The sequence below is a fragment of the Rhizobium sp. P40RR-XXII genome, from assembly GCF_012641405.1.
Classification (GTDB): Bacteria; Pseudomonadota; Alphaproteobacteria; order Rhizobiales; family Rhizobiaceae; genus Rhizobium.
Genome location: NZ_JABAII010000009.1, coordinates 1 through 113027 on the forward strand (window position 1 = coordinate 1; position 113027 = coordinate 113027).

Consider the following 113027-nt stretch of genomic DNA (forward strand, 5'->3'; position numbering starts at 1 on the left):
CGGTCCTCCGTATGTCTGTGATGCCCGGATAAACGCCGAACATCAGCATCTCGATCAACTAACCTTTTATTAGCCGACTATGTTCTTTGCCTTCTCGCCTTTCGCAAGACCAGATTGTCATAAAACTGTCACAAATAAAATTTCCCTGTTTATAAACAAGGGAAATGATCCTTTACCCGCCTCTTATCGTCTCACGCCAGACCAGGTCCGCTTGCAATGTCAGCGACCTTCCCTCGGCAATGCCGCTTTCCGACAACCAAGTCACGGCCTCACGTGCAATGACCGTGACCGGTTGCGAAAAAGTGGTCAGCCGATAAGAAGACCAGGATGCCTGTTCGATATCATCGAAACCCACGACACACAGCTGTTGCGGGATGGACAGCGAAAACTGGTGGCGAGCGGCGTCCATGAAGCCGCAGGCTAGCAGATCGGTCGCGCAGAAGACCGCATCAGGCCGCTCCTTGCGCGTCAGAAGGCGCTGCGCCACGATCTGGCCGGCCTCATATCCGGTCCAGCCATGCCTTTCGACCACGACATCAAGACCCTGCTCGCGAGCTGCGGCGATGAAGCCCTGCTCCCTTGCCATGAGGCTCGGCGTACCGGCCTCGGAATTCGCAAAAGCAAGTCGCGTACAGCCGGCCCGCACAAACGCCGTTACGACGCGTGCGGCGGCCTCCCGATCATCGAGATTGATATGCAGCGGCCCTGATTGGTCTTCATCGCGATTGATCAGCACGAGGCGCTGCCCGCTGCGCAGACAGAGCTGCGTGATCGATTTGTCCGGCAACCCCGATAAGATCACGGAGGCATCGGCGCGGTAGCGGATCGCCTGCTGCAGGGCCTTGTTGACACTGCCGTCGGAGCGATCGGTATTGATCAGCATCGCCACCTTCCCGGCAAGCTGCAGGTGTAGCGTCAGTTCACGCAGAAGAGCGGAACGATAAGGTGTCGCGACATCGGAAACGATGAGGCAGACGATGCCGCTTTCGTTACGCATCAATCCCCGAGCAAGGTGATTGACCTGGTATCCCAGCTCTTCCGCTGCCTGCAGCACCTTTTGCCTAGTGGCTTCGGAGACGCTTGCCCCCGGTGTGAAGGCACGGGAAACCGCCGAGCGCGAAACACCTGCGCGCTGCGCCACTTCGTCAGCGCTGACAAAATCTCGTTGCGACACCGCGCCTCTCCCATTCGCTATAGAACTTGATCATAGTTTGCAATCGCGTGCAACGGCCCGTTATGTCGGCAATGTGAAACTTTTGTGACAATCCCTGTTGACAGGGTGGGCTAAGCAATGCAGCATTTGCACACGCTTGCAAAAAGCGCTCGGCGTGGAGGCGCCGTACAGGAGGAGGACATCATGCGATTGTTCAACATGGCTGCGGCAACCCTTGCCGCGGGAATATCTCTTATTGCCTGGTCGGCGCATGCTGCAGGTGATCTCAACGTGATCTGCTCTGCCGATCCTGAAGTCTGCGATCTGATGAAGGGCCTGTTCGAGAAGCAGAGCGACATCAAGGTCAACATGGTTCGGCTTTCCGCAGGCGAAACCTATGCGAAGATCCGCGCCGAAGCGCGCAATCCGAAAACGGACATCTGGTGGGCGGGAACCGGCGATCCGCACTTGCAGGCCGCGGCCGAGGGCCTGACGCTCGAATATAAATCAGCGCTCTTGGACCAGCTTCAGGATTGGGCAAAGAAGCAGGCCGAAAGCGCCAATTTCCGAACGGTCGGCGTCTACGCGGGAGCCCTTGGCTGGGGGTACAACACCGATATTCTGAAGAAAAAAGGCCTGAAAGAGCCGAAGTGCTGGGCCGATCTGCTCGACCCCTCCTATAAGGGCGAAATCCAGATTGCCAATCCAAACTCGTCGGGGACGTCCTACAATACACTTGCCACACTGGTGCAGATCATGGGTGAGGACAAGGCCTTCGATTATCTTTCGAAGCTCAATGCGAATATCTCACAGTATACCAAATCCGGTTCCGCGCCGGTGAAAGCAGCCGCGCGTGGGGAATCGACGATCGGTATCGTCTTCATGCATGACGCCGTTGCTCAGACGGTTGAAGGTTTCCCGATCAAGGCGGTCGCACCTTGCGAGGGCACCGGCTACGAAATCGGCTCCATGTCCATTATCAAGGGCGCGAGAAACCTCGATAATGCCAAGAAATGGTATGATTGGGCCCTAAGCGCCGATGCGCAATCGCACATGAAGGACGCCAAATCCTATCAGCTTCCCTCCAACAAGTCGGCCGACGTTCCGAAGGAAGCGCCGAAGTTCGAAGAGATCAAATTGATTAATTACGACTTCAAGAAATATGGCGATCCAACCGTTCGCAAGGCTCTGCTTGCGCGATGGGACAAGGAAATCGGCGCCAAGGCCAACTGATCGCCTCTGTCGATTGCCTTGCAGGCCGGCTCTTATGCATCCGGCCTGCTGAACTTCCGATTTTGCTGAATGGAATGCGAATCCGACCATGACCAATAGCAAACGCCGGCTGGATGTCGCGCTGATCTTCGGCACCGCTGCCCTGATACTACTCCCATGGTATCGCATCGAGGGTGGCTTCTTCGGCCTTGGCTGGCTGGGCAGCTTTCCAGGCGACCCCTCCACAGCGCCTGGAATCCTGCAGATTGCCAGTCACGGCCGATGGTGGCTCGCGATTGCCGTCGGGCTTTTCGTGCTCGGCGGCATCGCGCGCTTCGTCTCCGATCCGATGCCGCGTGGTGCGCTCATGGCGCTCGTCGGCGCGGTGGGCTTTGCTTTTATATCGCTACAAGGGCTCGCGATTACGGCATCTGGCTGGAGCTGGTCGATCTGCCAAACCCTATTCGGTGCTTTGCCGGACGGACAGCCGGCCATGGGCGCTGGCGCCATTGTCCTCGGCATCGTCTATGTTCTTCTCTTTTCCTTCGGCCTTGCCGAACGCGGGGCTATGAAGGGCGACGCCTTCGTCGTCAGCGCCATCACAATGCTCGTTGTGCTGGTCGCGATCTTCGTCTTCTATCCCGTCGGCAGCATGTTCGTGGGCGCGTTCCAATCCTTCGACGGATCGTTCGATCCCAGTGGCTTTACAACGAACATCCAGGATCCGTCGATCTGGAGCCTTGGCTGCATTATTGGCGGCGACCGTTGCGGCGTCGCCTGGCGCACACTCTGGCTTGCCATTCTGACGGCAGGCGGGTCGACGCTGCTTGGGCTCTGCTTTGCCCTGGTCGCCACTCGTACCCGCTTTCCCTTCAAGAAGGGACTGAGGCTGCTGACAATCCTGCCGATCATCACGCCGCCTTTTGTGGTCGGTCTGGCGTTGACCTTGCTGTTCGGTCGAGCGGGCGTCGTCACGCATGCGGCTGCTTCACTGCTTGGAACAGAACCGAGCCGCTGGCTCTATGGCTTGACGGGTATCTGGATCGCTCAGGTTCTCTCCTTCACGCCGATATCCTTTCTCGTGCTGATCGGCGTCGTAGAGGGTGTCAGCCCGTCAATGGAAGAGGCGTCGCAAACACTGCGCGCCAATCGCTGGCGCACATTCTGGCGGGTCTCCCTGCCGCTGATGAAGCCGGGCCTGGCAAATGCCTTCCTGATCGGCTTCATCGAGAGCATGGCGGATTTCGGCAATCCGATGGTCCTTGGCGGCAGCCACGGCGTTCTGTCGACGGAGATTTTCTTCAGCGTCGTCGGCGCCCAGAACGACCCGTCGCGTGCGGCCGTCCTTGCCATGATCCTGCTGGTCTTCACGCTGAGCGCCTTCCTTGCGCAGCGTCTCTGGCTGCAGAACAAGAGCTTTGCGACCGTCACGGGCAAAGGCGATTCCGGCGTTCACGCCGCCCTACCCCGCGGCCTTTCAATCGCGGTCCATGCGCTCGTCATTCCCTGGATGATCTTTACCGTCGTCGTCTATGTCATGATCTTCTTCGGAGGTTTCGTGCGCACCTGGGGCCTCGACAACACGCTAACGGTCGAACACTACATCAAGGCCTTCTCGATTGGTCTGCGAGACGATGGCAGTCTTGCCTGGAGCGGCGTCGCCTGGAACTCTTTCTGGACGACGATGGAGATCGCCCTGATCTCCGCACCCTTGACGGCGGTGGTCGGCCTGCTGACGGCCTACCTGGTCGTGCGGCAGAAATTCCTCGGCCGCGGCCTGTTCGAATTCGCGCTGATGATGAGCTTTGCGATTCCTGGCACCGTCATCGGCATTAGCTACATCATGGCCTTTAACCTGCCGCCGCTAGAGATGACCGGTACCGCGCTGATCCTGGTCGCCTGTTTCGTATTCCGCAACATGCCGGTCGGCGTACGCGGCGGCGTTGCGGCCATGAGCCAGCTCGATAGGAGCCTCGACGAGGCCTCGCTGACGCTGCGGGCCGACAGCCTGCGAACGATCCGCAAAGTAATCCTGCCGCTTTTGCGGCCGGCGATTACGGCAGCACTCGTCTACTCCTTCGTGCGAGCCATCACTTCGATCAGTGCCGTCATCTTTCTCGTCAGCGCCCAATACAATATGTCCACCGCCTATATCGTCGGCTTGGTCGAGAACGGCGAGTACGGCGTCGCGATTGCCTATTCCTCCGCGCTCATCGTCGTCATGATCATCGTCATCGCCGGCTTCCAGCTGCTCGTTGGAGAAAGACGGCTGAGACGCGTAAATCGTGTCGCGATCACTTCCTTACCGACCGCGTCCGCAGCCCTTGCCCAGGAGAAAACTGCATGAACCCGAAGGCTACCGGTTCCGTCGTCTTCGAGAATGTCCGAAAGGCCTTCGGCGCCTTTACCGCCATTCCCGACCTGTCGCTGACCATTGAACCCGGCACGCTCGTGACGCTGCTCGGCCCTTCCGGCTGCGGCAAAACGACGACACTTCGGATGCTGGCGGGGCTTGAACATCCGTCCTCCGGCCGCATCCTGATCGGCGGTAAGGACGTCACCATGCTTCCAGCCAACGAGCGCGACGTCTCCATGGTCTTTCAAAGCTATGCCCTGTTTCCGCACATGACGGCGCTCGACAATGTCGCCTATGGACTTGAGTCGTCAGGTATGAAGCGGAAGGAGGCACGAGATAAAGCAGAAGAAGCTCTCGGCCTTGTCGGCCTTGCAGGCATGGGTGCGCGTCTTCCAGCCGAACTCTCGGGCGGCCAACAGCAGCGCGTCGCCGTCGCGCGGGCTCTCGTCCTCGAACCGCAGGTGCTGCTTCTTGACGAGCCGCTTTCCAATCTCGATGCGCGGCTGCGCCGGCGCGTCCGGACAGATATTCGCGAATTGCAGCAGCGGCTCGGCTTTACCGCCGTCTACGTTACCCACGACCAGGACGAGGCGCTTGCCGTGTCCGACCGCATCATCGTCATGAAGGATGGCGGCATCGCACAGCAGGGTGCACCGCGCGAGCTCTACGACACCCCGGCGTCAGCCTTCATCGCCGATTTCATGGGTGAGGCGAATGTCATGCCATGCGATGTCATCGAAGCCGACGGCGATAGCGCCATGATCGCGATCGACGGACTCCGCCACAGGATTAACGGCCGTTCGCTCAATCCCGGTCCCGCCCAGCTTGCCGTGCGGCCGAACGCCATCACCCTGACGCCAAGGACGAGCAGCGGCCTCTTCAATGGCCAGATCACCCACTCCGCGTATCTCGGCGATCACGTCGAATATGAGGTCAAGACCGCTCGCGGCTCGCTCTTCGTCATCGACGCAACCGTCGATTCCGCCCTTCCTGCCAAAACGGATGTTACGATCGCCTTCAAGGATCGTGGCATCGCCATCATCGGCGGCTGAGCGCCCCCAACATCAGACGATTAAGGACACCTCACATGACATCCGCTCCCCTCGCCGATCTCGAAACACGCCTCGCGCTTGCCGAGGCGATGGCCCAAGAGGCTGGCAGGCTCGCCCTCGATTATTTCAAGCGCCGCGAGACCCTGATCATCGAAACCAAGCGCGATCTGCACGACGTCGTATCGATTGCCGACCGGGAGGTGGAAAATCTCATTCGAGGACGCATCCAGGAAGCGCATCCCACCGACAGCATTCTCGGTGAAGAATATGGTCTGGAGACAGGCTCGTCCGGCTACACCTGGGTCATCGATCCGATCGACGGAACCAGTCCCTTCGTCAACGGTATGCCGAACTGGTGCGTTTCTATTGCGGTACTGTGTGGCGCCATTCCCGTGATCGGCGTCATCTCGGCGCCATGCCACGACGAGCTTTACGTCGCCGCCCACGGCAAAGGCGCTATGCTGAACGGCAAGAGCCTCAAGCTGGACCCGTCGCGCAATATCCGCAACGCCGTGACCGGCATCGGCGCCAACAATCATGTCTCGCCGGCCTTTGTCGGGAAGATGGTCGAGCAAGTGCTCGAGGCCGGCGGCAATTTTATCCGCAACGGCTCAGGAGCTCTGATGCTCGCCTATGTCGCCGCCGGCCGGCTGGTCGGCTATTACGAGCCGTATATGCATGCTTGGGATTGTCTTGCCGGCTATTGCCTCGTGAAGGAAGCCGGCGGCTGGTACTATCCCTTTCCGACAGACGGTGAACAGCTGACAAAAGGATCGGTGGTTCTGGGTGCTGCTCCCGGTGCAATCGACGACCTCAAAAAGATAGCTGGCTTATAAATTTCTCGGGTAGACAAGAGTTGAGCAGATATTAGTTTAGGTAAACGCGCTTGCAAGTTTGATCGCTGGATGCGGCGAATGCATAGTGTAAAGCGGACCGGCAGATCGAGGAGGATCGGCCAATCCGTTTCGCAAGAGGATTAAAATGGGAGGAATAATGCCTAATTTTTTCGCTTCGAGCTGCCTTGTGGTGGCTGCAATTTCATTCGGTGGAACATCGCACGCGCTTGCAGCAACCGAGCTGCAATGGTGGCACGCCATGTCGGGCGCCAATAACGAAGTCGTCGAGCAACTGGCCACGGAATTCAATGCGAGCCAGAAGGATTACAAGATCGTTCCGGTGTTTAAGGGCACGTATCCTGAGGCACTCAATGCCGGCATCGCCGCGTTCCGTGCCAAACAAGCGCCAGCCATCCTGCAGGTCTTCGATGCCGGCAGCGGCGTAATGATGGGCGCTGAAGGCGCCATCATGCCAGCGGCCGACGTGCTGAAGAAGGGAGGCTACACCTTCGACAAATCACAATATTTGTCGGGCATTGTTTCCTATTATTCGAAGCCGGATGGCACAATGCTGTCCTTCCCGTATAATTCGTCTTCGCCGATCCTCTATTACAACAAGGCGACCTTCAAGAAGGCCGGTCTCGATCCCGAAAGCTCGCCGAAAACCTGGCCTGAAGTCTTCGAAGCCGCAAAGAAGATCAAGTCGAGCGGCGCTTCGGCCTGCGGCTTCACTTCCACCTGGCTCACCTGGATCCAGACCGAAAATTTCGCCGCCTGGAATAATGTCAGCTATGGCTCCAACGAAAACGGCCTCGGCGGCATCGACGTCAAACTGGCTTTCAATGCGCCGCTGTTTGTCCAGCATTTCCAAGCGATCGCCGATCTCGCCAAGGACGGCACCTTCCGCTATGGCGGTCGCACCTCCGAGGCAAAGCAGCTCTTCACGTCTGGAGAATGCGGTATCCTGACGGAATCATCCGGCGGCCTCGGCGACATCATCAAGAGCGGCATGGATTACGGCATTGGCCAACTTCCTTATTACGAAGGTGAAGGCCGACCGCAAAACACTATTCCCGGCGGCGCCAGCCTTTGGGTTTTCGCTGGCAAGAGCGATACCGAATATAAGGGTATCGCGGAGTTCTTCCATTTTCTGTCGCAGACCAAGATCCAGGCGCGCCTGCATCAGGTGTCCGGCTATCTGCCGGTGACGACGGCCGCCTATGAGGAAACCAAGAAATCCGGTTTCTATGACAAGAATCCTGGTCGCGAAACGCCGATCCTGCAAATGCTCGGCAAGGCGCCCACGGCCAATTCCAAGGGCGTGCGCCTTGTCAACCTGCCGCAGGTGCGCGACATCATGAATGAGGAGTTCGAAGCGATGTTGGCCGGCAAGGAGGATGCCAAGACGGCACTCGACAAGGCCGTTGAGCGTGGCAATGCCGCCATCCAACAGGCCATCGGCAATTGATGCGCTGATGCGGTTTGGCCCGCGGCCGTCACGGCTGCGGGCAGTTTCCCCATCATAGGAGATCGCCGTGCAGCGCGTCGTCTTTCCGAACAAGCTCCTTCCCTATTTCCTCGTCGCGCCGCAGATCGTTCTGACGGTCGTCTTCTTTTTCTGGCCGGCAAGCCAAGCGCTTTATCAATCGATGCAGCGCGAAGACCCCTTCGGGCTGAAGAGCGGCTTCGTGGGGCTTGCGAATTTCCGCGCCGTTTTGTCCGACGAGACTTACCTGCATTCCCTGCAGGTGACGGTAATTTTCAGCATTGCTACGGCACTGCTGTCGATGGTCCTCGCGCTCGCGCTTGCCACCGCCGCCGATAAGGTGGTGCGCGGCCAGACACTTTATCGCACGCTCCTGATCTGGCCCTATGCGGTTGCGCCCGCCGTCGCCGGCATGCTTTGGCTCTTCATGTTCAACCCGGCCATGGGCACCTTCGCCTATATCCTGCGCCGTAACGGCTTTGCCTGGGACCCGCTTTTGAACGGCAACCAGGCCACGGTGCTGGTCGTCGTCGCCGCGGCCTGGAAGCAGATCAGCTACAATTTCCTGTTCTTCGTGGCTGGCCTGCAGGCGATCCCCAAATCGCTCTTGGAAGCCGCCTCCATTGACGGCGCTCGCGGCAATCGGCGTTTCTGGACCATTGTCTTCCCGCTGCTCGCGCCGACGACTTTCTTCCTCCTGGTGGTCAACACGGTTTATGCCTTCTTCGACACCTTCGGCATCATCCATGCCGTGACCGGTGGCGGCCCGGCAAAGGCGACGGAGACCCTCGTCTACAAGGTCTACAATGACGGTTTCGTCAACCTCAACCTCGGCTCCTCAGCGGCCCAGTCGGTCATCCTCATGGTGATCGTCATAGCGCTGACGGCATTTCAATTCCGCTTCGTCGAAAAGCGCGTGCACTATGCGTGAGGCGAGCCGATGATCGAAAAACGTCCCATCGCCAATCTGATCGGCCATCTCATGCTGATCCTTGGCATCGTCATTGTCGCCTTCCCGATCTACTACACCTTCGTTGCCTCGACGATGACGTCCGCCGAGATTTTGCGGCCCCCAATCTCGCTGTTGCCCGGCGGTCATTTCGCTGAGAATTATGGTGAGGCACTCACCGGTGGCGTCGAGCGCGTGGTCGGTGTCAGCCTGCCGCGCATGCTGTGGAACACGTTTGTCGTGGCGGTCGTGATCGCTGCCGGCAAGATCACGATCTCCTTCCTTTCGGCATTCGCCATCGTCTTCTTTCGCTTTCCGCTGCGGATGGTGTTCTTCTGGATGATCTTCGTCACGTTGATGTTGCCGGTGGAGGTACGTATCCTGCCGACCTACAAGGTGATCGTCGATCTTGGAATGATCGATACCTATGCCGGCCTCACTCTGCCGCTAATGGCATCGGCAACAGCGACCTTCCTGTTCCGGCAATTCTTCCTGACGGTGCCGGGTGAACTGCTGGAAGCCGCCCGCATCGACAATGCCGGCCCCTTCCGCTTCATGCGCGATATCCTGCTGCCGCTGTCGAAGACCAATATCGCCGCCCTGTTCGTAATCCTCTTCATCTATGGCTGGACGCAATATTTGTGGCCACTTCTTGTCACCAATGACGCGAAGATGTCGACGATCATCATCGGGCTCAGAAAGATGGTGGATTTCGCCGACGCGGCGACACCCTGGAATTTCGTAATGGTGACGGCGATCCTTGCGATCATCCCGCCCATCCTCGTGGTGGTGCTGATGCAGCGCTGGTTCGTCAAAGGTCTTGTAGAGACGGAGAAATAATGGCTGGGATCACCCTTAGAGACGTTCGCAAAACCTATGGCGGCAATGTCGATGTAATCAAAGGCGTGTCGCTCGATATCGCCGACGGCGAACTTGTCGTACTGGTCGGACCTTCCGGCTGTGGCAAGTCCACGCTCTTACGTATGATCGCGGGCCTCGAAGCTATCTCCTCCGGCGAAATTAATATAGGCGATCGCATCGTCAACCGCCTTGAACCCTCAGAGCGCGACATCGCCATGGTCTTCCAGAACTACGCGCTCTATCCTCATATGACCGTGCGCCAAAATTTGGCATATGGCCTGAAGAACCGGAATTTCCCAGCAGCCGAGATAGACAAGCGCATTCAGTCAGCGGCACGATCGCTCGAGATCGAACCCTTCCTCGAGCGCAAACCACGTCAACTCTCCGGTGGTCAGCGACAACGTGTAGCGATGGGGCGCGCCATTGTGCGCGAACCGGCGGCGTTCCTGTTCGACGAGCCGCTTTCCAATCTCGATGCCAAGCTACGAGTGCAAATGCGCGTCGAGATTAAACGGTTGCAACGCTCGTTGGGAACCACCAGCGTCTATGTCACTCATGACCAGATGGAGGCCATGACACTTGCCGACCGCCTGGTCGTATTGAATGGCGGGCGGATCGAACAGGTCGGCACGCCGATTGAGCTCTACGAATGCCCTGCCACGACATTTGTTGCGACCTTCATCGGGTCGCCTTCAATGAACCTGCTCAGGATCACAGAAAAAAGCGGCGCCGTCCTCGCACCAGCCATGAGCCAGAATGCTGGCGACGCGACAATTGGAATTCGGCCCGAGGATCTTTATCTTGCCGAGGACATAAATGACGCAGCCCTCATCGTCCGTGCTCGTGTCCAGGCGGTAGAGTTGGTCGGTGCTGAAAGTTACGTCTACGGCATCTTGCACGATGAACAGACCATTGTCTTTCGTGTTCCCGGTCGCTCCCGGATAGTGATAGATTCCGAGCTTGCCGTAGCTGCTTCTGCCGAAAACCTGCATTTCTTTGACGGCGAGGGAAACAGGCTAGACCGGGATTGATGATCGGCCTCCTATCCTGGCAGCTTGTTCAAGGGCATTGGGTTCGCTGCGATTGGAATCCTTGGTGCAATCCCAGTTCTATACGGAACCTGGAAGGGTCGCCTAAAATCCGGACGACAGAGATCGCGCCATCGATAAAGCGAAACGTGAACGCTCGCCTTTCCGTAAGTTAGATGCAGCGCGACGTGACGACCGCTTATGCTCCCCTATGCTCGCCGGACTTCTCGTCAGCGGCCCAACGTATAACTATCTTTGGCCCTGAGCCATCGGACGAGAAATGGGTAAAGCGGTAGCTCCGCTTTAAGGCAATGCCCCAACGCAGCTGCTAAAAAGCTGAGCGGCATTATGAGTATCTTGAGTTGGTCGATGGGATCAGACACGGAAACCAGCGGGAAATGGGCATCGCGACGGATCATCTCAAGACGAGGATTTTGCCAGCGAGGCTCAGTCCGTGGCGGCTGCCAGCACAGAACCACCTCGTGGCTGTTGAACGAGAATTGCCGAGTGAAGGGCATGCGACGCCTTCGAGAAACCGAATGTCGCAGGACTTCCGTCCCATTGCCCGATGCGTTTCAATGCGGGGACGACGTTGATTTGGGCCAAAGTGCCGCCGGCGTTTTCGACTCGCGCAATTGGTACGTTGACGATGTTTGGGTCGTACTGGATCAACCAGACATCCGCCGCCATTCCTCGGCCATCGCCGCGCCCTATCTCCGCGCGGCTTTAGCCAAGGGTGATGGACGGCCCCGTCAGGTGGGAAACGGTTGACAGAAGTTGGGCCAGTTTGACGAGATTGTTCCCAACCACAGTCGTTGTGCCGTTGATAAACATCTGTGGTGTGAAGGGCCATGACTGATGCAACGGCGCCTCGTATGCAATCTGTGTATCCGCAAATTCCTGTTTTCGGAATATGTCCTTCCAGCCGAGATAATCCCAGTATGTGACTGAGAAGCTCAACGCGAGGACATCGTCGCGCTTTCTGAGCTTTAACAAATTGGCGTTCGCGGGCGGGCAGGACGAACATCCCCAGCTTGTGAAGAGTTCAACAACCGTGAGGGGACGCATGTCGCTCGGTGCCGAATGAAAAACGCCCACCATGACATACGCGACCGTTCCGGCGACCATTAACTTCGCTATCGGCCTTATCGCTTCTCTCCCAGTGGTTCCATCATCTATGTCGCAATGAGATGGTCGCTTATTACATGGTCACGGCTTCGTGACCGCCGGGCAGCTATTCTTAGGCGAGATCTCTCCAGCTGCGAGGCGATGTAGCGCCGTCTACAAAAGATTATTTCGCAATGCCTGTAATGAGAGTACTTTAGCATCCTTATTGCCCGATAGGACCGTACCGTAGCCAGCTCTGGAGGAGCGCCATGGCGACCGTTGACCATCTGGAAACAAGCGTCGCCGACGAGAGGTCCCACGACGATCTTCGTTAACCGTCATTCGGTGCTGACGCGCATCACGCATTGGCTTAATCTTCTTTGCCTCAGCCTGTTGCTAATGAGCGGTCTCCAGATATTCAACGCTCATCCATCGCTCTACTGGGGCCAGTACGGCGCCGATGCCGATCCATCCTGGTTTTCGATCGGGACTGTCCAGGACGGAGATAGCACGCGTGGCGTCTTACGCGTTGGAAACCTGTCTGTTGCGACAACAGGTGTTCTCGGCGTTTCGCGGGTCGGCGGCGATGTGACCGAGCGGGGCTTTCCTTCCTGGGCGACCATCCCGAGCTATCAGGATCTCGCGACCGGCCGTCGATGGCATCTGTTCTTTGCCTGGCTCTTCGTGATCAACGGATCGATCTATATGCTTTACGGTGTCCTGAGCGGTCATTTCCGGCGCGATCTCGCGCCGCGCGCTGACGAGCTCTCGCCCTCTCATCTTAAAGAAGAGATCGCCGACCACGCACGCCTACGCTTCCCGAAAGGAGAAAAGGCGCGCCATTACAATGTTCTTCAGAAGCTCGCTTATCTCATCGTTGTCTTCATTCTGCTGCCGCTTATGCTTGCAACCGGGCTGACCATGTCACCCGGCATGGATGCCGGCTTTCCCTCTCTGCTTGATTTCTTTGCTGGCCGGCAGTCGGCGCGCTCCATCCATTTCATCTGCGCCTGGTCGATCGTCTTCTTCGTTGTGGTGCATGTCACAATGGTCATCCTTTCCGGTCTTTGGAACAACATGCGCTCGATGATCACCGGCCGTTACAGGATCGAGAATAAAGGGGGTGGCGAATGACGTTCTCCATCACGCGACGCCACCTGTTGATCGGATCAGCGGCTGGGCTGGATGCAATCGGCCTTACCGGCTGCGACGACATCGTCCAGAACGCCAAGATTCAAAATGTCCTGGCGATGGCGGAAAAACTGACGATGAAAAGCCAGCGAATTTTGGTTCCGAGCGACAAGCTGGCTCGCGAGTTCTCGGAAGCGGACATCTCGCCGACCTTCAGGCCGAACGGTACCAGTCAGCCGGACAGCGAAGACTATGCCCGGATGATGGCGACCGGCTTTGCGGACTGGCGGTTGAAGATTGACGGTTTGGTCCAGCACCCGCTTGAGCTCTCGTTAGCGGATCTAAGAAAGTTGCCATCGCGGACGCAAATTACGCGGCATGACTGTGTGGAAGGCTGGAGCGCGATAGGGAAATGGAGGGGCGTGCCGCTCGGGTTTCTCCTACAGAGTGCCGGTATGAGGCCGGGAGCTCGCTATGCGGTGTTTTACTGCGCCGACGAGCTCGAACAAACGATCGACGGCAGCGGCACCTACTACGAGAGCATCGATCTAATCGATGCCTTTCATCCGCAGACAATCCTTGCTTATCAGCTCAACGGCAATGATCTGGAAGTGGCACATGGCGCGCCACTGAGGCTGAGGGTTGAACGCCATCTTGGCTACAAACACGCAAAATATCTCACGCGCATTGAAGTCAAAGACAGCTTCGCCAGCCTTTGGGGTGGCAAGGGCGGTTTCTGGGAGGACCGCGGCTATGAGTGGTACGCGGGGATCTAACCGCTCGGAAACGTCTGACTACGGGCAATTAGGCCCATCAAGAGGAGGAGAATATGCTCAAGCTTGCGATGGCGACTGCTTTACTGATGACAGCCTTCACATTGCCGGTCTATGCGGCGAACGCGATGGTGATGAAGTGCGATGACGCTTCCATGAAGAAGGCGCAGAGCGACGTGGATGCTATGACCGGGCCAATGATGAAGGAAAAGAAGGCGATGGCATCTAAGGAAATGATGATGGCCAAGGATGCGATGAAAGCTAAAAAAATGGACGATTGCAAGATGCACATGGACAAAGCCATGAAGAGCATCGGCAAGATGTAAGAAGCCAACCATGGCGACCGGTCAACGTCCGGTCGCCACCATCAAAGATCATTTGTTTAGTCGACCAGCCAAGCGCTGCATGAGATCAATTTGTTTATAGAATTCGCCGCGATCATGCTGGGTGTCCTCGCGAAGCGGATAAAAGACGCAGTGATGTTCGCATCGCGTTCATATCCTGAAGGACCTTTGCCTTCCGCCAGATTTGCGATACCTCGGTGCAAAGCTCGGACGTAGCGGCGTACCTCGGCGGCACCCCGTTGCGCACGCGTGCGGCGGATTACCGAACGCAGATCCGTTTTGCGCCTCGGCGGTAAGAGTATCGGCCTTCAACCCGCCATTGGGTTTGAGGCACCGACCGCGGCTGCCTTGGAGACGAATATGTCCTTTCACAGGAAAACGATAATCTGCGCAATGTGGAAGTGATAATTACGGCGTACGAAATAATTAGAGAGCATCACGACCTGGTGGCTTGAGCAGCTGTCATTGGAGATCGGCGTCCCAAACGGCGGGATCTCTCACGAGCCCAGCGAAAGGATGCAGCGGTAGTTTAGAGCGTGATGCGTAAAAGTGTAGGCGTTTTTTGGACGACATCACGCTCTACTTCTTTGATTCTAGAGCGGATTCAGATTTTAGGTCGAACAGACCTAAAATCATCCGGCTCTAGTTCAACAGCCGGTTTTCCCGAAGGCGCGCCGCTGCCATGTCCACGAAAGCCCGAACCTTGGCGGGCGCGTGTCGCCCTTCCGGGTGAAGGATGTGAATGGGCATCGGCGGCTCTTCATAGTCGCTGAGGACGATCTGCAGCTCCCCCGCAAGCAGGGCTGGACCGATTTGGTAATGCAGGACTCGGGTCAGTCCCCAGCCTACCCGGGCGGCCGTGATCACGGCGTCGTTGGTGTTGCATTGTAGAAGGGGGTCGATCGTCACCCGCTGTTCGTTTGCAAAACGCCATTCGGGCGATGCCCAGGCGCTTGTGGACGCGGCAATGCGATGGTTCTTGAGGTCGGCCGGTGTGGTCGGAACGCCATGGTTCTCGAAATAGCTCGGGGACCCGCAGATGACATGTCGAACGGTCCCGACCTTTATGGCGGAGAAACCGGAATCCCGTAGGTGGCCGATACGAACGGCCACGTCGACGCCTTCTTCGACGATGTTGACCGGGCGATCGATAAACAGCGTCCTTGCATGCATGGTCGGGAAGGTGTTCAGGAATTCGGTCACGATAGGCAGCACGTACATCTGCCCGAACAATGCTGAAGCCGTGATGGCCAGCGTACCAGTCGGAGTGGCATAGGAGCCTCCCGCAGCGGCCTCCGCTTCGGCGATATCCGCCAATATTCGGCGGCAATCCTCGAAATACCGTGTGCCTGCCTCCGTCATCTTGACGGAGCGCGTCGTGCGAACGAAAAGGCGGGCGCCAATCAGATCTTCAAGCGCTGCGACGGCGCGGGTGACAGCCGGTGCACTCATATGCATGTGCCGCGCGGTATCCGCAAAACTTCCGGTCTCCGCAACCCTCGCGAAAATCCGCATTGCCTGCCATCGATCCATTCGCCCCTCAAAGATTGCTCGTGTTGCTCAACGTGACCGTCGCCCAGAAATCTATCAATCCCGAAAGAGATCGAGCAAGACCGTTTCGAGATTTATACCAATGACATGGCTGGCGATGTCATGAAAGATTGACGATGGCCTATACGGATCACAACAGAGATCGGCTGATGTAGGACGCTGCCAGTCTTTCGATGTCGGCACAGGCTCGCGTGCCGATACCGGCTTTCAAGGCGCGCTCGCGGTGCTCGGCGTCTGGCTTGAGAGCCACGGCTATTGCCTTGGAAAGCTGGAAATCGAAGCTCGAGCCCTTGCGGGCCATATCGACTTCGGCCCCCGTCATGCCGAGCGCCTTTGCGTCCATTTCCTGCTGTCGGGCAAAAATTGGATCCCCGCGTCCGGCAGTAAGCGCGAGCTCGATCGACAGCCGCGCCCGAGCATCGAGCTTGAAACCTGCCATGGTGGCGACCTCCCAGATGCGGACCTGGCTTTAGAAGCCGAAGTCGCTCAAACACTGGTGATCGTCAGGCCGGCGGCCGAGCGGCCAGCGGAACCTGCGCTCCGCCTCCGTGATCGGGTGTTCGTTGATGCTGGCATGCCGCGCCCGCATCAGCCCGTCCTCCGCGAATTCCCAGTTCTCGTTGCCATAGGCACGAAACCACTGACCGCTGCCGTCGTGATATTCGTAGGCGTAGCGAACGGCTATGCGGTTGCCCTGGAAAGCCCAAATCTCCTTGATCAGCCGATAATCGAGCTCGCGGTTCCATTTGCGCCTCAGGAAAGCTTCAGCCTCGGCACGATTGGTCGCGAATTCGACGCGGTTGCGCCAGCGTGTGTCGAGTGTATAGGCGAGCGCCACGTTGGCGGCATCGCGGCTGTTCCAGCCATCTTCGGCAAGACGGACCTTTTCGATGGCGCTCTGTTCATTGAAAGGGGGAAGTGGCGGACGAGACATGGTTCGGTTCCTTATAGATTGGAAATGGATAGGGCGGCGTGGCCGACACCAGGCGGAAGATGATCGGCACGGAGCCGATCTGGCTCTGGATGCCTTCCAGCATCAATGGGAAGCGTCAGAGTTCGAGCTGGATCTGGTTTTCCTCATCGCTCTCCTGCTCGGCGGGCACCGAGCAGCACAGCAGCACTTCGCCTTCGCCAATCGCCGCCGTCGGCTCTTTGATGTAGGTCACCGTACCCTTGGTGAGCTTGGTGCGGCATGTGCCGCAACTGCCTTCCCGGCAACTGAATTCGGGGCTGAGGCCGCGCGCTTCCGCCAACTCAAGCAGCGTACCGGCCTCAGGTGTCCACCGGGCTTCCTTCAGCGATCCCATGAAGGCGACCGGCACCGGCTTTGTAGATGGCGGTCGACGGGTGGATGGGCTCGCCCCGGCGTCGAACGTTCGCTTCAGCGATGACGGGCCGAAAGCCTCCGCATGAATGCGGCCATCGGCAATATTATAGCCGCGCAAGCCATCGTAGAGTGATTGGGTGAACTGTGGCGGCCCGCACAGGTAGAAATCATAATCGTTGAACGGCAGGTGGCGGGACAGGAGCGGCATGTCGATGCGCCCGATGGCGTCATAGTCAACGCTTTCTTCAGCGCCATTGGCATCGCTCAAGACCCGGATCAGCCTCACCGCGCCTCGCGCGGCGCTGATGAGCTCGGAGATTTCCCGGTCGAACGGGCGCTCCTGTCTGGAACGCGCCGCGTGAAAAAGAATGATCGGGCGAATGCGCTGCTTGCGCAGGCCCTCGTAGACAACGTGGCGCAACATGGCAAGCAGGGGCGTTATCCCGACCCCGCCGGCAAGCAATACTGCCGGACGGGTAGCGCGGGCGTCGATGATAAAACTGCCGGCCGGCGAGCGTGCCTCGATCGTGTCGCCGACGCGGATATGATCGTGGAGGTGCTGTGATACCGCGCCGTCGCGCTTGACACTGATGCGGTAAACGCCGTCCGAGGGTGCCACCGACAGCGTATAGGTTCGGATGATAGGCTTGTCGATGCCTGGAACGCTGATGCGGATCGGCAGATGCTGGCCGGCAACATGCGGCAGCAAACCCGCCCCATCGCTTGGCTGAAGGTGAAACGAACGGATGGAGGCGCTTTCTTCCACAATCCTGGTCACGGTCAGGGCGCGCCATCGGGTGGCGAGTTCCGCGGCGCGCAGCCGATTGGCCGCCTGCGCCCAATCGCCGGTCATCAACGAATTGGCGGACCAGCCGTCCTCCCGGAAGGACCAGCGCAGTGCCAACGCGTTCCGCCGGCGGATGATCCGGCGTGCCTTGAACGTCCACAGTCGTTCGGCGCCCTGAAAGGCCGCAATCTCCGGTGAATCGAGAATAAGCTCGGCGTCACCGGCCATCTGGAGCATGTCGCCGCTGGAATAATCGACGAAGACAAGCCCGGCCTTGCCGTTCAACAGGATGTTGCCGAGCGTTGCGAAAAAGAGGTTTCCGTCGAAGTCCGGGATTGTCAGTGTCCCGTCGCCCGCAATGCGAACGAAACCGGCCTTGCCGCCGCGATGCGACACGTCGACCTGGCGTCGATCCTCGCGATCGGCATAGGAGGCGACGAAAAACGCATCCGCATCCGTGATCATGGCGCGTGCGGCACCATCGAGGTCGGGCAGGTCTTCGACGGTGCCGGAAAAATCTCCGCCCGGATCTCGAACGAATTCGAAATCCCGCAGCTGAATGTAACGAGGGCAGTTTCCAAAGCTCTGGTCGACATCCACACGGAAGCCGTCGGGTGAATCGGAGACGAAGCCGTTCATTCGGTTGCGCCGCCTTGTGTGCATCTCCATGCCAAGCAGGCCGATTGGCCGGCCTTCGGCTAAACCCTCGCTTGCGGGGTCGGTTGGATCTCTTGTGACCGCGATATTCAAGGCGGTTGACGATGGAGAGGACATGAAACCGGGGCGCCCTTCAAGGAAGGTTGCCCACGCGTCACCACGGCTGTCGACGCTGCCTAGCACGATGAACGGCAGCTGGGCGTAGAAGTCGCGATGCTGGTCTGGCATGAAATCGCGGATGACACGCTGGCCGACGGTCGCCATGCGTTCGGCGACGCCGACCTTCTGCTGAATATAGGTCTCGCCTTCGTGCCAGACCGGCAGGGTCTTCAAGGGCTCGTTCATGTCCTGTCTCCCGAAAATGAAGATCGGGCGCACGCATGCCGCGCGCCCTTATCCCGGCCTCAAGCCGCAAGGCCGACCGGCGTGTGAGCGAAGGGGACGAAGCCCGCCAGCGCCTCGATACGACGAAGGAACGCGTCGACGGCAGGGTAGGTGGAAAGGTCGACATTGCCTTCCGGCGCACGGGCCACATAGCTGTAGATCGCAACGTCCGCGATCGTCGGCGCGTCGCCGACGAGCCAGTTGTGCACAGTAAGCTGGCTTTCGAGTTTGCGCAGCAGCGCATGGGCGCGGCCGATAACCTCTTCTGGATTATATTTGGCGCCGAAGACGGTGATTAACCGCGCCGCTGCCGGACCATAGGCCACTTCACCGGCGGCAACCGACAGCCAACGCTGGACAGCGGCAGAGCCCTTCGCGTCTTCGGGTAGCCAATCCGTCCGAGCCGCTTTCTTTGCGAGATAGACAAGGATGGCATTGGAATCGACGATCACAACGTCGCCATCCTCCAACACCGGCACCTGACCGAATGGGTTCAGCTTGAGAAATTCGGGCGTCTTATGCGCGCCGGACTTCAGGTCGACCTCGACCAGCTCGTGGGGCAGGCCAAGCAGCGAGACGAACAAACGTGCCCGATGCGAGTGACCCGACAAAGGGTGATGATAAAGTTTCATGGTGCGCTCCCTAACTCTTCTGGCCGGGTCCATTCCCGATCCGCATGCCGAAAGTGCGACAGGTAGCCGCCAATGAGAACGGTCGCGTTTGGCAGTTCATAATTGCAGTTGACGCAATAATTCCGAAAAACGCGCGGAGTGACGGGTCAAGATGTGGAACACTGACCAATATTCTCCGGGTGGATTCTAAGCCAAGCCATGCCTCAAGTGTGACCCCATGCGCATTTACACGCTGAAGATGAAAAGACCCAGGACCATGGATCAAGATCAAGCGCTGGGGTTCTGTCGCAAACCAGGCACCAAGCGCGAACAATGGTTCCGGGTAATCATCCGAAGGCAGTTCGTTCGTGGAAACAACGGTGCAAAGCAATAAATTTTACAGAATTTCTTAAGCCGGTTTTGTCAGGCCTCTGTTTAGCCTATACTGAATTACAGAATGGGGATAACTCCGATATGATTCTACAACGGCGACATCCCTCCGCCACCATTGTCAAAGTCCTGTGGAGGGCCACGCTCGGCGCGCTGTGCGCCGTGGTCGGTTCCGTCGGTCTTGTACTTGTGTTAAATTTATTGATGCCGGATCGACCATTTTTGGTCGGATTTGTCGGTGCAGCACTTATTTCCGCATTTGTAACCTTTCCGCTGCTTTTCGCCTTGCAGCTCAAAAACGGCGTCGTCCGCAACATGCAGGAAAACGCCACCCAGGCGGCGCGCTACGACAGCGTGACGAAGACGCTGAACGGTACGGCCTTTGCCGCGGCCGTCGAGCACTTTGTCGACCGGCGCAAGCATTCCGCCGCCGATGCCGGCGGCATCGTCATCGCCGTCATCGTCGATACGCTCGACGACATCGGCCGCCGCTACGGGCTGCAATGGGCCGACACGGTGATGCAATCGCTTGCCTCGATCATCCAGTCCTCGGTTCGTCGTGGCGATCTCGTGGCACGGCTCGCGACCAACGAACTCGGTATCTTCCTTCCTGGCGCCACGATCGAAAACGCTCACGACATCGGCACCCGCATCCGCGCGGGCGTCTCCGCGGCTACCTTCAGCGCCGACGGCGCGCCGCTTTCCTTCGCCATCCGCCTCGGCGGCATCTCCTTCGACGGCCCGGCCGACTTCACCCACCTCCGCCAGCTCGCCGACCAAATGGCCTTCGAGAACGACGACGAAAGCGATGGTTTCCCGATCAGCGTGCTGCCGGCCGCGTGAGAGGGATAGCGCAAGCGCACCCTTTCGAATGCGTTCTCGTTGGCCCTCTGAATATTGGACCTAAACATTAATGCGCCGGCTTCTGTAAGCTGAACTCAAGCGACCACCGCCAAGCTCGGCGAAGCGCGCAAGCGGGCTATGTCGCGCGCCGGCGATTCCCCAAAGTGGCGGCGATATTCGCGACTGAACTGCGTCGGGCTTTCGTAACCCACGCGGAAAGCGGCAGTCCTGACGTCGATGCCCTGGACCAGCATCAGGCTGCGCGCGTCCTGCAACCTCAGTTGCTTCTGGAATTGCAGCGGCGTCATCGCCGTCACGGCGCGAAAATGCTCGTGCAGGCTCGACGCACTCATGCCTACTTCCGCAGCAAGCCGCTCGATGCGGAACCGTTCCCGGAAGTTCTTCCCGATCCAGGCGATGGCACGGCCGACCTGAGCCACCCGACCCTGGCCGGAGGTGATGTGGCGCATCCTGGCGCAGTCCGGACCGGCGAGCAGATGATAAAGGATTTCTTGTTCGGCAAGCGGCCCGAGCACGGGCAGCGCCGCCGGATCGTCGAGCAGGCGCAACAGGCGTAGGGACGCGTCGAGCAGACCGGCGCCGGCGTCGGACACCGTCTTGCCTATCGGCGGAGACGGCGCACCCTGCGGCGGCGACACGCGCAACGCCAATTCCCCTAGCATGACCGGATCGAAATCGAGATACAGGCAGAGATAGGGCTTATCGGGCGTCGCCTCGACCACATGGCCTATCGCCGGCAGATCGTAGGTCACGACCCCATACCGCCCTGGTGCGTATCTGAAGACGCGGTCGCCCAGCGTGACCTCCTTGCGCCCCTGTGCGACGAGGCACAGTTGCGGCCGGTAAACATTCGGCATCGGCATCGTCACCGTGGAGGATCGAACAAGCGTTACACGCTCGAAAGGGGTGGCCTGGAAGCCATCCTTCGAGACGTGTCGGGCAATGACGGCCGCGATTTCGTTCAGTTTTTCCATGAACCGGACCATCACATGCGAGCAGGAGGGCGGCAAGGTGAACCCGTGGAGTTTCTGGAGGATTAGGCAGCAATCCTCGCGCATCAGGCTAACCGCTCGGCGGCGGCGCGCGTCATAGTGTCAGCGGCGACTAGGTCACAGCAAACCAGCCGCGCAACAAATATGGAGCAAACATGACAACTAATAATCTGAAGATTCCCACGGTCGCACTGGGAACCTGGGCCTGGGGCGACAGCGGCGAGACCGGCGACGGCTACTTCGGCAGCCCTCTGAGCAAGGCTGGCCTGGAGGAGGTCGCCGACAAGGCGCATGCAGCCAACTTCACTTTGTGGGATACCGCTGTGGTATATGGTATGGGCCGTTCAGAGACCGTACTCGGGCAGGTACTGAAGCGCTTCGCGCGCAATGAATATCAGCTCTCCACTAAATTCACCCCGCAGGCCGCGGGGACCAGCGATAATCCAGTGTCGGACATGCTGGAGCAGAGCTTGGCCCGCCTCGGCACCGACTACATCGACCTCTACTGGATTCACAATCCAGCCGACGTGGCGCGGTGGACGCCGCACTTGATCCCGTTGCTGAAGAGTGGGAAGGTCAAACATGTCGGCGTCTCGAATCACAATCTGGGCGAAATCGAGCTCGCCAACCAGATCCTCGGAGAAGCCGGGTTCCGGGTCGAGGCTATCCAGAACCACTACAGTCTCCTCTATCGAAGCTCTGAGCAAGCTGGCATCCTGGACTACTCCCGCAGCCACTGCATCCCATTCTTCGCCTATATGGTGCTTGAACAGGGTGCCCTGACCGGCAAGTACAGCTCGGAGACCCCGCTGCCGCAAGGAAGCAGCCGGGCAGAGACTTATAATGCCATGCTGCCTCAGCTAAAGGCGCTGACGGACAAGCTCGCCTCAGTCGGCCACAGCCAAGGTGCGGCAGCTCCCGATGTCGCGACGGCGTGGGCCATCGCCAAGGGCACAATACCGATCATCGGTGTCACCAAGCCTCATCACGTCGATGGTTTGGTCCGGTCCGGCAGCATCACTCTTGCCGGTGACGACATCGCAGAGCTGGAAATGCTTGCTGAGGCCGCTGATGTGAATACCCGCGGCTGGTGGGAAAAGGAGATGTAAGTCTGAAGCGCCGCGTTCCCAAGATGACCGCCGTTCCGACCAACACGGTCGGCGATCATCTCGCATCTGCCTCTGGCGCAAAGAGCTGCCGCGTTCAAATTGCGCCAGACAGCCGCTCTCGGGATCGGCTTGCCGCCTGCCGCAACGACGAAGGTTCGCCAGAAGCCGACATTCCCACGGCTGTTCGCCTCTTTAGCATCAATCACGCTGTCTACAACGCGCTGCCTGAGACCTAAGTCATTTCGTCGGCTTAGTCCGCGCGGTCAATTTATTTCGATCAGGATCGCGAAGATACGCGACGAACGCCCCGTTTGGTCGCTCCGCAGGCAGGCTCTCGATCGCTGTGCCGCCATGCGCGATACCGGCGGCATGCCAGGCGAGAACGTGATCTTGGCTCGCGGCGGCTATACCGATAGTCCCGCCGTTCGCCGCGGTTGCGGGCTTGCCGTCGATCGGTGTCGTGATCATCAGCCGACCGCCCTCGTGGACATAGATCAGCCTTCCTCTCGCATCCATCTCGCCCGGATTGCCTCCCAATGCAACGAACGTGGCGTCGTAGAAGCTCCTGGCTCGCTCCAAGTCGTTACTTCCGATCATGATGTGCGTGAACATGCTTCATCTCCAGCATAGTATCCAATGGGTCCCATCCAGGCCAATCTAACCCAGCCATGGGTCAGCCGCAAAACTCTCGACTAACGCCGCACTTGTTTTCCGGATTTTTGCACATCGCAGAATAGGACGCTTCGCGCCGGCCGCAATGTCCGGTGTGGATAATCGTTGTCACTCGATTGCGATCGCGCGCGCCGCGGCAGCGACATGGTGCGCCTCGAGGACATTGGATTAATGGACAACTCAATTTCGGATCGGGAACTCGCAAACGCTGTCGCCAAGCATAAGTCGATGTTTCGCCGAGAAAGCGATTTCGGATTTCAGAATCACTTCAGCTCAATCACCGAACGCTACTAGCCCGACACCTCTACTCACCGCCCTTTCGAAAAGATCGTGCATCTCGTCCAATGTGTTAAGTTTTTGCCGATTTCCTTCTAATTCGCGTGCATATGCCGCTAACGTCCCAGCAACACCTTTACCTGCGGGAGCTTCAGCATCGAAACCGCGAAATACGCGAGATCGGCGCCCGCCTGGCGGCGCTTATTGAACAGGTAGCAAATAAACGGTGCGCATCGAGATCAAAGGAACCCGCGAGTTCTAGTCCGTCAGGGTTTGAGGTACGCATTTAGTGAAGCGATCCACATCGTAGATATGCAGCATATCCAGTCAATTCCAAAGCTCATGGGTCTCTGGGCGGGCAAGCCTCAGGTCCCGACAATGCGCATAAGGTAAATGTCAATCTAGATGCGGCCTGCGGCTTGACAAGCCTTGCCTTGCCCTAAGGATCTTGAGTAGCAAAGCGACTGGGAGAAGCCAACAAGAAGAGCAGGTGTGCAAGACACCTGCACGTTCAAATATGCCATCTAGATATTGCGGAAATAAGAGAGCCGCTGGATTTTCCGTGGAACACTCGGGGTCGACTAACCGTTTAGGCGGAAGACAATCCAGGAGGTTCTCATGAAACACTTCGCTATCGTATCACTCGCCCTCGTGCTCGCCGGTCCGGCTTTCGCGCAGTCTGCGGCCGAGAAGACCGGCGTCAATTCCCTGATCGGCGTTGCGCCAAAGACCGATGACTTCGTTCAGGAAGCGGCGACCAGTGATATGTTCGAGATTGCCTCCAGCAAGCTTGCCTTGGAACGCGGTGACGCTGCAACAAAAGCATTCGCCCAGCAGATGGTGACCGATCATCAGAAGACCACCGACGAACTCAAGGGACTGGTTGCAAGCGGCAAGGTGAAGGCATCGCTTCCGACAGCCATGACATCCAGTCAACAAAGCATGCTCGATAAGTTGAACGGGCTTCAGGGCGCAGACTTCAACAAGCGATATCATGCCGATCAGCAATCCGTTCATGAGGATGCGGTCGATCTCTTCAAGCGCTATGCCGAAGGTGGTGACAATGCCGATTTGAAGGCGTGGGCCGCCAGTACGCGTCCGGCTCTGGAACACCACTTGCAGATGGCGAAGGGCCTCAACAAGTAGGCTGCGGGCATGACAGGAGGAAAATCATGACCGATGAAGAAGCAAGAAAGCTGCGCGCCTATCAACTTTGGGAAAGCGAGGGGCGCCCCGAAGGTCGGGATCTTGCGCATTGGTATCAGGCCGATGACGGCGAGACCGGGGTAGCGGATCAAGACGCTCGGTACGTGCCATATGATCCTGGTGCAGCGGCCGCGGGATCGCTTGTGATCAAATTTTATCATTCCGGCGATCAGATTCGCGGATACGTTCGCAAGATTGCCGAGACGGGCGAAGACGATACGATATTTCCTGGCGAGGAGATGGAGCCCGAAGCCGCTTTTAAACTTGCCGAATCCCACAATGGAGATAGCGGCAAGCCGATTTTCGTAGAGCTCGTCGAGGGCGTCGAATGGGATCCGTCATGGGGCGCGCTCGGCCGTGGTGATCTCGAAACGAGTCCAGTCGAGACAGATGACTCTCGCTCTGCGGATAATCCCACCACCGGGCGCCGTCGCTCCCGTGTAGCTCGAGGGACTGGAAAGGGACTGGACCGTGCGATGGGCAAGACGCAGCCTTCCCAGGGAACAATCGAGACTGCAAGCCCAACCGTCCAGGAGCCCAAACGTGGCAAAAAATGAAAGCCCGTCCAATACGCAAATCGAAAGGGACGCCAGAGGCCAGTCCGAAAGCAACCACGCTGGCGGATCCAACGACGGCGTCAGCAGCGCCAAGCCGCGTGTCATCACGCATTCCACCGACGCGACGGTCAGCAAGAAGCCGCCGGGCAAGGACAAAGACGCAAAGGACTGGGACGTCCATTACGACGAGCGCGATATGAATGACGGTGAGTTTCGAGGATAGAATGCCACTTGAAACAACGCCTTCCAGCGTAAGCCGGACTTCTAAGAGGCGCGATTGCCCGGTTAACCGCCAAGAGGCGTAATTTGATAGGAGAGCCTGATGCACGTCTCAACCTTCCTGCGCCTGTTCGCCGACCCTCATTCCGCCATTGTACCCTTGCGCCACCCGCAAAGTAGTTTCTGTTCGAAGGGTTCGTCGTGAAAAACTAGGCCTTCTTGCTGGGAGCACTCGGCGACGCCTCTGCAGCATCGCCTTGTCGCACGGCCCTCCCAATTCGTGAGGGAGGCGTGCCCAGCGCCCGTCTCCCGTGTGGGGATAGTACTGACCCTGCTTTCCGACCATCGGCTTCGATCGATGTTAGGATGCCGACCATGTTTGTGATGGCGAAATTAACCGAAGCAAAGGCGAGGCACGACCCATCGCACGGCACGATCGGCACTCCACCTCAACCTTGTTTGGCGTCCGTTTCGATTTGCCGGCTCGTATGAGCGATCAGCAGCGGTCTACGTAACGGCGGCCATAGCGATCACGGTAATAGCATTGGCCCGGCTGTCCCGCGACATTGCCGATGAGTGCACCGGACACGCCACCAATCGCAGCGCCCACCGCCGCTCCTCGAACGTTCCCCGTGGCGACGCCCCCGACCACGGCTCCCGTAGCAGCTCCAATCCCAGCACCTTGCTCCGTCGGCGAACATGCCGTCAGCAGTGCGACCACAATCCCAGCGCTGAACACGTGTCTCATCTTCGTCTTCCTTTCGAAGTTGGTTCAATCTCAATGCATCTTATAGGCGAAGTGACATTTAAGCCGCCAATCTCCATGCGAGCAGGCACGGTACTTTCCTCGCTATTTGTTCAGGTCCTTGGCCATCTGAAAATGGTGTTCAATGGCAGGCCGCGTGCTCGCCGCCCATGCCTTCAAATCAGCATTGTCACCACCTGCTGCGTAGCGCTTGAAGAGATCGACAGCCCCCTTGTGAACTTTTACTTGATCAGCATGATATTGCTTGTTGAATAGCACCCCCTGCAGACCGCCGAGCGTCTTCAGCATAGCCTGCTGGCTTGATGTCATGGCATTGGGAAGCGGTGCTTTTACCTTCCCTGAAGAAACCAATTCTTTGAGCTCACCGGTGGTCTTCTGATGATCGGTCACCATCTGCTGCGCAAAGGTCTTCGTGGCGTCGTCACCTCGCTTGAGCGCAAGCTGACCGGCGACGATTTCAAACCTATCGCTCGTCGCTGCCTCCTTGATGAAATCGCGAGTTTTCGGTGCGACGCCGACCAGGGAGTTAACCCCCGTTTTCTCGGCGGCTGATTGCGAAAAGGCAGGGGCGGCGGCTAAGACCGCCAGAGCAACGATAGCGACGCGTTTCATCGGAATCTCCTCCGTTCGCTGTCGTTAGAACAACTGAATGACCGAAGAGTTCCCGGGCAAGAGGATTTGCGATTGCGGTAGTGAACCTCCGATGGTTTCGTGGTCGTCTCGCGGTAGATCGGGCTGGGCGGCGGCGACCGAACCGCGCAGGTAATTGCCATCCTTTACAGCGCTGATACATTCCCATGTCTCAACCCGAAGGAGCCACCATGCAGATCGATCTCACAGGAAAGACGGCTGTGATCACCGGATCCACAGAAGGCATTGGCTACGCGATTGCCAGTCAGCTGGCGCGAGCTGGTGCGGACGTCGTGGTAAACGGCCGCTCAGAAGACAAGACCACGAAGGCTGCCGAACGCTTGAAAGGCGAAGGAGGAAGGGGGAGCGTGATGGCCGCCGCAGCCGATCTCTCTACCAAGGAGGGTTGCAACGCGCTGGTGGGCGAGGTCCCCCATGTGGACATCCTTATCAACAACGCCGGCATCTTCCAGCCGATCGATTTCTTTGACGCTGAAGACGAAGTCTGGGACCGCCACTGGCAAGTGAACGTCATGTCTGCCATCAGGCTGGCACGGGCGTACCTCCCTGGGATGGAGAAGCAGAACTGGGGCCGTGTTATCTTCATCGCATCAGAATCCGGCTTCAACATTCCGGTCGAGATGATCCACTACGGCGTCAGCAAGACGGCTGATATCGCAGTCGCCCGCGGTCTTGCGAAACGGATGGCGGGCACTGGCGTCACCGTGAACTCAGTACTGCCCGGTCCAACGCTCACCGAAGGCGTCGAAGCGATGCTGGCAGAAGAGCGCGCGAAGACCGGTAAACCCTTCGAGGAACTTGCTACCGCCTTCGTCAAGCAGCATCGCGGCAGCTCGATAATTCAACGCGCGGCGAGCGTAGAGGAAATTGCCAACCTTGTTACCTATCTGGCGTCGCCACAGGCGTCTGCAACCACCGGCGCATCCGTTCGCGTCGACGGTGGCGTCCTCGACACGCTTTAACCGGAGAGCCAATCTGACAACATCTACGCAGGCGAGCTTTCTCGCCTGCGATTGAGGTGCTACCTAACAGGGCTTACTGACCCAGCCACTGGTATTCGGCGATGGACGCCTTGCCAGACTTCTTGTCGTATAGGCAAATCAGATTGACCATCTTCTTCGACTTGCCGCTCTTCTCACGAAGAAGGATCGCAATCTTGCCCGTGGCGTCGTCGAAAACAACAGGGGCGCTCGCTTCCGGAGAAACCATCCGTGACTGACCGATGCAGGTACCGTTGGCCTTTGCGAAGAGCGCGTTCCAAGCGGCGTCGCTCGAAGCACTGGCGAGCTGGGTCAGGGATAGCAGACCCGCTGCGGCGGCAAAGGTGAATTTCAGCATCGATTTTCCTCGTGTACATTTCGAATCGCGCCGGACATCGGCCGCCCGTCATTTGCCGTAAACGATGGCGGTATCAGGGCTGGTGGGGACAAGAGCCGCTGCTCGCCTTCCAGTCCCAAGGTGGCCCAGCGTAAATATCGCTGGGCGCTGTACCAGCTTGACCTCAATCCCCGCCACTATGACCCGCAGTTGGTTCAAAATAGCGAACCATTTCGCAGGTCTGTCTCCACCCGGCTGAGTGATCGCCGGGCGGAATGAAGGCCAAAACGGGGCGGAACTCAACAACCCACAGCCAGCGATGATAAGGCAACCACTGCTACAGACTAAGTCACTCGACCGGCTTGATCGAGGTGACGATTGCCTTGACTTCAGCATCGTGCTTGTCTTCTTCGCCTTTGTCTCCCCAGTACGTCACGACGAGAGCGTTGTCAGCATTCACCTGTACGATTAGCAAGCCTATGCTAACGGGACCATCTTCGTCTTTACCATCCCACTCCAAAGTGGCCATCTGCAAACCATTGACGTCGGTGGTGGGCGTCTCCTTTTGAGTCGAAGTGTCGATCGTTATTTTGTTTTTTGCCAGAAAGTCGATCGCACTGCTGACAACTTTGTCGATGGATTTGTCGCTGGCGACTTCGGCTGAAAGATAGACCGCAGAATCGTCCGAGGTACCCTGGACGCCGCCGCCCTCGGTTTCCTCCGGCTTCCAGCTATCCGGGATGGTGATACTTGCAACCGGCTTGTCACCAGGAAATGTCAAGGTCGCAGCGTGCGCCGCGATGGGAGACGTTAATGCAAGCAAGGCAAATGCGATAATTTTCTTCATGATAGAATCCTTAGAGCTTAAAACCGATATGCGGCATAAGCTTCTAAACACAACATATTAAAATCGTGACTACTCTGGCGACAACGCAGCAAGCTTTAAGAAATAAGTCCAACCAACACATTCTGTTATTACTTGCGCATCCACTCAGACGTTAATCTGCAGTTGCAGATCACCTCTTCATCCTCGATGACGGCGCAAGGATAGTTTGGTCGCGGGTGTAAAACGCCACGGTGAATGGCTGATAGATATCTTAGTTGCATTTGCCGCGTCATAGGCCGCCGACGGCATCGCACGATTGCAGAGATACTTATGTGGCGAGACGTGACGTGCTCTTGAATGAAGCAGATCAGCAACCCTGTAAATAGACATTCATTCCGCAGAAAACGCGTCCCAGGATCTTGGCTCTCGGCCGATCCCAGGGCGACATCGCGCAAGGCACGGTCATCGGCGATATGATGTCGGAAGCCTCGGATAGCCAAACTATCCGGTGGTGGTGTGGATGGGAGACGAATGGAGGGGTAGCTGACTGAAATTTTTAATATAGTCTTTTCGGTTAGAACGTGCGGGGTCATGCCTGACCTCACTCCGGATACAGTTGAGCAAAGCAACGTCGCACCATAAAGGCCGCCCTAGCGGCTGTCTGATCGACTGCCGATCCGCAACGTGTGAATATAACACGGGTATCAGCCGAGACCACGCTTAGGCATCTTGACCCAACACGAATTCATTCGAGATAGACCGTTAATGAGTAGGGATTCCTTTCGGATGAATCGGAATGACGCTGGAGGCAAGCCGCTTGGGCAGGCACCGGTTCTCGTCGGCTTGCCTTCTAACGCTGCCAACACGCCAATCTGCGTTTTTGCGTATGTCAAACCATAGCGCGTTAATCTCGGTGTTCGGGCATCGCCTTCAGCTGATCCTTGGTCCAAGACGTCACGCCGTGAATCTCGCCGATTTCGTCGCGCATAAAATCGAGATCGGTCACGCGAACCGAGACCGGCTTTGCACCTATGCCAAGAAAGCCGCCGACGTCGATCACAATACTACTAGCACTACCCACTCCATGGACGTGATCGACTGTTCCGATCTTATCGTCATCAGCTCCGTAGATGGACGCGCCTTCCAAATTAGCTTGTGTGAGTTCATCCTCGGTCAGTCGAATGTGATTGCTATGGTCCATGATCATTCCTCCATTTGGTTGTGCATTGATGTCAATGATCTATAATTGTTTCCATTCGGCGAATGCAGGCTGTGACTGGTTTTCTTGTTCCGTGATGCCGCTGTCGAACATGGTCGGGCAGGACGTTCGATCGTGTCGTCATTGATCATCGTCACCATTCTGGCTGAGTGAAGATGGGATCGCGGGTAAAAAACCATCCAAGCGAACGTCTCCTGCTAGCGCGACAGCCAGATCGCGCCAAATTGATAACTACCCAAGTCATTTCGAGATCGGATCGCCTTGATACGCATCTCATCTTTCATGATCGGATCGTCATTGTGATCTACCCGACTTGATCCTCTGTTGTCGCTAGTCACACCGTCGCATGGTCTTTGTGACACGATCACCATTTTCATCGGTGCGAGTTACACTTTTCGTCACGCATCGGCCGCGATCGTTGTAGCGCTCGTAGCGATCCCGGTCACGGACGGATCCGACCGTAATCCCTTCGTCGCCAATAGTTACACTTGGGTGATGGCGATGATGACGATAGACTGACTCATCTGAAGGTCGACCGATAATTACCTCGTCGGCAAATACAGGCACAGCGGTCATCCCGATTGTAAGGGCAGCTGCACACGCAACAACTATCTTTCGCATTTGCATATCCTCCTTGATTCTCATCCAGATCAACGGACAGATTAGAATAATGTTCCCACTTTCGAGAGTGTCGGTCGCTTCGATATAGGATTGCGTTTTGATCCGGTTTGCTCTTGATGGGATCCTGAGGGATGGCCCATTAAGCCAATGGACGCCAAAAGGCCTGACTGTATGTAATACTGTGTTTCATCACACTTGAGCTGGAGCGATGTATCGCCTTTGGCGCTGCTCCTAGGCCTAACGCGGCTTATCCGCAAATTGGGAGTGCGCTTGGATGTAGTCCCAAAGCCGGTTGGCGACCGGCCCATGCGGGCGATCACGGCGCCGCGCTGCCACAAGCTCGATATCCATGCCCGGGAAATGCTGTCCCGTGATGGGCAACAGGCGCCCGTCACGCAATTCTGCCTCGACCATGAAGTGTGGCAAATGTCCCCACGCCATGCCGCGAAGGACGACCTCCTTCTTCATCGCGTGATCGGCGACTGTACATTGCGGCGCACCCTCAACCACGTAGAAACTGGGTTTTGCAATATTCCGCGCCGTGTCTCGGATAATGCATTGGGTCAACCCACGCATTTGTTCGGGAGTGATTAGTCGCGAGGATGTGAATGGCAGGAAGCCCGGGGCAACTAACGGCACGAAGGAAATCGTGCCGAGATCGATCCATTCGAGGCGCGGATCGGATTTGTCGATCCAATGAAGGATCAGGTCGGCTTCGTTTTCGAAAAGCCGCTCGGACGGCCCCCCGATCGTCTCGAAATGTAGATCAAGCCGCGTATTCGGAAAGCCGGCGAAAAATCCGTTAAGCAATTGCAGGCCATTGTGCAATGGGCAGGTGTCGCCGAGGACCACGCGCAGATGTGTCTCCTCTCCCATTGTGAGCTGACTGGCATGCACTCGTAGCGCTTCCATCTCACCGAGCAGGGCCTGCGCCTTGCGATGAAAGGATCGGCCAGCCTCGGTGAGGCCGACGCGATAGCCGCTGCGATCGAGCAGTGTGACGCCAAGGTTAGTCTCGAGCTTGGCGATGGCTGCAAACACGGCCGTATGCGACCTATTCAATGCGGACGCTGCGGCTTGAAAGCCGCCTTCGCGGACGACCGCGTCAAAACACTGGATTTCCTGGAGCGTGAACGGATGCATTGTATATTCTTATTACAATGTTTTTCAAATCTTTTCAATTTTTTCTGAATGAGACGAGAATTAGCGTCGAGATGTTCTAGGCAACGTCCGCTGCGTCCCGAGCCATGTTTCGCAGTAGCGCGGAAGGTGCCAACATCAAAAGAAGGACCAAATCGATGACGATTAATTCCGCAGCGTCCGCCACGCTCAATCCCGATGAGCCGGCAGCCTTGTCATTCTTCACCACCGGCGACGGCGTCCAGATCGCCTATAGGATCGATGGACGGGACGACCGTCCGGCGCTTATCCTTGCCAACTCCATTGCGACCACCATGCATATGTGGGATCTCCAGATTCCCAAATTTGCCGAGCATTTCCGGGTCATCCGCTATGATTATCGCGGCCATGGCGGCTCGGACGTCCCGGCTGGCGCGTACTCCGACGGGCGGCTCGGACGCGATGTGCTGGAGTTGATGGGTTGGCTCGGGATCAAGAGGGCGCATTTTCTCGGCCTGTCCCTCGGCGGCTGGGTCGGGCAATGGCTCGCCATCCATTCACCGGAACGTATCGAGCGTCTGGTCCTCAGCAATACATCTTCCTACCTCGGGCCGGCCGAAACCTTCGACAAATCGATAGCCGCAACGCTCGCCGCGCCCGACATGAAGGAAGCAGCCGAGACCTTCCTAGGCAATTGGTTTCCGAGCGCGATGATTGCGGCGAACGGACCCGTCGTTCGCCAGTTCCGGGAGATGTTGCTAAATACACCGCGCCAGGGCCTTGCCGGCCTGTTTGCCGCCGTGCGGGACGCCGACATGCGTCGCACCGCTGCCCTCATTCAGAGCCCGACGCTCGTGATCGCCGGCGAATTTGACACCGTGACGTCACTTTCTATGGGCGAAGCAATCGCCAGTACGATCCCCGGCGCGAGGCTGAAAACCTTTCCTGCGGTACACTTCTCCAATATCGAGTACTCGCAAGTCTTCAGCGAAGAGGTTGTGGCTTTTCTCAACCAGACATCCGCCTGAGGTTCTTGCCCAGATCCTGATCGAGCCCAGAAAGCGCCGCCTGCTATGCAGGCGGCGTATGTGGACGTTCCAAACCGACGTATATCTCGCTTGAACCGGTTGGGAGAGGGCTTCGCGGTCACCGGAATCGCGTCAGCCAAGGCCGTCGTAGGTCACAAAAGCCATCATCCCCGTCGCCATGTGATACAGGTGATGGCAATGAAGCGGCCAGTGGCCGGGATTGTCGGCGTCGAAGGCCAGGATGACGCTCGCCATCGGCGGCAGCAGAACGGTGTCCCTGACTGCGCCCGCGACCGGTATTCCGTTGATATCGATCACCTGAAAATGGTGGCCGTGCAGGTGCATCGGATGCGCCATCATCGACATGTTGGCGATCGCGATCTCGATTCGCTCGCCGCGTTTGACGACGAGACTGTCCGCCCCGTTAATGCCCCAGGTGTAGGCGGCCATATCGCCTGTCAACGACAGTTGAAAGCGGCGATCTGCCGGACGTGCCGCCAGCGGGCTGATTGGACGCAGCCGCTGTTCCAGATCGAGGCCGAGAACCGGTCCCTTCGCATCGCCTTCGACCGCGATCTTGCGGATGGCCGCGCCACCGGTGGCAAGGACGACGCCCGTTCGTTCCGTAGCGCCTTCACGAAGCGCGAGGATTGGAAACGCCCCACCTTCCTTTGGAAGGTTGAGGCGAATGTCGAGGCGCTGGCCCATGGCAATGGGAAAGGACGTTCCGGTGACCGGCTGCACGCCCTGGCCGTCGACAGCGATCAGTTCCCCGGAGAGGCGGCCGGTGTCGATGGTGAAGGCGGTCGCGGTAGCGCCGTTGATGATGCGGAGGCGGATCCGACCGCCCTTCTCGACCCTGACGATTTCAGGATCATCGAACGTCCGGTCATTGGCGAGGTAAGCGTCGTAGTCGATGTCATTGAGGTCCATAGCCGCCATTCCCGACATCCCCATGTCTGACAGGTCCTTGCCGGACATCATATGCTGCATGCCGGCCATGCCCTGCATCGAACCGTGGTTCATCGGCATGGCGCCGTGCGCGGCACTTCCCTGCAGCGTCGCTAGCAGCTCCTCCGCCGGTAAGAAGGAAAAATCGTGGAGCAGAACGACGACCTCCTGCTCGTCCCGCCTTTTATCGTCCGCAGTCCGTACGATGAGTGGAGCGGCGAGCAGGTTCTGCTCCTGCAGCGTATGCGCATGCATCCAGTGCGTGCCACCCGTGCCGACCGGAAAGGCGTAACGACGGGTTTCCGACGGCGTCAACAATGCGGCCGGATTGTCCGGCACGCCGTCGGTCGCCCAAGGGGGCGTCAGCCCGTGCCAGTGGATCAGAGTCGGTTCATTGATGGCGTTCACCAGCCCGACGTCGAATTCGGTTCCGGCGTCCAGTGTCAGTCCTGGCGTTCCGTCGGGCTGGAGAACACCGAAGACACGAGCGGACCTGCCTTTTACATCGATGGTCCTATATCCGACGGAGAGAATACTGGACGCTTCCTGTGCGGATGGGGTTTGGGCGTCCTGCGCAAAGGTGCGGATGGGACGGAGAGCGGCCGATGTGACGAGCGCTGCCGCGCCAACCATCAGGCCGTTGAGAAAATCACGGCGGTTCATTGTATTGATCCTTGGGTCGAGGTCGGGCAATGCCGACCATTGGTCTTGGGCGTCCGAAGGGAGGCCCATGGAATCGACCGGGCGCCGCTATGGTGCGGCCCGCGGCACCTTCAGACCGAAAGACGAGGAGGACCAAGCATGGGCGGAAGCGCCAGACCGCTGCCAGTCTGGTCAGCCCATGCAAAACGGAGGAAGGAACCCATGGCAGCGGGAGCATCCTCCCTATCGACGACCGCCAGGACGACGCAGAAGGTGCACTGAGCGACGCAGCAGCCATTATGGTCGGATGTATGAAAACGGCCCTGAAATGAAATCTGGGCGTTCTCCAAAACGGGAGACTGCACGAGGCTGGAGCGTTGTGTGTGATCCAGCTGCTCATGGCACGGTGTCGCCTGCATGCCTGCCGCTGGCACAAGGAGAAGCGCGAATGCGACCAGCATGGTCAGCACTGCGTTCATCCATGCGAACCCGCGGCGGTCGGCGGCCATGTGTGCGGCTCCTTTTCCCTGATCAGCCGAAGCGTCGGATGATTGAATCCCACCGCCACGTTGCGAAGATTAAATGAGGACAGACCGAGGCAGAATTGCGGCCATGGCCTGTGTAGATCCCATTCCGGAGCGACGAAGCCGAGCGGCCCCACAGCAGGAATAAGATGGCGCGAAAACGGCAAGCGTCGCGCCACGGGAGACATGCGGGGCGCAACCGAAGAACTCTCGGAATATGAATGTTCGCCGACCCGTCGCGTCGGCCGCCATTCCTACGCTTCGGAGCGTGTCTTGAGCTTCACACCGCGCCGACCTAGAAAAACGATTCCCAGCGCAGCCGCGAGCACGTAAACAGCCACCGCCAAGACCGTCACACTGCATAAGGCGTTCGACCAGTTCGCAGTGAGAGCTACGGCCGCACTCGCCGCGGCGACGCCCAAAAGGCTGCCGAGTTGACGCAAGGCATTCAACAGGCCGGACGCAACACCGGATGCCGTTTCAGGAACCTGTTCCAGCACAACCGCGATCATCGGTGGCACGGAAGCGGAGGTGCCCATTCCGAACACGGCAAGCGTCGCGATGATCCCAAGCCAAGACGCGTGAACGACAAGCATCTCTGCGGCCAGAGGAGCTGAAAGGGCGGAGAGGATGAGACTGCCCGCCATGAGGCAGTGCTTCGGCATTCTCCCCTGAACCCTGCCGGCGATCACATTACCGGCCGACAGGCTTGCCGCCACGGGCAGCATGGCGAACCCGGTTTGGCGCGCGTCCAGCCCGTATGCGCCATGCAGGTAGAGACTTAGGACAAACAGCATTCCGAAATAGCCGACATAGACGAGACACCCCACCAGATTAGCGGCAACGAAGACGGGATTGCGGAACCACATGAGCGGGACCATGGGATCGGGAACCCGGCTCTCGATCAGGGACCAACCGATTGCCGCGCTGGCAGCAATGATGCTGGCAAGCCAGACTACCGGCGACCCGATGCCCCATGTAGGATATTCGATCGCGGCGAAGCAGAGGGCACCTAACGTGACGATACTGAGGAACTGTCCGGCCCAATCAAACCGCCGCGCCCGCTGCGCGGATCGGTCCGGCACGATCCACGCCGTCAGGGCGAACACCAACATGCCGGTGGGCAGATTGACGAGGAAAACGCTCCGCCAGCCGAAGCTGCCAACCAGCACTCCACCAGCGACCGGCCCGATCGCGGCCGCGACCGAGGCGATTCCGGCCCAAGTCGCGATCGCCTTCGCCCGCTGTTCCGGATCATTAAAAACGCCCCGCACAATGGACAGCGAGGCGGGTAGGAATAGGGCTGCTCCCGCGCCCTGTGCAAAGCGCGCCGCGACGAGCCACGCGACTATGCTGGCTCCGCCGCATATCGCGGAGGCGGCTGCAAATAGCGCGAGGCCGAGAAGGTAGACGCGTTTTGCGCCCCCGCGATCGGCGAGGATGCCTCCGGCAAGGATCAGCGCCGCCATGCTGAGTGTATAAGCGTCGACAATCCAGGCGAGACCGCTGACCGTCGCATTGAGATCGGCGCGCATCGCCGGCAAGGCGACATTGACAATGGTGGCGTCGAGCACCGCCATGAACATGCCGCCGGCTACGAGCCAAAGAGCCAGTCGGCGCCGCTCAAGTGAAATAACCTCGTTTTCGATACCAGAAGCATCGGCTTGATTGCTCTTCAATGTGTTGCATTCCATCATCGGACACCTCCTGTCCGATTCAATTTTAAGGTTGATGATGATGCGATAAAGCAGAGTATATGCTTTGCTGTGATGCACAAACGCATCGATCGTTTTGGAGGAGGTTGCCTATGCCGAACTGGGATCATGCCCGCTTCTTCTTGGCTCTGGTGCGCAGCGGCACGCTTCGCAGCGCCGCACGCCAGCTGAATGTTGATCAGGCGACGGTGGGACGACGATTGGTAGCGTTAGAAGATGAACTCGGGGCGCGGCTGTTTCTGCGAACGCCGTCGCTTTATGTGCTGACGCCCGCAGGCGAGGCATTGGTCGAGCCCGCGGAAGTAATCGAGCGATCCATCGTGCAGATGGAGCGGCGTGTTTTGGGGCTAGACGAGCGACTGACCGGATCTGTGCGGCTTGCGACCACCGACTCGCTCGCAAAGCGGTATGTCCTTCCGGCCATCGCCAGCATACGAAAACAGCATCCTGGTATAGAGGTCGATTGCCTGACCTCACAGGACATTGCCAACCTGACCCGGCGCGAGGCCGATATCGCCATTCGCACGTTGCGCCCAGAAGCGCCCGACCTGATCGTGCGCCGTCTTGCCACGCTGGAAACGGGTATATACGCCTCGCGAGCCTATCTAACGTCGCGCGGCACCCCGGTTTTCGGCAGTGATTTCACGAGCCATGATCTCGTCGTCTACCGGCAGAAGGTTGCTCCGACGGGTTGCTCCGCGCTTTGCGGGGAACCGGCCGCGAGTGGTAGGGTTGTATTGCGGGCTTCGTCGTCCGTCACGCTCGTCGATGCGGCGGTTGCCGGTATCGGAGTGGCCGAACTACCCTGTTACCGCGCCGATGCCGAGGCTGAATTGGTAAGGATCATCCCCGATCGTTCTGCTGATTTCGATGTCTGGCTCGTCGCCCATGCCGATCTTTATAAGACCGCGCGAATTCAGGTCGTGATTGATGCTCTCGTCCAGCAGTTCGATCCGAAGATCTCTTAGGTGCGGTAGCGGACGTGCCAACGCGCTTCTCGCGTATTTTACCCTTAGCGTCGGCCGCGATGACCGACCGTGGGGTGGCGGCGCGTCACCTGGCCTCGCCTTCACCTATGCTCCTGGGTCACGGCGGGCAACATGCCGAACGGATATTGGGACTTGAAGCAGCGCCCTGCAGATCGCTACGCGGGATACAACTGACCTATCGCACTGGCCACTCAATCCTGACATCATGCTCGCTACGGTACCGGCGCAAAAATAGAACTCTAGTCGCGGCTCCGGTTTCAAATCAGGTAAGTTTCGAAATTGCGACAGCCACGGCCGCGAAATCGGAAAGCTTGGAGAGTAGCGGCCGGTCGGAAAACCGGGGCGGCAGGTCCTCCACGGTGAAGCAGGTCAAGAAAAGAAACGGTATCTTGGAAGCAGCAAGTTTGTCCGCGATCGGATAACTCTGTTCCTCGTTGAGCTGTATGTCGAGGACTGCGGCAATCGGTCGGACAGATTCCATCAGTTCTAAAGCACGCTCAACGGAAGGGGCCGGCCCGACGATATCGTAACCCTCTCGCCGAAGGACATCGGCGAGATCAGCGGCGATGAAATATTCATCCTCGACAATCAAGACAGCATTGTTTTCGGTCACCTTCACTCCTTACTTTCCAGTGGCAATTCAATGTGAACGTCCAAGCCTCAGGGTGAAAGATGGTTTCCAACTTGCCCCTCAATCGAAATTCGATTTCTCCGTGAATAAGCTCGAAGCCGAATCCGTTGCTCCCCCGGTCCTTACACGGGGGACCGCCTACCTCGCGCCAATCCAAGGTGAACGTCTGTCCATTGCCCTCCCAGAACACGTCGACGCGACCGTCCTCTTTGGAAAAGGCACCATATTTCGACGCGTTCGTCGAAAGCTCGTGTGCCACCATTGCAAGTGACAGCCCAATTTGTGGCCGCAGCCGCAAATCCGGGCCTGTGAGGGTGAAGTTGCTTTCGCCAAAGGGTCTCAACTCTTCTTCGAAGATGGCCTTCACTGAGGCGTCTTTCCATTTGTCTTTGGACAAGGTGCCATAAGCGCGGCCCATCGCCTCCAACCTGCCAAGAAACGCGGTGCGGAAGGATTCGATAGAAGAGGAATTCGCCAGTGTTTTCTTCGCGATTGCGCCCACGACCGCCAACATGTTTTTTACGCGGTGGTTCAGCTCACGGATGAGGACCTGCTGGTGTTGCTCTGCCTCGGCAAGGTCGGTAACGTCGACCAGCGTAACAACCACCCCGTCGATCCGATGTCCCTCTGTGCGGTAGGGAATTAACCGAACCTGATAGTGTTTTCCTTTCGCATCCTTCGCGAGATGATGATCCAGCATCTCGCCGCTATCGAAGACACCCTGGATATCGTTCTTCAGATTTGGATAGTCGAGCTGGCTGGCGAGGTCGGTGAGCGGTCGTCCGACATCGGAAGGCCGCAAATTGAAAAACGATGCGGCAGCAGGGGTGAAGGTCCGGATTACCAAGCCTCGGTCCAAGAAGATCGTGGCGATTTGCGTGCTCTCGAAAAGATTGCGTAAGTCACTATTAACGCGATCCAGTTCCTCGATCTTGGCGTTGAGTTCGGAATTGATGGTGTTCAGCTCCTCGTTCAGCGACTGGGTTTCTTCCTTGGAGGCTTCCAGCTCCTCGTTGCTTGATTGCGCCTCTTCATTGACGGAGACGAGCTCTTCGTTAGAGGACTTCAGTTCCTCAAGGGCTGTCTCATATTCTTCGATGGTGGATTGAAGCCGCTCCTTGGCGTCGCGCAATTCCGTTTCCAATTCGCCATTGCTGTCATCGGAACTGGTGCGATGCGCGCTCGGTTCCTTGTCCTCCGCCGAACCTTTTTCTTGGAAAACGATGAGATAGAGAGGCTCGGCACCATCGCGTTCTTTCATCGGCTCGATAGTGAAGTCGACGAGCGAGCCCCGTGCGTCCTCAGTTTCGACGACCAAGTTGTGTCGGCTGGTCGGTTGCTGCCTGGCAACGCAGTCCCGAAGGGCCGCACGAAGATCGAGGCGCAGACCTTTCCGGGCAAGCGTCAGCAACTGACGGCTTGGAACGCCCTGGGGCGTCTCCAAAAAGCGAGCCGTGCCCGAAGAGTAATAGACTATGTCCGCTTCACCGTTGACAACGATATGAACCGGCGCGAAGCGCTCCAGAACTCGCTTCTCGACTTTGGCGCGCAGAGAAGCACCATTCTCCCGCGACTGGAAGGAAGCGCCTTCGGGAAACATCAGGGACCGGTTCTGTCCCAACAGCGACGGAATGCGCGGCATCTTGGTGGAGTGCTCCCGCGCCTGGTAGATGCGATGCTTCTTGTCGATCACATTGAAAAGTTCTGTATGCTGACCAATGCTTTCCGAGCTTCCGAGAAATAGGTACCCGCCAGGCTTCAACGAATAGTGAAAGGTTGGGATGACCTGCCGCTGGATGTCTGGACCGAAATAGATCAGGAGGTTGCGGCACGACACCATGTCCATGCGAGAAAACGGCGGGTCCTTGATCACGCTGTGCGGCGAAAATATGCAAAATTCCCTGATCTCGTTCGTGATCACATAGCTTGCGCCGTCAAGCTTGAAGAAGCGGCGCAGCCGCTCATGGGACATGCCCCCAAGGAGCGCCTCCGGGTAACGGGCGGTTCTGGCTACCGCAAGCGCTACCTCGTCGATATCGGTTGCGAAAATATGGATTTTAGGCGCGGCCGTTACCATGTCGAGATGTTCGCGAAAGAGAATGGCCAGGGAATACACCTCCTCGCCAGTCGCGCAGCCAGGCACCCATATGCGAATTGTGTCTCCGGCTCCCTTGCCCTTGAACAGATCGGGCATGACCCTCTGCTGCAGCACGCGGAAGGCGTCCTCGTCCCGGAAGAAGTCCGTCACGTTGATCAGAAGATCGCGAAAGAGGTGATTTACCTCCGATGGCTCAGTTCGAAGCAACTCGACGTAATCCGCCAGAGATTGCAATTGCGTGACCTGCATACGCCGTCGAACGCGTCTGAAGAACGTGTTTGTTTTATAGCCGAAAAAGTCGTGACCGGAATGTGTCGTCAAAATCGCGCAGATGTCCTGATGCGCGCCTCGGAGCGTCGCACCGCCCTGATCGTCGCTTACGTTGCTGACGTCCCCAAGGGTTGCAAAGCTTTTTGCGAACGTACCAAACGCGTTGCCATTTCCTCAACGGGGATCGCAAGATCGATGACACCGCTGGAGATCGCCGACTGCGGCATGCTGGGCTGGCGCGGCGCCGAGCCGTCTGGTGCCTGGGCAAGCGTAAGCCCACCTGCCTCGCGTATCGCCTTCGCGCCAAGCGTACCGTCGCCATCGCCTCCCGATAGAATGACGGCGGCAGAATGCTCGCCCTGATCCTGAGCAAGCGACGCAAGGAACACGTCGACGGGCTTGCGTTCGGGGCGAGCGCGGTCGACCGGGATCATCTTCAAACGGCCGTCCTTAATTGTCAGGACGGCATCATTTGGCATGACATACACATGATTTCGCTCGACCGGCATGTCATCGTCGGCGACGACAATGGGCATCGACGTGAACCGAGCGACGACTTCGTGAAGAAGACTGACCCGATCCGGATTGAGGTGCGTGACGACAACGAGAGAAAGGCCCGCATCGGCTGGCATGCTCTTGAAGAAGGCCTGTAGAGCCGGAACCCCACCCGCAGATGCGCCGATGCCTATAATCGGGAACTTGGCAGCAGACATCTGATCTCTCCTCTGGACACTTGCGCATAGCACCTCAGAGACCGGGCGGGGAGGCTCTTCCCATCTTACCACTGTTTGTTCCTAATGCCTTGTGCCTAGTGTATGCGCTGGGCTCGCGCCCCTGCCAAGTAGTTCAATCGCCTCTTGCACGACCTTGAGTGCCGCCTGCGATCTATCCTCGGCAATCTCGTGCTTGTGGGTTCTTAGCTTGTTCCGAAAGCTCAGCAAGTGGTTGCCAGAGGGGGTTACCCTCGTGCCTTGCCTTTCGCGATGACAAACGCAGCGACTTCGCCAGGAGATTAAGGGCGTCGAGACGTTCGGCAAACGTCATCGCTGATAACATCTTGGGATCGGGCATGGTGTCTCCATCGGGTGGAGCTGATCCGCAGGATGACCGGAAGAGTTGACTTGGAACCATTCGCCGAAAGAGCCGGCGTCTGAGAAATAGGACACGAGAGTAGAGTGCAATTGGTTGGCCCTGGCGCAACTCGGTTTCGATGAAGGGCACCTTTTTATTCGTGCAGAAGCGTCAGCGCGGACGAGATCTTCGACTGAGAGGGCACATTGCTGACCGGCCGCTCGTTCCCAGATCGGCCCGCTGATTACGATACCGCTTTCGGAGCGGCACAAATCGCCGTCCCAACGATATGTCAATTCGCTCTTCGGCCAAACCAAAATTTGGCAAAGCGCAATGATCGCGACGCCGCTTCTTGCCGCTGAAGGGGTTCAACGTGGTCCTAATTTGGGCCAGAAACCGCCAATGGCGACTTGCCGATCTCGGAAAAGATCCAGTCGCGAAACGCCTTGACTTTTCGCTGCCGGATGGCTTCCGGAGGGTAGACGAGATAAAAGCTGGACCGTGCCTTGAGTGCGTGCTCAAAGGGCCGGATCAGGCGCCCGGCCACAAGATCGCCTTCGATTAGCATAGTTCGACCGAGCGCGACACCTTCTCCCTGTACGGCAGCTTCGATTGCGAAGGTGTAGGAATCGAAAGCTAGGCCACCGTTTGAGCCGATGCCCACCACTCCGGCGCTATCGAGCCACGCCGCCCAATCGATCGGATAGTCGTCGCGAATGAGGGTGTGGTATTTGAGGTCTTCAGGCGACCGCAACGGGTGTTCTCCCTCCATAAGGCGCGGACTGCAAACCGGCGAAACATCTTCGCCCGCCAGGAATTCGCTTGTTAGCCCTGGATAGTCCCCTCCACCATAGCGAATGGCGACATCGATGCCATCACCCAAAAAAGTGGTGAGCGTGCCCGTGGTCGAGACGCGAACGTCGATCTCGCTATGAGCCCGATGGAAGCGGTAGAGCCGCGGCACGAGCCATTTGCCGGCGAAGCCGCCAGAGGTGCTGACGGTCAGGGTCGTGTCGGAACGGCGCGTCGTCGCAACGTTCGTGGCCACGGCCAGTTGGTCGAGCGCTTCGCGAACCGCGCGGGCGTAGGGCTCCCCGACCGCAGTCAGGCGGACGGACCGCGTCCCGCGCTCGAACAGCGTAGTCCCGAGCTGCTGTTCCAGATTCTTGATCGCCCGGCTGATGGCGCCATGCGTGACGAACAATTCCTCTGCCGCCTTGGTGAAATTCAAATGACGTGCTGCCGCCTCGAAAGCCGGCAGTGTCGTCAGGGGTGGGAGCTTACGTGACATGCTTTCCCTGTGAGCGTTGATCACAAATCGTGGACTATTACTCGTTTGTCATCCAGCCGGGAAAGAAGCAAATTTCTCTCCATCAGCAGGCAGGTGCGTCAGCAATCAAGTTCGACTGCACTACGAACAGGGAGTTGGAACCATGAGCCTCATTCACATGTCAACCGATATTCTTGACGAACTGGCGATATGGGAACGTACGTATCGGCCGGTCGGCGCGACGATCGCCTTGGTCGGTGCAGCGCGCAAACGGATCAGCCGCCTCGTTGCGGCTATCCGCTATCATGCGGACATGCGGCGCCTCGCCCGCGTTTCCGATCATATCCTGCAAGACATCGGCTTTGAACGAGACTGGAACGGTGCCGTCATCCCACGCTAGGGGTGGCCGCGCCGCCGGTATCGCGAGCCAACAGACAAAGGAGAATGATTATGCACATCTACCCCCACCTCTGGTTCAATGGCCAAGCGGAAGAGGCGATGGAATTCTATCGGTCGGTGTTTAAGACTTCGAAAGTCCTTCAGCGCACAGAGCTGCCAGACCCGGAATTGTCGGTCGTGCGGTTCGAACTCAGCGGCCTGCAAATCGCCGCGCTGAATGCCAATTCCAAGGTGCCATACAACGAGGCGTTCTCGTTGCTCGTCGAAACGGGCGATCAGGAAGAGACCGACTATTACTGGAATGCGCTGATTGCCGACGGCGGCAAGGAGCAACCCTGCGGCTGGCTGACCGACAAATTCGGCGTCTACTGGCAGGTTACGCCGACGATCCTGCTCAAGATGATCGCCGATCCGGACAAGGTAAAGGCGAGCCGCGTGATGCAGGCGATGTATAAGATGAAGAAGATCGTCATCGCTGACCTCGAGCGCGCCTATCAGGGCTAGCGGCGAATTCGCCACTCACCCCAAGGCCCTCGCGGCAACACGATACGCAGGAACCTACGACAACGCTAATCAGGAAAAAGGTTCTCGTCATCAGCGGCAGCTCCGGTGTTGGTCTCGGTGTGCGACCGCCGCGCTCAAAAGGCGGCGAGGTCGTCATCGTCGGACCATCAGAGGACAAACTGCAGGCAGCCGAACGGTTGGTTGAGCCGATCGGCACTGTCGCAGCAGCCTTGACCAAAGAAACCGACATCGGTTCGCAGCGATCGGCGCCTAGCTGCGGCAGCCGACCTCTTCTCACCGTGTCGGGAAATCAGGACCGATTTTTATTTGGTACCGGCAGGATCCAGTTCGTTGCCCTGACTGAAGTGCAGATATGACCTCACCGCCGGCGTCAAAAAACCGCTCTTTGCCGATGACTGCACAATGCGCAAAGGTCGCTTTGCGCACTCGTGCGTCGCCCCAATACGCGTCACACAGTTATGTGCGAGATGCCAATGAAAATCAGGTAGACGCCCAATGTCGCTTCTAGTGGACGGCGGACAAGCGAAAATAGCCTCTGGATCGGTCCAAGGCGAAACATCAGAGCTAGAAAGCCAAACCAGCTAAGGGCGATAGCAAATACGACCAGGGCCACCAGCGCCGGTTTCGTTTGAAGATCAGTCAAGCCCAGTCCGAGTGCCGATGTTGCAAAGAAAACTGCGGTGAGCGGATTTGTCATAGCTGTCATAAGTGCCACCAAGAAACTTCGTGATGCACGGCCTGGCCTGGACGAACGTGGGGCAGCGCCTGTGCGAACGGAGCGAAGCAGCGCTCTTGCGCCGATGACGCCCAGCGTCAAGGTGAAACTGGTTTGGGCAAGGCTATGCCAGACCTCATTGCGGACGATCGATAGAAAACCAGAGCTCGCAATTAATGCAAGCATACCTGCTCCACTAGCAATGCCAGCAGCAACCGACAAAGCTCCTCTTCGAGATCCGTGGAGGCTAGAGTCAACCACCATCGCGAAGTTGGGACCCGGCACAGCTATTATGGCCAGGTAAGAGGTTGCAAAATAGGTGAGCTCCCGAATGAACAAGGTTGGATTGTGCACGCTCAGGTCCGTTTTCCCGCACCAGCGGTCTTCCGCCAGCTTCAACGCCGCAAAACACTACATGTGCGAGAACACGGTCAAAACCGGCATATGCCGGTGGAGCTTGCCTTTTCGATAACGGATCGCCGCACGCGCTAGATGTGCCGGCGCGGCGTGTCCGACGCATTTCGAGCACGATGATCTGGAGGAATCTTTTTGCGCGGTCATACTCACCGCTCCTGTTCACAACAAGAAAACCGACGGCTTGTTTTTGGTCTCGTTTCGGATATCAAATGACAACCTGTCCAACGGTCACTTTAACCTTATCGGAGCCACGACCGTGGTTTTCAATTCGGAAGTACTTTCGTCGGTCATCGGATCAATCTATGAGGCTGCCTACAGCCCGGAGCACTGGCGAACTGTTGTTGAAGAAATGCGGGTTGCTTTCAACGGGTCTAAAGCCTGCCTCACCAAAATGGGACCGACGGTAACGGCCAACGACGCCATCACGACCGGCCCGAACGCGGAATATCTGGAAAAATACCTCAGCGAGCATGCACCCTATGAGAACGCCTTGGAGCTGGCGGTCGCAGCGGCACCTGAAGGTCTGATCTATAATGACCACGCGCTTGTCGGAAGAGACAAGCTCCGTCGGAGCCGACTCTGGAACGAATGGATGGCCCCGCAGGACATGTATGAAGGTCTTGCCAGCAAGCTGCTCACGGAAGGCCGCTCGTTCTGGTTTTTTGATATCCAGCGCGGCAAAAGTCAGCGGTCCTTTGATGGTGAGGACATTAAATGGTTCAAGCAAGTCGCGCCGCACCTTCGGCGAGCCAATCAGATTTCGCGAAAATTTGGCGGGATGAAGCTGATGTCGCTTGCGTTCGAGCATTTGCCCTTTGGCGCTGTCATTGTTGACGGACAGCGGCGGGTCCTGGCGACCAACAGTCAGGCGGAAGCGATCCTCTCGTTGCCGTCGTGCGGGATCACTGTCCGGGGAGGACTGCTCGACGCGCGGCATTCACGCAACGCCGAAAAGTTGCTGCATCTGATTGCCGACGCCAGTTGCAGGCGGGACAGCACCGTGCCTGGCACAGGAGGCGACATGCTAATGTCCTCTGACGTCGAGCAAAATGAAATTCCCGACCTCGCGGTGTCGGTTGGGCCCCTGCTAGAGGGCATCCACTCGGACACCTTTGGGGGCCATGCGGTCGTGTTCATACGGAAATTGTCATTCGATTTGCCGGAGAGCTTTGTGGATTATATGAGAACCGTGTTCGGCATGACGCCGAAGGAAGCCATGCTCTCTGCGTCTCTTGCCGAAGGTCTATCCTTGAAGGACGCCGCCCAGCGCCATGGCATTCGCTTCACGACGGCGCGATCTTATCTGGAGAGCATCTTCCAGAAGACCGGCGTACGTCAGCAAAGCCAGCTCGTCGCCGTGCTCAAGACGATCCAGCCGATCACTTGGCGCGGCGCTTAAACGCTTCGAGTGGAATAGAACCGACGCGAGACATCCGATCGCCGCCCCCGCCGCTACGGATCAATCCCACCAGCGATGGGAGACTTGCGATGGATACATTTAGCCCAGCAAATCAGGATATCGCGTTTTCGTTGGTCGACCCCTGCCAAATGAGATCGCTACCGAACTGGTGCCCCAACAGCCATAATCGGATCAAATGCGTATGCCACGGACGCCCCCGAAAAACGCGAGGCGGAGACCGAGCAGGATCGTGACGATGCCGGCGAACCGCTCTTGCCACAGTGCAAGAAGCGGTCGCTGCGAAAGCCAACCGCCGAATGTCCCCGACCCGATAGCGACGACGCTCAAGATCATGAAATTGGAAAGCTTGGTTACTGATCCAAGGAGAACGAGCTGCGCGGCGGCCGACCAGCGGCTCGTCGGGTCGACGAATTGGGGGAGGAACGCGAAGAGGAATGCAAGCGCTTTCGGGTTGGTCAAATTGATTATGCCCTCGCGGAGCGCTTTTCCGCTCGAAATGGATGAAGGAGCCGGAGGACCATATTGGTTATGGCTGCGAGCCCGAAGGAGAAGCTTGGCACCCAGCCAAATCAGATAGGATGCTCCAAGCCAGCGCAGTATATCGAACGCGAGGGGCGAGGCTTGAAGGATCGATGCGACGCCGAGAACCAATAGGACGATCTGAATGCAGCCGGATATGAGGGTCATACCCACTACGCACAGAATGGCGGTCCGGCGACCCTGACCAATCCCTCTTCCAATCACGAGAACATTGTCCGGCCCTGGGGAAAGCTGCATCGCCAGAACGGCGGCGTAAAAGGTGAGAAACGTCCCGAAGTTCAACATGGGTCGTCCTCTGATCGCATTGGCAAAATAGTAGGGCATGATTGGCGAGATCCAACCCGGCGTGACGAGTCATCTGATGCGAATGTTGATGAATATCTCCTCGTAACGTTCTCGGTTCGGGCCTTGCCTGTGAAAAGCTGACCATTAAGTATCAACGCGCTTTGTAGAGGAGGTCGTCTTCAATAAAGATCGGTAGACGCGTTTTTCTCGCAGGATCAGCAGTCTCTATTGTCGCACCACGTGTTTGCGTCGCCGAGCCGGGACACGCGGTGTTCTGGCGGGCGTTTTTTCCCAATCATGAATTCGTCCTGTTCGGCTATGTCAGAATCCGGGCCGACCTTATTCCCGACATCTATAGCGAAGGGCAAACGCTTATCTCTCAATCTCGCGCTGTGTTGCTCGACATGAGCCCGAACGTGAAATTCTCCAGTGTCAGCTTTCCGAGAACCCAGACTGAACCGGTGGTCAACAGGCTGTCGCCGCAGGCACAGGCAGAATTTCGAGAGGTGATGAAAAGACTGGTCCCCGCGGAAGAGATCGAGGGACTGCCGGGGTTCACCGCCAGCCTGATGCTGTCTGGCGAAGGTCAGCACTCTTTCAGTCCCACCGAACCCAGCATCGGCTTTGCGCTCGCAAAATACGCGGCAGAAGCACAACGACCGCTCGCAACGCTCGTATCGGATCAGGAAGTGCTGTCCTCTGGCAAACAGATGACGATCGAAATATTCAACGCGGTCGGCCCTTCGACTGTCGAGTATCTTCTTGATTTGCGGCGCCGTCTCGGCCCGATCGGAGCATATTTCGAGGAGCTTTATCGCTCCCGCGAAAGTGGCGAAATCGCGCGCCTGGCACGGGAGATGTCAGAGAACGGTGTCTTCACACCGACAGATTTCCTTGATGCGCAAGCGTTGCGGAGGATGTTCATAGAGCGTCTCGTCGCTCAACCCCCGGGGTCCAACGCTTTCGTGACGATGCCCATTGGTCTGCTTTCGGGGCCAATAAGCATCCTCGATGAACTTCGTGCTCATGGCGCGACGGTGACCGCCGTGTCCTAACTTTTCTGGCGCACAAGAGCCTTTGAGGCCGAGGGCGCAAGGCGGCGACCAGACTGAGTAGGCTGAGTTTGCCTCAGAATCCAGGAAGGATATCATATCTGTCCCCGGCCTCGATTTTCCCGTCGTTCGAAGTTGACGACTTCGGCTTTTCAAAAAAAGGCGAACACCGGGGGACGTCTCCTCAACTCGATTATTGAAATGCGGCAAAGAAAGAATTACCTTCGAGACGACTTGCATTTCTGTGCTCGGGAGATGGCGAAGGGTGGTCAACAGATACTCTCGCACCAGAGATATGTCCCTGGATTCCGAGGCATTCGGCACCTGTCAACGCGTATTTGACGCCATACTTGCCGAACTGAGCATCAATCGCGAATACGAGAAGGCTGAGGACATTGCCGCCTTTGTCATCAAGCTTTATCAGCAGGGCGTCCACAATGAGAAAAAGCTATTCCAGCTTGGCATGAGCGCCACCGTTCATCTCAAGGACTAAGCGACAGTACCCGGCCGTTGCCTATGTTCCGCCTGATCTTGGAGATGAGGCGGTTTCAGCGTCGCTGCCCGAGTATTCCAAGTTGAGCAGCTTTGCCATGTCCTCGGCGATGCGTTCGTTAAGCCCGCCAAGAATAACGTTGCTGTAAGCCATAACTCGGCCCGTGTTCGCGTCGACGACAGACCAAGACCATGCGGCGTCGCGCACGGTGCGGTATCTTGCAGGGATCATGTTCGAACCTCCGAAAATCATATTACTTAAACCCTCCCGGTGGCCCGAGGTTCCGACGTTGAGACGCTGGCAATCGAACTGGTTGCGAATGGTCAATCGAATATGCGGCAGCCGGTTCACAAAATCGAAACCAGAGTCCGATGCTCTTCCCGCGCGATCGATACGCTTCGTGGTTGGAAGCGTACCAAGCCCCGGCCTTATGCTTTCCCTCGTGAAGCCCGGAGTTTCTGACAATCTCACCAAGGGTTCTTGTTGGATCTGATCAGCAATCTCAGACGGCTTGCCGAAGGCAAAGTCCAGGCGTTGAAACGCGCAAGGATGGTGGCGAGGGAGCTCGATCAGGACGCCCAGGCACGTGCCGGCGAAGAAGTCCTTCAGAGGCGGTCATCGAGGTTCACTCTTTGCCGATATCGATCGAATGACCTCTGAGCGCAATGTAGAACAGCTGTCTCAGGCGCGGCCGAGCTTCACGGCGGCGGATACAATCGAAAAAGCGGACCAGCGTTAGGAATCCCGCGAAAGTGCGTTCAACCAACCAACGTTGATCAGACAGCATTGTATCAATACGAGAGCCGAGCATTTCGTGATAACAATATCCAGTCCCCGATTCCAGAAGAGCGCGCGGCTTTCCTCGATAGAAGGATGGCTGATGGACTTTAGCGTTGCTTTAAAGAACCTGTGTAACGATGCAGGTCTGTCCCCTATACCGGCAACCTGATGAAGTTTCGAAGAAAACCAAAGATATTGCGCGGCTTCGCGAGTTCTGCAATAAGCCTTACCGGCGCATTTGCTCCGGCAATATTTGCGGCAACTATTGCAGTGATCGTCGTCTATGTTGCGACGAACTGGCGGCTGGAACGATTACTGGCCGACGAACGCTCAGTGGTCGCCGGTGAGCTTGCCACCATATCATCTCGGCTTCAGACGAACCTCAACAGCAATGTGAAGCTGCTGCAAGGCCTGGCGGCCGGTATCGCAGTCAATCCGACGATGGACCAAAGTGCTTTTTCGAAACTTGCCGCGGAGATTTTGCAGCCGGATTCACAGTTGCGTAGCTTCGCCGCGGCCCCCGGCATGGTGGTCAAATGGGTTTATCCAGAAAAAGGAAACGAAAAGGCGATCGGACTCGACTATCGAACGAACGAAAAGCAACGGGATAGCGCAATGCTCGCGCGCAATACCCACAATATCGTCCTGACGGGCCCTGTGGCCCTTGTCCAGGGCGGAGCGGCTTTCGTGGTCAGATGCCCGATTTATACCAATGATAGAACAAGCCAGATCTTCTGGGGTCTTCTCTCTGGAATCGTAGACATACCGCGGCTCTACCAAGATAGCGGCCTTGGATCGACCGACCTTGAGATTGCCATTAGTGACGTACCGGAACCGAGGTTCGCCAAACAAGTTTTTCTCGGCGACCTGGAAACTTTTTCGAAGAATCCGGTCGTGGCATCCGTTGATATGTCTTATGGCCAATGGACCCTTGTCGCAGTACCTAGGGGTGGATGGGGCCAAAACGGCGGCATGGCCACCTTTGAGTTCTGTGCTTGCCTATTGTCTTTGTGTGTCGTTGCACCGATTGTCTGGGTAGGCTTTCTGACCAAATCACGCCAAAGAACCATTGAAAAACTTCGCCTTCACAAGAAAAAGCTCGTTCGGGCACGGCAAAGGCTCGAATATCTGTCGTTTCATGACGCACTAACGGGGCTTCCGAATCGACGATTTATTGATCGGATGATCTCGCAGCCGTCGAGGCCCAGTCCAGGAAATTGTCTGATACTGATTCATATCGACCTGGATCGATTTAAGGAAATCAACGACACGAAAGGGCATGCCGGAGGCGATACGGTCCTGCAGGCGGCGGCTTTGCGCCTTGTCAACTTGGCCGGCCCAAACGACGTAGCGGCACGGATCGGGGGAGATGAGTTCATCTTCGCCAGCTGGAGCGCCGATCCCGCGCCCAGGGCAACCGAATTGGCCCAACAGATTGTCTATGCACTCAAGCAACCGGTATTCGTCGATGGTTCAGAGTGTGTGGTCGGAGCAAGCGTCGGCGTCGCCTGGGAGACTGAAAGTGCACACGGGCGGGATCTCAGTCAGCTACGTCTCAACGCCGATTTGGCTCTATACGAAGCGAAGAAGACAGGCCGCGGCCGGGCGGCCATTTTCACTGAGGAGCTTCGCAGTACTGCAATCCATACGAAGGAATTGGCGGACGAATTCAATCATGCGCTCGATCGGGATGAACTGGTTGCATTCTTCCAGCCGCAGTTTCATGCGGATACATTGGATATCGCGGGCGTCGAGACACTTGCCCGTTGGGATCACCCGCAAAAAGGCCTCCTCGCGCCGGATAAATTTCTCGCTGTCGCGGAAAATTTGGGACGTTCCGGCGACATGGATAGGCTGATCCTGCAAAAGGCTCTGTTCGAGCTTACAAGATGGGACAGCCTGGGTATGCGCATCCCGCGCGTCTCGGTCAATATTTCCGCGCGTCGACTTGCGCAGGCAAATCTGCTCTCTGAACTGGCTGGGCTTAACGTCGCCAAGGGTCGCCTGTGTTTTGAGCTGCTTGAAACGATCTCCTTCGACGATCTTCAACCAGTTCTCAACGAGATAATTCCGGCTGTCAAAGAGCTCGGCATTGAAATTGAGATCGATGATTTCGGCACCGGACACGCCAGTATCGTAAGTTTGCTTAGATTTGAGCCACGAAGGCTGAAGATCGATCGAGAAATCATCAAGCCGATCGTCACATCTCCATCTCAGCGCCGCCTCGTGTCCTCGATTATCGAAATCGGCCGGTCACAGAACATCGACATCGTCGCCGAAGGCGTGGAAACGATGGAGCATGCGAGGATCTTGAAAGAGTTGGGTTGCCATTTGCTGCAAGGTTACGCTCTGGCACGGCCAATGTCCTCAAAGCAATTGATTGAATTTTGCTGCACGAAGGACAAAGAGCTCAAAGAGGTGGGATAAAGGCTAGGCAACTCGGAACTTACATGCGTCCAATTCGGATTTTAACCTTGTCCAATCCGGAATTTGTAGCCGTGTGAGTCAGCGGCCGATGCAAATGTCAGCGCCATCAGCACGCCAATGCGGGGTGTCGCCCACGGAAGGTTGGGGAGCCCGCGTGATTGATCGGCTGGCAGCAGACCTCAGGGATGATTTTCCAGAAATGACGTGCCCTTCGCCTGGAAACCTCAATATGCGTGCCTTTGCTGAACTGAACCTGCCGGCGCGCTATTTGAAGGTCATCGAAACTTTATGACCGCCGGGAATTGGTCGAGCGGATTCGTGGGCTCAACAGATCGACAAGCTTTCTATTTCCATTGTGTCGGAGTGATTTGCGTTCAAAGCGCTATTGGACCTCATGCACATAACGATGGCTTCTAGTCGTCGCGCGATGCTTTGCGACAAGAACGGGAACGGCGGATTGATCATAGGCGACTTCATCGATCGTTAGCACGGCGCTAGGACGCTCCAGTTGCAGCAAGCGGCAGTCCTCCTCCGTCGCCATATCGGCCGCGATTTGCTCACGCACCGCGGAAATGCGAATGCCGTAGCGATCGAGGAGGAAAAGATACAGCAGCGCCGGCACGTCCTCCCTCTTTTCCGGGAAACCTGGCAAGAGATGCGCCGGAAGCGCCAAGACCTCGTGCATGACCGGCTTTTCGCCGACGCTGCGCAGGCGATGGATGGCAATGACTTCTGCGGGACTTTCGAGCCGCAGGCCAACGTATTCCTCTTCGCTTGCCTGACGGTTCTGCAACGAGAGAACGTCGGATGTGGAATTCTGCAGCGAGCCGTCCAACCCGTGCAGGCGAAAATACTGGAAGAAGAAGCGCAAGCTGTGCTGGGGCGTGCGCCCGGTCACGACTGTACCGGTCTTGCGACGGCGGCTAAGCAGCCCCTCATTGGTCAAGTCCATAAGCGCCCGCCTGATCGTGCCGACTGCGACGCCAAACGTTTGCGACAAGGCGATCTCGCTCGGCAGAACGGTTCCAGCCGACCATTTCCCCATCATGATCGCTTCCGTGATCTGCCGCTTCACGACCTCGCCGAGCTTAGCGGCCGGCATCTGAAACCGGCGCTATTGGAGCTCGGCGGCAAGGCGCCGCTCGTCATTCTCGACGATGCGGATATCGACGGCGCGGTGAATGCCGCGATCTTCGGCGCCTTCATGAACCAGGGCCAGATCTGCATGTCGACGGAACGGATCATCGTCCACCAGGCGATCGCCGATGAATTCGTCGCCAAGCTTGCCGCCCGCGCGAACCTCCTGCCCGCCGGTGATCCGCGCGACCATGTCGTACTGGGGTCGCTGATCAGCCTCGAGGCCGCCAAGAAGATGGAAACACTAATCGCCGATGCCGAGGCAAAAGGCGCAAAGCTCGTCGCCGGAGGCAAGCGGACGGGCACGGTCGTAGAGGCGACCCTTCTCGATCACGTCACGTCGGACATGCGCATCTATGCCGAGGAATCCTTCGGACCGGTCAAGCCGATCATTCGGGCCGCGAACGAGGACAAAGCAGTGCGCATCGCCAATGACACCGAATACGGGCTGTCGTCGGCGGTCTTCAGCCGCGATGTCCAGCGCGCGCTCGCGGTTGCCGGCCGCATCCAGTCTGACCACAGCAGGAGGCCGCCGCCTTATGGTTTTCCTCCGCCGGCGAGCGGTCGCGCGGCTTGCCTGGGTGCGGCAAAAAATTCAACATGCATCTAGAGCGGTTCAGCTCTTCACGGAATCGCTAAACCGCTCTATCTCTTTGTTATCTCGCAATTCCGGACGGAAAACCGCTGCGCACTTTTCCTTGAATTGCTCTAGCCCCCATGAAGGCTCCGATATCAGGACGGCTGTAGAGAACGGCGCTCGAGGCGGGTGATGCCGTGCAAGTAGGGCAAGCGCTGGCGATCATAACACCGGCGATTTCTCCGCTACTCGAACCTCGCGTCAAGCTAGCGTTGGAAGCGCAGGTCGGAGCCGCCAGGCAGCGGTCGAAGAGGCTGGATCACGTTACGAGAACGCCAGGGTTCTGATGTCGCAAGCCGGCGTAAATCTCGAACGCACTAAACAGCTTGTTGAACGGAACGTGACGCCGACCGCGCAATTGGATCGAGATCAGCTTTTATACCTGTCAGCACAAGGGGAGGCTAATGCGGCTGAAGGTCGCTGGCACGCCGCTACTCATGTTCTGGAGCAAACACGCGCGACGTTGACGTCTGCAAGCAACCCCAGCCCGGTGAGAGTTTCCCACTAATCTCGCTCGTAACCGGCTGTATCCTAAAGGTCGTTCAGGAAAGTGAGACCGTTGTCTCGTTGGGCGCCCCCTGGTAGAGCTGGGCGACCCAGGTGACCGGAAATCGCAGGCGATGTTCTGACGACCGACGATATTCGCATAAGGGACGGCGATAAGGTGATCGTTACGTGCTGGAGCAGCCCGACGGGTCTGCAAGGGGCTTTCCAACGCGTTGAACCGTCGGCCTTCCCCAAAGTCTCCGCTCTTGGCGTCTAAGAACAATCTGTCTGGGTGATCGTCGACATAACGTTGCAGCGCGAGGCATGGAGCAGTTTGGGAGACGGGTACCGCGTCGAAATGAAGATTATCGTTGACGAAAGCGACCGAGCAACTGTCGTGCCGGTGGGAGCGCTGTTCCGCCGCGGCGATGCCTGAAATGTCTTCGTTTTTGGAAGATGGCAAAGCACACATCAGGCAGATACGGATTGCGCACCTCTCGGAAGGCCTTGCCGATGTGGCAGAAGGCGTACGCCCTGGCGAAATTGTGGTCCTCTATCCACCAGCAGCCCTCGCCGAGAGAAGCAGGATAAATCCGAAGTGAATGATCGACTTGGTATCAGCCGAGCGTATCGGTCTTCGCCTTGTCCTTTGATCCGTATCAAGGCGCATGAGACTAAAGCGGTGTCTTTAGCTGATATCCATTCAGCCAGGAGTGAAAGGGATGCACGCTCGGACTTCCTCCGACATCCAGGTTTGGGACGCTTTCGTTCGGATAGCGCACTGGACAATTGCATTGGGATTCTTCGTCGCATATCTGACCGAAGACGCCAGACAAGTGCATATCTGGGCCGGTTATGTAGTCGGTGTTCTCATCGTCGCTCGAGTCGTCTGGGGATTCATCGGAACCCGCCACGCGCGTTTCGCCGACTTCGTTACCGGTCCCGTTACCGCTAGCCACTATCTCTGGGATCTAACGCGCGGACGCGCAAAGCGCTATATTGGGCACAGCCCAGCTGGTGGGGCAATGGTTATCGCACTTCTGGCTTCCCTTGCTGCCACGGTTTCAACTGGCCTTATCGGATATGGTCAAGAGGGCGGTGGACCTTTGGCGCCGTTATATGTCGAGACGCCTCCTGTTGACGCACGGACTTTCACCGGTCAACAAAATGAAGGCGGAGATCGCCGAGACGAGAATATTGTCAGCGACCTTCATGGAGCGATTGCGAATGTTACCCTTGGCCTCGTCGTCTTCCACATACTCGGTGTGATCCTCGCAAGCTTCATGCATCAGGAAAACCTTGCTCGTGCGATGGTCACTGGACGCAAGCGCGAGGGTAGACAGCCGCCGATGAGCACGTCGCACGGAAGTCCATCCAACGAATAAGAGGCGCGCAAGACCTAGGTCAAGGCGCATCGAGGGTTTGACCTCATGGGAATATTCAATCGTGATCGAATAAGAGGCGCACTTCTAGTGATCGCGGTTACGGGGCTGATTGGCGGCCTCGTGCTCCAATTTCTTGGCAGGTCAGATCTCGCAGGAATGGTCTGGACAACGTGTGTTCTGCCGATCCTTGTAGCCCTTCTGGCGGAAATCGTTCGTGATTTTTGGCACGGAGAGGTCGGCCTCGATATCGTCGCAGCATTGTCGATGTCTGCGGCGGTCGCCTTTGGAGAGGGTCTGGCGGCCGCAGTTGTGGCCGTCATGTATGCCGGCGGCACCTTCCTTGAAAGCTTCGCGGAAGGTCGTGCCCGTCGTGAAATGCACGATCTTCTTTCGCGCGCTCCACGGACCGCGACGAGGCATCGCGACGGCAAACTTGAGGATGTGCCGCTGGACGTGATCGCACCGGGCGACAAGCTACTGGTTCGACAGGGTGACGTCCTTCCAGTAGACGGTACCGTGGCTTCGGCCTTTGCTTTCCTTGACACATCCGCACTTACGGGCGAATCGCTCCCGGTGCGGCTTGCAATAGGCTCTGAGGCCATGAGCGGCTCGACGAATGTGGGAGATGTGTTCGATCTGATCGCCACGAGGCTCGCCAAGGAGAGTACCTATGCCGGCATCGTTCGCCTCGTGGAAGAGGCTCAGCAATCTAAGGCCCCCATGTCACGCCTGGCGGACCGCTGGTCGCTGGGATTTCTCGCCGTAACTGTGGCACTCGCCCTGGCAGCTTGGTGGTTCACTCAAGATCCTATCCGAGCGGTGGCGGTGTTGGTCATTGCAACACCCTGTCCTTTGATTCTGGCTGTCCCGGTCGCGCTGGTGGCTGGTCTATCGCGCGCGGCACATTACGGCGTGCTGATCAAGGGCGCCAAGCCTCTTGAAACAATGGCGCGTATCCGCACACTTATCCTCGACAAGACAGGCACACTGACGGATGGGCGACCGCAGATTGTCGCGATCAACAGCTACATCGGCATACCCGACGATGAGATACTTCGTCTTGCCGCAGCCCTCGATCAGGCTTCGAAACATCCCGTGGCGCAAGCCATTGTTGCAGCTGCCAAGGCGCGGGAGCTAGCGCTTCCCGTGCCATCGGAGGCAGTTGAAATCCCCGGAGAAGGTGTTCGAGGAAGCGTTGATGGTCACAAGGTCATTGTCGGCGGCGACAATTTCGTCGCCGGTCATCTGAGGCGGCACTCAGACGATCATCCAGCCCTTGCGTCAGGTTCTGTCCTGGTAGCCGTGGCAGTGGACGGGCGCCTGGCAGCCCGTCTTGTCATGGCGGATCCTTTGCGAGAGGGTGCGGGATCAACGCTCGGTGAATTGCGCCATCAAGGCATCAGCCGTATTCTTCTTGCTACCGGCGACCGCATGGAGGTTGCCGAACGCGTCACCGAAGGACTTGGTCTGGATGGCCTTCACGCCGGACTGTCACCAGACCAAAAGGTTATGCTGGTACTAGCCGAACGGAAGAGCGGGCCAGTCATGATGGTGGGCGATGGCATCAATGATGCTCCGGCGCTCGCCGCAGCTGACCTTGGAGTTGCCATGGGAGCGCGGGGAGCAGCGGCTTCCGCCGAGGCTGCCGACGTCATTCTCCTTGTCGATACCATCGACCGCCTTGGTGCGGGGATCCATATTGCCCGCCGCTCCCGACGCATCGCGTTGGAAAGCGTCGTGGCCGGAATCGGCTTGTCCATCTTAGGCATGCTGGCAGCGGCTTTCGGCTATCTGACACCCGTGCAGGGCGCCGTCCTACAGGAAGCGATTGACGTCGCCGTCATTTTGAATGCCCTGCGGGCGCTGCATGTTCGGCCACACGTGGAAAAAAATCCCGAGAAACAGATTACGGGAGCTTCTTGTGATGGCACCATCCGAGAAAATGCCGCCTGAATAACTTCGCAGGATTGATGAAGAAAGGAGCCTAAGATGAATTACACGATTGATCGTACGCTCAAAGGAAGCAGTTTCGAGGACGTCGTCGTTCGCACGAAGGCGGCGCTATCCAAGCATGGCTTCGGCGTGTTGACGGAGATCGACGTCAAGGCGACGATGAAGAAGAAACTGGACGTTGAGGTCGACGCGTACCTGATCCTTGGTGCGTGTAATCCGCATATGGCATATGAAGCCATGAAGGTCGAGCCGAAGGTAGGAGCCATGTTGCCTTGCAATGTGATCGTGCGGGCAATCGGCGCTGGTGACGTGACGGTCAGCGCAATTGATCCTGTGGCATCCATGCGGGCGATCGACAACGGTAAGCTGGCGATACTGGCTGGAAACGTGCGTTCAATGCTCGCCGAAGTCATCGCTGAACTTTGAGCATCTGCGCGAAGGCATCGCCTCGAGGAAGCAGACTTTGACTAGACCGCTGTGCCAACCAGCGCGCCGATCCCTGCCGTCAGGGCCATGGCAAAGGCACCCCAGAAAGTGACACGAACACTCGCCTTTAGAACGCCTGCACCCCCCGCCCTCGCCCCGATGGCGCCGAGAAGCGCTAGGAAAACCAGCGATGCGATGGCAACCGAGTAGACCAGGGTCCCCGAGGGCGAAAGGATGACCATGAGAAGGGGTAAGGCCGCCCCCACTGCGAAAGTTACTGCCGATGTCAGGGCGGCTTCGATCGGGCGCGCCGCCATGTGCTCGACAATTCCAAGCTCGTCACGCGCATGAGCGCCCAGCACGTTGTTCGCCGTCAGTTGTGTGGCCACTTGCCTTGCGAGATCATAGCTAAGGCCTCTCTCGACATAAATTTGGGTCAATTCGTCAAGCTCAGCCTCGGGCTGGGTTTGAAGCTCCAAGCGTTCGCGAGCAAGATCGGCCGCCTCGGTGTCCGCCTGCGAGCTGACCGAGACATATTCGCCCGCCGCCATCGACATGGCGCCTGCGACCAGGCCCGCTACGCCGGCCACCAGCACCTGCGATGTTCCAGCCGACGCGGAGGCGACACCCATAATAAGACTGGCGGTCGAAACGATGCCATCGTTTGCACCTAGAACAGCTGCCCGCAGCCAGCCAATGCGAGCGACAAGATGGTTTTCGGAATGCGTTCTACTCATACATTCACCTCGATCGCCGCAAGTATTTGCAAGTACTCATTATCATTGGAGCAAAAGTTGGAGGCTTTCAACAGAACGGGTGCGAGAATAGTCAGTGTAGAGTCTCTCAAACATCTTCGATGCCGATCCGAACGCTTGCGATGGCGGCGCATCGAAGAATGGCGGCTTTCCGATCAATGTTGCAAAACCTCCCCGCGCTCCTGCCGAGAAATGCGCGCCTGTCTATGCGTATGACGTCGATGATCTGCTGGCACATTAGGCTAGTCCGGTGGTCGCTGCCGCAAATACTAGGTATCGACCGACTTTCGCAAGGGTCACCAGTAGCAGGAATGTCAGGAGCGGCTCCCGCAGGACTCCCGCCACGATCGTGATCGGGTCGCCGACGATCGGCAGCCAGCTTCCGAGCAGCGACCATTTCCCGAAGCGGCTATACCAGGCCTGTGCCCGATCGAGCGACGCCGGGCCGACCGGGAACCAAGTTTTATTCCGAAAGCGTTCGATGCCGCGACCAAGAAACCAGTTCATAAGAGAACCGAGAACATTCCCCAAGCTCGCGACGACCACCAGCCAAAAGATTGAGAGCTTTTGGGAAAGGAGAAGCCCGACAAGCACGGCTTCCGACTGCATCGGCAAGACGGTTGCGGCGCCGAAGGCGGAGGCGAACAGTCCCAGATAGGCCAGCACGTCGGCCATGGCCTCAGAGGTACTTCGTGATCGTCTTAAACTCCTCGATCGACTGTCGCTTGTCGCGAGGGAGCGCACCGACCGTCGCCTCGAGGCAGTGGTCGAGGTGGTCCTGGATGAGCGTCCGCTTGGCGTTGACGATGGCCTTCTCCACCGCGGAAAGCTGCTGCGCGATGTCCAGGCACGGCTTGCCGCTCTCGATCATCGCGATGACGCTCTTCAGATGACCCTCGGCCCGCTTGAGGCGCTTGACGATCTCCGGGTGGGTGGCGTGAGTGTGCGGTTCTGTCATGGTGTCCATACTCTATATCCCTCCAGAGTCGGCGGTCCGACCATACGCCGACGACCGTCTCCCGAACAGGTCAGTGATGATGCCCTTCCGGCTCTTCCATCCTGAAGGGAAGATCGTCGATCTCGACGCCTGCCGTCAGCTTCAGCATTGCGTCGAACTCGTGCGGCTCCTCCGGGGCGAGTGCGCTGACAAGAGCATGATGATCCGTCGGCGAAGGAAGGAGAGGCAATCTTTCCACGCCGTCCTGCCGGGTGATCTCAACAACCGCTTCCAAACCCTTGGCATGCTTGGAAAGCGATAGCAGCATGCGCTCGCCATCGGCTGTGTCGATAATCTCCAGCAATCCGGTCGCCAATCGGGAACTCACCGTGAATGGCGCGGGGGCATGGTGGTGACCATGACCGTGATCGTGCGAGGCAGAAGCCGTCGCCGCTGCTCCCTGATCGCCGAATTGAACGGTGGCGTTTCCGAGCGAGGGCAGGTGCCCCTGCAGCCTCCGGCGTAAGGCGGCCGCGATCAGGTTTGCTTCCGATATCGTCTTCGACGGATCTACAGCGACGACCACATCCGCATGGAGCTTGTGGCCGAGCCAGCGGGCCCTCACTTCGATTACGCCGTCGATCCCCTGGACGTGGTCCGCGGCATGACGGATCTCGTCCGCGATCCCCGGCTCGATGCCGTCCAGGCTCCGGGTGACGACGGCATGCGCCGACTGCCAGACGATCCCAAAGATCGCCAACGTGATTAGCAGGCCGATGATTGGATCCGCCAGCGGGAAACCGAACCAGACGCCGAGCGCTCCAACGACGACCGCAAGGCTCGTCATGCCGTCGGTACGGGCGTGATAGCCGTCGGCGATCAGGGCCGCGCTGTTCATCTCGCGTCCGACCCGGATGCGGAACACCGCGACGGCCTCGTTGCCGATGAAGCCGACGACGCCCGCGACCGCGACGGCCATAAGCTGCGTGATCGGCTGCGGGTTGATCAGGCGGTCGATCGCCTCGTAGCCCGCGACAAGAGCGCTGAAAAGGATGATCAGGACGATGATCAGTCCGGCATAGTCCTCGACCCGGCCGAGCCCGTAGTTGAAGGTCTTCGTAGCCGCACGACGCACGAGCGAGAAGGCGATCCAGAGAGGGATGGTGGTCGCGGCGTCGCCGACGTTGTGGATGGTGTCGGCAAGAAGCGCGACGCTGCCGGAGTAGAACACGACGACGAGCTGCAGCGCTGCGGTGATCACCAGGATCACGAAGGACCACTTGATCGCCCAAATGCCGCGCTTCGACGAGGCTATGCTGGGGTCGACGACCCCGTGAGTGTGACCGTGCCCGCCTTCGCCATGTGAATGACCACGCGCCCCATGGGGGTGCAATTTCGCGTGGCTGGCATGTCCGAAGCCGAACCATTCCTTGAAACGCGAAAGCATCCATCGCTCCGTTTCTGAAATCGCTGTTATCCTATCCCCCTGGAAAGGATCATGCAAGGCCGCTCCACATTTGTTTGAGAGCGGATCCATTGACGGACCAGACTGAAATCACCGCCCTTGCCAGATCAAGCGCATGCACCACATAAGGATTGTCATTTGGTTCAGGCTCAATCCCTGGTGACAAATGCTAATCCCAACCGAATCCGGCGATGAAGCAATCGATCATTAAAAGAACGAACAAAGCACTCCAGACGCGCATCGTCGCCGGAATCGGCGGCGTTCTGGCCGGGGTACTATCGCTCGGACTATCGATCTATGAAACCCGCACGGGCACGGAGGTGTCGCACGTAGCGGCCGGCGCCTCCATCGACAGCGGCCAGTGGAAAGTCACACTCAATTCCGCCAACCTCGCTGCCCAAACACCGGATGGGCTACGCACCTCCAACGGGAAGAAGGCCTTAACGATAGATCTGATGCTCGAGAACCTGACTGCAGAGAGTTCGAACCTGTATCGGGACACAATCAAACTCGACAACATTCCCAACGCGCCGATGCCGCAGTTCTATCTCGTCCGTGATCGCGAGCAGCTGTGGGATCTTCAGCCGATGATGCCTGAGACGGTGCAGGCCGTCTGGGAGCTGCCGGCAACACAGGCATTGCCCAAGGTCCTGAAAGTGACGGTCGTCGGTACTACATATAAGCCGAAGGACAATCTTTATGCCGCACCGGGATGGTTCAATCCCACCAACATCGCGCGCGTCGACTTGCCGGTTGTCACGGCCCCAGAAGGAGCGGCCCCTTGATGCGGCTGCTTCTCGCCCTAGTACTGGTCGGCCTGGCTGCGCTCATACTCGCCTTCCTGCAATCGACGACGCCAAGCTATGCCGTCCTAACGGGACCGATCGAGACGATTGGCCGGCAGAAGGATGCCGTGTCGAGTAGGACTTTCAGGATCAAAGTCCACAAGATCATATGCGCCAAGACGCTTGCGTTCACCCGCTATGGAAAGCCAATCGAGCGGCAGACGGAGGGCGTCTGGGTAATTGCCAGCGTCGAGCTCCAGACAAGACAAGAAACGATGAAGATCCAGGCGGCAGCGATAGAAGGGGCCTCCGGACGTCTTTACCGGCAAAGCCACCGTGCGGACGGCGCTCCTGGTCTAGTGTCGACCAAAACGCTGCAGCCGGGCCTGTCGAGCACGGGCATAATCATATTCGAGCTCCCGGAAGCAGATGCACACGATATCACACTGGTCGTTTCCAAGCAGCCCTCACCGCAGTTGGACTCTGAAATTCGCGTCAAACTCAATCAGAGCGCCATCGAGATACGTGACCGGGCGGAGATTGGCGACAATGGTGTCTAAACAAGAACGGCGATTGTGGTTTGCGTCCTTAGTGAGCCTCCCTTTCCTGCTGGCCGGCAACTACGGCATCAATGTATGGCGCAATGCCCAGGACTACGTTCGACGAAACGAGCTTTGGGTCTATGACAGCGTCGGCGGGCACGTTTATGCCAATGCTTTATGGTCACTCGATCAGGCAAGACTGATTGGCGACGGCCGCGATGGGAAGATAACGTTCCCAGGGCAAATGCGCCTTATAATCGTGCGCATAACGGCAAAAGCCGAGGAAGAGATCGGCGATTCCTGGGCGCAATGTCAGCTGACACTAACGGACTCCAGCGGGCGACGCTGGCTTCCACTCAATTTCATTCTTTCCAACGATATCAGCCGCGATCTCGATCCGAAGGCAATGCCGGTCGACGGATGCGACGCGATATCTCGTAAACCGCCCGCCAAGGGAGCAAGTGCGCTCATCGAAGAAAAGTTCGTTATCCCGGCCAATGCGATCCCCTCATTGTCAGTACGGCTAAGTTTCGACTCGACACGGCCGGACACCATCTCCTTTCCGCTGCGGCTAAACTAGGATCAATCTCCGCTTCGGGGCCATTGCCGTCCTTGCGCAAAACCAATCTCTAGCGCAGCGGCGAGCAGGCAAATCTTGATCGGCATGACGAGAATGCCGTCACCCGGCGAACTGGGGCTGCCGAAGAAGAGCGTAATGGCTTGGGCAATCATTTGCCATAGAGACAAATCGTGCGGACCGATAAAACGGGATATCCCATACCAAGCCCATGCCGCGCTCCAATCCAGCATCCTGTAAAGCAGGATGACACCGAGCGTAAGCCTGATCCCGGAATTTAAGGTCAGGCCGACACCCTCCGCCAAGGCGCGATAGCGTTTGGCCGTCCCTGCAACGAAATGCGAAATAAAATCGCGCAAGGCTTTCGGCAGCGCCTCCCACCGCGAAACTGCACGCGCCAGGCGACCTTCGGTCAGCGGTCGTTCGCCATTGATGTCATAGCCATAGACTAATGCAGCAAGAGTCTGCCATACGACGGGATAGAGGGCATAGAGGAACAGTCCGCGCATCTGCGTGGAAGGGGAAATCGAAGCTGCTTCCGCAGTCGGCGGAAAGACGGTGGCTGCCGCAGCATCACCAACCGGATTGAGAAGCCCGAGGAAATGTCCGATCGTTTCGGGCAGGTTGGCGACCCACGAGCGGATATCGCCCTCCCAGGTGGAAATAACGTAGAGACCGATAAAAGCCCAGTTCGCCTCGCAAACAACGATGATGATCGCCCAGATCGGGGCCTTCGATCGCTTGTGCATGAACTTGGCGAAGCGCCGGACCGCCCAGGCAACGGCAACCGACACTAGGAGCAAGGCGCTGCTACTGAATTTCAGGGGATTATAGTCTTTGCCGAACATCGTCAGGTCGAGCGACAGTCTGGAATATTCCCTTACCGTGTCGCCTAGGAAGCCCCAGGCGGCATAGAAGGCGAAGAATGGCACGAGGGTGAGCGCGAGCAGCGATGTGAAGCCCGACGTCGCAGGACTGTCCCCGCCATCACTATCGGGGCGTGCAGCCGCAACACGCGAGGCAGCGTCGAGTGCCGGCAATCCCGGTCTCACTGTCTCGAACAGGGCGACGAGGATCACCAGTTTGAGAAGCACGACTAGTGCCAAGGTGGACAGACCGGCCAATGCGTTCAACCGGCCGATCATGACTGCAAATTCATTGAGAAGTGAATTTCCAATCAGTCCGAGCAGCCACAGCACTATCAGCTGCGGCCAGAAACGCCACAGGAGTTGCAACGTCAGCAATGACAGCCGGAACAGGAGGCGGATTGGCTGGCTAGTGGTCTGCGAGAGAGCCGTCATGAAACGGATAGTAGCAATCGAACCGTCAATCGCCAATCCATCTTACAACCTCAACCACCTGGCGATAAACTATTCCCTCCTCCCTAACGGACACTTTGCGTCGACGGGCTGGAGCCGCATTTTCCTTCCCCTCCACGCCGGCCCAAATGGAGGCAAGAAGCCGTGATTGGACATAGCAACAAAAATCTCCACAATTGATCCGATAGCGCCAACCTTTCAAAGGAGGAAAACCCGGAAGAGCGCTTCATTCGGCATCAGCGCAGTTGAAAGGAATCGAACCAGCGACAAAAGGATGCAGGTAAACCGTGCGCTCGTTGTCTCAATCGTCGCAATCGGCTATTCAAGGCAATGTATTAACTGTGGCAAAAATCAATGACATTCATCACTGCGACAGTGTTGGCTACGGTAAACGCCCCTTGCGGGACGAGCCTCTCGGCTGAGCAGTTGGCATCGAAGATTGTCGACCCGGCGAGCGCCGACCATTACGACGCATCTGCATTTACGTTCTTTTCTGATGTTAGCGAAAGCCTACAGTATTCGTTTCTCGATGATGCATGTCAACCTTGCTGATGTCGTTGTCGTTGCGCAGCGTTTTCCGACATGGTCGGATACGAATTGCCGTTCGCTCCAGCCGCCCAGCGCCACAACCTCAAAGCAGCCATTGGGCCGAGTTCTTTGACCAAGGCCCAGGAGACAATCAACCAAGGCAATTCAAAGTTGACCGTTCTCGACAGCTGGAGTTTCGGCGGCGGCACTGTGCTGATGCTGCAGATCTGCCACCGTGAGAGTTTCGACGTCGACATCTTCATCGACGACCAGCAGGTGCTGCCTTATCTCAATCCACAAACGCCGGGTTTTGCTCTCGACCTACACCCCGACGCCTATACCTCCGACGGAGCGCATGCGCTCAAAACGTGTTCAAGGATATCGGAGAGATCGACTTTATCGTCGCAGCGCACCTGACGAAGCTCTTGCGACGCTCCCCGAAAGCAGCCACCTAGACACAAGTTGAAAAGTTGCTGGCTGGCTCGCTTTTGCGCGATCGATCATGTTCCTGAGGCACTTTGCGACGGGCGCCTCGAAGGCTGATGAGCTCGATCTAAGTGCTATAGTTCTCGGGAGAATTCCCAAACGCCCCCAGCAGCTCGGCAAGTCCGCTTTCAAAATCATCGAGCATTACTTCATTTGAGCGCTGGTGCCCTGGGTTTCCATCTTGGCTAGCTACTGCGAGGGCGGCACCATGCGTGTAATCGATGAGGATGTGTGTCCAGCGCGAGGAGTGGTTGTGTCCGCTCAACAACCCGGTCAGCTCACTGGTTATTCTCTTGGCATGGTCCGGAAAAACGGCTGGCCGGGCAAATATCGCCAAGGTTAGAGCCGGATAGAGGACCACTTTGGCGTAGTAAGCAGTGAGGAGACTGCGGGCGCGCGCAAGCGAATCGCCCGTTTCAGGCGCTGCGACGTCCTCATATACACTCTCCGCGAGTGCCTTGATAAGTCCATCCCGATCCTCGAAGTGGTGGTAGATTGTCATGGGATTGATGCCCACGCGAGTTGCCAAGGCGCGCATGGTCAAGCCGTCGAGGCCGTCGGTCTTGAGTATTCCCAAGGCCCCTGAAAGAATGCTCTCTGGCAAAACGGTCCTTCCGTCGATAGGTGGACGACCTCGCCGCCTCGCTATCATTTCACGACTTCATAGTGAGACTGGACCAGTCCAGAAGGGAAAGACCTTGTGCCCTTGTGCGCAAGCGCCACATCGCGCGGATCGGCGCCAAAAAGAGGGCGGCCGCTTCCGAGCAAGATTGGCACCCTGGTGATCACCATGTCACTGATCATGTCAAGCTCGAGGAATGATTGAATGATGCGTCCGCCATCCACGTAGGCGCGTCGTGCGCCCTCGGACGCCAGCATCGCCATCGCTTTTCCAGGTGACTTGTCCAAAAAGCGCACCTTTCCTTTGAGCTCGGAGGGCACCTCTTGTTGTGCAAGCTGTGCCGACAAAACCAGTACCGGTCGGGTATAGAACCACTGTCCCATGCTTCGGACCGCTTCGTAAGTGCCCCGCCCCATCACGATGACGTCGATATCTCCTATGAAGTCGTCGTAGCCATGATCCTCCCCAGCTTGATCGTGCTTGAGCAGCCAATCGATATCCCCGTTTTCACGGGCAATAAAACCATCAAGGCTCGTGGCGATGAATACGTGTCCGGTGACCATTCATAACTCCATAATTATACACTGTATAAATGATGGAAATGCGATGTATGTCAATGCGCCTGCCAGTCCGGTCCCGTCACTTGCCGCTCAGATAGCGAGCTGAGAGCTTCCACTCCAATTCAGCCGGCCCTGACGGTTTCGAAAACCCGCAGCTATCAGGAAATCGATTGGCCGGTCCGTATAGCCGAGATGGGCGCGCAAACATGCCGCCGCGCCTGATCCACTATTTATCTGCAATCGGGGTTCGGCTAAGGGATGCCCTCCGGCTGACATTGAGGGCGCGCGTTCTCGCCAGACATTCACCCTTAGTCGAAATGTACCGAATGCTAACCTTAATCAGGTAAGCCCGCGCTCGGGCCGGCGACGATGATCATCGACGGCGAGGCCGTTGTGCTCGATGACGAGGAGCGGCCGAATTTCGGGCTGCTACAACAACCCGCTTGGCGGCATTCGGTAAAAATCCGGGGTAAGCGGGCCTCCGACGCAATCCTATACGTGGTCGATCTCACGGATCTGAACGGACACGATCTGTGCGATGTCGAATACGGATCGCACCAACATCTCCTCGAAGAAACGCTGAACGGCAGATACGGCGCTATTCGCTATTGGAGACACCCGACGCCGAACCCCTTTCCCGTTGGTGCATGTGTGCCGCCAGGATCTGGAAGGGATCAGAACCAACGACACTGCCTATTTGGAGAATCCACCCCAAGTGCATCGGCAGTCGCCAAACCCTGTGCTCAAGAGCTATATCCATGCCAACCGCACAATTCGGAATGCTTTGGGAAAAGGCTAGCCGCCGGCGATGGCCTTGTTGGGCACAGAGGTTGTTCTCGGCGCCGCATCGAAGAGATGCCAGAAATTTTCACTTAAGCGCAATTCGAAGCCCGAAAAAGGTTAGAATGATCGGCAAGATCGGGCAGTCAAGACCCCACGGCGCGGGTCGTCGCTATTGCTCTTCGATGAGACACGCCCAGGCCTTGCGGGATGCTTGTGCGCCGCTTCGATCACTTCGGGGTCCAGCCCGACCGCAAAATTATAGCAGCGCGCGCGGTCGAACTTCCGACAGGAGCTCGTACCGGAGGTGGTGATGCCGACGGCCTTCAAGCCCTCGGGGCCCTCTCTCAGTATCGGGCTCCCGATGCACCTATATCGAAGGAACAGTCTGTGCAAAGACCACTTGCCCAGATTTTCTCGGTATCTCCGTGGCGCTGCAGTCTTTCGCACCGTTTACCAGCTAGCTAAAGAATTTTGCTAAGCATGTGGGCTAGTTCGTCTTGGGAATATGGCTTTGCCAGTCTGGCCACCTCAAGTTCCACGCCGGACGGAAAGTCGACGTAGCCTGAGGCCAGCACGATAGGCAGCGTCGGGAAACGGTCTCGGACTGCTCTTGCAAGTTCCCCTCCCGTCATGCCCGGCATGGAGTAGTCAGTGATTAAAAGGTCGAAGGTGGCGCCGCCATCAATCAAGGAGAGCGCCTCCTTTCCGGAATGGGCTTCGACGACCTCGTGGCCAAGATCAGTCAGCATGTCGGCCGAACTCATAGCAATCAGGAAGTCGTCGTCCACAAGAAGGATCCGCTTGGGGCCTGCTTCATTCCGAGAACCTGTCGCTCCGACATCCTGCTCTTTTTCCGGACCCTCAGATGTCGATACGGGAATCCATAGGTCCGCCGTCGTTCCCTCGCCCACTGTGCTTGCTAGCTTCAATTGGCCGTTCAGCTGCAAAGCAAGACCATGAACCATGGATAGCCCGAGACCCGTGCCCTTTCCGAGCTCTTTAGTGGAAAAGAACGGCTCGATCGCCTTCTGCAGCGTTGCTGAGTCCATGCCTTGGCCCTGATCGATCACCGACAGGACGACATAGCGTCCGGGCGCGAGGAGATCTGATACCGCCGACTGCTCCGCTTCCTTCAGCTCGATCTGGATCGTTCCGCCATTCGGCATTGCGTCGCGGGCGTTAACGGCCAAGTTTAAGAGGGCGAGCTCCACCTGGTTAGCATCGGCCGATACAGGCGGGAGGCCCTCCGGAACGACCAACCCTATGGCAATCCTGGACCCCACGGACCGCTGCAAAAGGTCCTGCATATTGGTCACGAGACCGGCAAGGTCTACCGGGCCTACTTGAAGGTCCTGCCTTCGGGCGAAGGCAAGCAGCCGCTGGGTGAGCGAGGCGCCTCGCTGCGCGCCTTGCAGGGCTCCATCAATCAGTCGAGTTGCCCTCGCATCGCCTGGCAGATGCTTGCGAAGGAGTTCAAGGTTGCCAAGGACCGCCATCAGGAGATTGTTGAAATCGTGGGCAACCCCCCCGGTGAGCTGGCCGATCGCTTCCATCTTCTGGGCGTGGCGAAGCTGCTCCTCGGCCCATTCCCGTTGACTGACCTCCGCCAGTACCAGCCTGTGCGCCTCTTGCAGCTCGCGAGTCCGCTCCGCAACGCGTTCCTCAAGCATCTCGTTGAGATGGCGCTGCTGCTCTTCCGCCCGCAGCCGCTCGGTTATGTCGGCCAAAACCCCGACCAGCTTGATTGGTCGTCCAGTGCGGTCATGGTGGAGCAGTGCGCGGATTTCGGCGCCATGGACGGAGCCGTCAGGCCAGACAGTCCGACAGGCGACGGCGTAATCCGCTCCCGTTTCAATCGTGTTGCGGACCGCTTCCTGCACACTTGCCACATCATCCGGGTGGATGGTCTGCAGCAAGTTCTCGTAGGTAAACCCGTCATTCGGCGAACGACCAAAGATCACCCTGCAGGTGGGTGAGGTCGTGAGGAGGTTTGTCATGAGATCGAGTTCCCATGCTCCGAGGCGGCCAGCCTCCAGCGCCGTCTGAAGGCGACGTTCCCCTTTGTCCAGTGCCTCCATGCGGGCACTCGCCTCATACTGCCGGCGGCGCGCGCGCATTGCGGAACGCGCCACGCTGATGAATGTTGTCGGGTGGAAGGGTCGCTCAACGAAACTGACATTGCCGAGAGCTTCCGAGAGTCGGGCGGCGGCCGGATTACGCTCAGGACCGCCGCCGCGCGCGGTCAGTATGACGATAGGAAGATCGGACCAACTCGGCTGCGCCTCAATCCACGAGACAAGCGGACGCAGGTCGACCGATCGCAAAGCCTCTTCCGTCGTTACCGCCAAGGCGACGTTCTGGTTCAAATCTGTCACCAGGGCGTCCAAGGTCGAGACAATTTTTGCACACAGGCCCGCTTCGCGCAGCAACGCCGCCGCAATCTGCGCGTCGCGACCCATCGGAGTGAGGATCAGGCCAAATACATCGCGCTCAGGAATGGGAGCCATCCTCGTCCGGTGTTTGCAGAAAGGGCTGTCCGGCTCCCATAAACACAGGAACACCACGTAGAATCCCCTGGAACGCGGAGAGCGGTTCGCCGAGCGTTAACCCCTTTGCTCCGATCTTGTATTCCCGGATCGTATCCTCGTGTTGTCCAGTGCGCTTTTTGATCACCGAGATTGCCCGGCGAACCCGAGCCTCCGCCTCGAAGTAGCGCAGCAGAATGACTGTATCTGCAAGGTACGTCACGTCCACCGGGGACTTCATATCGCCGACGAGGCCGTGCTGCGCGACGGTGATAAAGGTGTTGGCACCCTGCCTGTTCAAATATTGCAGCAGCTCATGCATATGAAGGATAACTGCGTTTTCCTCAGGCATCGCAGCCTGGTACCCGTTGACGCTATCTATCACGACTGTCTTGGCGTCGAAGCTAGCGACCTTGTCTCTTACGCGCTGGGAAAACTCGCCGGGTGACAGTTCGGCCGCGTCTAACTGCTCGATGTGGATCAGGCCCTTGCCGCGCATGGCTTCTAGATCAAGCCCCATCTTCTTTGTGCGGGCAAACAGCAGCCCCAGTTCCTCATCGAAGACGAAGATAGCCGCTCGCTCTCCGCGCCTGATCGCGGCCTCGACAAACTGCAGTGCGAACAGGCTCTTGCCAGTGCCGGCAGGACCGATCAGAAGCGTGCTGGAGCCACGTGCGATGCCGCCTCCAAGGAGATCGTCGAATTCACTTATGCCGCTCGTCACCACAGTCCGCTCAAAGGCCATCCGATTTTCCAGCGCGCGCAGTCGCGGGAAGACTGCCACGCCGCCGGTCTTGATCGTGAAGTCATGGTAACCACCACGGAACGCTTGCCCCCGATATTTGAGAATCCTGAGCCTGCGCCGCTCGGAGCCGTAGTCCGGAGCAAGCTGCTCTAGGTGGATGACACCGTGCACCACGCTGTGGACCGTCTTGTCCGTCGCGTCCGAGGTCATGTCGTCGAGAAGCAGAACTGTTGCATCCGAGCGCGAGAAGAAGTGCTTCAGTGCTAGAATCTGGCGGCGATAGCGTAGCGAACTCTGGGCTAACAACCGGATCTCCGAGAGGCTGTCGATCACCACCCGATGGGGCTTCACCCGCTCAAAGGCTTCGAAGATCAGCCTTGTTGTTTCTCCGAGCTCAAGGTCGGAGGAGTACAGGAGACTTTGTTGCTGGTCGGCGTCAAGAAGACTTTCCGGCGGAACGAGCTCAAAAATCTCGACCTGATCGCCGATGTCCTTCCCGTGCGAGAAGGCACTGTCGCGCAGTTCCTCCTCTGTTTCCGAAAGCGTGATATAGAGACAACGCTCGCCGATACTGGCTCCCTCCATAAGAAACTGCAACGCAATTGTCGTCTTGCCAGAGCCGGGAGCCCCTTCAAGCAGAAAGACATGACGGCGTGAGAGCCCGCCGGACAGAACGTCATCGAGTCCCTCCACCCCGGTCTTTGCTTTTGCACCTGAACTATCTGTCATGTACCCTCCATGGCGACCTATCAATTACGGCAAATGACCTGGTTTCCTGCACGAGAAGACGCTGGAACTAGGAGATTCGTTCCATTATCGCCGGCAAATCCTGTCGGGCGCGGTGATTGTGAGCGTCCGTTGAGTGCGGAGGTAGAGCGATCAGTTCGGAGTGGCATATGAGATCAATCGGGAACGCCAGCAAAGGATAAGCGCGTCCTCCACCGCTGGCATGACCGCCGAATAGAGTGCACCAGCCTTTGGTCGACCTATCTATTTGGCGCCACCACAACTCCGTCCCGGGAATGACTTTGCGCGGGCTGTCGCTGCGATCGAACTCGCGATTTGCGAGGCCTCGATCCCAATCTGGAGAAGCAGGCCCGTCGTAGCAGGGTTAAAGCCGCAGAAGTACAGACCGTCATTTCCCGGTTGAAGCTCGTCCCGTGCCGGCCTCCCCGCATCCGAAAACCGGTCGGTTAAATCCGGCAGAAGTGTCTCGAGAGCCGGCTTATAGCCTGTCGCCAGCACAATCGCATCGAAATCCTGCGACCGATCGTCGGAGAAGAACACGCTCGCACCATCCGACATTTCGATGCCAGGGAACACCCTGATCAGACCATCTCTGATCTTCGCGATAGTCCCAATGTCGATGAACGGCGTCCGACCTTGCTCTATCATCCTGGTCAGAGGGCCATGCCGAGCGAGCTTGAGACCCAGTTCCTCGATATCGCGATAGCGTAAACTCAAAAATGGCGCGTTAAATGCATCGACCATTCTGTATGGAAACCGTTGTTGAACAATGGCGATCGTCGCGCTTGGCATACCGAATATTTCCCTCGGAACGATATTGACCGGACCGCGCACCGACATGGCAACATCGAGACCCGCCTCAGCACATTCCAGTGCAATCTCTCCCGCCGAATTTCCAAAGCCGACTACCAGGATTCGACCTGCGTCGAGAGCTGAAGCGTTGCGGTAATCGGAAGAGTGAATAATCGTTCCTGGAAAATGATTCTGACCGGTCCAATGCGGTCTAAAGGGAGTGCTTGAGAGACCGGTTGCGATTACGATAGCGCTCGCCTCGAACACATCGCCATCGGTGGTTTCGACGAGCCAGTCCGTCTTTTTGGATACGCTCGCCACCGTCTTGTCGGTGATAATTCGAAGGCTGTTTGCACGCGCATAGCTTTCGAGGTAGTCGATGACCTGCAACCGCGACGGATATTTTGGATAATCGGCGGGCATCGGCCTTCCCGGAAGCGCTGAGTGGCGTTTGTCAGTATGGAGGTGAAGACGATCGTAGTGCCTCCGCCAAGAGGCGCCGAGACTGTTCGTCGCTTCAAGGATAATGGAACGGCACCCTCTTGCACGGAGCGCCGCGGCGCATGCCAACCCGGCAGGGCCTGCGCCGATAATGACTGTCTCCTCATCAGCCATGTGCGATTCCTCCGTTAAGCTCCTGCCTTCAACGCTTGAGGCTACACCATCAGGAGGCTCCACGCATTCATGTCATGCCTCCACGCCTAGCTTAACATGAGCTTGTATTTTGACTCGTACCGGACAGAGACCTGGACAAGGCTGCTTACACGCCGACAGGCCAAAGAACTCGTGCAGCGTCAGAGAAGTACACCCCACGGGCCTCTCTGTACCGGATGACTTATAGCGTCCATCCCGTCAGAGTTTCGCTTCCGTCGCCTTCAGGGTTTGTCGAGGTCACGACGCTTTAACGATATTACACGGTGGGTTACAGATGCAGCAAGGCGATGCGGATATCGATATCAGGTGCGTGAAGGGCCTGCGCTCCGCAAGCAGCCGCGCCTGCGGTACGCGAAAGAACTTATTCGCTACGCGTGCCCTAGCGCGCCGCTCGGCAATCGCATCCGGCTTCTTGTTGCTCTCGATGAGCTTGGTTCGCTGATGCTTGCGGAATGCCTCGCCTGTTCAGTCATGGGTTCCAAGTTCGTTCATCAAATCGCACGTGTCAGCTCTCATCGACGGATTTCGAATTTCACTCATGACGGAGGTCTTGCCTATTGGCACAGTCCTTGCGGTGCAGTGGAGGTGCATCATTTGGCCAGCATCGAACTTGATGACGCCAGCGCGATCTTCGAATTGGGCCGGCGAGCCGAACCTGCACTCCGAACTCTGGATGGGGCCTGATAGGCGACGGGGAGGATTCGCCGTTTGAGGATCGGAGGCGCTATCATTGAAGGCAGGCAGACATTCGTCGTGCAGTGTGGCCGCTTCGAGGTAAATGTCGACGGAGAGGGCCACCTGGGACGTTCCGGTCGGCCCAGCGGGTTCATGGCGTCAGACGTCACCCCGTCGGCCTCCAAGCGACGAGCGGCGTGGCCTTGCCTAATCGGTCGCGAATCGTTCTTGGCGGTCCGGCACGCACCAAAACTTCCGCGCTGGGATCGTTGCTGGGGTTGAGCTCCCACGCCTCGCGCCGTTCATTGTCGAAGACGAAGCCGCCGCTAAGGTCATCCAGCCGGAAGGTGATATAATCGGTCCAATGCTGGCCGCAGGCAACACCGTTCTCGACGGTAAAGTATCGACCCTTGACCGCAATCGTCGCACCGCCATCGAGGAAGGGATCGCACTGCCCTCCTTCATCAGCCTTCATGACGACATGGTCGTTGCGGCCTGCGGCGACGAATTGGCCATCCCTGTTCTCGAACACGATAAGGGGACGCGCTGGAGCGCCATCCGAGCCCGAAGCCAGCCCATCCTCGTCGTCGCGACTAAGTACGATAATCTCGAAGCTTCGCAGCGGTTTTCCCGCCGCCAGGCGCGCACTGGCGATGGCGTGATATCCAGCCGGGAGCTGCCTGACGATGTCGGGAGACACATTTCCCTCGGCCGCCGATGGCAACGATACTCCAACTACGATGACTCCAACTATGATGGCGAGGATCGTTTTCATGTTGGTGCCTCTGGCCCTCCTGCTTCATCCTCAGGCACTTCATCCGACAGGAAAACAATATCAGCCCCCAGCCCGGTTTTCAGTAAGGCAGCGAGATCGGGTGCTACGAACGGCGCATCGTCGTCGAGAAACAGCGATCCGGCATCAACTAGATAGGTCGCAAGCCCCTCCGCTCCAGCGCCGTGCACCAACAGCTGACCACCGCCATTGTCTGCATAGGGCATTGCACCTGGAATCCTGGTCGACACGCCGTATGCCTGATCCATCGCGATAACATGATCGGGACCCCACACGCGCAGTTCTCCCCTTCGGTTCCAGAGAAGCACGACATCGGTCATCTGTGTGACCATATCGAGGTAACCGGCTGGTATGTCCGCATAGACCTCCCGAAGGCGTTCGATATCGACGCCGCGGGCGGGCCATATGAATAAATCTGAAACGAGGCGCTCAACTCCATCGGCTGCGGGGATCCTCAACGTTGGGACGTGGGTTGGAGTGGAGGTCAGTCATCGGCTCGGTAGATCATCGAAAGTTTCCAGCCGTTCGTTTGGCGCCGAAAAACGAGGTTGCCAACATTCTGGTCGCCGCTACCGTCCACGTCGATGCGCGGGAACACCGGATTGGCACGCAGAAAATCCAGGGTATTGCCGCTGAAGCCGCGCATATTGGGGTCCTCCTTCAGATGGGAGCGCAACAACGGTGCGAACGCCCGCTTCCCGATCGCCTTGACCGGATCGTCATCCAGCTGGCCTTTTGTTTTGAGCGGGAATACCGTCAGCGCTTCGATGGCCGCGATATCATCGTTCATGACCGCTTGGCGAAAATGCGCCCAGAAGGATTGGAATTCGGTAAGGTTCGCGACCTCGAATCCTTGGTGAAGTGAGACTTGTGCGGATGCCGCGCCCACCCGGAAAGGGGAAAGGACAGCCGCCATCGCGAGCAAAGCACACCGAAACATTCTGCTTCCCATGCGAAAACCCTCGGGACGTACGAACGCAACGTACGCTATCAAATTTTGGTGCGACACAGCTACACCGTCGCGCACCTATGACGGGAAAAAATGACGGGTAAAAATTTCCGGCACCGAGCACGTGAAGTCGAGACATGGCCCGAGGAACGCCGTGCCGCATATTTCGCTGGGACGCCAAAATCGGTCAGATCATATCGGCTCATGCCGAGCCTGAATCATCTCGCCGGCAAGAAGAAAGGGCTTTAAGGGGGGGGGGGGCGCCCTACTTTGCGCTAAAAGGCCGGGCCAGTGTGACGGAATTGGTAGACGTATCACCGCAGTGATCCTAAACCCTATGGCTCAGCTGCGGGTTCGACCCCTGCCGCTGGCATCTCATTTACGCGATCGCGGCCTAGACTGAACGCGCGAAATCTTAGACTGGCGGGTGTCTCGAGCCGCGGGCTGCCGAACCTTCTTAAAGTCAATCGAAGGGAAGGGAACTGTCACGCGTGTGATTCCCGGTGCTCCCAGGAATAGACAGGCCGGCGATATGCTGGCAGACATCGTGAGTATCAACAGTCAGCGGTCGCAATAAAGGGGGAAATGAAGCTTGATCACGGTGGAATTGCAAGTCCGGGAGGTCGTGGCGGCATTCAATTCCGGAAAGCATGCCGACGCGCTTAGATTGTGCCGTAATGCCCTGGACGACAACCCGAATGACTCCGTACTGAACCACCTCCTCGCTGCGGGGAGCTTCGCGGTCCAGGATTTCGTCACGGCGCTGGATTGTGCCGAGGAGAGCCTCAAAGTCAGGCCGGGAAATCCGGCAACATTGTTCCTCGCCGGGCGCGCTGCTCGCGCTCTTGGCCGGCTTGACCTTGCCGAAAGTTATTTCGCTCACCTTCCAGTCGCCATCCCGGACGCGCTCGCCGAGCTCGCCAGGACACTTGAACAGAATAGCAAACGCCAGCAGGCAGCTGAGGCCTGGCAGCGGGTACTCGAGATCGATCCATCCTCACGGGAGGCCGCGGCAAGGCTTGGCCGTCTCCTTTGGGAAGCCGGGGATTTCGAAAATGCCCGCGAACGGCTGGAGTTTGCAGTGAAGGAAGATGCACCTCACAGCGCTTGGTTCGACCTCGGTCTCGCGCGTCAAGATTGTGACGATCTTGCCGGTGCCGTGGATGCCTTTAAAATGGCGCTCGCGCGTAAGCCGGATGATCCGCAAGCTAAATTCAACCTCGGTAGCGCTCTGCAGCAGCTTGGTGATATGGAAGGTGCAATTGGCGCGTACCGGGATGCCTATGCGCTCTCGTCTGCGACGCTGGGCATGATAGCAAATGTGCTGAGTTCTGGACGCAATGGACTGTTATTCCTCGACAAGGCGGACCTGCGCTCTTTTCTCTCCAGGTGAGCGGGAACGCTTATCCCTGAATTTCTTGCGATAAACGCCAGGCTCGACCAGAATTTGGCCGACTGTCCGGTCATAACCGGCGATCTGTTCGCCGTCAAAGCTTTCGCAGACAAGCTCAAGGTCTTCCCGCCGGACGGGAAAGCATTGTGCGACCGGCAACCCCTTGGACAATACGCCCTGGAAATCCGGTCTTGTCCAGATTGCCGGGAAATTGATGCCTGCGTCGTGGAATTTGTCGCAATCTACCATTCCGGTTACGGTTCGAAACGGGAGGTCTTCCCGATTGGCAGGATGCGTCGCAAAAAGCGACCACTTTTCTTCAAGCTCAATCGTCCAAAAACTGTTGAATTTGATCGCTGCCAGTTGGCATGATCCCTCTTTGGCCAGCGCTGATCCAAGGATTTGTTCCGGCACATGGAAACTCAGCGGCGCACGGGGGTGGTTTTTCGCAGCCGGTATTGGCACATCCCAGTCCCAGGAGAATTTTCCAGCTTTTACTACGACGTCGCATGGCAGCAGGATCATGAAGCCATGGGTCATGGCGTCGACAAAAGGCGGGCATTGCTTGACGGTTCGTATGTCACGTCCATGAAATTCCGAAAACGAGGTAGTCGGCATCTGGCGAAGCCAATCGGGCAAACAGGACCGCGCCGCCGCTGGTTTCGGCAAATAATCATGCAAATTCGGGTCGCAACGGAAAATGATCTTCATGCGGCTCACAGAACAGCTCAGCGCTTAATATCAATGTCTAACTTTGTCGCCGGACAGTGTTCCCTCAAGCGATTTGGAAATTAGTATGCCTTCTCAAAGGGGGCGGAACAAGAGGAGTGCGAAATCGTCCGAGGCGTTATCAACCAAACACCAACAACGGCAGATTTGATGATGATGGCACCGTTATGATTGCGGCGCATTTGGCGGCCCGTAGCAGCTCGCAAGACCTGCTGCAATTGCAGTGCGGGAGGCGCGCACGACAGGAAGGTTTTCATGCCTCCTTCCCACTTCGGCTTTGCCGCATTGCTCGCCTGGCAACAACGCGCTGGGACCATGAAAGTCGACTTCATGGAAATGCAGGTCGGCAAGTTCGGGGTTGATCCACGCAGCGACACGCTCGGAAACAGGATGAATTCGGCCAGCTGCGACTGGTCATCGGGCTGTTAATGCACGAGTGGGAGAGCGGCACCCTGGCCCAATTGCAGGATCACGGGGAGCTATTCACTCTCAAACTCCTGACCTTGGCCAAAATTCGCAAGTCCACCATGGGTCGTCGTCCACGACAAAAAACTACGCTGGCATTGGCTGCATCTGCCGCCATCGCGCTTGTAGACCTTGCTCTTGCTCGTCGCGAGCGTCCTCTTGCTATTGGGCATTTATATTCTTCAGCCCAATCAGGGCGCGGTTCTCCCTCCGTCATGGCAACACCGTTGAGTTTCATCGGGCCTAAGTCCTGCATCGTCGGGACTTAGGTCCATCTTCAGAAGCAGCGCTCGTGACGTATAATATTCGTGGGACGCAACCTTACTAAGGTGTGCGCAAATCGGATTGGAAGAAGACATGAAAAATATTGCGATCGCCGCATTAGTGCTTGTAGCGACGTTATCAGCATCGCCGGCATTTTCCCAGGTCTACTTTGAGTACGGGATTGGGCCTCGCTACGACTACGATCGGCCACCGCCGCGGTACTATCGTCACCCGCCAGCCTACGCGTATGACGGCTACTACGACGGCCCGAGATATAGTGATGGCCAGCGGTGCTGGACAGAGAGACGTTACGGGTTCCGCCATCACCACCGAGTAATGATACGTCAGACGGTGTGCAACTAATTCGAAGGGAACATTCCGGCCAACTGACCGTTGTGTCGAAAGGGTGTCATTCCCTGCACCTTTTAATCGTTCCCACAGACTGGCCCGATTTCGTAATCGGGCCTTTTTTTAGGGGCGGATCGAACACCGCTCTGTCTCGATAAATTCATTCTGCTGACAAAGTCAGCCTTGCAGCCGTAGCGTCGTTGACATCACTCGATTGAGATTCATGGCCGGCAGCTTTTGGCTAACGGTCGAAATTTCTCAAATACTTTGATGGCGATGCGCCGAGCGCCTTTTTAAACATGGTGATAAATGCCGACACGGATTCATACCCCAGGTCGGCCGAAACCTTTTGCACCGTCGCCCCCGACGCGAGGCTGCGGATGGCGATGATCAGCTGCAACTGCTGTCGCCAGCGACCGAACGTCAAACCGGTTTCTTGCTGAACGAGACGCGCGAGGGAGTTCTCGCTCATTGCCACCCGCTTTGCCCATTGCCTCATCGTGCTCCGGTCGGAAGGATCCTCCACCAGCGCGGACGCGATACGGTCCAGTCTCGGCTCGGCTGTCAGCGGTAGGTGCAGATCCTCTACCGGCATCTTTGGCAAAGCAGCCAGAAGCAATGTCGTCATTGTCTCCGCATAAGCCCCCGCGACCACGGACTCAGCCATCTCGATAATGAGCTCTCTGACAAGCGGGGAAAGCGAAAGCGTGCAGCATCTATCGGGCAGATCGGCGGTACCCGGCTCAATAAATAAAAAAAACAAACGCGCATTGGCGGTCGCAACGTTGCTGTGCAGCATCCCGCCGGGAACCCATACGCCGCACTGGGGCGGAACCATCCACATCCCGCTCGGTACGCGACACGTCACTCCGCCTCGCGAAGCCATGACGAGCTGTCCTTTTCGATGCCGGTGCTCAGGCGCCTCGCGCTCATTTTGCGAGACGTCGATCTTCACCGCATGCGCTCGAGCGGTCGACTGTTCAAGATCCTCCTCAACGAGAGCGTCAGAAAGGGATGCGCGTGGCTGGCTTAATTTAGTGATCATTTGAGAGAATATCTAAATTCACCGCCAGGCTTTGTCGATAGGGTTACCGCATCATATTCGGAGAACGGCGATGTCAGTTGAAAATCATGGGCCCCAATGGTGGTCTGATATCATCTCGAGGGCAATTAGACTGCCGCAGAACCGCTATCGCAAATCCTGCATGTTGCCCCCTCGAACGTACGCCCGTCAGTGGCAGCGGCACAACGCGCGCAAAAGAGGGATGAAAGCCTTCCTCGTGAAGGTCCGCAGGGTTTTCGGCGACAAGGCTCCAGTTCCTCCAGCCGTTTCAGGCGAAGATCCGCTGCAAGCCTACATATACGCCTGCCTAGCAGCTCCGTTCTTTTGTTATGTCCCGCCCGCGATCTACGGACTGACCGTTGCCGACGAGAAGCGAGGCGCCCCGGCGGCCCCACATCAGACAGGTGACATGTGAGCGTCCGAGCGGTTATCACCGCGGACAACGTCGTCTTCTCACTGAAGACATTCTTCGCAGCTATGCTGGCCTATTACATCGCAGTAAGGTTCGATCTGTCGCGGCCCTTCTGGGCAGTGGCAACCGTCTATATCGTTGCTCATCCCCTTTCGGGCGCGATCTCATCGAAATCGGTCTATCGGCTGCTGGGGACGCTGATCGGTGGCGCCGCGACCGTCGTTCTGGTTCCGAACCTCGTGAACGATCCTATACTGCTTTCCGCAGCGATCATTGCATGGGTTTCGGGATGCACTTTCCTTAGCCTTCTTGATCGTACGCCGCACAGCTATGTTTCCCTCCTTGCCGGCTACACTGTCCTTCTTGCGGGATTGCCACTGGTCACGGCGCCAGCAAACACGTTCGACACTGTTGTCTCCCGCGTCGAGGAGATCGGGCTTGCGATCCTGTGCGGCTCGATCATCAGCCACGTTGTTCTTCCAGTCCATGTGGGGCCAATACTTCTCGGGCGGATCGATGCCTGGATTGCAAGGGCGCAGAAGCTCCTCGCGGCAACGGCAACTGCAGGGGCGAACGAAACCCGAAGCAGAGCAGAACGACACGGTTTAGCGGCGGACGCGGCCGATCTACGGTCGTTTACGGTCCATCTTCGATATGATGGATCGAGGTATCGACATGCTGTTTCGCTGGTGAGGTCACTGCAGCACCGGATGGTCTCCTTCCTTCCGTTGCTGAGCGAACTCGAGGATCTGGGACGAGCACTGACCAAGCTCAACACCTCCGGCTCGGAGCAAGCAATTTCAATGATTGCAGGGGTAGGATCGTGTTCAACGAGCTCGTTCGAACCCTTCAAGATCAAAACTGATGCGCTCGCCTCTTGCGAAGCACCTAGATCATGGGAAGAGCTTCTTCTTGCGAATGCTGAGCGGAACCTGCGGGATGTCCTTCGGGTTTCTGGCGAGTGTCGTTCTCTGCGGGAAGCCTTGAAGGAAGAGAACATAGCGAGAGCGGCTCGTCGCTTCGCGGCTCCGGAGAATATGCCAGCCCCGCACCGCGATATCGGCATGGCATTGCTATCGGCGCTGGCGGTTGCGATCTGCCTCGCAACGACAACCTTTTTCTGGATTGCAAGCGGCTGGGCCGACGGAATGACATTTGCTCAGATTTCGGGCGTGCTTTGTTGCCTTCTTGCGACCATGGACGATCCGGTGCCAGCCATGCGCAAATTTATCCACGTCACGATCGGTTCTGCCGTCGCAGCGTTCGTCTATGGCTTCGCGATCCTTCCGATGATCGACGGCTTTGTGCCGCTCGCCGCTACCCTCGGACTGTTCCTGATCCCCGCCGGGATATGCCTCGCTGTGCCTTCGCTCGCGATCATCGGCATGGGGCTGTGCATAAACTTTCCCCTTCTTCTCAGCCTCCAGACACGCCAGAGCAGCGACTTCCTAACGTTTGCAAACACAGGGATCGCGACCATTCTTGCGATGGTGTGGACGATCGCGGTCTGCGGCATCTTTCGATCTGTCAAAGTGGAGACAAATGCCAGGAGGCTTTTTTCCGTGGCCCAGAAGCATGTCGCCCGGATTGCAGCCGGGCGACATGCCGACGCGCATATGACGCACCATCGCGTCATCGATGTGGCCGGCCTGTTTGCCGCCAGGGCGTCGAGACTTCCTGCGACCTCCGACGCCTCCGATGCCGACCTCATAAGGGATTTGCGCGCGGGGCTTTATATAACTGCGATGCGAGCACGCGCTGGGGAAACGTCGATGCCTGTTCGCTATAAGGCTGAAGTAGTCTTCTCAGGGCTGGAGGTCTTGTATCTGCTTGCGCCCGCTAAGCGTGGCGACGCCTTGGGAGCTGCCCTCGGGATGCTGGACGACCTTATCCATTCGACTACGGACGTGACCGCAACGGACGCCGACATGGAACTTGTGATGCACGCTGCCGCTCTTCGTCTCTGCCTCGCCCCGGAGGCCGATCCGCCGATTTCGGTAACACCTCCTGCAAGGAAAAACGCCGCGTGATTGGACAATTCGACCTTTACGGTGTCTTCCTGCCATGGTTCTCGGTACTTGCCCTGAGTGCATACGGTTTGTTCCGCTTACTCACATCAGGTCTCGCCAGGCTCGGGTTTTATCAAGCGGTGTGGCATCGCTCCCTGTTCAACCTCGCACTCTACATCACCCTCCTTGGCGGGCTTTCTGCCACTATCAACTGGTTGCAAAAATGAAAAACCTCACGATCACCTCGGGGCAGGCCCTGTTGACCTTATCTATGGTTGGCTGCGCGGCAATTCTAAGCTGGCACCTATGGTCCTTTTACATGGAAGCGCCATGGACACGCGACGCTCATGTCCGCGCGGATATCATCCGGCTGGCATCAGACGTCTCCGGCCCGGTCACGGAGGTTCTGGTGTCGGACAATGCAAGGGTGGAGAAGGGTATGCCCCTATTCCGGATAGAGGCAGACCGTTTCGAGCTGGCGCTGCGCGAAGCAGAAGCGCAGGTGCAAAGCACTGAGGCTGCAGCGGAGCTGGCAAGAACTGACTTCGAAAGATCCCAACTGCTCGCCTCCAAGGAAGCAGTCAGCCTCAAAGAGCGCCAGCATGCGGAGAGCCAGATGCACCAGGCAGACGCCGCCCATCAATCGGCGCTCGTTGCCCGGGATCTGGCGAAGCTGAACCTTGACCGGACAACCGTAAAAGCACCGGCCTCGGGTAAAATCACGAACTTCTCTCTACGTCGCGGCAATTATGTTTCCGCCGGAAATGCCGTCGGAGTGCTGGTAGAAAGTGATGCCATCTACATCGCGGGGTACTTTGAAGAAACAAAACTCCCACGGATCCACATCGGCGATCAAGTGAAGATCGATATCATGGGCGAGCCGCAATCGGTTACCGGGCGCGTTGCGGGTATTGCCGCCGGAATTGAAGACCGAGAGAGAAGTGATACTGCAGGCTCGCTGGCAAGCGTCGCGCCGACATTCTCATGGGTTCGCCTGGCTCAAAGAATTCCAGTTCGCATCGAAATCGAAGATGTCCCGGATACGGTGAAGCTGATTGCTGGGAGAACTGCAACCGTTTCGCTGGAGCCGAGACCCAATTGATATGCAACGGTGCTTCCTTGAATAAATTCAGTGGGATGGCTTCGCATAGGTTCATCGGTCCCGTGGAAGGTATTTGCCTGTGACTATGTCTAATAAGGCGCTCGAAGGCTGTCTGGGATCCTATCCGCGAGATATCGCTCGGGCGATATATAGAATCCTATTTGCAAGGTGATGTGTTTCGATCACAATGACTGCATCTCCACTCCACCACGGCTCATTTCGAGATAGGCAGCCGTTCTCCGGCTTTCACCGCGCCGTTCAGTCGATTGCCCGATGGCGCTAATGGACAGACATAGCGGGAAGAATAGGCGCACGAAGGAAAATAGGAGAAGTTGAAATCGAGCACCAGTGTGCCATCTGGACGGACAACTCCGAGATCCGCTCCCTTGATGGTGTCGAGGAGATATCGGCCACCACCGTACGTCTCGGTCCCCGAGGTCGCGTCGGCAAATGGCAGGAATACCCCACCGCCGTATCCCTCAATCCAGTAAAGGGTCAATTCGCCGCCCAACCTGGCCTCCAGCCCCGTTGTACGCGCGAACGCATGCATCGACAGGTCACCATCCGCTCCTGTGGCGACGGTTATCCGTTCCGGCGTTACCGGAATAAGCTGCACCGCCAGACGCAGTGACGGATCGTAGGGAAATATGGCCGGCCCTTCGAACGTCTTGCGGTCCGCCGGTTCAATCGGCGACTGAGGATGGTCGCGAAACAGGGTCGAACGGGTGTCGCACCAAAGCCCCCAGGCAGCAACCACGTCCTGGCTAGAACGTACCACGTAGTAAAGATCTGCGATCTTCTCGCGCCATTCCCACAGCTGTTGAGTCTCGCTCAAATCGCTTTCTCCCATGTCAGAAATTACGCCGCGTTCATCGATGCGCCCGGTTTCTTCAGGACAACCAGAACAATATCCTTTTGCGATAAATCGTCCGGCTGATCAGTTCGTCAAGTTCGTCAGGCCAAATTTGGAGATACCACTCATCGCTGAGAAGCCGGATCGGTAGGTGAAAATTCCGGAAGGAGGTTTTTAACCACGCCCTTTAATCGCGCCTACATGATCAAATGATACACGTGTGATGCAGCGCCTTGCGGACATGATGTCTTCTGCAGTCCCCGCCGACATGGTCTTTCCCAATTCATATCCCGGACTTCTCATGTCGCTCAAATTCGCGGCTGGGCATGTGCGCGCCCAGATCTCTTCCATATTTGTCGTAACCGGCTGCTTCCTTGCTGTCGCTCTGTTGCTGACAAGCTTGGTAGCGCATGTTGTCGCCACCATGACGCGCTCGATGAACGAAATCGATGATGCTCGCGCCGCCCGCGCTGCTGAAGCCGGAATTGCAGCATTTGCATCACGGCTGAGTGCTACCATCAGAGACAACGCCGTATGGGACGATGCCTACAAGGCCATCGGCGCCGAGACTGCCGCTGACTGGGCCTATACAAACTGGGGTAAGGTCAGCGCGAATTATCCACTGTATGATGGCGCGATCGTCATCGGCCCGGATGGTGCTACGCTTTCTGCCTATGCCAAGGGCAAACCGATCCAGCCCAGAGACTTTTTTGGCCATGCCTTCGACCGCCAAATCGAAGCGGCTGCCGGCCCGAGCCAGGATCCGATCGTGAATTTCATGAAGACGGAAAACGGCATTACTCTCATGGCCTCACAGGCCATACAGCCATATACCCCCGGCACCGTACTTCCAAAGCTAAGCGTGTTGAGCTTCACTAAAGATCTAACGCCTGACGTCCTTGACATACTATCGAATGAACACGAGCTCGAAGGATTACACCTGACACTCGCGGCCGAACCGGGCTCCCTCAGTTGGCCAATCAAAGATATAAATGGGACGCCGATCGCATATCTCGTTTGGCCTAGCAAGGCGCCAGGAACTACCGTCCTGTCCAATGTGTCCCCTTATGTCGCAACGGCAGGCGTCATTCTTGCCCTTTTTCTCGGCGGCGTTCTTTTAGCCGGCACGTCTGAGGCGCGACGGCTGCGTCACCTCGCTGAAACTGCCCACTTTGAGGCCGGCCATGATAGTTTGAGCGGCTTGCTGAACAGACATGGGCTTCTCAACGCGCTCGATGAGATGAATGCATCGGTTGAGGCGCCCCTGTCACTTTATCTGATCGATCTTGATGGCTTCAAAGCGGTCAACGATGCCTGGGGGCATGCCGTCGGGGACGATTTGATCCGCATTATCGCCCAGGCACTACCGACCTGCCATCCCGAAATTCTCGCCGCCGCGAGGCTTGGTGGCGATGAATTCGCGCTGTTGCAGGTCGGGCATGCCACGTTCGGCCAGCTCGAAAAATCCATTCTCGCGCTGTTTACAGAACCCTTCAAGATCGATGGGCGCACCATCGAGGCCGGCGCCAGTATCGGAGCGGCGATCGGCGCAAGAGATGTAGCATCCCTTGAACTTCTGCGCAGAGCCGACATGGCGCTTTATCGCGCCAAGGAAAACGGCAAGGGACGTGCGGTCGAATACAGTTCCGGGCTCGACCAGGATCGACAGCGTATCGCCGAAATGGAGGGCATGTTGAGACATGCCATCAACAGCGGTGCAATCAAACCCGCCTTCCAGCCCCTGGTCTCCGCGTCGACGGGCGTGATTGTCGGCGTCGAAGCCTTGGCCCGCTGGCGCAGTCCCGCGGGAAGCATTAGCCCCGAAATATTCATCCCACTTGCAGAAAAATCCGGCCTGATCGACGCCCTTGGCATCCATATGCTGCGAACCTCTATTGCTTCCGCGAAAAACTGGAGCGGCCTGACGCTATCGGTCAACGTGTCGCCAATTCAACTATGCAATCCGGATTTCGCCGCCCAGGTGATCGCCGTCCTGCAGGACTTCGCGTTCGATCCGACCCGTCTCACGTTGGAAATTACTGAAGGCGTTCTCATTACCAATCCAGATCAAGCTCGGCGGTCGATCAATCAGCTGAAGAGCATCGGCATAAGGTTTGCGCTTGACGATTTCGGCTGTGGTTATGCAAGTATCGGCGCGTTGCGGCAGTTTGGGTTCGACCGCATGAAGATAGACCGCTCTCTAATATCCAGTGTGGGTGATGGGGGAAATGGAGTGGATGTTCTTCGTGCAACAATCTCCCTGGCCACAGCCCTTGGAATTCCAGTGACTGCGGAAGGGATCGAAACCGCCGCTCAAGCAGCAATATTGCGCGCCGCCGGATGCGATCAGCTTCAAGGATATATGGTCGGCAAGCCAGTCTCAGCGGATGAAATTTCAGGAAGATTGTTTCAAAAAGATCAGCCGCGCGAATATGTGAGCGTCCAATCCAGCCGATAAGTCCCGACCTTCGGGTCGTTGGGTTACCAAGATCATTGCCAGGTTACGACGAGGTAGTTCACGGCCTATCGAAAGCGCAAAAAAGTCCGCCTATCAGATTGAAGCACCAGTCCCTAGATGCGCCTTAGTCCAAACCGCCAGCCCAAATGCTTGATCTCCTCCGAGAAAACCTGCACTCGTTCGATCGCCCAAACTCCGCTGAGCTTGGTCCAGGCATAAGCAGCACGTCGATTGAGCTTCCAGGTACGATGAATAAGTCCAAAGGCGCTCGCCTCCAACGTGACGACCTGATTGAGGGTTTCGGTGATCTCGTCCAGGTCTATGTTTAGATCTTCGCGGCTGAACTGCCATTGCGCTTTGTAGCGGCGGCGAAACTGTAGAGCGACATCTTGCATAAGTTGGCGCCGGTCGATCACGACACCGTCAACCTGCTGGTAGGCCAAGGTGGGTGAAAACAACACTTGGTAAGCAGCGATATCTCTGTTCAAGAACGCCGCGCGGGCTGCCGCGTGCCGTTCATCCAATTCCTCTTCGACGCTCTTTGGTTGAGCCATTTGTATCCTATGCTGTATAGTGACGGGAGCATGGGTGCTTCGTTTGCAATTTTGACGATCCGGGATAACGACTGCAAGTGCGACATCCACATAATTCGAAAAATACCAGCGGTTATGGAGCCTGGCGTGGCTTCGACTTCTGCCTCTGTGCTTCGGCCTGGCGGTTGCTTTGTATCGCGGCCAGTAGCTCCTGTTGAGCCTGGCGCTAGCGTTCGATCTCAGGTGATTGGTTCGGATCCGCCGGGATTGGCGTTGATGGCGTTTGGTCGACTGCCCGCTCGGCACGAACGGCAGCATTCGCTTCTGCCGGGTGCGATAGGCATGGTCCTCACCGCCTCGTCCGGCTGCTAGCGGCGGTCCTGATCCGTATATGAGGCCTGCGCATGCCATGCGAAGAAGCCAGCAACTTTATTCGGGGACGCTTGCCTCGTCGGCCGCTGGCGACGCATCGGCGCTGCCGGCCAGCGGATGACCGCCTCATTTCGAGGAAGAAAAAGAAGGGGCCGCCCTGTTCCAGGAATCGCTTCCTAGGGAGCGAACAAGAGGAGATCGGCCCGGCGGCGTGCCTGCGACAAAAATGGGCGACAGAGGTAATGCTTCGGTATATACTCGTTATAGCAAAAGGAGGTTGGCATGTCGACGAAAGCCGTTTTCACGATGAAACTGGAGCCGGAGCTGCGCGACACGTTCATGGCCGAAGCAGCTGCGGATGACCGGCCAGCGGCTCAGGTCCTGCGCGAGTTGATGCGCGAATATATCAACCGGCGCCAAGACGCGCGACAGTACGATGATTACTTGCGTCGCAAGGTAGAGATCGCACGCGGACAGCGTGACGCCGGTATGCATGTCTCCAATGAAGAAGTGGAAGCCGAAGCGACGGCACGCCGAGCGGAACTGCGCCGCCGGATCGATGAGGCGGATCTGTGAAAGTCCGATGGACTGCGGCGGCACGACAGGATCGGGCCGATATTGTCGATTACATCGCAGTCGAGAATCCGCGCGCGGCGCTCAATATCGACCAGCTGTTCGGCGAGACGGCCGGCAGGCTCGGCGATTTCCCGAAGCTCGGCCGAATAGGTAAGATCCCCAGCACACGTGAATTCATTTCGCATGAGAGCTACCGGTTCGTCTACGAAGTGGACGAAGCAGCCAACACGGTTTGGGTAATGGCGCTCGTACATACCGCCCGCCAATGGCCGCCAGCTCGGGATGATTAACCGCCTTCTTCAACAGAAACGCTTGTGGAGCCTGAAGAAAAAAATGGGTGGCCGGATAAATCCGCGACCCATAACATTGAAAGCTCCTACTGCCCTTAAAGTGGATTGAACCCCGTCACCGCCCGATCTCACTTGCGGTGGCGTCGTTCCAAAAGCCCACGTGCCGACATTGTTTCGGCCTTGCAGAAGATCAGGTCCGCGCCTCGTTACCTACTTAGTCGATGACCGTTCGGAAATGCGCGACGTCGCACTGCCAATGTTGATTGAGTTGCTGACGGACGAGGCTTCGGCGAGAACGATGTTCTTCGAAAGAATAGGTCGAGGCAACTTGTCAGGATTGGCATTGGCCCCTGTCAATATTCGCTCGGCAGAGCATTTTTTGCGGGCTCGGATGATATTCCAAAGATTCGGCGCCTACGTCGGGCAATCTTGCCGTGTCTGCCACCTTGGCCATATAAGGCCCGATGACATCTGATTCGAAGATTTTCGTCGGCCTGAGATCGACGCGAAACAAGCCGGCCGAACATCGCGACACAAGTGGCCCTAGATGCCAATGGGATGGATGCGACAAACAAGGCATCCATCGCGCGCCGGTGGGAGCGGATGGTGAAGGTCTATACCTGCTGTTCTGTCGTAACCATGCGAAAGAATATAGCGAAGGCTACAATTACGTGACGAAACTTTCGAACCCTGTCACGGCCCGCTATCAGAGGGAAGCGGCAGGTGGCAGCCGCCCCAGCTGGGGCGTTAGAGTCAATCACGTTTCTGAAACTCCCCTTCCCTCCTCAATTCGCTCCGGGACCGCAAAGACGATCAATGCGCGAAAAAGCGCCGCACAAAGCAAAGCAGCAAAAGCGGCCCTCCCATCCCGCAAACTTAAAGTGCTGGAAGCAAAAGCCTTCGAGACGCTCGGCCTTCCGCCGAACGCGACGCCGGAAGAAATCAGAAGCCGTTACAAGCAGAGACTCAAGATGTACCATCCCGACGCAAACGATGGAGATCGCTCGGCCGAGGAAGCTCTTCTGGCGGCAATTGATGCCTATAAAATCCTGAAGCTAAATGGCTTCTGTTAGGTGTGATACGTACTGGATGCCTTGAAGGGCGTCCCGATGGAGGTGCTTCTTCACGCATTTGTCCTCATCACAGCCATGTTCTGCATCATATCCTATACAAGCAAAACTTATGTACCAGTCAAATACTCAGGGATCCCATCGCAAGCGCGGCAGATGGCGATTGAGATTTTAGAGGCCGTATCTGGCCGTGAGCTACCACCGAGGCTTAAGCGAGACCATTAGCCCTTGAAAGGAGTCGAACCAGCGACCCGTCTTCTGGCCTGCTTGAAAAGCTGCTTGCGCCTCTTGGGACGGGTCAGTTTGTATCACGCCTGTCGGGACTGCCTGCCGCGCTTGATTGGATCGACCTTTCTTGCGCTCTGTCGCATAGGTGGGCGTGATCGTCCCGATCAACTCGCTCCTGTCCTTGAAAAGGACGGGCGGGTCGCGGTCCATACGCATTCGTCGGGCAGTCCGATCAGAAAACAAGGTGACTGGATAAATAGAACCTGTTTAATGGCGGGTCGCGGTATGCGAAATGCCATCGAGCGTCGCCAGAAGCTTTTCGGGCCATGTACTCGGCCTGATCCTGCGGCAGATCCGCCCCGAAATCGGCAGGGAACTTTGCCGGATCAAGATGCAGGAAGCCATCCTTGGTTGGTTTGATATCGTTGCTCGGTGACGGCATCGACTGGACCAATTGCCCGATGCTTTCGCTCCTTTCGGGCTGGAGCGCCGCGACATATACAAGTGCCTTCACCTTGGGATCATCGCCTGCCGCCGTGATGATCGTACCCCCGTAGCTGTGACCGACGAGAACGACGTCTCCGTCCTGCTGATCGAGCACACTTTTGGTGGCGGCAACGTCCTGGTCCAAGCCTGTCAGCGGCTGCTGGACAATGCTGGCAATATAGCCGTCGCGGGTCAGAATGTCATAAACGATGCGCCAGCCGGCGCCATCCACGAGCGCACCATGGGCGAGCACGATGTTTCGCGCTTCGGCTAAAGCTGGTGCTTACGGTAGAAGACAAAACAGGGCCGTAAGGCCAACGGCTGCTTGCTGAAAATCGACATGATCGGTACTTCCTTGAAATTTGTGTCTAGGATGACGCAGGCTTCGATAATCGCCCGATGGACATGTCTCACCCCTTGACGACGACCGGCGACTTGGTCGGCAGGCGATCGTAGAGGTCGATGATGTCCTGGCTGAGCAGGCACACGCAGCCCGACAAAACGGCATTGCCGATCGAACGCCTGTGGCGGGACGTTGTGTTTTCATAGCTCATATCGCTCTGTCCTAGTCCTGCCACCTGCGCAGATCCGTGTGGTCATGGTAGGCCATGCGGTCGGGCGTAGTGATAAACTCAATCGTCGTGCCCCATGGCATGCGGCAGTAGCAGACCTTGTTTCCAGGACCTTTCTCGGTTGTATAGGGAATAGCGCGCGGCGCAGTGAGAGACGTCCCTCCAGCCTTTTCGAAGCGCTCTACCGATGCGTCGATGTCGTTGGTGTAGACAGCGAAGTGCGTAATGCCGAAGTCGCTCGCTCGAACCGGTTGGGCTTGCTGGGGGCCGTGCATTTCAAAGAGCTCGATGTCAGGCCCGGTTCCAATCTTGACCATCGCCTGCGCACGCACGACCGTTCCGGGTAAAGCACCCGTGGCCCGCTCGAATTCGGGTCCCTGCCGCGGCGGATCCTGCGGTCCGAAGGACTGGTAGATCACCTGGCCGCCGAAAGCTTCCACCAGGAATGATTTTGCTGCTTCGATGTCGGGCACCGTGATGCCGATGTGATTGACGCCGCGAATTTGAGATGCGGTCATGACGGTCTTCCTTTCTTGTTTAGTCGATCGAACGCGACAGGTGTGGGCGCGACCCGCCTGCGATGTCGTCGTCCGCTTACCCGTGACGGGGCGTTGCGGAATTTTAGTTGGGCTTGAGAAAATCGATCAGAGCGGCCGCGACTTCGTCCGGCCGCTCGTCGGCAACATAATGGCTGCACCGCGCAATCGAACCGCCCATGACATTGGCGGCAAACTCCTTGAGCATCGAGACCATATGCGGACCGAAGCGCTGTTCTCCGCCGAGACCGAGCACGGGTATCTCGAGCGGTCGCTTTTTGTACTCGAGTGCGGCTGCATGATCAGCGCTAAGGGTGCGATACCATTCCATGCCGCCGCGCGTGCGGCCAGGAAGGGCCATCGCTTTCGCGTAGATCTCGATGTCCGCCGGATTGAAGGTGCTGTGATCGTAGAACCGCTCTGCCATGAAGGCCGAAACATAGTCGTATTCGCGGCCATGGATCAGGCGTTCCGGTAGATCCCGGTTCATATGGAAGCTGAAGTGCCAGATCCTTGCCGACGTCGCCTCCCATTGCGTCCAACCGGGAAGCGGAACATCGAGCACTGCCAGGTGGGTGACAGCCTTTCGATAAATGGCGGCCTGGGGCAATGCCACCATTCCGCCAATGTCATGGCCGCAGACGGCGTAGTGTTCATGCCCAAGGGCAACCATGACCTCGTGCGCATCGCGCGCCATCGTCGCCTTGTCATAGCCGTCAAGCGGGCAGTCGGAAAAGCCCGCGCCACGTAGATCAATGGCCACCACGCTGAAATGCTCGGCCAGCAGTGGCATTACATGGTGCCATTCCCACCATGTTTCCGGCCAACCGTGAAGCAGAAGGATCGGCGGGCCGGAGCCCCCCGTGACGGCGTTGATCTTGATGCCGTTCACCGGCACCAGCTGCTGGGTAAACCCCTTCAAAGTTACGATCATGATGCCTTTTCCAGTCGATGTTGAGTTCAAACAGAGCTAGCGGTCGGCGCTCAGGGCTGGTCGAAATCGGTGGCGATCGTGATGTCGCGCCAGGCGTCGATATCGCGGCGAAAGGAAGCCAGCTTTCGCTCGGCGATCGAATGCGCGGCGGGGCCAACCGGCAGATGAAGCGGCGCATCGTCGGCATCGACCGCCCGCAGGATCACCGCGATCGCCTTATCGGGATCGCCCGCCTGATGGCCGTTGTTGGTTTCGCGATAATGCTTGCGCGAGCTCGCGGCATATTCCGGCATCTCGTTGGCCGCTATGGTGATTGAACGGCCAAGGAAATCGGTGCGGAAGGGCCCTGGCTCAATGATCAGCACGCGGATGCCGAACGGCTTCAGTTCGCCGGCGAGCGCTTCGGAAATCCCTTCCACGGCGAACTTGGCGGCATTGTAATATCCAGCGCCGCCGCTGCCCGCGATGCCTGCGCCGGACGACATGTTGACGATCGTTCCGCCAGAACGTCGCAGGATCGGCAAGGCTGCTTTCGTAGTTTCGATCAGCCCAAAGACGTTCACCTCAAACATCGGCCGATATTCTTCCGCGGTTCCTTCCTCGATCGCACCAAACAGTCCGTAGCCGGCATTGTTTACGAGCACATCAAAGCCGCCGAATGTCTCCACCGCCTTTTCGACCGCCGCCTTGGCTGCGGCCGCATCCGTCACGTCGAGCGGCAAGGCGAGCATGCGGCCGCCAAAAGGCGCGACCAGCTCTTCGATTGTTTTCACATTGCGGGCCGTTGCGATGACTTGATCGCCGCGTTGGACTGCAGCGCGTGCGAGCCGTTGACCGAAGCCGCTCGAACAGCCTGTGATAAGCCAGGTCTTCATTTGGTTATCTCCGAATTGGTTTCAGACGACGCCAAGCCGTGGCCGCCTCGAACGGTCATGTCGGCCGTGATCGACCAGTCCTTCTCGCCGAGGCCGGCCGAGACGGCTTCGTCGAGCCCCTCGCACACGGCCTCAAGCATCGGCAGCCTCCGTCCGATTTCTTTGCTGACCTCCGTCGCCAGGCGCATGTCCTTGAGTGCGAGCTTGGCCTTGAAGCCGGGCTCGAAGGACCGCTCCGTGATCTGCGCGCTGTAGCTTTCATAGGCGCGGCCCGAGAACAGCGTGCCCAGGATGAGCTCGAAGAAATCCGCGCGGTCGAGCCCGACGCTCTCAGTCAGCACGACAGCTTCCGCCATCGCCTCGATTGCCATGGCGATCATCATGTTGCAGGCAAGCTTTGCCGTATTCGCGCGAACGGCGCTTTCGCCCAAGGTCCAGACTTTCTTGCTGAGGGGCGCGAGCAGCGGTTCGATTGCGGCAACGGCATCGGCCTTCCCGGCCGCGAGGATGTTGAGCTGGCCACTGGCCGCAACGTTCGGTCGCCCGAGCACGGGGGCGGACACATAGCCAAGCCCTGCCTCTTCGTGCAGCCGCTCCAGCTCTCGCGCGAATGCCACCGAGATCGTCGATGTGACCACATGGACGAGGCCTGGCTGCGCGCTTGCGAGCAGGCCGGCATCGAGGATCACCTCTCGAATAGCGGCGTCGTCGGATAGCATCGTGAAGACTGCGTCAGTCTGGAATGCATCCGCCGCGAGGTCGACAAGCGTCACGCCGGGGACGCTATCCTGGGCGACCTTGCTACGGTTCCAGGCCTGAACATCGTGGCCTGCCTTTACCAGGTTCAGGGCCATTGCCGAGCCCATACTGCCGAGACCGATAAATCCGATTTGCATATTTTATCTCCTGTCGTTCCGATAATAGTTCTGAGCGGAATGGATGCAGTCTGCGGGGACAGGGGAGACCCCTCCAAGCGATGGCAGGAATTTAGGGGCTTAGATTTGTTCTTTAAGTGACATAAGTGTACTCTCGCCGTTCAGTTTTGTGTGGGAATAGCGATGGAATGGAGTGACATCAGAATCTTTCTTGCTGTCGCGCGATCCGGCACACTCGGCGCCGCCGCACGTTCTCTTAAGACAAGCCATCCGACCGTCGGCAGGCGTCTGCGCGCACTTGAGCAGACGATCGGTCACACGCTCTTCCAGCGGACTGCGGACGGTCTCATCCTGACCGAAGAGGGCCACGGCATCATCGCGCTGGCGGAGCAGATGGAAGAGGGCGCGCTGGCCATGGAGCGCCGGCTTGCTGGGCAGGAGCAGAATCTCAAAGGCAGTCTGCGCATTTCATCAGCGGACTGGTTCGGGGCCTATGTACTGCCTCCCATCCTGGCGGATTTCTCGAATGCCTATCCCAATGTCGACGTTGAGATCCTGACCGGTACGCGCCTGTTTAATCTCGCTCAGCGGGAGGCCGACGTCGCTTTTCGGATCGTTCCGTTCAACACAGCCGATGTCGTTCAGCGGCGGCTCTTCAGGCTAGAATACGGCGTCTACATCTCAGAGGATTCGCCTGAACCCAAATATGGAGACGGGACTGGTTTCCGGCTGATCACCCACGACACGTCAACCGGGCAGTTTCCCGATATCGCGTGGCTCATCGAGAGCTTCCCCAACGCGAGACCCGTCCTGCGATCGAATAACCGCAACGTCCAGGGGCGCATGTGTCGGCAAGGAATCGGGATCGCTGTCCTGCCCCGTGTCGTCGGCGATCAGATCGCGGGTATCCGCAGACTGGGAGTGCCGACGTCGCCCCCGGCGCGCGACATCTGGATGGGGTATCACCGGGACCTACGACGACTTCAGCGTCTTCGTGCGTTTATCTCGACCGTCTCAGACCATCTGATGAACGCAGCCGCATGATGAGCGGCCCGGCCGAACATTCGAATGTCGTCCGATGTCAACCGAGCTAGTTTCGAACCCGATCGTATTCCTCTTGCGCGCGTTCAAGCTCCGGACCGTAGGTCATGGACCAGGCGTAGAGCGCCTCGAACGGTTGCTGAAGGGAACGGCCGAGCGAGGTGATGGTATATTCGACGCCAACCGGCGTTGTCGTGGTGAGCACTTCACGGCGAACGAGGCCATTGCGCTCCAGACGCTTCAACGCGTCTGCGAGCGCTTTGTGCGTAATTCCGTCGAGGCGCCGCATGATCTCGTTGAAGCGTGACGGCCTGGTGCACAGAACGGTCAGGATCAGGACCGACCACTTGTTTGCGATCTGCTCAAGCACGGGGCGCGCCTTCTCAACGTCCAATAACGCCTCGGCGGAGACAGCCTTGTGGCTATGAGACGAGCAAGCGTTGATGAGCAGACTTTCGTTCGTTATGGGCATCGATATACTCCTCGATATCTGCTTTACTATTAGTGCGTAATTGACCGTAGGTATAGAGGATATATCTTAGCTTCATCATTATTGATGGAGTTAGCATGAGCAGATTAGCAAACAAAATCTCCCTCGTGATCGGCGGTGTCGGTGGGATCGGCGGAGCCATTTCTCAAAGGTTCGCGAGCGAAGGAGCGCAGGTCTACGCGACCAGCCGCAAAGGCGCAGAGAGCCAACCAAAGTCAGCCGTCATGGGCAACATCCAGACGATCCAAGCAGATGCCAGTGACACCGCCGATCTTCAGCGCGTCTTCGAGCAGCTAAGATCGGAACAAGGCCGCATCGACGTGCTTGTCGTGAACGCGGGCCTATCCGAATACGCACCGCTTGAAGACATTTCTGAGGATCATTTTGATAGGACATTCGGCCTGAACGTCCGATCCCTCGTGTTCGCAGCCCAGGGTGCCATCGACATCATGCAGCCCGGCGGAACGATTGTGCTGATTGGCTCAATCGCGGGCGATATCGGCACCAAAGGCTATGGGGTCTATGGTGCGACGAAAGCCGCAGTCCGTTCGTTCACACGCACATGGGCTAACGAGCTTGCTCCTAAAGGTATACGCGTCAACGTTGTCAGCCCTGGACCGACCGATACGGCGATGATGGCGGCTGCCTCACGGGAAATTCGAGACGCACTGTCCAGTATGATCCCTCTTGGGCGCATGGGTAGACCTGACGAGGTGGCGGCAGCAGCCCTCTTCCTCGCAAGCGACGAGAGCAGCTTTACGACAGGTGCAGAAATTGTTGTTGATGGGGGTATGGCTCAAGTTTGACGCCTCCTTCAAGAAGCCGGAAACGACACCTAAACTAAAGTACACAGGCAGGCCGGCCGCCGACCGATCGCTTCTCCAGGGATGATGCGAGGCATCATCCCTGGAGAAGCAAGCCCCATGTTGGACATGAGATGACGGTGTTACGTGACGCATAATTGGTCCGGTGATGATAACAATACCCATTTTGCTCCTCAAGCGATCTGAACCGGCGACCCTGCTATTATAACGAGCAGCCACCATAACGCCGACGCGTGGCGGCCTAAGGACAGGAAGATATCCTTCGCGGACGCCGAACAACCTTCGGCGTCCGTCAAGATTTTCTGACGGTAAGATAGCGGCGCGGCGATAGGCCGAATGCCTTCCTAACATTCATCTTTCACGATGTCTCCCTGTGGCCGATCGTCCGCCAGAGCGCTCAATCGGTACGGCCGGGCTATGCTGCACAATGGGAACGGGAGATGGATTCCTTCCTCGCCACTCCATGCCCTTCGTCGTGATCATGGAAGGTGACCAACCGGCAGAAAATCGTGAGGATCGCAAGGCAGGGGGCATCTGGCTGAAGAGAAACAAGACCGCTCTGGCCGCAACCTGGAAGGCCGTCATCGGCATCGAGGCCAGCGCCATCAAGCGTGCAGCCATACAGGTTCAAATGAGCCTAGCGACGAAAGCATTCGGCACCCGCCTGGAAATTGTCGCCTCACAGAAGGAGGCGCTCGACCTCGCCGAGACAATTCTCAAGGCAAAAGCGGACGGTACGGATGGCTGGTATCCGCCGCGGCTTTCGTAACGATACGTTGCTCAATGGCAACAGATGTTTAAAAACATGAAATTCATAGTCAAGATAAATCCCGCCTGCGAAGGACGCCGATCGAATAAAAGCAAGCACTTATCGCGGCGGCGCGCTAATGACCATGAAGTGCGCACCCCTAATTTAGAAGCGATCTAATAGATTGAGATTGCGGGGAATTTATCGATCACCTACAGCCGACATTCGGGTCTTTCGAGGCTTGAAGTCTGGATGAAGTCGATGAATGCCAAGACCTTTGACATCGCTGGATTATACGTTTCCGAACAAGGGCGCCTGCGCCAGATCGTCAGACGCCTTGTCGGCAACAGGGCGACGACGGAAGATCTCGTCCATCAGGCTTTCATCAAGCTACTCGCTGCCGCGGATGCCGGCAATCTCGACAATTGCTCGGCCTATTTGACGACGACGGCGCGCAACCTCGCGCTCAATCACCTCCGTGATCTCAAGCGGCACGGCGAAATCGGCATTTCGGACGCAGAGCTCCACGCCATACCGGACGCCCGTCCCTCGCCGGAAATGACGGCAGTTTATCGCTGCGAGTTGCGGCGCGTTCTGCAGGCGGTCGCATCGCTGCCGCCGAAACGCCGCGAGGCCTTTGTCCTCAACAAATTCGAGGGCATGAGCTACGACGAAATCGCCGCGCGCCAGGGCGTTTCCCGTAACACCGTGATTTCTCATATTGTTATCGCGCTTGCCGATCTCGACCGGAAGATCGGTCGCAATTAATCCGGTTTCCCATTCATTAGATTGCTCACTTGAAGTGTCATGAAGAATAGAGGCCTTGAGACACCGGAGCGGGCGGAGCGCCCGGACTGTGCAGCGATATGAACGAAGACGCCACTGATCCGATCGTCATGGAAGCCTTAGAATGGTTCGTGCGGATGCGCGACGACAAGGTTACGGGGGCCGACCGACAAGCCTTCGAAGCCTGGCTCACCGCAAATGAAGCCCATGCCGCCGCCTGGAAGCATGCGCAGACCCTGTGGGCACGCTTCGATATTATGCAGCCGGAATTCGATCGAATGCGCCGGGGTCGTCCCCTTCTGTCACGACGCAATTTCATCCTGGGCTCTGTCGCGGTCATCGGAGGGCTTGGTGGCCTCTATGCCATCAATCAGCCAGGCCTTTTTGCGGAATACAAAACCGACATAGGCGAGCGCATGACGATCGGTTTACCCGATGACAGTACTGTCGAGCTGGGGAGCTATTCGGCGCTCTCGGCGCATTTCAGCGAAACGGAGCGGCGCGTCGAGCTTTATCGCGGCGAAGGCTTCTTCGATGTGTCACGCGATCCCGCCCGCCCATTTCTCGTCGATGCCGGCGGTGGAAGCACCCGGACGCTCGGAACGAAGTTCGACGTGAAATTCGTAGACGATCTCGTCACCGTCGCCGTCAGCGAGCATGCCGTGCAAGTGCAGGGAGGCAGCTTTTCCAATCTGCGACTGGAAGAGGGATGGCAGGTGAGCTATGGCCGCAACGGCCTCGGCCAGCCGACCGAGGCAAGTCTCGACACTGTGCAAGCATGGCGCAGTGACCGTATCATCTTCCAGGACGTGCCCCTACGGCGCGTATTGGCGGAACTGGAGCGATACCGGCGCGGCCGCATCATTCTCATGGACAGCAGCATCGGCGACATACCGGTTACGGCGATTTTTGAAACGGCCCGTACCGAGAGCGCTTTGGAGACCATTGCCGATACGCTCGGTATCCGCCTCTTGAGCGCCGCCAACTATGTCACGCTTGTCTACCGCGCCGGCTAAATTCTAAAAATAAGAATTTTTTCTCAACTCTTTCATTAGCTCCGCCCGGTCGGGTGTCTAACTTTTCGGGGCCATCGAACCGAGGCCTTCTTGAGCAGCAATCCCGCATTGGCGGGCACAGAATGCAGGTGGGCGATGCAGTACCGCGGAAATGACAATCGGAGATCTCAGCAAAACGAGGGAAGCGCCAATTCGCGCCGTGACCGTTCCGTTGCATTCGCGCTGCTGGTCACGACTGCGCTCGGCACCATCATTGCTGACCCTGCGCCTGTCTTCGCGCAAGCGGCCGAGAAGACCGGCCGCGTCGCCTACAACATCCCGCCGCAACCTCTGTCCCAAGCTCTCGTCCAATTTTCGAAGGTGGCCGGCATCCAGCTTTTCTTCAGCGCCGATGTCGCGCGCGGCATAAGCTCACGAGGTGTCAGTGGATCGCTGACCCGGACCGAAGCGCTGGACAAGATCCTGGCCGGATCAGGCCTGACCTATCATTTCACCAACGCAACGACGGTGACGATCTCCAACCCGAGCGCTGCAACCGCAGGCGCGGCGGCTGCCAATGGAACAACGGCGCTCGCTCCCATCGTGGTGCAGGCGGCCAAGCAGAACGGTTTCGTCTCGACCGACGGCAATGTCGCGTCGAAGTCGGGCATCCCGCTGCTGGAAACGCCGCAATCGGTGCAGGTTGTGACGAAAGCCCAGCTTGAGGTTCAAAAGCCGCAGACCGTCCGCCAGGCCATTGCCTATTCGGCCGGCGTCACCTCTCCTGACAGCCCTGACAACCGGCTCGACAACTTCCTGGTCCGTGGCTTCCAGATCGATCAATATTATAATGGCCTGAAGCTCCAGCAGGGAACCTGGGCCGTGCCGAAGGTCGATCCCTTCTTCCTCGATAGCATCGAAGTGCTCCAGGGTCCGGCCTCGGTTCTCTACGGCCAGGGATCGCCCGGCGGTCTTCTCAACATGGTCGGCAAGAAGCCGACGGATGAACCGCTGCACGAGATCCAGTTTCAGACCGGCAGCTACAACCGCGCCCAGGCGGCCTTCGATTTTAGCGGACCTGTGAATGACGATGGCACATTGCTCTATCGCCTGACCGGATTGGGCCGCACGACCGGCACCCAGGTCGAGAACCAGCGCGAAGAGCGCGTCGAGATTGCCCCGTCGGTGACCATCAAGCCGGATGAAGATACCAAGCTGACGATCCTCGCAGACTACCTCAACGACCCCAGGGGCGGTTTCTGGAGCCGTCTGCCGGCAACCGGAACCATATTCCCCACCAGCCGCGGCACCTATTTCCCGACCGACCTCTTCACGGGCGACAAGGATTTCGATTACATGCGGCGCCAGCAGCAGAGCATTGGTTACGAATTCGAACACCGCTTCAACGATGTGTGGGAAATACGGCAGAATGTGCGCTTCCAGCATATGAGCGTCGACTATGCCGAACTGCAGGCCTCCGGCCTGGCGGCCGATGGCCATACGTTGAGCCGATCGGCCTATACGGCGCAGGAACAGCTCAACACGCTTGCAATCGATAACCAGGCCGAAGCCGACTTCGATACCGGTCCCGTCGCGCACAAGGCCATTCTGGGATTGGACTACCAGTATAAGAACTGGAACAATCTCACCCGTTATGGCGCAGGCCCGTCGCTCGATCTCGACAATCCCGACTATACTCAGGCCGTCAAGCTTCCTCCCATTTTCCAGAATGCCAACCAGAGACAGCAGCAGTTCGGCATCTATGCGCAGGACCAGCTCAAGCTTGATAATTGGGCGCTGCTATTGTCCGCTCGTCAGGATTGGGCTTCGACCGACAGCGACAACTATCTGAAAAACGCGACCACCGATCAGAACGACCATGCCTTCACATGGCGCGCCGGCCTGACCTATCTCTTCGACAACGGCTTCGCGCCCTATGCGAGCTATGCAACCTCCTTCAACCCCACGATCGGTGTCAACGCCTCGGGCGACCCCTTCAAGCCGACGACCGGCGATCAATATGAGGTCGGTTTCAAATACCAGCCGACGGGCTATGACAGCTTCATCACTGCGTCACTCTATGACCTGAGGCAGCAGAACTACCTGACCAATACCCTGACGACACCCGTCATCCAGACACAGGTTGGAGAGGTCAGAAGCAGAGGCGGTCAGATCTCCAGCGTTGCCAGCATTAATGACGAGCTCAACCTGACGGCCTCCTACGCCTATCTCAGCAACGAAATACGGAAGGCGAGCGACGGCACGGCGGGCAATCGCATCGCCAATCTGCCTGCCAACACCGCGTCGCTGTGGGCCGATTACAAATTTCAGGATGGAACCGCCGACGGCCTCGGCCTCGGCTTTGGCGTCCGCTATATCGGCAGCCGTTACACCACTAATGCCAATACGGCGAAGATACCCGATCATGTCGTATTCGATGCCGCCTTGAACTACGATCTCGGAAAACTCTCGAACGAAATGCGCGGAGCAACATTTGCCTTGAACGTATCGAACCTGTTCGACAAGCACTTCATCAGCGATTGCACCGCGGCGGGCTGCGTATACGGCATGCGTCGCACCGTCTTCGCTACGCTTGGGTACAAGTGGTGATGAGAGACGGAAGGCATCCCATAGCAAGCATCGGGCGGCGCGCGCTGCTGGCAGGTCTTGCGGCCTCGTTGGCAGGCGGATTTTCATTGCGGGCAGCCGGCCTTCCTGACGGCTCAGCTTCAGGCGTTCCTCGGATCGCTGTTCTTGACTGGGGTATTGCTGCTACGCTGGTCGCTCTCGGGGTGGTGCCGGTCGGAGTGCCGGCACCTGCCTGGTATGCGCGCTATGTCGTCGATCCCGTTCTGCCGAGTTCGGTGGTCGACATCGGCCTGTTGTTTACGCCGAATTTCGAGCTGCTGCAGGCGCTTGCCCCACAGCTCATTGTCGCTACGCCCGTCCTGCAGCTAGCAGCGCCGATGCTCCAGCGGATCGCGCCCGTCTATACCAGCCTGCTGTTTCAACCTTCGCAAGATGTATTGGAAACTGCCGAACGCGGAACGCTCAATCTTGCCGACAAGATCGGAGTTCGCGCTTTGGGCGAGCGCCTCGTCGAAGCTACTCGCGCCGAATTGATCCTGACCGGTCAACGCCTTTCGGGCCTGAAAGATCGCCCTCTGCTCCTGGCAAGCCCGCTCGATGACAGGCATGTCAGCCTCTTCGGGCCGAACAGCCTTTATGGCGCCGTGCTGCGACAGGTCGGCCTGACGCTCGCGGAACCGAACATCGCCGGCGAGTTCATCGCAGTCGGGCTGGAGAAGCTCGGCGCCTTTGGCGACGCCACGATGGTTCTGCTCGACAGTCCGGCCGCGCCGGGAATGGCGGGCCGATTGGGGAATAATCGTTTATGGCAAACCTTCCCCTTTGTCCGCGAAGGGCGATTGCGTGTCCTGCCCGCTGTGCTGGGCTCTGGTGGCTTGCCGTCTGCATCCCGCTTCGCACGCTTGCTCACCGTCGCGTGGAGCGACAATGAGGGGGGATCGCGATGATGCCGACACAAGAGAAGCGTCGCATCGGTCCAGCCGCGATCATGCTGTGCCTGTTTTTGGCCGCTCTCATTTCCGCCGCAATGCGGCTGTCGGAGCTTTTGCCCTTACATGACTGGTGGCAGGTCGCTATCAACCCCGACCTCAATTCCTATGCACAGGTTCTGGTTCATGACAGCGTCCTGCCGCGTTTCCTTATCGCGCTTGTCGCCGGCGGGGCGCTAGGACTGTCGGGTATCATCTTCCAGCAGGTACTGCGCACCCCCCTTGCCGATCCTTCGACGCTCGGCGTCTCAGCCGGGGCTTATCTCGCCCTTGCATTTGCAACCTTGTGGGCGCCCGCCCTGGCAGCGTCAGCGCGCGAGCTGGTGGCTCTCATTGGCGGGTTGGCAGCCTGTGCACTCGTTTTCCTGATAGCATGGCCTCATCGTCTTTCGCCCGTATCTTTGATCCTGGCCGGTCTCGTCATAACCTTCGTCTGCGGAGCCGTGTCGGCCGCAGTCAGCCTGTCCTATGGCATGGGAATGACCGGTCTCTTCGTCTGGGCCAGCGGCTCGCTCACGCAAAACGACTGGGCGGCGGTTTCTCGCCTGCTCCCGTACACTTTGTGCGCCTGCCTCGGGGCTGCATTTTTGGTCCGGCCCCTAGAACTTCTGTCGCTGAACGACGAACGAGCCAGATCACTCGGGCTACCGCTTTTTCACGTGCGCCTGCTGTCGATCATTCTTGCTGTATTGCTCGCCGCCTTCACTGTCAGCGCCGTCGGCGTCATCGGCGTCGTTGGATTTGCAGCGCCGTTTATCGCTCGTGCCGCAGGTGCCCGCAGACTGCAGCCGCGCATGATCGCCAGCGTCGCGATCGGCGCGATTCTGCTGCTTGCCGCCGATGAAGCGCTGCAGCAGGCTGCGCGCTTCGTACGCGAAATCCCTGCCGGTGCCGCGACCGGCCTTCTCGGTGCACCGCTCATCGTCATCTTCCTGAAACGGTTGTCGGTCGTGGAAACCCCGGCGTCGCCAATCGCAGAGAAACGCATCCATCGCCCTCTCCTCTACCTGGCGACCACGGCGGTCATGCTGCTCGCCCTGATCTGGGTTTCCCTGTCGCTCGGCCCATCGCTGAATGGCTGGAGCTTTGTGTCTCCTTCACAGATGCAATCGTTGTTGATCTGGCGGCTTCCGCGTCTCGCTGCCGCCGCCGCCGCTGGCATTCTCTTTGCGCTCTCGGGAACGATCATCCAGCGCATGACCAGCAATCCGATGGCAAGCCCTGAAGTCATCGGCGTCAGCACTGGGGCCGCTCTCGGAATCCTCCTGCTCGTACTGCTTGCACCCAGTTTTACGCCCATCTCACAGCTGGGGGCCGCTGCTGCCGGTGCTATCGTCAGCTTGGTCGCCGTTCTCCTAATGGGGTATCGAAGCCGCTACAATCCAGACCACGTGCTGCTTTTCGGCATTGCGATCAATACCGCTTTCACCGCATTGATTGCGATCCTGCTCGGTACCGGACTGCCAAAGATCTTCGGGGTTTTACAATGGATGGTGGGCTCGACATACAGCACAACTCCGATGCAAGCGACGATCGCCGTCGCCGTCGCTGCGGTGGCCCTCGTGATAACACCGCTCTTCACCCGCTGGCTCGACCTTCTGCCATTGGGCGAGGCTTCATCGAAGGGCCTCGGCCTCAGCACATCGATCAGCCGGGCGGCACTTCTCCTGTTTTCGGCGATATCGGCCTCCGCCGCAACCCTGCTCATCGGCCCTCTGAGCTTTGTTGGGCTGATGGCCCCGCATATTGCGCGAACGCTCGGCTTCCAGCGAGCGCTTCCGCAGATGATCGCCGCGGCTCTCGCCGGAGCCGCCATCACCACAGGCGCAGACTTTATCGGGCGCATCGCGCTGTTTCCGAACCAGCTCCCGGTCGGCATCGTCACCAGTTTGATTGGCGGCCCGTATTTTCTATGGCTCATGCGAAGACAAGGTCGATGACGCGACGACGCCAGCGGCAACCAAGGTCGATCTCATGCCGGAATCAAATGCAACCATTGGAAATCCGCCTGCGGGTCAATGCTGCGGAAAGACAAAGGACCACGAATGATGACGACGACTGCCTACGAAGCATCCGCCATGCCGCCGGTGAGCGGATCAGCAGCGAATGACGAAGCACTCTTCCAACTCGATGCGGTCGGCTTTGCCGTGTCGGGCCGGACGTTGCTCCACCCGCTCACCCTGGCGCTGGCACCCCGGAAAGTCGTCGGCCTCATCGGCCATAACGGCTCCGGTAAATCAACTTTTTTGAAACTGCTTGCTCGCCAGCAGAACCCGACCAGCGGCACTATCCACTTCGAGGGCATGTCCCTGTCCGAATGGGGCGACCGCCCCTTTGCTCGCAAAGTTGCCTATCTGCCCCAGTCGACACCTGCTGCCACCGGCATGCTAGTGCGCGAACTCGTTGCGCTTGGACGTTACCCATGGCACGGGGCGCTCGGCCGTTTCAGCCAGATTGACCGTGAAAAAGTCGAGGAAGCTATGAAGCTCACGGATGTCGCCGGAATGGCCGATCGGCTCGTCAACACACTTTCTGGTGGCGAACGCCAGCGCGTCTGGCTCGCCATGCTGATCGCCCAGGACACGGAATACCTGCTCCTCGACGAACCGATCTCTGCACTCGACATCGCCCATCAGATCGAGGTCCTGTCACTGGTACAAAGCCTCAGCCACGCCAGGGGTCTGGGCGTGGTGGTCGTTTTGCATGACGTCAACAGCGCCGCCCGCTTCTGTGACCACATCATCGCCCTGCATTCGGGCAGGATTATCGCAAACGGTCCGACGGATGACATCCTCACCACCGAAGCGCTATGCGCGATTTACGGCATTGAGATGCACATCCTCCAACACCCAGCTTCGGGCCGCCCAGTTGCTATACCGATGTGAGCGATCCAATCGTCACAAGCAGACGGTACGCCGCTTCTTGGGAATTATGTGCGAATTGCCAGATGACCCGAAAGATAGGTGACGTTTCGTACCGGACACATGGGTAACACTTTTCCCTTTTGCGGGAGGTGTTGATGCCGTGGAAAGAGACCTCGGTGTTGGAGGAACGTCTGCGTTTTGTCGCCCGGCTGCTGGAGGGCGAAGGCACGAGCGACGTGTGCCGGGAGTTCGGCATCTCGCGCAATACCGGTTACAAGATCTTCGATCGCTATACGGACCGGTCTCGAAGGCCCGTGCGTTATGCCAACCAGTTGCCTAAGCCGGTCGAGGCGATGATCGTCTCGTGCAAGAAGACCAAACCCCGCTGGGGTGCCAGGAAGATGGTAATGTTTGCTGCGAGGCAATGCCCGCCTTGATAGGAATAGCACCAACGACCCTGCCCTTCTGTACTGCCAGCGTAAAGGATTCCGTTGGTGAAGGAGGAACTTAGGTTGCCGGCACTGGACGATCTGGGCTGGTAGGCTGGCTATTCTCCCCTTCTTGCCTCACTGCGAATGCAGACACCTGATCCGGTAGATTAGTATTGCTATGGGAAGGCACCAACTGCCGGCCGATAGTATCAAACTCTATAAACGAACCATTTCGCCATGAGATGATCGATAGAAAACTTTCCCGGACCCCAGGCCATAAGCGAGAACGCCATCGCAGCCCAGGTGATATGGATCGGCCACCCATCCGGCACGGTGAGTTCGACGATGAGCGTCATAAACAGCAGGCCAGACGCAGCGAAACGGGTAGCTAGGCCGAGAACCAGCAGGATCGGAAAAGTGATCTCCGCCGAACCGGAGAGGAAGGCCGTAGTCACCGGTGCCGGGTAGGGATATGGGCCGCCGGGCAGATGCAGCATGAATTCATCGGTAAAGAGGGTGACAGCCGTGTCGTTCAGTTGCAAGAATCCGTCCCATTTCAGAATGCCCGACTTCCAGAAGGGTACGGCGAGGGCGACACGCATAACGGCTTGAACGAGCGCCGGCTGCGCGATTATACGAACCAGGTTTTGCGCCATCTCGACGAGCGTCACGACCGGCTGTAACCGCGCTTTGATGGAGGATTGCTGTGTGGTGGTCGATATCATCATAAGTCTCCAAGAGTGATGGCCGAAAACACGCCGGCTTCGATCATGCCCGCGACACTGACCGCGATATCGAAGGATGGGCAGACGTCGATGGCCTTGGCGGCGGCGATGCCCAAAGGCTCGCCGGAAATGAGGAAGATCAGGAATTCCGCGCCGCCGGGAGGAAGGTGTCGCACGATCACCTCCATATCCGGCCGCGTGATGAGTGTGTCTTCCGGTTCGTTTGCCTCGATCGGCCCGACGAGATCATCACTGCGGTTGGCGGCAAAGATTGTCAGCGCCCGATAGTGCGAGCGAACGATCCTTGTCGCCGGATGAGCTGTAAAAACCAGTTCGGCGAGACGCTCCGGCGGTACGGATCCGAGTGCGTCGGCAGCAAGCATGTGGACATCCGGCGCATGGTAAGCGTCCAGCCAAGCCCGCTCGATCCTCGCAACGTCCGCCAGCCAAGGCAACGACCGGGCGTATTCGTAACGTTCGATGAAAGCTGGAAAACCGCGGCCATATTCGAAGAGTAGAGGTGACGTCGGCGGACTCTCGCGCAAATGATAGCGCGCCATAGCCCGAAAGAATTCGACACCGGTCAGGCGCTGGACAGCAGGGTAAATCCCTGAAAGCGCGTCGATCAGGCTGACGGTAACGTTGTTGCGATAAACATTGTAGCGCTTCACCGCTCCCTTGCCGTTCGGGCCGACGACGCCTAGGGGTGTCTCTGCGTCCGGGTTCGTCAAGGCCGGCGCGAAATCCGCAGCATAGCCTAGAGGTTGTGTTCGTTCGAACGTGGTTTCAAGCTGCTGCATGGCTTCGATCCGGCAAGGCGATGGAGACGTCACGGTCGAGGATAGCCTGTGCAGCGAGCGCCTCGGCGCGCAACACCGGCCAGTCCGGAATATCGTTGTCCCATTCGACAAGCGTCGGGATTGGACCGCAACGAGCAACCACGATCTCATAAAGCTTCCAGACGGCATCCGCGACCGGTCCGTCATGGCTGTCGATCAGGAGCAGATCGCCCTCGTCGTCGGCTTGTTCGGCATGCCCGGCAAGATGGATCTCGCCGACTGCGGCGAGCGGAAAATCCGAAAGATAATCTAATGCCGAATAACCATGATTGGTCGCCGAGACGAAGACATTGTTGACGTCAAGGAGAAGACCGCATCCGGTGCGCCGGGCGATCGAGTGGATGAAATCGGTCTCACTCATCGTCGATTGGCGGAACGTCACATAGGTGGAAGGATTCTCCAGGAGGATCGGGCGTCCGATGGTTTCCTGCACCTGTTCAATGTGTTCACAAACCCGCGCCAAGCTCTCCGGGGTATAAGGCAGAGGAAGGAGGTCATTGAGAAATGTCGTCTGATGCGTCGACCAGGCCAGATGTTCCGACACCAAGGCCGGTTCGTAGCGATCAACGAGAGATTTGAAGCGGTCAAGATGTGCTTTGTCGAGTGGCTGAGGTCCACCGATAGACATGCAGACGCCGTGAAGCGACACCGGATTGTCCCGGCGGATCTGCTCGAGCATCCGCAGTGGCGGCCCGCCTGCACCCATGTAGTTTTCGGCGTGAACTTCGAAGAAACCACGATGCGGCCCTTCTTCGGTGATCGCGGCGAAATGTTCGTGCTTGAAGCTGGTCCCTGCCAAACCTGCGATCGGATAGGGTGGAAAGCGGAGAGGATGTGCCTCTGGCGGTGACGAAATTACGACACTGTATGTCTGCTGCATTTGTTCTTCTCCGCTTCCAATTTGTTGCGGCTCTCGCGAATTAAATCGCCTTCAACGAGCCGTGCTTACCGTTTGGCAACTTGATCGACGTGCAGGTGCCCCCTTGAACGAACTTCCAGGAATTGCCCTGGAAATCGACCGTAGACGTACCCTGGCAGGTCGTTCCCGGACCGGCAGCGCAATCGTTCTGGCCCTTAAGGGCCACGCCGAAGCATTTTTCCTTATGAGCAGCAACTGCAGCGGTGGCCTCAGCCTTGGTGAGCGGAGCGGCACTGACGATTGAAGCAAGGGCAGTGGTAACGGCGCCGGCGAGCACAACGGATGAAATCGCGGTTTTAACGGACATGAAATTCTCCTGTTTGGTAGACGCTCTTTTTGAACGCATCAGGAGTTCGCAAACGTTCGATCTTTCGTTACGTGTCCCTCGGTCACATGTTTGTGATGAGCTACGTTGAACGATCCTGTCCACGAGGTCCGCGAAATTAATAAGCATGTCACGGCCATGGTCGCGACCGCTCGTGAGCAATCAACTGGCCTGCAGGAAATCGACAGCGCCGTGGGGCTTTAGACCCGGTAATTCAAGACAACGAAACCATGGTTCGACCGACCACAGAGGCAAGCCGCAACCTTGCCCAAGAAGCCGAAAGCGTTAAGGACTTTCTCGCTCAATTCTCTCTCGACTGATGCCACGTATGCGCGAGAAGGCAAAAAACCGGCGTGCGGCTTGATAAGGAAGCGCGGTCCTTTACCAGCGCAAAAAGCGCCTGCCCGCAACATATCCGACCGCGGTCACGATTAACGTCGCCAGGGGGTACCAGATCACGACGAACAAGGGGCTGTCGTCAAAACAATTCGAGGCGTAAAGGGTGGCCGCTATTCCCACCGAAATCAGGCCGGCCAACGCACCGGCGAGGCCTGGATGTTCGGGCGCACCTTGACGCATGGCGACGAACAGCAAAAATCCAGGTAACAATGATAGTGCCGGAATAATGGTGAGGCAGTGCAGCGCGTTGTGCCCGACCAGCTTGTCGAGCCATAATTGCGACGGCGTCACGCTCAGCTCCATGGCGGTTGCCGCCAAGAGCAGGACTGGTGCTGCCAGCAAGACCCATCGGCGGGCGCCCGGATCCCTGCCGGGTCGAACGGTTGCGCCCAAAAGCGAAACTGCAGTCGCTAGCAAGGTTAGCGTCACCACGAATTTGAAGATGAACCGGACCGTCTCGACAGCCTGTGCAATGTCGTGTCGAAAGCCAATGGTTGCAAAGAATGCCATTGCAGCAAGCACGGCGCCGCCCAACACCGCGCCCGCCAGGAGCAGAGACAAATTGACAGGCCGCCGCGTGTCTTGCGCCATCAAGGTAATCAGGTCTTCTGTTTTCACGCCGTCACTTCCCAACACGCCAATCCGATCACGCAGAACGAACTCGCAAACATCCATAAACGCACATTTGGTGTTCAAACAGCAGAACATCAACGGCATCGGGCAATCCACCTCTCATCATGTCCCTCGAAACCGCCTCCGCGATCCGGTCTCGTCCGTGGCCAGTATTGACACATCAGAGACCTGCGGTGCCGTCGCGATCTTCGAAGAACATGCCTTTCGCTGAGGAAAGCATCCGCGGTGACGCCCTATATTGACGATTTGCCGTGAATGGCATTCAAAAATTCGATAGCGATTGCTTGTTTGTGTCTTTGTTCATAGGCCTCTGCCGGATCAAATCAGTCAGTTTCAATGGTTGTTCACACGTCGGCCCGCGAGGGGCGAAGCGCGACTTCCCGCTTTGCTTATTGCCACGCCTGCGTTGTACGCAGACGGGCGACAAACATCAAATGCAGGCGCGTGGGCAGGAGCGAATTCGAACCAGGTCAAAAAATCGAGCGGGTCGACAAGATCAGGCCTGTGATAGAGTTGGCGTAATGGCCGCAGCAGCGGTCGCCGTAGAATGGATCGGACGGCGTTGATACGCCATTGTCCGTCTCCGGCCGCACTAAAAACGGAAGGTATTCGCATTCGCAGAACCTACCAGCGAAGGAGACGACACCCGGCCAGGGCACCTGCGGCCGTAACAACGCAAATGGCAATCGGATACCAAAGCAGGACAAAGAGCGGGCTGTCGTCGTTGCAGTTAGCAGCGTAAAACGTTGCCGCGATGCCGGCGGACGCCAAGCCCGCAACTGCGCCAGCGAATGCAGGCTTTGCTGGAGCTCCATGGCGCAACGCGAGCAGAAAGCATGCTAAAGGCCCGATCGAAAGCAACGGGATAATCGTCAGACATAACCTCGAATTATGTCCGATCATGCGTATACCCCAAGTCTCAGGCGGCATGACCGACAACTCGAAGACCGCTGCGCCGATCGCAAGAGCCAGGGGGACCAGCAAACTCCATGCCACCGATTGCCAGGGAACGCCTGGCTTGCCAATCCGGAACATGACCAATCCACCGCTAGTCGCCAGCGAAATGGTGATTACGAACTTGAACAGAAAACGCCCGGTGCCCATCGCGTTGTCGATGTCAGGGCGGAAACCGATGGCTGAAAAAAAGCCGATCGCTGCAATCAGGATCGCGGCAATTATTGCCTGCTGAAGCATATGGTCGAGATTGGAGCGAACCTGTGCATCTTGCGCAATCAGCATAATGAGATTGTCGGTCTTCATTTCATTTGCTCCGAATAGAGCACTGACAACGCTTTTAACGCGCGATGGAGCGACACGCGCACTGCTACCTCCGTCATCTTCAGACGCTCCGCCGTCTCGCGGACGCTCGAGCCCTCGATTGATATCGATTGCACGATCGTCCGCTGGGGATCCTTCAGACGCCCTAGAATCTGCGCGACGTCCATCCGGTCGCCGGCATCCATCCGCTCCTCGCTTTCGAGTATGGCGATCACATCATCCAACGGAACGCTGGCTTGTCGCCCTCTCCGACGAAGGCTGTCGATCAACTTGTTGCGCACCAGAGCGGCCATCCATGGGCCAAGCGGCCGGGCCGGATCCCATGTGCCTCGCTTGAGGTGTATTGCCAGCAATACTTCCTGAACCACGTCTTCCGCCTCGCTCGCCGACGCGCCATACCGTTCGCACCGTCTGCGGGCCATCGTACGGAGATGGGGCGTGACCGCTGTGAGCAGCTTATGGTAGGCCCGTCCGTCGCCCGCGATTGCGGATCGCATCCAGGAGGCCCATTCATCTTCGCGCGTCGAGTTGTTCATTCGACATACCCGTTTTCGGAAAGCAGGCAGGATTCGTTACAGGAGATGTCAGAATTTTTTCGCTGTTGAGATAAAGTTGTGGGCGGGAGATCTCGTCTGGTGCGGCATTCAATCATGATCGAGCGGCTTCCAATTGCTTTGTCGCATTGGGTTCGAGCAGCGCGAAGACGGGCTGGATCAGCCCCTCTAGCAATTCCTTTTCAGGCCGGGTACGCGCAAGAACCCGGATGCCAAGCAGGCTTCCCAGTAGCGTGCGCGCGAGATTGGTCGCGGGGTGCCGGTTACCGATGCTTCCGTCCTCCTGCCCCCTCTGAATGCAGCGCAGGAAAAATCCCTCGACCTGGACGAGGACGTCCGCGACCACCCGTTGAAACTCGGCGTCGTGCGGCGCGACTTCGAGGGCGGAATTGACAAGCATACAGCCCTTCCGCTTGGAATCGCTCAGGGATCGTTCGATGATCTCGGAAAAAAAAGCGTCGATCGCCAGGCGGGGGGACTTCGTTTCGAACCGCCCGACGCGATCGACAAAACTCCGCTCCACATAGAAATCAAGTGCCCGTCGATAAACGGCCCGCTTATCCCCGAACGCGTTGTAGACGCTGGCGGTCGTGAGCCCCATGGCCTCGGCAAGGTCTCGGATCGATGTCGCTTCGTACCCCCGTTCCCAGAATTGCTCCACTGCCAACTCCAGCACTTTTTCTTCATCGAACTCTCTTGGCCGGGCCATGCATCGTCTCTCGGAAAATTGATTACGCCAGCAGCATAGCCGCGAACTTTCGGAGATACATTTTATAACGATTGATTTAAAACGCAATCATGCTCCGATCACGGATGCGCGTTTCCGATGGGCTTGCGGCCCAAAATTCACAAGGTTAAGCGGTGATGGTTCTGGAGCAGGAGTTCGCTGACTTTAACGCAAAATTCGAGGCGGGGGCATCTGCCGGTGCCGCGGCGTTTCTGAATGCAAAGATCGATGAGCTGACGGCGGTCTTTCCGTTCGATCGCGTCCTGAAGCCCGGTGATCTCGCTCCTGAATTCGCCCTCCCCGGCGCCACCGGCGAGACGATCTCGTTACTGGAGACGCTCGCCGGCGGCCCAGTGGTCTTGTCCTTCTACTGTGGTGCCTGGTGTCCCTATTGTAATATTCAGCTCGCAGCCTACGAACGGGCGCTTCCGGCGATCTCTGAAGCAGGTGGATACCTTATTGCCATTTCGCCACAGAAGCCGGACGGGTCCTTGATCATGGCGCAAAAGAATAA

At 57.9% G+C, this 113027-nt stretch carries 110 protein-coding genes, 1 tRNA gene and 6 pseudogenes (1 of these 117 running past the window's edge); 59 read left to right on the plus strand and 58 right to left on the minus strand.

Annotated elements, in window-relative coordinates; genetic code table 11:
- Positions 1-172 precede the first annotated feature (172 nt).
- Positions 173-1174, minus strand: a complete 1002-nt coding sequence (locus HGP16_RS18345; protein WP_168841457.1) for a LacI family DNA-binding transcriptional regulator — start codon at positions 1172-1174, stop codon at positions 173-175.
- 183 nt (positions 1175-1357) lie between these two features.
- On the opposite strand from HGP16_RS18345, the gene HGP16_RS18350 reads away from it, so the two are divergent.
- The 8 genes from HGP16_RS18350 to HGP16_RS18385 all read left to right on the plus strand — a co-directional run bounded on the left by HGP16_RS18350 (position 1358) and on the right by HGP16_RS18385 (position 10936).
- Positions 1358-2386: an ABC transporter substrate-binding protein gene (locus HGP16_RS18350; protein WP_168841458.1), complete on the plus strand. Its 1029-nt coding sequence runs from the start codon at positions 1358-1360 to the stop codon at positions 2384-2386.
- 88 nt (positions 2387-2474) lie between these two features.
- Positions 2475-4712: an ABC transporter permease gene (locus HGP16_RS18355; RefSeq protein ID WP_168841459.1), complete on the plus strand. Its 2238-nt coding sequence runs from the start codon at positions 2475-2477 to the stop codon at positions 4710-4712.
- Entirely contained in the window at positions 4709-5773 is a 1065-nt protein-coding gene (locus HGP16_RS18360) for an ABC transporter ATP-binding protein (RefSeq protein WP_168841460.1), read from the plus strand. The genes HGP16_RS18355 and HGP16_RS18360 overlap by 4 nt, the downstream gene beginning before the upstream one ends.
- Positions 5774-5808: 35 nt before the next feature.
- A complete protein-coding gene (locus HGP16_RS18365) occupies positions 5809-6609 on the plus strand; it encodes an inositol monophosphatase family protein (RefSeq protein WP_168841461.1) in 801 nt (266 codons plus the stop codon).
- 157 nt (positions 6610-6766) lie between these two features.
- Entirely contained in the window at positions 6767-8077 is a 1311-nt protein-coding gene (gene ugpB, locus HGP16_RS18370) for a sn-glycerol-3-phosphate ABC transporter substrate-binding protein UgpB (protein WP_168841462.1), read from the plus strand.
- A 67-nt stretch (positions 8078-8144) separates the two neighbouring features.
- On the plus strand, positions 8145-9026 hold the full coding sequence (ugpA, locus tag HGP16_RS18375; protein ID WP_168841463.1) for a sn-glycerol-3-phosphate ABC transporter permease UgpA: 882 nt from the start codon (positions 8145-8147) through the stop codon (positions 9024-9026).
- A 9-nt stretch (positions 9027-9035) separates the two neighbouring features.
- The gene (gene ugpE / locus HGP16_RS18380) at positions 9036-9884 is read left to right on the plus strand and encodes a sn-glycerol-3-phosphate ABC transporter permease UgpE (RefSeq protein WP_168841464.1); all 849 of its coding nucleotides are present in this window, start codon (positions 9036-9038) and stop codon (positions 9882-9884) included.
- Positions 9884-10936 carry a sn-glycerol-3-phosphate import ATP-binding protein UgpC gene (locus HGP16_RS18385; RefSeq protein ID WP_168841465.1) on the plus strand — a complete coding sequence of 351 codons (1053 nt, stop codon included), beginning with the start codon at positions 9884-9886 and terminating at the stop codon, positions 10934-10936. The genes ugpE and HGP16_RS18385 overlap by 1 nt, the downstream gene beginning before the upstream one ends.
- 444 nt (positions 10937-11380) lie before the next feature.
- On the opposite strand, the pseudogene HGP16_RS34690 reads toward HGP16_RS18385, so the two are convergent.
- Positions 11381-12061 (minus strand): annotated as a pseudogene (locus HGP16_RS34690) (DUF1223 domain-containing protein).
- A 258-nt stretch (positions 12062-12319) separates the two neighbouring features.
- Here HGP16_RS34690 and HGP16_RS18395 point away from each other — a divergent pair.
- The 3 genes from HGP16_RS18395 to HGP16_RS18405 are packed head-to-tail and all read left to right on the plus strand — an operon-like array spanning position 12320 to position 14270.
- Entirely contained in the window at positions 12320-13174 is an 855-nt protein-coding gene (locus tag HGP16_RS18395) for a cytochrome b/b6 domain-containing protein (RefSeq protein ID WP_168841466.1), read from the plus strand.
- Complete coding sequence (locus HGP16_RS18400) at positions 13171-13947, plus strand: molybdopterin-binding protein (protein ID WP_168841467.1); 777 nt, start codon at positions 13171-13173, stop codon at positions 13945-13947. The genes HGP16_RS18395 and HGP16_RS18400 overlap by 4 nt, the downstream gene beginning before the upstream one ends.
- 53 nt (positions 13948-14000) lie before the next feature.
- Positions 14001-14270: a hypothetical protein gene (locus HGP16_RS18405; RefSeq protein ID WP_168841468.1), complete on the plus strand. Its 270-nt coding sequence runs from the start codon at positions 14001-14003 to the stop codon at positions 14268-14270.
- A 660-nt stretch (positions 14271-14930) separates the two neighbouring features.
- Here the strand turns inward: HGP16_RS18405 and HGP16_RS18410 are convergent.
- The 5 genes from HGP16_RS18410 to HGP16_RS18430 all read right to left on the minus strand — a co-directional run bounded on the left by HGP16_RS18410 (position 14931) and on the right by HGP16_RS18430 (position 19626).
- Entirely contained in the window at positions 14931-15821 is an 891-nt protein-coding gene (locus tag HGP16_RS18410) for a LysR family transcriptional regulator (protein ID WP_168841469.1), read from the minus strand.
- Between the two features lie 148 nt (positions 15822-15969).
- Complete coding sequence (locus HGP16_RS18415) at positions 15970-16278, minus strand: hypothetical protein (protein WP_246705552.1); 309 nt, start codon at positions 16276-16278, stop codon at positions 15970-15972.
- Between the two features lie 30 nt (positions 16279-16308).
- Positions 16309-16773 carry a DUF1348 family protein gene (locus HGP16_RS18420; protein WP_168841470.1) on the minus strand — a complete coding sequence of 155 codons (465 nt, stop codon included), beginning with the start codon at positions 16771-16773 and terminating at the stop codon, positions 16309-16311.
- Positions 16774-16888: 115 nt separating this feature from the next.
- Positions 16889-18955 carry a pyridoxamine 5'-phosphate oxidase family protein gene (locus HGP16_RS18425; RefSeq protein WP_168841471.1) on the minus strand — a complete coding sequence of 689 codons (2067 nt, stop codon included), beginning with the start codon at positions 18953-18955 and terminating at the stop codon, positions 16889-16891.
- A gap of 59 nt (positions 18956-19014) precedes the next feature.
- Complete coding sequence (locus HGP16_RS18430; protein WP_168841472.1) at positions 19015-19626, minus strand: glutathione S-transferase family protein; 612 nt, start codon at positions 19624-19626, stop codon at positions 19015-19017.
- Between the two features lie 312 nt (positions 19627-19938).
- Between HGP16_RS18430 and HGP16_RS18435 the strand changes: the two genes are divergently transcribed.
- Positions 19939-20838, plus strand: a complete 900-nt coding sequence (locus tag HGP16_RS18435; protein ID WP_246705553.1) for a GGDEF domain-containing protein — start codon at positions 19939-19941, stop codon at positions 20836-20838.
- 95 nt (positions 20839-20933) lie between these two features.
- On the opposite strand, the gene HGP16_RS18440 is transcribed toward HGP16_RS18435, so the two are convergent.
- Positions 20934-21833 carry an AraC family transcriptional regulator gene (locus tag HGP16_RS18440; RefSeq protein WP_168841634.1) on the minus strand — a complete coding sequence of 300 codons (900 nt, stop codon included), beginning with the start codon at positions 21831-21833 and terminating at the stop codon, positions 20934-20936.
- Positions 21834-22006: 173 nt separating this feature from the next.
- On the opposite strand from HGP16_RS18440, the gene HGP16_RS18445 reads away from it, so the two are divergent.
- Entirely contained in the window at positions 22007-22960 is a 954-nt protein-coding gene (locus HGP16_RS18445) for an aldo/keto reductase (protein ID WP_168841474.1), read from the plus strand.
- A 237-nt stretch (positions 22961-23197) separates the two neighbouring features.
- On the opposite strand, the gene HGP16_RS18450 is transcribed toward HGP16_RS18445, so the two are convergent.
- Entirely contained in the window at positions 23198-23572 is a 375-nt protein-coding gene (locus HGP16_RS18450) for a VOC family protein (RefSeq protein WP_168841475.1), read from the minus strand.
- Between the two features lie 954 nt (positions 23573-24526).
- Between HGP16_RS18450 and HGP16_RS18455 the strand changes: the two genes are divergently transcribed.
- From HGP16_RS18455 to HGP16_RS18465, 3 genes are read left to right on the plus strand one after another with little or no spacing between them, the layout of a single operon-like run.
- Positions 24527-25054 carry a DUF4142 domain-containing protein gene (locus tag HGP16_RS18455; protein ID WP_168841476.1) on the plus strand — a complete coding sequence of 176 codons (528 nt, stop codon included), beginning with the start codon at positions 24527-24529 and terminating at the stop codon, positions 25052-25054.
- Between the two features lie 26 nt (positions 25055-25080).
- A complete protein-coding gene (locus HGP16_RS18460; protein WP_168841477.1) occupies positions 25081-25671 on the plus strand; it encodes a DUF2934 domain-containing protein in 591 nt (196 codons plus the stop codon).
- On the plus strand, positions 25658-25894 hold the full coding sequence (locus HGP16_RS18465; protein WP_246705577.1) for a hypothetical protein: 237 nt from the start codon (positions 25658-25660) through the stop codon (positions 25892-25894). The genes HGP16_RS18460 and HGP16_RS18465 overlap by 14 nt, the downstream gene beginning before the upstream one ends.
- 492 nt (positions 25895-26386) lie before the next feature.
- Here the strand turns inward: HGP16_RS18465 and HGP16_RS18470 are convergent, their stop codons facing one another.
- On the minus strand, positions 26387-26638 hold the full coding sequence (locus HGP16_RS18470; RefSeq protein WP_168841478.1) for a YMGG-like glycine zipper-containing protein: 252 nt from the start codon (positions 26636-26638) through the stop codon (positions 26387-26389).
- A 102-nt stretch (positions 26639-26740) separates the two neighbouring features.
- Positions 26741-27268 (minus strand): DUF4142 domain-containing protein, encoded by a 528-nt coding sequence (locus tag HGP16_RS18475; RefSeq protein ID WP_168841479.1) that lies wholly within the window; start codon positions 27266-27268, stop codon positions 26741-26743.
- Positions 27269-27477: 209 nt separating this feature from the next.
- Here HGP16_RS18475 and HGP16_RS18480 point away from each other — a divergent pair, with 209 nt between their 5' ends.
- Positions 27478-28269 carry an SDR family NAD(P)-dependent oxidoreductase gene (locus HGP16_RS18480; RefSeq protein ID WP_168841480.1) on the plus strand — a complete coding sequence of 264 codons (792 nt, stop codon included), beginning with the start codon at positions 27478-27480 and terminating at the stop codon, positions 28267-28269.
- Between the two features lie 73 nt (positions 28270-28342).
- Here HGP16_RS18480 and HGP16_RS18485 read toward each other — a convergent pair whose 3' ends face one another.
- From HGP16_RS18485 to HGP16_RS18495, 3 genes are all read right to left on the minus strand, one after another.
- Positions 28343-28645, minus strand: coding sequence for a hypothetical protein (locus HGP16_RS18485; RefSeq protein WP_168841481.1), 303 nt, complete (start codon positions 28643-28645; stop codon positions 28343-28345).
- A gap of 328 nt (positions 28646-28973) precedes the next feature.
- Positions 28974-29471: a histidine kinase gene (locus HGP16_RS18490; protein ID WP_168841482.1), complete on the minus strand. Its 498-nt coding sequence runs from the start codon at positions 29469-29471 to the stop codon at positions 28974-28976.
- Positions 29472-30354: 883 nt separating this feature from the next.
- Positions 30355-30651 (minus strand): PRC-barrel domain-containing protein, encoded by a 297-nt coding sequence (locus HGP16_RS18495; RefSeq protein WP_168841483.1) that lies wholly within the window; start codon positions 30649-30651, stop codon positions 30355-30357.
- Positions 30652-30993: 342 nt separating this feature from the next.
- Here HGP16_RS18495 and HGP16_RS18500 point away from each other — a divergent pair, with 342 nt between their 5' ends.
- Positions 30994-31188 (plus strand): hypothetical protein, encoded by a 195-nt coding sequence (locus tag HGP16_RS18500; protein WP_168841484.1) that lies wholly within the window; start codon positions 30994-30996, stop codon positions 31186-31188.
- 339 nt (positions 31189-31527) lie between these two features.
- Here HGP16_RS18500 and HGP16_RS18505 read toward each other — a convergent pair whose 3' ends face one another.
- Positions 31528-32433, minus strand: a complete 906-nt coding sequence (locus tag HGP16_RS18505) for a LysR family transcriptional regulator (protein ID WP_168841485.1) — start codon at positions 32431-32433, stop codon at positions 31528-31530.
- 155 nt (positions 32434-32588) lie between these two features.
- Here HGP16_RS18505 and HGP16_RS18510 point away from each other — a divergent pair, with 155 nt between their 5' ends.
- Positions 32589-33437, plus strand: coding sequence for an alpha/beta fold hydrolase (locus tag HGP16_RS18510; RefSeq protein WP_168841486.1), 849 nt, complete (start codon positions 32589-32591; stop codon positions 33435-33437).
- Positions 33438-33569: 132 nt separating this feature from the next.
- Here the strand turns inward: HGP16_RS18510 and HGP16_RS18515 are convergent, their stop codons facing one another.
- The 3 genes from HGP16_RS18515 to HGP16_RS18525 form a co-directional block, all read right to left on the minus strand.
- On the minus strand, positions 33570-35051 hold the full coding sequence (locus HGP16_RS18515) for a multicopper oxidase family protein (protein ID WP_168841487.1): 1482 nt from the start codon (positions 35049-35051) through the stop codon (positions 33570-33572).
- A gap of 110 nt (positions 35052-35161) precedes the next feature.
- On the minus strand, positions 35162-35539 hold the full coding sequence (locus tag HGP16_RS18520; RefSeq protein ID WP_168841488.1) for a hypothetical protein: 378 nt from the start codon (positions 35537-35539) through the stop codon (positions 35162-35164).
- Positions 35540-35808: 269 nt separating this feature from the next.
- A complete protein-coding gene (locus HGP16_RS18525; RefSeq protein ID WP_168841489.1) occupies positions 35809-37251 on the minus strand; it encodes an MFS transporter in 1443 nt (480 codons plus the stop codon).
- Positions 37252-37361: 110 nt separating this feature from the next.
- On the opposite strand from HGP16_RS18525, the gene HGP16_RS18530 reads away from it, so the two are divergent.
- Positions 37362-38237, plus strand: a complete 876-nt coding sequence (locus HGP16_RS18530) for a LysR family transcriptional regulator (protein ID WP_168841490.1) — start codon at positions 37362-37364, stop codon at positions 38235-38237.
- A 46-nt stretch (positions 38238-38283) separates the two neighbouring features.
- A pseudogene (locus tag HGP16_RS34695) lies at positions 38284-38429 on the plus strand (IS66 family transposase); the annotation flags it as partial.
- A 91-nt stretch (positions 38430-38520) separates the two neighbouring features.
- Here the strand turns inward: HGP16_RS34695 and HGP16_RS18535 are convergent.
- From HGP16_RS18535 to HGP16_RS18545, 4 genes are all read right to left on the minus strand, one after another.
- Positions 38521-38871, minus strand: a complete 351-nt coding sequence (locus HGP16_RS18535; protein WP_168841491.1) for a response regulator — start codon at positions 38869-38871, stop codon at positions 38521-38523.
- Positions 38834-41308, minus strand: a complete 2475-nt coding sequence (locus tag HGP16_RS18540) for a CheR family methyltransferase (protein ID WP_246705554.1) — start codon at positions 41306-41308, stop codon at positions 38834-38836. The genes HGP16_RS18535 and HGP16_RS18540 overlap by 38 nt, the downstream gene beginning before the upstream one ends.
- Before the next feature lie 56 nt (positions 41309-41364).
- Positions 41365-41970 (minus strand): chemotaxis protein CheB, encoded by a 606-nt coding sequence (locus HGP16_RS34010; RefSeq protein ID WP_246705555.1) that lies wholly within the window; start codon positions 41968-41970, stop codon positions 41365-41367.
- 737 nt (positions 41971-42707) lie between these two features.
- Complete coding sequence (locus tag HGP16_RS18545; protein ID WP_168841492.1) at positions 42708-43619, minus strand: transcriptional regulator GcvA; 912 nt, start codon at positions 43617-43619, stop codon at positions 42708-42710.
- A 142-nt stretch (positions 43620-43761) separates the two neighbouring features.
- On the opposite strand from HGP16_RS18545, the gene HGP16_RS18550 reads away from it, so the two are divergent.
- Positions 43762-43998 (plus strand): DUF1127 domain-containing protein, encoded by a 237-nt coding sequence (locus HGP16_RS18550; RefSeq protein ID WP_168841493.1) that lies wholly within the window; start codon positions 43762-43764, stop codon positions 43996-43998.
- A 50-nt stretch (positions 43999-44048) separates the two neighbouring features.
- On the plus strand, positions 44049-44501 hold the full coding sequence (locus HGP16_RS18555; protein ID WP_205927530.1) for a VOC family protein: 453 nt from the start codon (positions 44049-44051) through the stop codon (positions 44499-44501).
- 469 nt (positions 44502-44970) lie between these two features.
- Here the strand turns inward: HGP16_RS18555 and HGP16_RS18560 are convergent, their stop codons facing one another.
- Positions 44971-45591 (minus strand): LysE family translocator, encoded by a 621-nt coding sequence (locus HGP16_RS18560; protein ID WP_168841494.1) that lies wholly within the window; start codon positions 45589-45591, stop codon positions 44971-44973.
- Positions 45592-45910: 319 nt separating this feature from the next.
- Between HGP16_RS18560 and HGP16_RS18565 the strand changes: the two genes are divergently transcribed.
- Positions 45911-47053: a helix-turn-helix transcriptional regulator gene (locus HGP16_RS18565; protein ID WP_168841495.1), complete on the plus strand. Its 1143-nt coding sequence runs from the start codon at positions 45911-45913 to the stop codon at positions 47051-47053.
- A 192-nt stretch (positions 47054-47245) separates the two neighbouring features.
- Here the strand turns inward: HGP16_RS18565 and HGP16_RS18570 are convergent, their stop codons facing one another.
- Positions 47246-47938, minus strand: a complete 693-nt coding sequence (locus HGP16_RS18570; RefSeq protein ID WP_246705556.1) for a LysE family translocator — start codon at positions 47936-47938, stop codon at positions 47246-47248.
- A gap of 230 nt (positions 47939-48168) precedes the next feature.
- Between HGP16_RS18570 and HGP16_RS18575 the strand changes: the two genes are divergently transcribed.
- Positions 48169-48954, plus strand: a complete 786-nt coding sequence (locus HGP16_RS18575; protein WP_205927531.1) for a hypothetical protein — start codon at positions 48169-48171, stop codon at positions 48952-48954.
- A gap of 292 nt (positions 48955-49246) precedes the next feature.
- Positions 49247-49444 carry a hypothetical protein gene (locus HGP16_RS18580; RefSeq protein WP_168841496.1) on the plus strand — a complete coding sequence of 66 codons (198 nt, stop codon included), beginning with the start codon at positions 49247-49249 and terminating at the stop codon, positions 49442-49444.
- Positions 49445-49465: 21 nt separating this feature from the next.
- On the opposite strand, the gene HGP16_RS18585 is transcribed toward HGP16_RS18580, so the two are convergent.
- Positions 49466-49915 carry a hypothetical protein gene (locus HGP16_RS18585; RefSeq protein WP_168841497.1) on the minus strand — a complete coding sequence of 150 codons (450 nt, stop codon included), beginning with the start codon at positions 49913-49915 and terminating at the stop codon, positions 49466-49468.
- Positions 49916-50392: 477 nt separating this feature from the next.
- Here HGP16_RS18585 and HGP16_RS18590 point away from each other — a divergent pair, with 477 nt between their 5' ends.
- Entirely contained in the window at positions 50393-52651 is a 2259-nt protein-coding gene (locus tag HGP16_RS18590; protein WP_168841498.1) for an EAL domain-containing protein, read from the plus strand.
- Between the two features lie 154 nt (positions 52652-52805).
- A complete protein-coding gene (locus HGP16_RS18595) occupies positions 52806-52943 on the plus strand; it encodes a hypothetical protein (RefSeq protein ID WP_205927546.1) in 138 nt (45 codons plus the stop codon).
- Positions 52944-53033: 90 nt separating this feature from the next.
- Here the strand turns inward: HGP16_RS18595 and HGP16_RS18600 are convergent, their stop codons facing one another.
- Positions 53034-53753, minus strand: coding sequence for a GntR family transcriptional regulator (locus HGP16_RS18600; RefSeq protein ID WP_168841499.1), 720 nt, complete (start codon positions 53751-53753; stop codon positions 53034-53036).
- Between HGP16_RS18600 and HGP16_RS18605 the strand changes: the two are divergent.
- The 5 genes and pseudogenes from HGP16_RS18605 to HGP16_RS18625 all read left to right on the plus strand — a co-directional run.
- A pseudogene (locus HGP16_RS18605) lies at positions 53730-54302 on the plus strand (aldehyde dehydrogenase family protein); the annotation flags it as partial. The gene HGP16_RS18600 and the pseudogene HGP16_RS18605 sit on opposite strands and share 24 nt — an antisense overlap.
- A gap of 980 nt (positions 54303-55282) precedes the next feature.
- Positions 55283-55513 (plus strand): hypothetical protein, encoded by a 231-nt coding sequence (locus HGP16_RS18610; RefSeq protein WP_168841500.1) that lies wholly within the window; start codon positions 55283-55285, stop codon positions 55511-55513.
- Between the two features lie 120 nt (positions 55514-55633).
- Complete coding sequence (locus HGP16_RS18615) at positions 55634-56296, plus strand: cytochrome b/b6 domain-containing protein (protein WP_168841501.1); 663 nt, start codon at positions 55634-55636, stop codon at positions 56294-56296.
- A gap of 45 nt (positions 56297-56341) precedes the next feature.
- Positions 56342-58249 (plus strand): heavy metal translocating P-type ATPase, encoded by a 1908-nt coding sequence (locus HGP16_RS18620; RefSeq protein ID WP_168841502.1) that lies wholly within the window; start codon positions 56342-56344, stop codon positions 58247-58249.
- Positions 58250-58285: 36 nt separating this feature from the next.
- Positions 58286-58675 (plus strand): DUF302 domain-containing protein, encoded by a 390-nt coding sequence (locus HGP16_RS18625; protein WP_168841503.1) that lies wholly within the window; start codon positions 58286-58288, stop codon positions 58673-58675.
- Positions 58676-58716: 41 nt separating this feature from the next.
- On the opposite strand, the gene HGP16_RS18630 is transcribed toward HGP16_RS18625, so the two are convergent.
- The 4 genes from HGP16_RS18630 to HGP16_RS18645 form a co-directional block, all read right to left on the minus strand.
- Entirely contained in the window at positions 58717-59412 is a 696-nt protein-coding gene (locus tag HGP16_RS18630) for a VIT family protein (protein WP_168841504.1), read from the minus strand.
- Between the two features lie 255 nt (positions 59413-59667).
- Positions 59668-60105, minus strand: a complete 438-nt coding sequence (locus tag HGP16_RS18635; RefSeq protein ID WP_168841505.1) for a YqaA family protein — start codon at positions 60103-60105, stop codon at positions 59668-59670.
- Positions 60106-60109: 4 nt separating this feature from the next.
- Entirely contained in the window at positions 60110-60388 is a 279-nt protein-coding gene (locus tag HGP16_RS18640; RefSeq protein WP_168841639.1) for a metal-sensing transcriptional repressor, read from the minus strand.
- A 70-nt stretch (positions 60389-60458) separates the two neighbouring features.
- On the minus strand, positions 60459-61814 hold the full coding sequence (locus HGP16_RS18645) for a cation diffusion facilitator family transporter (RefSeq protein WP_168841506.1): 1356 nt from the start codon (positions 61812-61814) through the stop codon (positions 60459-60461).
- 209 nt (positions 61815-62023) lie between these two features.
- On the opposite strand from HGP16_RS18645, the gene HGP16_RS18650 reads away from it, so the two are divergent.
- The 3 genes from HGP16_RS18650 to HGP16_RS18660 are packed head-to-tail and all read left to right on the plus strand — an operon-like array spanning position 62024 to position 63739.
- The gene (locus HGP16_RS18650) at positions 62024-62617 is read left to right on the plus strand and encodes a hypothetical protein (RefSeq protein ID WP_168841507.1); all 594 of its coding nucleotides are present in this window, start codon (positions 62024-62026) and stop codon (positions 62615-62617) included.
- Entirely contained in the window at positions 62617-63177 is a 561-nt protein-coding gene (locus HGP16_RS18655; protein WP_168841508.1) for a hypothetical protein, read from the plus strand. Before HGP16_RS18650 ends, HGP16_RS18655 begins: the two co-directional genes overlap by 1 nt.
- Positions 63167-63739, plus strand: a complete 573-nt coding sequence (locus tag HGP16_RS18660) for a hypothetical protein (RefSeq protein ID WP_168841509.1) — start codon at positions 63167-63169, stop codon at positions 63737-63739. The genes HGP16_RS18655 and HGP16_RS18660 overlap by 11 nt, the downstream gene beginning before the upstream one ends.
- A gap of 2 nt (positions 63740-63741) precedes the next feature.
- Here HGP16_RS18660 and HGP16_RS18665 read toward each other — a convergent pair whose 3' ends face one another.
- Complete coding sequence (locus HGP16_RS18665) at positions 63742-65073, minus strand: hypothetical protein (RefSeq protein ID WP_168841510.1); 1332 nt, start codon at positions 65071-65073, stop codon at positions 63742-63744.
- Between the two features lie 564 nt (positions 65074-65637).
- On the opposite strand from HGP16_RS18665, the gene HGP16_RS34015 reads away from it, so the two are divergent.
- Entirely contained in the window at positions 65638-66000 is a 363-nt protein-coding gene (locus HGP16_RS34015; protein ID WP_246705558.1) for a hypothetical protein, read from the plus strand.
- Between the two features lie 136 nt (positions 66001-66136).
- On the opposite strand, the gene HGP16_RS18675 is transcribed toward HGP16_RS34015, so the two are convergent.
- Together HGP16_RS18675 and HGP16_RS18680 are read right to left on the minus strand one after the other, a co-directional pair.
- On the minus strand, positions 66137-66673 hold the full coding sequence (locus tag HGP16_RS18675; RefSeq protein ID WP_246705559.1) for a TetR/AcrR family transcriptional regulator: 537 nt from the start codon (positions 66671-66673) through the stop codon (positions 66137-66139).
- 44 nt (positions 66674-66717) lie between these two features.
- Entirely contained in the window at positions 66718-67254 is a 537-nt protein-coding gene (locus tag HGP16_RS18680; protein ID WP_168841512.1) for a dihydrofolate reductase family protein, read from the minus strand.
- A 348-nt stretch (positions 67255-67602) separates the two neighbouring features.
- Between HGP16_RS18680 and HGP16_RS34020 the strand changes: the two are divergent.
- Positions 67603-67927: pseudogene (locus HGP16_RS34020) on the plus strand (ATP-dependent DNA ligase); the annotation flags it as partial.
- 568 nt (positions 67928-68495) lie between these two features.
- Here the strand turns inward: HGP16_RS34020 and HGP16_RS18690 are convergent.
- The 6 genes from HGP16_RS18690 to HGP16_RS18715 all read right to left on the minus strand — a co-directional run bounded on the left by HGP16_RS18690 (position 68496) and on the right by HGP16_RS18715 (position 75917).
- Positions 68496-70541 (minus strand): ATP-binding protein, encoded by a 2046-nt coding sequence (locus tag HGP16_RS18690; protein ID WP_168841640.1) that lies wholly within the window; start codon positions 70539-70541, stop codon positions 68496-68498.
- Complete coding sequence (locus HGP16_RS18695; RefSeq protein ID WP_168841514.1) at positions 70525-72033, minus strand: ATPase domain-containing protein; 1509 nt, start codon at positions 72031-72033, stop codon at positions 70525-70527. The genes HGP16_RS18690 and HGP16_RS18695 overlap by 17 nt, the downstream gene beginning before the upstream one ends.
- Positions 72034-72294: 261 nt before the next feature.
- On the minus strand, positions 72295-73458 hold the full coding sequence (locus tag HGP16_RS18700; RefSeq protein WP_168841515.1) for an NAD(P)/FAD-dependent oxidoreductase: 1164 nt from the start codon (positions 73456-73458) through the stop codon (positions 72295-72297).
- 880 nt (positions 73459-74338) lie between these two features.
- Positions 74339-74947 (minus strand): hypothetical protein, encoded by a 609-nt coding sequence (locus HGP16_RS18705; protein WP_168841516.1) that lies wholly within the window; start codon positions 74945-74947, stop codon positions 74339-74341.
- Positions 74944-75285 carry a hypothetical protein gene (locus HGP16_RS18710; RefSeq protein ID WP_168841517.1) on the minus strand — a complete coding sequence of 114 codons (342 nt, stop codon included), beginning with the start codon at positions 75283-75285 and terminating at the stop codon, positions 74944-74946. Before HGP16_RS18710 ends, HGP16_RS18705 begins: the two co-directional genes overlap by 4 nt.
- A gap of 164 nt (positions 75286-75449) precedes the next feature.
- Complete coding sequence (locus HGP16_RS18715; RefSeq protein ID WP_168841518.1) at positions 75450-75917, minus strand: hypothetical protein; 468 nt, start codon at positions 75915-75917, stop codon at positions 75450-75452.
- 284 nt (positions 75918-76201) lie between these two features.
- Between HGP16_RS18715 and HGP16_RS18720 the strand changes: the two genes are divergently transcribed.
- A tRNA-OTHER gene (locus tag HGP16_RS18720) sits at positions 76202-76287 on the plus strand.
- Positions 76288-76515: 228 nt separating this feature from the next.
- Positions 76516-77307, plus strand: a complete 792-nt coding sequence (locus tag HGP16_RS18725) for a tetratricopeptide repeat protein (RefSeq protein ID WP_312867327.1) — start codon at positions 76516-76518, stop codon at positions 77305-77307.
- Here the strand turns inward: HGP16_RS18725 and HGP16_RS18730 are convergent.
- The gene (locus HGP16_RS18730) at positions 77263-78018 is read right to left on the minus strand and encodes a hypothetical protein (RefSeq protein WP_168841520.1); all 756 of its coding nucleotides are present in this window, start codon (positions 78016-78018) and stop codon (positions 77263-77265) included. The two genes, HGP16_RS18725 and HGP16_RS18730, sit on opposite strands and share 45 nt — an antisense overlap.
- 273 nt (positions 78019-78291) lie before the next feature.
- Here HGP16_RS18730 and HGP16_RS34700 point away from each other — a divergent pair, with 273 nt between their 5' ends.
- Positions 78292-78465 (plus strand): hypothetical protein, encoded by a 174-nt coding sequence (locus HGP16_RS34700; protein ID WP_168841521.1) that lies wholly within the window; start codon positions 78292-78294, stop codon positions 78463-78465.
- Positions 78466-79354: 889 nt separating this feature from the next.
- Here the strand turns inward: HGP16_RS34700 and HGP16_RS18740 are convergent.
- Positions 79355-80158, minus strand: a complete 804-nt coding sequence (locus HGP16_RS18740) for an AraC family transcriptional regulator (RefSeq protein WP_168841522.1) — start codon at positions 80156-80158, stop codon at positions 79355-79357.
- A 429-nt stretch (positions 80159-80587) separates the two neighbouring features.
- On the opposite strand from HGP16_RS18740, the gene HGP16_RS18745 reads away from it, so the two are divergent.
- From HGP16_RS18745 to HGP16_RS18755, 3 genes are read left to right on the plus strand one after another with little or no spacing between them, the layout of a single operon-like run.
- Positions 80588-82618: an FUSC family protein gene (locus HGP16_RS18745; protein WP_168841523.1), complete on the plus strand. Its 2031-nt coding sequence runs from the start codon at positions 80588-80590 to the stop codon at positions 82616-82618.
- On the plus strand, positions 82615-82824 hold the full coding sequence (locus tag HGP16_RS34030) for a DUF1656 domain-containing protein (protein ID WP_168841524.1): 210 nt from the start codon (positions 82615-82617) through the stop codon (positions 82822-82824). The genes HGP16_RS18745 and HGP16_RS34030 overlap by 4 nt, the downstream gene beginning before the upstream one ends.
- Complete coding sequence (locus HGP16_RS18755) at positions 82821-83699, plus strand: HlyD family secretion protein (RefSeq protein WP_168841525.1); 879 nt, start codon at positions 82821-82823, stop codon at positions 83697-83699. The genes HGP16_RS34030 and HGP16_RS18755 overlap by 4 nt, the downstream gene beginning before the upstream one ends.
- A gap of 214 nt (positions 83700-83913) precedes the next feature.
- On the opposite strand, the gene HGP16_RS18760 is transcribed toward HGP16_RS18755, so the two are convergent.
- On the minus strand, positions 83914-84549 hold the full coding sequence (locus HGP16_RS18760; protein WP_168841526.1) for a DUF1684 domain-containing protein: 636 nt from the start codon (positions 84547-84549) through the stop codon (positions 83914-83916).
- A gap of 304 nt (positions 84550-84853) precedes the next feature.
- On the opposite strand from HGP16_RS18760, the gene HGP16_RS18765 reads away from it, so the two are divergent.
- Positions 84854-87010 carry a bifunctional diguanylate cyclase/phosphodiesterase gene (locus tag HGP16_RS18765; RefSeq protein ID WP_168841641.1) on the plus strand — a complete coding sequence of 719 codons (2157 nt, stop codon included), beginning with the start codon at positions 84854-84856 and terminating at the stop codon, positions 87008-87010.
- A 113-nt stretch (positions 87011-87123) separates the two neighbouring features.
- Here HGP16_RS18765 and HGP16_RS18770 read toward each other — a convergent pair whose 3' ends face one another.
- Positions 87124-87564, minus strand: a complete 441-nt coding sequence (locus HGP16_RS18770; RefSeq protein ID WP_168841527.1) for a hypothetical protein — start codon at positions 87562-87564, stop codon at positions 87124-87126.
- Between the two features lie 633 nt (positions 87565-88197).
- Between HGP16_RS18770 and HGP16_RS18775 the strand changes: the two genes are divergently transcribed.
- The 3 genes from HGP16_RS18775 (at position 88198) to HGP16_RS18785 (ending at position 89854) form a co-directional block, all read left to right on the plus strand.
- Positions 88198-88491: an antitoxin of toxin-antitoxin stability system gene (locus HGP16_RS18775; protein ID WP_168841528.1), complete on the plus strand. Its 294-nt coding sequence runs from the start codon at positions 88198-88200 to the stop codon at positions 88489-88491.
- A complete protein-coding gene (locus HGP16_RS18780; RefSeq protein WP_168841529.1) occupies positions 88488-88781 on the plus strand; it encodes a type II toxin-antitoxin system RelE/ParE family toxin in 294 nt (97 codons plus the stop codon). Before HGP16_RS18775 ends, HGP16_RS18780 begins: the two co-directional genes overlap by 4 nt.
- A gap of 464 nt (positions 88782-89245) precedes the next feature.
- Positions 89246-89854: a J domain-containing protein gene (locus HGP16_RS18785; protein WP_168841530.1), complete on the plus strand. Its 609-nt coding sequence runs from the start codon at positions 89246-89248 to the stop codon at positions 89852-89854.
- Positions 89855-90311: 457 nt separating this feature from the next.
- Here the strand turns inward: HGP16_RS18785 and HGP16_RS18790 are convergent, their stop codons facing one another.
- From HGP16_RS18790 to HGP16_RS18815, 6 genes and pseudogenes are all read right to left on the minus strand, one after another.
- Positions 90312-90797, minus strand: a complete 486-nt coding sequence (locus HGP16_RS18790; protein ID WP_409526850.1) for an alpha/beta fold hydrolase — start codon at positions 90795-90797, stop codon at positions 90312-90314.
- Positions 90798-90975: 178 nt separating this feature from the next.
- Positions 90976-91086, minus strand: a pseudogene (locus HGP16_RS18795) (L,D-transpeptidase); the annotation flags it as partial.
- Between the two features lie 44 nt (positions 91087-91130).
- Positions 91131-91655, minus strand: coding sequence for a VOC family protein (locus tag HGP16_RS18800; RefSeq protein ID WP_168841531.1), 525 nt, complete (start codon positions 91653-91655; stop codon positions 91131-91133).
- Between the two features lie 103 nt (positions 91656-91758).
- Positions 91759-92607, minus strand: coding sequence for an alpha/beta fold hydrolase (locus tag HGP16_RS18805; RefSeq protein WP_168841532.1), 849 nt, complete (start codon positions 92605-92607; stop codon positions 91759-91761).
- A gap of 50 nt (positions 92608-92657) precedes the next feature.
- Positions 92658-93482 carry an oxidoreductase gene (locus HGP16_RS18810; protein WP_168841533.1) on the minus strand — a complete coding sequence of 275 codons (825 nt, stop codon included), beginning with the start codon at positions 93480-93482 and terminating at the stop codon, positions 92658-92660.
- Complete coding sequence (locus HGP16_RS18815) at positions 93479-94378, minus strand: NAD(P)-dependent oxidoreductase (RefSeq protein WP_168841534.1); 900 nt, start codon at positions 94376-94378, stop codon at positions 93479-93481. Before HGP16_RS18815 ends, HGP16_RS18810 begins: the two co-directional genes overlap by 4 nt.
- Before the next feature lie 162 nt (positions 94379-94540).
- Between HGP16_RS18815 and HGP16_RS18820 the strand changes: the two genes are divergently transcribed.
- Positions 94541-95401 (plus strand): LysR family transcriptional regulator, encoded by an 861-nt coding sequence (locus HGP16_RS18820; protein ID WP_168841535.1) that lies wholly within the window; start codon positions 94541-94543, stop codon positions 95399-95401.
- 46 nt (positions 95402-95447) lie between these two features.
- Here HGP16_RS18820 and HGP16_RS18825 read toward each other — a convergent pair whose 3' ends face one another.
- Positions 95448-95870 (minus strand): helix-turn-helix domain-containing protein, encoded by a 423-nt coding sequence (locus HGP16_RS18825; RefSeq protein WP_168841536.1) that lies wholly within the window; start codon positions 95868-95870, stop codon positions 95448-95450.
- 95 nt (positions 95871-95965) lie between these two features.
- On the opposite strand from HGP16_RS18825, the gene HGP16_RS18830 reads away from it, so the two are divergent.
- From HGP16_RS18830 to HGP16_RS18870, 9 genes and pseudogenes are all read left to right on the plus strand, one after another.
- Positions 95966-96694 (plus strand): SDR family NAD(P)-dependent oxidoreductase, encoded by a 729-nt coding sequence (locus HGP16_RS18830; protein ID WP_168841537.1) that lies wholly within the window; start codon positions 95966-95968, stop codon positions 96692-96694.
- Positions 96695-97139: 445 nt separating this feature from the next.
- Positions 97140-97481, plus strand: a complete 342-nt coding sequence (locus HGP16_RS18835) for a hypothetical protein (protein ID WP_246705561.1) — start codon at positions 97140-97142, stop codon at positions 97479-97481.
- Positions 97482-97721: 240 nt separating this feature from the next.
- Positions 97722-98228, plus strand: a complete 507-nt coding sequence (locus tag HGP16_RS18840) for an RNA polymerase sigma factor (RefSeq protein ID WP_168841538.1) — start codon at positions 97722-97724, stop codon at positions 98226-98228.
- 98 nt (positions 98229-98326) lie between these two features.
- Positions 98327-99262: a FecR family protein gene (locus HGP16_RS18845; protein WP_168841539.1), complete on the plus strand. Its 936-nt coding sequence runs from the start codon at positions 98327-98329 to the stop codon at positions 99260-99262.
- Positions 99263-99397: 135 nt separating this feature from the next.
- Entirely contained in the window at positions 99398-101851 is a 2454-nt protein-coding gene (locus HGP16_RS18850; protein ID WP_168841540.1) for a TonB-dependent siderophore receptor, read from the plus strand.
- Positions 101851-102777 (plus strand): ABC transporter substrate-binding protein, encoded by a 927-nt coding sequence (locus HGP16_RS18855; protein ID WP_168841541.1) that lies wholly within the window; start codon positions 101851-101853, stop codon positions 102775-102777. The genes HGP16_RS18850 and HGP16_RS18855 overlap by 1 nt, the downstream gene beginning before the upstream one ends.
- Positions 102774-104759: a Fe(3+)-hydroxamate ABC transporter permease FhuB gene (gene fhuB / locus HGP16_RS18860; RefSeq protein WP_168841542.1), complete on the plus strand. Its 1986-nt coding sequence runs from the start codon at positions 102774-102776 to the stop codon at positions 104757-104759. Before HGP16_RS18855 ends, fhuB begins: the two co-directional genes overlap by 4 nt.
- A 105-nt stretch (positions 104760-104864) precedes the next feature.
- Complete coding sequence (locus HGP16_RS18865) at positions 104865-105704, plus strand: ATP-binding cassette domain-containing protein (protein WP_409526851.1); 840 nt, start codon at positions 104865-104867, stop codon at positions 105702-105704.
- Positions 105705-105838: 134 nt separating this feature from the next.
- A pseudogene (locus tag HGP16_RS18870) lies at positions 105839-106087 on the plus strand (helix-turn-helix domain-containing protein); the annotation flags it as partial.
- Between the two features lie 236 nt (positions 106088-106323).
- Here the strand turns inward: HGP16_RS18870 and HGP16_RS18875 are convergent.
- The 8 genes from HGP16_RS18875 to HGP16_RS18915 form a co-directional block, all read right to left on the minus strand.
- The gene (locus tag HGP16_RS18875) at positions 106324-106839 is read right to left on the minus strand and encodes a DoxX family protein (protein WP_168841543.1); all 516 of its coding nucleotides are present in this window, start codon (positions 106837-106839) and stop codon (positions 106324-106326) included.
- On the minus strand, positions 106839-107639 hold the full coding sequence (locus tag HGP16_RS18880) for a DNA-binding domain-containing protein (protein WP_168841544.1): 801 nt from the start codon (positions 107637-107639) through the stop codon (positions 106839-106841). Before HGP16_RS18880 ends, HGP16_RS18875 begins: the two co-directional genes overlap by 1 nt.
- Positions 107626-108558, minus strand: a complete 933-nt coding sequence (locus HGP16_RS18885; protein WP_168841545.1) for a DUF692 domain-containing protein — start codon at positions 108556-108558, stop codon at positions 107626-107628. The genes HGP16_RS18880 and HGP16_RS18885 overlap by 14 nt, the downstream gene beginning before the upstream one ends.
- Before the next feature lie 40 nt (positions 108559-108598).
- A complete protein-coding gene (locus HGP16_RS18890; RefSeq protein ID WP_168841546.1) occupies positions 108599-108904 on the minus strand; it encodes a DUF2282 domain-containing protein in 306 nt (101 codons plus the stop codon).
- Between the two features lie 399 nt (positions 108905-109303).
- A complete protein-coding gene (locus HGP16_RS18895) occupies positions 109304-110038 on the minus strand; it encodes an NrsF family protein (protein WP_246705562.1) in 735 nt (244 codons plus the stop codon).
- A gap of 540 nt (positions 110039-110578) precedes the next feature.
- Positions 110579-111214, minus strand: a complete 636-nt coding sequence (locus HGP16_RS18905; RefSeq protein WP_168841547.1) for an NrsF family protein — start codon at positions 111212-111214, stop codon at positions 110579-110581.
- On the minus strand, positions 111211-111768 hold the full coding sequence (locus HGP16_RS18910) for a sigma-70 family RNA polymerase sigma factor (RefSeq protein ID WP_168841548.1): 558 nt from the start codon (positions 111766-111768) through the stop codon (positions 111211-111213). The genes HGP16_RS18905 and HGP16_RS18910 overlap by 4 nt, the downstream gene beginning before the upstream one ends.
- A 112-nt stretch (positions 111769-111880) precedes the next feature.
- Positions 111881-112495: a TetR/AcrR family transcriptional regulator gene (locus HGP16_RS18915; RefSeq protein ID WP_168841549.1), complete on the minus strand. Its 615-nt coding sequence runs from the start codon at positions 112493-112495 to the stop codon at positions 111881-111883.
- A 155-nt stretch (positions 112496-112650) separates the two neighbouring features.
- On the opposite strand from HGP16_RS18915, the gene HGP16_RS18920 reads away from it, so the two are divergent.
- Positions 112651-113027, plus strand: the 5' portion of a protein-coding gene (locus tag HGP16_RS18920; protein ID WP_168841550.1) for a peroxiredoxin-like family protein. It continues 274 nt past the right edge of the window; 377 of the gene's 651 nt are visible here — the first part of the coding sequence; its start codon is at positions 112651-112653; its stop codon lies off the right edge, out of view.

Excerpts from the sequence above, each read along its gene's own strand:
- HGP16_RS18455 (WP_168841476.1), top strand. The coding sequence starts at position 24,527 with ATGAAACACTTCGCTATCGTATCACTCGCCCTCGTGCTCGCCGGTCCG.
- HGP16_RS18530 (WP_168841490.1), top strand. The coding sequence starts at position 37,362 with ATGCCGAACTGGGATCATGCCCGCTTCTTCTTGGCTCTGGTGCGCAGC.
- HGP16_RS18855 (WP_168841541.1), top strand. The coding sequence starts at position 101,851 with ATGAGAGACGGAAGGCATCCCATAGCAAGCATCGGGCGGCGCGCGCTG.
- HGP16_RS18815 (WP_168841534.1), bottom strand. The coding sequence starts at position 94,378 with ATGCAAATCGGATTTATCGGTCTCGGCAGTATGGGCTCGGCAATGGCC.
- HGP16_RS18630 (WP_168841504.1), bottom strand. The coding sequence starts at position 59,412 with ATGAGTAGAACGCATTCCGAAAACCATCTTGTCGCTCGCATTGGCTGG.
- HGP16_RS18830 (WP_168841537.1), top strand. The coding sequence starts at position 95,966 with ATGAGCAGATTAGCAAACAAAATCTCCCTCGTGATCGGCGGTGTCGGT.
- HGP16_RS18545 (WP_168841492.1), bottom strand. The coding sequence starts at position 43,619 with ATGTCACGTAAGCTCCCACCCCTGACGACACTGCCGGCTTTCGAGGCG.
- HGP16_RS34010 (WP_246705555.1), bottom strand. The coding sequence starts at position 41,970 with ATGTCTGCTGCCAAGTTCCCGATTATAGGCATCGGCGCATCTGCGGGT.
- HGP16_RS18580 (WP_168841496.1), top strand. The coding sequence starts at position 49,247 with ATGTCCCTGGATTCCGAGGCATTCGGCACCTGTCAACGCGTATTTGAC.
- HGP16_RS18805 (WP_168841532.1), bottom strand. The coding sequence starts at position 92,607 with ATGATCGTAACTTTGAAGGGGTTTACCCAGCAGCTGGTGCCGGTGAAC.
- HGP16_RS18770 (WP_168841527.1), bottom strand. The coding sequence starts at position 87,564 with ATGGCTCAACCAAAGAGCGTCGAAGAGGAATTGGATGAACGGCACGCG.
- HGP16_RS18570 (WP_246705556.1), bottom strand. The coding sequence starts at position 47,938 with ATGCCCTACTATTTTGCCAATGCGATCAGAGGACGACCCATGTTGAAC.
- HGP16_RS18845 (WP_168841539.1), top strand. The coding sequence starts at position 98,327 with ATGAACGAAGACGCCACTGATCCGATCGTCATGGAAGCCTTAGAATGG.
- HGP16_RS18660 (WP_168841509.1), top strand. The coding sequence starts at position 63,167 with ATGGTGTCTAAACAAGAACGGCGATTGTGGTTTGCGTCCTTAGTGAGC.
- HGP16_RS18480 (WP_168841480.1), top strand. The coding sequence starts at position 27,478 with ATGCAGATCGATCTCACAGGAAAGACGGCTGTGATCACCGGATCCACA.
- HGP16_RS18700 (WP_168841515.1), bottom strand. The coding sequence starts at position 73,458 with ATGGCTGATGAGGAGACAGTCATTATCGGCGCAGGCCCTGCCGGGTTG.
- HGP16_RS18400 (WP_168841467.1), top strand. The coding sequence starts at position 13,171 with ATGACGTTCTCCATCACGCGACGCCACCTGTTGATCGGATCAGCGGCT.
- HGP16_RS18475 (WP_168841479.1), bottom strand. The coding sequence starts at position 27,268 with ATGAAACGCGTCGCTATCGTTGCTCTGGCGGTCTTAGCCGCCGCCCCT.
- HGP16_RS18885 (WP_168841545.1), bottom strand. The coding sequence starts at position 108,558 with ATGCAGCAGACATACAGTGTCGTAATTTCGTCACCGCCAGAGGCACAT.
- HGP16_RS18470 (WP_168841478.1), bottom strand. The coding sequence starts at position 26,638 with ATGAGACACGTGTTCAGCGCTGGGATTGTGGTCGCACTGCTGACGGCA.
- HGP16_RS18645 (WP_168841506.1), bottom strand. The coding sequence starts at position 61,814 with ATGCTTTCGCGTTTCAAGGAATGGTTCGGCTTCGGACATGCCAGCCAC.
- HGP16_RS18350 (WP_168841458.1), top strand. The coding sequence starts at position 1,358 with ATGCGATTGTTCAACATGGCTGCGGCAACCCTTGCCGCGGGAATATCT.
- HGP16_RS18730 (WP_168841520.1), bottom strand. The coding sequence starts at position 78,018 with ATGAAGATCATTTTCCGTTGCGACCCGAATTTGCATGATTATTTGCCG.
- HGP16_RS18715 (WP_168841518.1), bottom strand. The coding sequence starts at position 75,917 with ATGGGAAGCAGAATGTTTCGGTGTGCTTTGCTCGCGATGGCGGCTGTC.
- HGP16_RS18505 (WP_168841485.1), bottom strand. The coding sequence starts at position 32,433 with ATGCATCCGTTCACGCTCCAGGAAATCCAGTGTTTTGACGCGGTCGTC.
- HGP16_RS18705 (WP_168841516.1), bottom strand. The coding sequence starts at position 74,947 with ATGAAAACGATCCTCGCCATCATAGTTGGAGTCATCGTAGTTGGAGTA.
- HGP16_RS18865 (WP_409526851.1), top strand. The coding sequence starts at position 104,865 with ATGATGACGACGACTGCCTACGAAGCATCCGCCATGCCGCCGGTGAGC.
- HGP16_RS18710 (WP_168841517.1), bottom strand. The coding sequence starts at position 75,285 with ATGACCGATGTCGTGCTTCTCTGGAACCGAAGGGGAGAACTGCGCGTG.
- HGP16_RS18835 (WP_246705561.1), top strand. The coding sequence starts at position 97,140 with ATGGGAACGGGAGATGGATTCCTTCCTCGCCACTCCATGCCCTTCGTC.
- HGP16_RS18460 (WP_168841477.1), top strand. The coding sequence starts at position 25,081 with ATGACCGATGAAGAAGCAAGAAAGCTGCGCGCCTATCAACTTTGGGAA.
- HGP16_RS18495 (WP_168841483.1), bottom strand. The coding sequence starts at position 30,651 with ATGGACCATAGCAATCACATTCGACTGACCGAGGATGAACTCACACAA.
- HGP16_RS18430 (WP_168841472.1), bottom strand. The coding sequence starts at position 19,626 with ATGAAACTTTATCATCACCCTTTGTCGGGTCACTCGCATCGGGCACGT.
- HGP16_RS18810 (WP_168841533.1), bottom strand. The coding sequence starts at position 93,482 with ATGAAGACCTGGCTTATCACAGGCTGTTCGAGCGGCTTCGGTCAACGG.
- HGP16_RS18425 (WP_168841471.1), bottom strand. The coding sequence starts at position 18,955 with ATGAACGAGCCCTTGAAGACCCTGCCGGTCTGGCACGAAGGCGAGACC.
- HGP16_RS18415 (WP_246705552.1), bottom strand. The coding sequence starts at position 16,278 with ATGGCAGGTTTCAAGCTCGATGCTCGGGCGCGGCTGTCGATCGAGCTC.
- HGP16_RS18385 (WP_168841465.1), top strand. The coding sequence starts at position 9,884 with ATGGCTGGGATCACCCTTAGAGACGTTCGCAAAACCTATGGCGGCAAT.
- HGP16_RS34700 (WP_168841521.1), top strand. The coding sequence starts at position 78,292 with ATGCCTCCTTCCCACTTCGGCTTTGCCGCATTGCTCGCCTGGCAACAA.
- HGP16_RS18440 (WP_168841634.1), bottom strand. The coding sequence starts at position 21,833 with ATGGAAAAACTGAACGAAATCGCGGCCGTCATTGCCCGACACGTCTCG.
- HGP16_RS18410 (WP_168841469.1), bottom strand. The coding sequence starts at position 15,821 with ATGGATCGATGGCAGGCAATGCGGATTTTCGCGAGGGTTGCGGAGACC.
- HGP16_RS18360 (WP_168841460.1), top strand. The coding sequence starts at position 4,709 with ATGAACCCGAAGGCTACCGGTTCCGTCGTCTTCGAGAATGTCCGAAAG.
- HGP16_RS18620 (WP_168841502.1), top strand. The coding sequence starts at position 56,342 with ATGGGAATATTCAATCGTGATCGAATAAGAGGCGCACTTCTAGTGATC.
- HGP16_RS18760 (WP_168841526.1), bottom strand. The coding sequence starts at position 84,549 with ATGGGAGAAAGCGATTTGAGCGAGACTCAACAGCTGTGGGAATGGCGC.
- HGP16_RS18820 (WP_168841535.1), top strand. The coding sequence starts at position 94,541 with ATGGAATGGAGTGACATCAGAATCTTTCTTGCTGTCGCGCGATCCGGC.
- HGP16_RS18895 (WP_246705562.1), bottom strand. The coding sequence starts at position 110,038 with ATGCCGTTGATGTTCTGCTGTTTGAACACCAAATGTGCGTTTATGGAT.
- HGP16_RS18875 (WP_168841543.1), bottom strand. The coding sequence starts at position 106,839 with ATGATATCGACCACCACACAGCAATCCTCCATCAAAGCGCGGTTACAG.
- HGP16_RS18655 (WP_168841508.1), top strand. The coding sequence starts at position 62,617 with ATGCGGCTGCTTCTCGCCCTAGTACTGGTCGGCCTGGCTGCGCTCATA.
- HGP16_RS18880 (WP_168841544.1), bottom strand. The coding sequence starts at position 107,639 with ATGCAGCAGCTTGAAACCACGTTCGAACGAACACAACCTCTAGGCTAT.
- HGP16_RS18690 (WP_168841640.1), bottom strand. The coding sequence starts at position 70,541 with ATGGCTCCCATTCCTGAGCGCGATGTATTTGGCCTGATCCTCACTCCG.
- HGP16_RS18740 (WP_168841522.1), bottom strand. The coding sequence starts at position 80,158 with ATGATCACTAAATTAAGCCAGCCACGCGCATCCCTTTCTGACGCTCTC.
- HGP16_RS18355 (WP_168841459.1), top strand. The coding sequence starts at position 2,475 with ATGACCAATAGCAAACGCCGGCTGGATGTCGCGCTGATCTTCGGCACC.
- HGP16_RS18905 (WP_168841547.1), bottom strand. The coding sequence starts at position 111,214 with ATGAAGACCGACAATCTCATTATGCTGATTGCGCAAGATGCACAGGTT.
- HGP16_RS18625 (WP_168841503.1), top strand. The coding sequence starts at position 58,286 with ATGAATTACACGATTGATCGTACGCTCAAAGGAAGCAGTTTCGAGGAC.
- HGP16_RS18515 (WP_168841487.1), bottom strand. The coding sequence starts at position 35,051 with ATGAACCGCCGTGATTTTCTCAACGGCCTGATGGTTGGCGCGGCAGCG.
- HGP16_RS34015 (WP_246705558.1), top strand. The coding sequence starts at position 65,638 with ATGGTCGGATACGAATTGCCGTTCGCTCCAGCCGCCCAGCGCCACAAC.
- HGP16_RS18555 (WP_205927530.1), top strand. The coding sequence starts at position 44,049 with ATGCACATCTACCCCCACCTCTGGTTCAATGGCCAAGCGGAAGAGGCG.
- HGP16_RS18615 (WP_168841501.1), top strand. The coding sequence starts at position 55,634 with ATGCACGCTCGGACTTCCTCCGACATCCAGGTTTGGGACGCTTTCGTT.
- HGP16_RS18635 (WP_168841505.1), bottom strand. The coding sequence starts at position 60,105 with ATGGCCGACGTGCTGGCCTATCTGGGACTGTTCGCCTCCGCCTTCGGC.
- HGP16_RS18755 (WP_168841525.1), top strand. The coding sequence starts at position 82,821 with ATGAAAAACCTCACGATCACCTCGGGGCAGGCCCTGTTGACCTTATCT.
- HGP16_RS18490 (WP_168841482.1), bottom strand. The coding sequence starts at position 29,471 with ATGAAGAAAATTATCGCATTTGCCTTGCTTGCATTAACGTCTCCCATC.
- HGP16_RS18365 (WP_168841461.1), top strand. The coding sequence starts at position 5,809 with ATGACATCCGCTCCCCTCGCCGATCTCGAAACACGCCTCGCGCTTGCC.
- HGP16_RS18550 (WP_168841493.1), top strand. The coding sequence starts at position 43,762 with ATGAGCCTCATTCACATGTCAACCGATATTCTTGACGAACTGGCGATA.
- HGP16_RS18840 (WP_168841538.1), top strand. The coding sequence starts at position 97,722 with ATGAATGCCAAGACCTTTGACATCGCTGGATTATACGTTTCCGAACAA.
- HGP16_RS18850 (WP_168841540.1), top strand. The coding sequence starts at position 99,398 with ATGCAGTACCGCGGAAATGACAATCGGAGATCTCAGCAAAACGAGGGA.
- HGP16_RS18800 (WP_168841531.1), bottom strand. The coding sequence starts at position 91,655 with ATGACCGCATCTCAAATTCGCGGCGTCAATCACATCGGCATCACGGTG.
- HGP16_RS18650 (WP_168841507.1), top strand. The coding sequence starts at position 62,024 with ATGAAGCAATCGATCATTAAAAGAACGAACAAAGCACTCCAGACGCGC.
- HGP16_RS18765 (WP_168841641.1), top strand. The coding sequence starts at position 84,854 with ATGTCGCTCAAATTCGCGGCTGGGCATGTGCGCGCCCAGATCTCTTCC.
- HGP16_RS18450 (WP_168841475.1), bottom strand. The coding sequence starts at position 23,572 with ATGTTCACGCACATCATGATCGGAAGTAACGACTTGGAGCGAGCCAGG.
- HGP16_RS18445 (WP_168841474.1), top strand. The coding sequence starts at position 22,007 with ATGACAACTAATAATCTGAAGATTCCCACGGTCGCACTGGGAACCTGG.
- ugpE (WP_168841464.1), top strand. The coding sequence starts at position 9,036 with ATGATCGAAAAACGTCCCATCGCCAATCTGATCGGCCATCTCATGCTG.
- HGP16_RS18405 (WP_168841468.1), top strand. The coding sequence starts at position 14,001 with ATGCTCAAGCTTGCGATGGCGACTGCTTTACTGATGACAGCCTTCACA.
- HGP16_RS18640 (WP_168841639.1), bottom strand. The coding sequence starts at position 60,388 with ATGACAGAACCGCACACTCACGCCACCCACCCGGAGATCGTCAAGCGC.
- HGP16_RS18695 (WP_168841514.1), bottom strand. The coding sequence starts at position 72,033 with ATGACAGATAGTTCAGGTGCAAAAGCAAAGACCGGGGTGGAGGGACTC.
- HGP16_RS18890 (WP_168841546.1), bottom strand. The coding sequence starts at position 108,904 with ATGTCCGTTAAAACCGCGATTTCATCCGTTGTGCTCGCCGGCGCCGTT.
- HGP16_RS18485 (WP_168841481.1), bottom strand. The coding sequence starts at position 28,645 with ATGCTGAAATTCACCTTTGCCGCCGCAGCGGGTCTGCTATCCCTGACC.
- HGP16_RS18590 (WP_168841498.1), top strand. The coding sequence starts at position 50,393 with ATGAAGTTTCGAAGAAAACCAAAGATATTGCGCGGCTTCGCGAGTTCT.
- HGP16_RS18600 (WP_168841499.1), bottom strand. The coding sequence starts at position 53,753 with ATGCCGGCCGCTAAGCTCGGCGAGGTCGTGAAGCGGCAGATCACGGAA.
- HGP16_RS18435 (WP_246705553.1), top strand. The coding sequence starts at position 19,939 with ATGGTTCCGGGTAATCATCCGAAGGCAGTTCGTTCGTGGAAACAACGG.
- fhuB (WP_168841542.1), top strand. The coding sequence starts at position 102,774 with ATGATGCCGACACAAGAGAAGCGTCGCATCGGTCCAGCCGCGATCATG.
- ugpB (WP_168841462.1), top strand. The coding sequence starts at position 6,767 with ATGCCTAATTTTTTCGCTTCGAGCTGCCTTGTGGTGGCTGCAATTTCA.
- HGP16_RS18680 (WP_168841512.1), bottom strand. The coding sequence starts at position 67,254 with ATGGTCACCGGACACGTATTCATCGCCACGAGCCTTGATGGTTTTATT.
- HGP16_RS18525 (WP_168841489.1), bottom strand. The coding sequence starts at position 37,251 with ATGATGGAATGCAACACATTGAAGAGCAATCAAGCCGATGCTTCTGGT.
- HGP16_RS18420 (WP_168841470.1), bottom strand. The coding sequence starts at position 16,773 with ATGTCTCGTCCGCCACTTCCCCCTTTCAATGAACAGAGCGCCATCGAA.
- HGP16_RS18510 (WP_168841486.1), top strand. The coding sequence starts at position 32,589 with ATGACGATTAATTCCGCAGCGTCCGCCACGCTCAATCCCGATGAGCCG.
- HGP16_RS18910 (WP_168841548.1), bottom strand. The coding sequence starts at position 111,768 with ATGAACAACTCGACGCGCGAAGATGAATGGGCCTCCTGGATGCGATCC.
- HGP16_RS18520 (WP_168841488.1), bottom strand. The coding sequence starts at position 35,539 with ATGGCCGCCGACCGCCGCGGGTTCGCATGGATGAACGCAGTGCTGACC.
- HGP16_RS18915 (WP_168841549.1), bottom strand. The coding sequence starts at position 112,495 with ATGGCCCGGCCAAGAGAGTTCGATGAAGAAAAAGTGCTGGAGTTGGCA.
- HGP16_RS18785 (WP_168841530.1), top strand. The coding sequence starts at position 89,246 with ATGACATCTGATTCGAAGATTTTCGTCGGCCTGAGATCGACGCGAAAC.
- HGP16_RS18825 (WP_168841536.1), bottom strand. The coding sequence starts at position 95,870 with ATGCCCATAACGAACGAAAGTCTGCTCATCAACGCTTGCTCGTCTCAT.
- HGP16_RS18775 (WP_168841528.1), top strand. The coding sequence starts at position 88,198 with ATGTCGACGAAAGCCGTTTTCACGATGAAACTGGAGCCGGAGCTGCGC.